Source organism: Micromonospora sp. NPDC003241, assembly GCF_053589795.1.
The window spans coordinates 1-115,343 of the sequence record NZ_JBSFSO010000018.1 but is presented as its reverse complement, the minus strand read 5'-3'; the positions used below and the strand labels follow the sequence as shown (position 1 = coordinate 115,343).

Below are 115,343 nucleotides of genomic sequence, written 5' to 3'. Positions count from 1 at the left end.
TGGCGCGAGAATCGACGTCGCCCGCTCCTGGTAGATGTCCTCGGAAGGACAGGAGGGGACGTACTTCGTCGTCCCGGGACCGGTGGACGTGCGGTCGGTGACCAACCGGTGGTAGGAGCCGTCCGCCTCGTCCTTGATGATGGCGGCATCGAGCGTCCCGTGGTGGGGCCGATTGCTCATCGTCCGGGCCGGGGTGAACGTGACGAAGTCACGCGTCGTGGTGTAGAGGGTCTGGTTCCTGGTCAGCGGGAAACGGCCGTTCGGGTCGTTGCGGTCGGTGGTGAAGTAGGACCCGGTGGGATACATCGACGACGTCCAGTACACGACGTACGCCTCGATGGCCGGGTCCCAGATCGCCTCCGGAGCGAAGGTCATGCCCGCCTCCGGTGGCGCGACCAGCACGTGCCGCTGCTCCGACCAGGTGCGCAGGTCGGTGGATTCCCACACCTCGATGTAGCGGCTGGCGCCGCTCTGCGCCCAGTCCCAACCACGCCACCCGTACGCGTTGCCGTTGACGTTGAGGTCGGTGGCGACGAGATAGAACTTGTCGCCCTCGGGTGAGCGGACGATGGAGGGGTCCCGCACCGCGTGCATGCCCTTGGTGGACTGCAGCACGATGTCCCCGTTGTTGACGGCCACCCAGCGGGTCGCGTCGTTGCCGACGCTGGTCGCCATGTAGATCTGCTGTCCGAGATGATTGTTGGACCGCGCGAAGTTCGCCATGCCGTAGCGGGAGAACTCGGCGAGTTCCACCGTGGGCCGCACCGTGAGTTCGAAGGCGCGGCACGCCTCGTCGGCACCGACCGTGGCGCAGGCCGTCAGGGTGACCGCCGCCGGCTGCGCGCCGGCCGGCGGTCGCTTCACGACACCCGCCGCGATCGGCCCCTGCGCCTGGTCGGAGACGATGTCGGGGGCGGACGAGCTCCACTCGACCACCGAGTCCGGCACCGCCGCCACCGTCGTCGGCAGGGTCACGTTGCCCCGGACGTCGTCGGCGTGGGGAATCGTGATCTGGTCCAACGCCTGCGTCGCGGGACCGTCAGCGGAGGAACCGCCTGCGGCTGCCACCGGAGCACCCCCTGCGATCAGACCCACGGCGACCACCGTGACTGTCGACGACAGCGCGAGGTGCCGCCCCCATCGGGATGTGTGCGCTGTTCGACCTTTCAAGCGAGTACTCCCTGTCATGGCCGTCACTGCGCCCGGCGCGGGTCGGCGGCGCAGTTGAGGCCCGGGTATTCCACGGTGCGAACGGTCGTCACGTCCGTGCCGCCGACCGTGCCGGTGACCCGGACGGTCGCCGTGCCGTCTGGAACCGAGGCGGCCCGGGTGGCGAACTGCTGGAAGGCGTTGCCGCCCGGCGCGACGTCGGCGACCGACCGGTCGCCGTAGGCCGTCTCCAGCACGACCCGGACCGGCGCGTCGTGGTCGTTGCGGGCCTGCACCGCAACGAACGCCTTACCGGCGACGCACCGCGCCTGTGCGGTCACCGTCGCCGGCACTTCGGGCTCGTCGCTGCGCAGCACCCCGAGCCGGGCCAACTGGAAGCTCAGAGCCCGTTCCGGTGCGTCGATCTGGTTCTGGGTGCCGAACGTGCCGGCACGGGCCGCCGTGGCGGCGGTCAGGGTGGCACGCATGGCCGCCCAGGCGTCGGCCGGGTACGCCGACTCGTCGAGCGTCGCCGCGTACGCGATGGCGGCGTCCAACTCTCCGGTGTTCAGCGGCCGGTTCTGCGCGGTGAGCGTGTCGCTGAGCAGGTAGTGGTCGAAATCGACGTGACCACCGGTCTGCTGGGTCGCGTAGTTGAACAGGCCGACCCGGTGCCCCATGAAGTGGGCCAGGCTGCCGTCCAGCGTCTGCGGACCCACGCGGTTGCCCAACTGCGTCCAGGTCACCCCGTCCAGGCTGTAGTAGAACGTCGTCCAGAGCTGCCCGGTCGGCGAGGCGAAGTCGAGGTCCGCCTTCACGTGCACCTCGGTCGCGTCGCCGAGCGACACCGTCGTGCCGGGGAGGAAGTTCTCCAACGTCGCCTGGTCCAGGTCGACGGCGAACGGCTGTCCCCGGTTGACCACGCCGAGCGTGTTGACCCCGCCGGCACGCTTGACCGCCACGTACGAGAAGCCCCGGTTGTAGGCGGCCAGGCCGGCGACATCTCCGTCCTTCATCCGGGAGATGTCCATCCGGGTCTCGGCGGACTGCCGGGGCCCGAACGTCCGCTGCGACAGCGTGTTGCGGGCCTCCTCGAACCAGGCCAGCTCGGCGCGGTTGGAGAGCTTGGTGTAGACGTAGTTGCCGGTGACCACCTTGCCGGTGGTCAGCCGCAGCCAGCCCTCCCGGTCGGTCAGCGACCAGTAGCGGTTGTCCGGCGCGTGGTTCCACTCCCAGGCCATGTCCAGCCGCGATCCGTTGGGCTTGATCTCGGCCTCGGTCGGGTGCTCGGTGGTGAGCGGCTGCCCGACGATCGAGACGTCGTCGATCAGATACTCGACGCTGGAGGACGCCGGCTGCGGGTTGGCCCACGGCGTCTCCACGGCGAACTTGAAGTTGTTCAGGTTCGCGGTGGCCGGCACGGTGTACTGGCCGGTGATGGTCGTCCACTGCCCGACCGGGACGTTCGCGAACGTCATCACCTGCACGCCCGAGCCCCAGTCCGCGGCCAGGTTGAACCGCACTCTGCTCGGGCCCGACGTGTACTTGACCTTCGCCGACACGGTGTAGGTCACGCCGTGCTGCATCTTGCCGTTGAGGAACTGGTTCGGGCCGGAGCCGTTGACCGTGCGGTTGCTGACCTTCAGCGCCGACGAGCCGGCGGCCGGGTCGGCGGTGTCCAGCGCCAGCGTCGCGCCGAACTGGGCGGCCCAGGGCGACACCGCGCCGGCCTCGAAACCGGCGTTCTCCAGCAACTGCACACCGAGCAGCGACTCGTCGATGTCAGGCGCCGCCGGGATGGTCCACTCCTCGTCCATGTACGCCTTGTGCGGCGCGTCGTTGGCGAAGTCGTCCGAGACCACGATGGACTTCTGCCGCTCGAACCGCTCCTGCTCGGGACTGAGCGCGATCGGCTTGGCGAAGGGACCCTCGACCGGCACCACGCCGTTGTTGCCGAAGGTCGGCCAGCCGTCCTCGGACCAGGTCGCCGGGATCAGCGCCGGGATGCGCCCGATCGGGAAGGTGTCCCGGAAGAACATTCCGTGCCAGTCGGTCCGGCCGCCCTCCCGGGCGATCGGCACGAGGCTGCCCTGCGCGAAGCCGTTGGAGTTGAGCACTCCGCGCGCCTCGTAGGTGTTCACCCCGCCCTCGGAGGTGTAGCGCCCGAGCAGTTCCGGCGAACGGAGCATGACGACCTGGCGTCCCTGGCCGGAGGGCCAGGTGATGATGACCGCGTAGTAGTAGCCGTTGATGTAGTAGAACTGGGCGCCCTCGAAGAGGCCGCCGATGAAGGGCTGGCCCGCGTAGTTGCTCGCGGTGAAGACGTTCGGGTAGTCCTGCACGATGGCGGTCAGCTCGGAGTTCAGCCGCACCGCGCTGATGTTCGCGTTGCCATAGAAGATGTACGCCGTGCCGTCGTGGTCGAAGAAGAGCGACGGGTCGTGCAGGCCCCGACCGAGGGCCGTGCGCTGCCACGCGCCGTTCTCGATGTCGTCGGTGCGATAGATGTAGGCGCCGCCGAGGTTGTTGGTGTTGAAGGCGACATAGAACATGCCGTCGTGGTAGCGCAGCGACGACGCCCACTGACCCTGGCCGTACGAGTTCTGGCCGTTGCGCAGGGAGAACGAGTCGCCGATGCTCGCCCGGTCGAAGACGTAGTTGACGATCTCCCAGTTCACCAGGTCGTACGACTTCATGATGGGTGCACCCGGGCTCAGGTGCATGGTGGTGCTGATCATGTAGTAGATGTCCCGGCCCTCGGCGTTCTCCGCGGCCGGCACCCGCTCGACGCCGATGTCCGGCACGTCGGCTCGGAACAACGGCACCGTGTAGGTGCCGTCGCCCCGGTCGGTCGAGGTGTACGACGACCGGGGCGACCAGGGCTCGGCGGCCTGTGCGGTGCCGCCGGTGGTGACCAGTCCGGCGCCGAGCAGCGCGGCGGTCGCGGTGAGGGCGGTGGCCCGTCGACCGGCGACTGCGCTGCTGAGCTGCCGGAACGGGGCGAGGATGGTGTCGATGTTCATCCGACTGACGAGGGATCGGAGGCGGGGCGTGCGGGAGCCGACGAACACCTGCATACGAACTCCAGAAGCGAGGTGACGGGGGCCCCTAGCTTGTTAGCGTTAACATGGATCGTCAAGAGTTTCCGCGATACTCGCCTGAAATGTCCACGTAACACCGTCGTCGATGCCTCGTGGGTGCGCTCCCACCAGTCCGGCGCCCCGGAATGTCGAGGGCGGGTCGGCTCCGCCCTCGACACCCCACCCTGTTTCTGGCTAGACGAACCGCCAGAGATTGGCGTTGCCGCCGTTGTCGTCGGCGAGCACGATCTGCGCCCCCTGGGCGGACGAGGAACCGCTGACGCCGAGAACCCGTCCGCCGTTGCCGGACTGGATCCGGAAGGCGCCGCCCGAGCCGTACCGCAGTCGCCAGCGGTTGGCCGCCGTGCCGTTGTCGGCCCACTGCACCACCCGCGTGCCGGCGCCGGTGCCGCTGTTCTCCAGGCCCAGCACCTTGCCGCTGTGCGAGTTGCGGAACCGCAGGTAGCCGTTGCTGTCCACGAGCGCGGTCCAGAGGTGGTCGGCGGTGCCGGTGTCGCCCCACTGGATCACCAGGCCACCGTCGGCGGTGGACATGTTCTGCACGCCCAGCACCATGCCGCTGGCCAGGTTCTGGATCCGCCGCGCGCCGTTGGGCAGGAACCGCCACTGGTTGTCCGGCGTGCCGTTGTCCGGGTCCTGCACCACCCGCGCGCCCTGGGCGGTCGAACCGTTGAGGACGGCCAGCAGCTTGCCGGTGTGTCCGTTTCGGATCTTGTGGGACCCGTCGCCGGAGTCCACCACCGTCCACCGGTGGTCGGCCGTGCCGGTGTCGCCCCACTGCAGGACCTGGGCGTTGTCGGCGGTCGACATGTCCTGCACACCGAGCACCTTGCCGCTGTTGGCGTTGCGGAACCGCACCGTCGCGCCGTCGACCACGAGCTGCCAGTTGTGGTCGGCGGTGCCGGTGTCGCCCCACTGCAGGGCGGGAGCGCCGTCGGCGGTGGACATGTTCTCGACCCCGAGCACCAGTCCGCTGGCGGCGTTGACCAGCCGGAACGTCGCATCGCCGGTGCCGCCCGAGCCGCCGGTGCTCCAGTAGACGGTGTAGTTGTGGCCGTGCGCGTCATAGAACGGGATCAGGTTGACGGTGGACCCGTTGGCGGTCGCGGTGAAGGTGAGCGCGGTGCTGCTGGTCCGGGTCACCGAGCCGGCCACCAGGGCGGGCAGCGCCGACAGCGCGGTGTTGCCGTAGTTGCCGGAGAGCACCGCCGGGCCGTACCGCAGCGCCGAGACGGTCGGGTTGTCGTTGGTCGGCTCCAGCACCACCCGCATCGGCAGGCGTACGGTCACCGTGTCACCCGAGGTCCAGGTGCGGGTGAGGGCGGCGTACGTGCCGGGCGTGGTGGCGATGTTCTGTGCCGTGCCGTTGACGCTGACCGTGGCGCCCTGCGTCCACGCCGGGATGCGGATCCGCATCGTCCACGACCCGCCGACGCTGCCGGTCACGGTCAGCGTGGTGGTGTCGCCGGCCGGGAAGCTGGTGGACTGGGTGACCGTGATGCCGCGCTGCGACCAGGTCAACACCGACGGCATGAACAGGTTCACCGTCAGGGTGCTGCCGTTGTGGAAGTAGATCGCGTCCATCAGCGTGGTGTTGCTCTCCAGGCCGGTGCCCTGGCAGCACCAGAAGGAGTTGTAGTCGGTGCTCCAGGTGCCGCCGCCCCACGCCGGGCCGACCCCCCGACGGCCACCCGGTTGCAGCGGCGTGAAGTAGGTGACGTGACCGTGGTTGTCGCCCGGGTTCTGGGCGCCGATCAGGTGGTTGAGCAGGGCCCGCTCGTAGAAGTCGAAGTACGCGACGCGGTTCGGGTCGAGCAGCCACAGTTCCCGGGTCAGCTTGAGCATGTTGTACGTGTTGCAGTGCTCGCAGGTGTCGTTGCGCAGGTACCCGGCGATGGCGTTCGGCGCGCGGAAGTGCTCGGCCTGGCTGTTGCCGCCGATCGCGTACGTGCGCGTGTTGACGGTGAGGTTCCAGGCGTTGCTGGCGATGTCGCGGTACCGGGTGGTGCCGGTGGCCTTGAACTCGCGGGCCGCGCCGATCCACTTCGGGATCTGGGTGTTGGCGTGCAGCCCGTTGAGCTGGTCGGAGTTGGCGGCGAGGGGGTTGAACACGGCGGCGTGGTCGAAGCGCTGGGCGGCGGTCAACCAGCGCCCGTCACCGGTCTGCTGGTACAGGTCGGTCAGCACCGCGTTCATGCCACCGAACTCGGTGCCCAGCATGGCCTGCATCTGGGTGGAGCTGAGCCGTCCGGTGCGCCAGTCGACCCAGCCGGCGAGCGCCAGCAGCACGTCGCGGGCCTGGGTGTTGCCGATGTGCCGCCACACGTCGAGCAGCCCGGCCATGGTCTTGTGGATGGTGTAGTACGGCACGTTGCCGTTGCTGAGGGTGCGGTTCTCCACGGCGGTGAAGTCGGACTCGGGATAACCGCAGAGGTATCCGGTGGTGAATCCGGCCGCCGCGTTGTTGGCCTGGCACTTGGCCAGTTCGGCCACCATCAGGTTGGCCTTGTCGCGGCACGTGGTGTCGCCCAGCACGGCCCACATCTGCGCCCAGGCGGTCAGGAAGTGCCCCTGGGAGTGGGTCCGGAACGGGAAGGTGGGCGCCTCCCAGCCGCCGAGCGCCGCCGCGCCGCCGGTGGAGAGGCGGTGGTTAACGCGGAAGTTGTAGAGCAGCCGGTTCACGTCCACGAAGCGCAGGTAGTTCAGCGTCCGGTTCTGGTTGTCCAGCCAGCGACTGGCGGTCAGCCGCACCTGACCCGCGTCGAAGGCGTACGCGGAGACGCCGATGTCGGGCCGGGCCGGTGGGATCGCCGCACCGGCGGCCTGGCCGCGCAGCACGGGGCCGATCGTGCCGGCGACGGCCGCCACGCCGGCGGCCTGGAGAAGGTGGCGACGATTGAGGGACGGGTGGGGCATCACGGCCTCCGGGTGCGGGGACGGGAGCGACTCGGGCGGACGGTGGCCGGGCCGGGGCGACGGCCCGGCCACCGTCCGGACGGCATTACGAGGTGACCCGGAAGGTGGCGTCCTGACGGTCGGCGGCGCTGGAGGACGAGCTGAGCGGGTCGATGCGCAGCACGTAACCGGCGTGGCGCAGGTAGTACGTGGGGAAGTTGTACGAGCGGAACGACGACCACGCGCCGTCGGCCAGCCCGGCGGTGCGGTAGAACGTGGCGTCGGCGCGGAAGGTCGCGCTGTTGTCGTTGGGGTCGAGGCGGGCCACGTATCCGCTGTGCCGCAGGAAGCTGCCGGGCACGTTGATCGACTCGAAGGACACCCCGGCCGAGTCGGCGAGGCCGGGCACCATCCGCCACATCTGGTCGCGGTGCGGGTCGAACGGGTACGGGTCGATGCGGATCGCCCGGTTGGAGTGCCGCACGAAGTAGTCGGGCAGGTTCCAGGACTTCAACCGGACCCAGTTCGGCAGGCCCCAACGGCTGACCACGCCGTTGTACTCGGCCTCGGTGATGCCGACGATCGAGCCGTGCTTGGAGTTCAGCGGGGGTGTGTAGTCGCGCTGGTTGAGCACCGACCACGAGTTGGCGCCGATGTTGCTCGTGCCCCAGAGGTAGAAGTCGTTGTTGACCGGGCTGAACGAGTCACCCCAGAGCCACCAGCCCGACCCGTCGTTGCGCTTGAGCAGGTGGGCGCCCTCGATCGCGTTGCCCTGCCGCAGTCCGCTGGTGTAGGTGGTGAAGCTGTTCGGGGCGCCGGTGTTCGACCGGGCGCCGTACAGGTTCCCGTTGGACAGGTTCTTGTAGTACATGTACGTCACACCACCGTCGACGTGGATGTCGGCGTCGAGCACCGGGAAGCCGGGGCTGAAGTAGGTCTGCGGCGCGCTGACGGTGCGGAAGTCGCTGGTGTAGTTCACCAGGAACAGGTCCGTGGTGGTGTTGGCCGAGTAGACGATGGCGTACTGGCCGCGTCCGGCGTCCCAGAACACCGTCGGCGCCCAGGTGTGCACGTTGGCGTAGGTGTGCATCTGGATCCGTCGGTACCCGGTGAAGCTGGTCAGGTTGGTCGAGTCCCAGACGTGCAGGTACTGGCTGTTGCGGCCGAAGTTGAGCCCGAACAGGTCGGTGGCGACGACCACGAAGGTGCCGTCCTGCTTGCGGAAGATGAACGGGTCGCGCAGTCCCAGGTCACCGGCGGTCGGGGTGACGACCGGGTTGTTCTGGTTGAGCGGGGACCAGTTCAGGCCGTCCCGGCTGACCGCGAGGTGCAGGCCGTAGTTGGCCGCCGACTGGTTCGGTGACTCGGTGAAGTACGTCTTCAGGTATGCGGTGTAGGTGGCTGCCGATGCGGCCTGCGGATTGATCGCCAGGCCGGAGGCGGTGAGCCCGGCGGTGGCGATCGCGCCCAGCGTGAATGCTCGTCGAGTCAGAGCCATCGTGCTGACCTTTCTGAGGGTGGGGACGGGGATGTGACTCCGGCACGTCAAGGACTGGGAGCGGCCCTTGAGCCCAGGCGGTGGCGTGCGTTGAGACCGTGTCGCCGCGGGAGGTCGAGGCGTCGAGACCTCGGCGCGGGGGAGTGGGCGGAGCCGTGGTGGGCCCTCGTCACACGGGCGGTGCATCGTGTGCTGCCTGCGGCGATGGGCGGCCCTCGCCCGTCTCCACGGGCCTGAGGTTTCGACTGTGTTATGCGCCGATGTCGATGTTATCGCTAACAGTACGATGCGGTTAACGGGCGCGCAAGCCTCGGGTTGGCGGGCGCCGAAGCCCGGCATTCGTCCGCCGTCCGGGTCTGGTGCGGCAGCCGCGCGAGGCGACATCTTACCGGCGGCGCCGACCGGTTGCCGGGGCTGATTGCGTTCTTTGGGGCTCCGATACCGTTTTGGCGGTTTTTGTGGCATAACGACCTCGTGGTGAATTCCGCTCAATACGCTCCTGGACGACGGAACCCATGCCAGATGTGTGAGGGCACGATGAGGGACGCCGACACCATCGTCCTGCCCCGGCTCGCGTCGCCGGAGGCCGGCGACGAGGACCCCTGGGGGGAGGGCCGGGACGGCGGCCCGGTCCGGCCGGTGACCGACACCCGCTGGTGGCGGGTTGCCGCATGGCTGCTGCCGGCGCTGCTGATGGGCGCGCTCGGCACGGTGCGGGCCGGCGCACCCGGCCTGCGACTGGAAGAACTCGCGACCTGGGGCAGCGCCGCGTCGTCCTGGCGGGACACCTGGTCCCTGCTCCGCGCGGTCGACGTCACCGTGGTGCCGTACCACCTGCTGGTGCGGGGCTGGGCGGAGGTCTTCGGCACCTCCGACCTCGCGCTGCGCGGACCCTCGATCCTGGCCATGACCGGGGCGGCGGCGCTCGTCGGGGCGATGGCGGCCCGGCTGTTCACGCCGGGCACCGGCGTGCTGGCGGGCGTCGTCTTCGCCCTGCTGCCGACCTCGGCCCGGTACGCGCAGGAGGCCCAGCCGTACGCGTTGACCCTGCTCGCCGCGGTGCTCGCCTCCTGGCTGCTCCAGTCGGCCGTCGACCGGCCGAGGTTCGGACGTCTCGCGCTCTACGCCGCGTCGGTGGTGGTGCTGGGTCTGTGCAACGTGATCGCGCTCCTGCTGCTCGTCGGTCACGGCTGGACGGTGTTCGCCTTCCGGCGTGCCGTGACCGGGCGATGGCTCGTCGCGGCGGGCGTCGGCGTGCTGCCCGCCGCCGGGCTGCTGTGGCACGCGATCGTGCAGGGCGGCCGGCTGCCGAGGTTGTCGAGCCCGAGCCTGGACGCGCTTGCCGCGACCCCCAGGGAACTGTTCGGTGTCACCGCGCTGGGGGTGGTGCTGCTCGCGCTGGCGCTGTTCAGCCTGCCGATGCGCTACCCCGCCGCCATCTACACCACCTGGGCGGTGGTGCCGCCGCTCGGCTTGCTGATCGTCGCGCAGGTGGCACCGGTCTGGCTGCCGCAGTTCATGCTCTTCACGCTGCCCGCGTGGGCCACGCTCGGTGCGGCGGCCCTCGCCAGGGTGCGCCTGCGGTGGTGGTGGCGGCGATCGCCGTGATCGGCGCGCCGATCCAGGTCGCGGGGCGGGAGCCCGACGGGCACGAGCAGGCCACCCGGCAGCTCGCGGAGATCATCGACGGCCGACTGCAACCCGGCGACGGGGTGGTCTACGAGTCCGCCGATCCGGAGGGCGGGTGGGTCGGCCGGCACGTGGTGGCGCACTACCTGCCGGCCGACCGGCGGCCGCAGGACGTCCTCGCCGCCGGTCCGCGACACCTCCGCAGCCGGCTTCCGGTCGCCGAATGTGCCGACGTGGCCGGGTGCCTGACCGGTACCCGGCGACTGTGGGTGGTCCGACTCGGCGAGCGGACCGACCCGGTGCACGCCCTCGGCGGTGCCAAGGAACAACTGCTACGCACCCGGTATCAGGTGGCGCAGGTCTGGCGACCCACCGGCCTCACGTTGGCGTTGCTCGTGAGCGAACGGGACCAACTGTAACTCTTCGTGTTCTTCGTGGCCGCCTCGGTGGCCGGAGCCTTGGGAGGCAACGTGGGCGTCGTCGTCGACACACGCCTGTCTCGAACCACACCGAAAGCGAGCCCCGGAGGTGGATCCCCGGTGGACGCTCCGGACCGACCGCCACCCGCCCGACGTCCGGACCGTCGCCAGCTCAACATCCGGGCCCGGCTGGCCTACGCGAGATGCCGGGCGGTCGCCGGACCGCTGGTCGCGCCCCGGGATCCGCAGGCGGCCGTCGAGTTCCGGCACGTACTCTCGCCCGCCGCGCGGTTGATGCTGACGCTGCTGGTGCTGCTCAACAGCGCGGCCGGCCTGCTGCTCGTCGGCTGGCTGCTGCTCCCCGGACACGTGCCGGGGTCGGACGTGACCGGGCTCGGCACCTGGCAGACGACCGCTGCCCGGCTCGGCTTCTGCGTGGTGGTCGGCGTCGAGGTGATCCGCCTCGCGCAGAACATGGTCGTCTGGGTCTTCGCCTACCACGCCCGGGACCCGGTCCCGGTCGATCCGCCGGTCGGCCTGCGGGTCGCGCTGCTCACCACGATCGTGCCCAGCAAGGAGCCGCTCGACGTCGTCGAGCGGACCCTGCGTCGGATGCGGCAGATCGTGTACTGCGGACGGGTCGACGTCTGGATCCTCGACGAGGGCGACGACCCGGCGGTGAAGGAGATGGCGGCGCGACTCGGGGTACGCCACTTCAGCCGATCCGGACGGCCGGAGTACAACCAGCCCAGCGGGGAGTTCCGGGCCCGCACGAAGTCCGGCAACCACAACGCCTGGCGGGCCGAGCACGAGCACCGGTACGACGTGGTCGCCAACGTCGACCCGGACCACGTTCCGATGACGAACTTCCTGGAACGTACGCTCGGCTACTTCCGCGACCCGGACGTGGCCTTCGTGGTGACACCGCAGGTCTACGGCAACATGCACCAGAACCTGGTCGCCCACGGCGCTTCGGTGCAGCAGTACCTGTACAACGGGCTCATCGCCCGGGGCGGCAACGGGTTGGACGCGCCGCTGCTCACCGGTACCGGTCACCTGTACCGCCCGGCGGCCTGGCGCAGCGTCGGCGGCTACCAGGACTCGATCATCGAGGACCACCTGACCAGCATCCGGATCCACGCCGCGAGGAATCCGCAGACGGGGAACCAGTGGAAGGGCGTCTACACCCCGGACGTGGTCGCGATCGGGGAGGGTCCGACGTCCTGGGCCGACTACTTCAACCAGCAGAAGCGCTGGGCGGCCGGCATCTGCGAGATCCTGGTCCGTCCCGGGCTGCGCGCGCCGCGTGAACTGCGCTCCCGGCGGCGCTGGCAGTACCGGCTGCTCCAGTTCTACTACCCGAGCGTGGCGGTCAGCCTGTTGCTGGGCAACGTCGCGACGGCCATGTACCTGCTCACCGGGGTCAGCGCGGCCCGACTCGACGTCGCCGTGTGGTCGGCGCTCTGGGGCTCGACCATCGGCACCTGGTTTCTGCTCTGGCTCTGGCTGCGCCGATTCAACATCGCGCCGCACGAGCGGGAGGAGATCGGCCTGGTGGGCATGGCACTGGCGCTCTTCGCGGGTCCGATCTACGTCGCCGCCGGCTTCGGCGCGCTGCTGCGCCGAAAGCTCGGCTTCGTGGTGACCGCGAAGGGCCGGTTGCGCACCACCGAGTCGCTGGGCACCTTTCGCCTGCACCTGTGCTGGGCGGCGGCCGCCGCCGGCCTGCTCGCCGCCAGTTTCGCGCTGGACAACGACTTCACGTTGCTCCGGGTGTGGCCGATCCTGACCATCCTGACCGGTCTGGGCCCGCCGCTGATCGCACTCGGGTCGAGCCTGACGGCCCGGACCGAGCCGGCCGTACCCGCGTCCGACACCGCGCAGGCGGAGCGCGCCCGGCCGACGGCCCGGGGGAAGGCCCGGGTCGCGGTGGAACCGGGGACACCATGGTGAGGCTGACCGTGCCACGGGTGACGGTGGCGCTGCTGAGTGCGCTCCTGCTGGCCTACGCCTTCGCGATCGCGCCGATGAACGGTGCGGGGAAGCGTCCCGACCCGTCCCGGGCCCTGGTCGCCGAGGCGACCGCCGCTCCGTCGCCCGCTGTGTCGCCGCCGGCGGCGGTCTTTCCGCCGGCCGGGAAGACGTTCGTCGGTGTCGCGACCAAGGAGGGGCCGTACGACTTCACGCCGGTGGACGCCTTCACCGCGGCGGCGCGTCACCAGCCGCAGGTCATGCTCTTCGGCTCGGGTTGGGCGACCGACACCTTCGACCCGGCGCTCTTCGAGGGCATCAGCGACCGCGGCATGCTGCCGATGCTGGCGTGGGAACCGTGGGACTACCGGTTGGACGAGGAGGCCCGCGAGAAGGGGACCGAGCGCCACAAGATCGACAAGCTGCGCTCGAACCAGCCCGACTACCGGTTGTCCCACATCACCCGCGGCGACTTCGACCGGTACCTGCGGTCCTGGGCCGAGGGGATCAAGGCGCTCGGGCATCCGGTGGCGATCCGGTTCGCGCACGAGATGAACGGCAACTGGTACCCGTGGTGCGAGATGGCCAACGGCAACCAGCCGGGCGACTACGTCGAGGCCTGGCGCCACGTGCACGACCTCTTCAAGGCCGCCGGTGCCACGAACGTGATCTGGGTGTGGAGCCCGAACGCCAGGTGGAGCAGTTCGACGCCGGACCTCGCCGGCCTCTACCCGGGCGACGAGTACGTCGACTGGGTGGGGCTGTCGGGCTACTACGGGATGGGCGCCTTCTCGAAGTACCGCACCTTCGACGCGATCTTCGCCGAGACCATCAAGGAGATCCGCACCTTCACCGGCAAGCCGTTGGTCATCACCGAGACCGCTGCCTCCGACATGGTGGGACGCAAGGCCGAGTGGATCACCGAGACGTTCCGGTCGCTGCCGCGCCACGCGGACATCATCGGCCTGATCTGGTTCGAGGTGAACAAGGAACGGGACTGGCGGATCGTCAGTTCCCCGGCGGTCACCAAGGCATTCGCCGAGGGGGTGGCCGACCAACGCTACCGCTTCACCTGGTCGCCCGACCTGATCCCGCGCACCGAACTGGGGGACTAGGGCGCGGCTTGACCCTCGACCGGGTCGAGGCCGCACAGTGCCTCACCGGGACACCGGCCGGTACCGCGACCAGCGGTGCCGGCCCGGTGCGTCGGCGGTGGACGGGGAGGGCTGTGGTGGTTGCGGCGATCGGTGGCCGGTCGACGGTGCCCGGCGCGTACTGGGTGTGGCTCGGCGGGACCGCGTTGAGTCTGGTCGGCGTACAGGCCATGGCCTTCGCGATGACCTGGGTGGCGGCCGGGCACGGGGGCCGCTTCGCCGCGGTGGTGCTGACCGCGATCAACCTGCCCCGCGCGCTGTTGCTGCTGGTGGGTGGCGCGGTGGCCGACCGGGTCGGCGCCTGGCGGGTCATGGTCGCGTCGGACGCGGTGATGGTCGCGGTGACCGTGGCGCTGGCAGCCGCCGCGTGGTCCTCGACCGACCCACGGCTGCCGCTGCTGCTCGCCGCCGTGGCCATCGGGGTCGTGGACGCCTTCTATCTGCCCAGCACGGGTTCGATGCCCCGTCGTCTCGTGCCGCCGGCCGCGCTGGCACGTGCGATGTCGGCCCGCCAACTCGCCGGCCAACTCGCTCTGCTCGCCGGGCCGTCGCTGGGCGGTCTGCTGCTGGCCGGGGCCGGGTTGGCCGGCGCGGCCCTGACCAACGCCGTGACCTGCCTGGTGATGCTGTCGGTCCTGCTGGCGCTGCGGTCGCGGGCCGGTCGGTCGGCGCAGCCGCGAGCGGCGGACCGACGAGCCCGGGCGGACCCCGAACCGCCCACGGACCCGGCGCCGTCGCTGTGGCGGGCCTGTCTGGACGGGGTACGGGTCGTCTCGTCGCACGGTGCCCTGCGTCCCGCGTTGCTGCTCACCGGTGTCGCCGCCGGGTTCCTGCTGCCGGTCTCCTCGCTGCTCGTGCCGCTGCTGGCCCGGGAGCGGGTGTGGTCGCCGCAGGTCACCGGTGCCGTCGTCGCGGCGGTGGCGCTGGGCACGGCCACCGCCGCGGTGACGGTGCTGGCCCGTGGCGCACTGCCCCGCGCCGGCATGGTGGCCGCCACCGGACTGCTGGTGGCCGCCGCCGGAGTGGCCGCGCTGGCGGCGGGCGGCTCGCCGGGGTCGGCGGTGGCGGCCGGGGTGGCGGTCGGCGCGGGGTCCGGACTCTTTGCCACCCACATCGGCCCGCTGATCCTGGCCGCCGCCCCGGTCACGCACCTGGCCCGGGTGCAGTCCGTGCTGGTGCTCGTGCAGAGCCTGCCACTGCTGCTGACCACCAACCTGCTCGGCTCGCTCGCCGAGGCCGCGCGGGTCTCGGCGGTGCTGCACGGCTGCGCCGGGGTGCTGGCGGTGGCCGGGCTGGTGGCCCTGACCTCACCGGTGCTGCGCGCGTGACCGCGGGTCGGTCCCGGTGCGCTCCACATCGCCTGACTAAAGTCAGCAATCGTGGATCGAGGGCTGGTCGATGTGGTACGGCACTTCAACCGCACCGTCACCCAGAGGGTCGGTGCGCTGGACGACGACTATCTCGCCCGCCATCGGCCGTTGGGCCAGGCGCGGCTGCTCTGGGAGATCGGCCCGGCCGGAGCCGAGGTGGCCAGGCTGCGTAACCGGCTGGATCTCGACGCCGGTCACCTCAGTCGACTGCTGCGCACCCTGGAAGCGGCCGGGCTCGTCGTGGTCGGCCCCGGCGGAGGTGACCGGCGGGTCCGCTCCGCCCGCCTCACCGAGGCCGGTCACGTGGAGTGGAACCTGCTCGACCGCAGGTCCGACGAGTTGGCGTGGTCGATGCTCGCGCCGCTGACCGACGGGCAGCGGGATCGGCTCACCGCCGCCATGGCCGAGGTGGAGCGGCTCCTGATGGCGTCGCTCGTCACCATCGCACCCTGTCATCCGCGTGACCCCCGGGCCCGGGCCTGCCTGCGGGCGTACGTGCGGGAGCTGGACGAGCGGTTCGAGGCGGGCTTCGACCCGGGCGACGACGAGCCCGACCTCGTCGCGCCGGACGGGCTGTTCCTGGTCGCCACGCTCGCCACCGAACCGGTGGGCTGCGGCGGACTGCGGTTCGACCCCGGCGGGCCCGCCGAGATCAAACGCCTGTGGGTGTCCGGGTCGGTACGCGGACTCGGAGTCGGCCGGAGGCTGCTCACCGAGCTGGAACGACATGCCGTGGCGGGCGGCGCGGACGCGGTACGCCTCGACACGAACCGCAGTCTCACCGAGGCGATCCGGCTCTACCGTAGCGCCGGCTACCACGAGATCCCGCGCTACAACGTCAACCCGTACGCGCACCACTGGTTCGCCAAGTCCCTGACCGGCGGCGGACCGGGGTTGACGGCCCCGCCTCGGGAAACTGGATGATGGTTCGCGCCCGCACCGTCGAGGGGAGTCCCGTTCGTGGCCACGCACGAGGTGTTCAACCAGGTTCCGCCGTTGATCGGCCACGACGTCGCCGACGACCCGGCGTTGCTGGCCGGGCTGGCCCGCGAGGGCGCCGAGTGGGCAACGGCCGACCTGCGTGAACTCGGCCGACTGGCGGGCGGCGAGGCCGCCGCCGAACACGGCCGGCTGGCCAACGAACACCCGCCGACGCTGCGCACCCACGACCGCTACGGCCGTCGGGTCGACGAGGTGGAGTTCCACCCGTCCTGGCACGAGCTGATGCGCACCGCCGTCGGTCACGGGCTGCACGCCGCGCCCTGGGCCGACCCACGGGTCGGCGCACACGTCGCGCGGGCGGCGAAGTTCTACACCTGGCGGCCGGACGCCGGTCACGGGTGCCCGATCTCGATGACCTACGCCGTGGTGCCGGCGCTGCGACACGCGCCGGAGCTGGCCGACCGCTACGAGCCGTTGCTCACCGCACGGGTGTACGACTTCGGGCTGCGCGAGCCGCTGGGCAAGCGGGGGCTGCTGGCGGGCATGTCGATGACGGAGAAGCAGGGTGGTTCCGACGTCCGCGCGAACACCACCGCCGCGCGCCGGCAGGCCGACGGCAGCTATCGGCTGGTCGGGCACAAGTGGTTCACCTCGGCGCCGATGAGCGACCTGTTCCTCACCCTGGCCCAGGCGCCGGACGGGCTGACCTGCTTCCTGGTGCCCCGGGTGCTGCCCGACGGCGAGGGCAACCCGATGCGGCTGATGCGCCTCAAGGACAAGCTCGGCAACCGGTCCAACGCCTCCGCCGAGGTCGAGTACGACGACGCGGTCGCCTGGCGGGTCGGCGACGAGGGGCGGGGCGTCCGCACCATCATCGACATGGTCAACCTGACCCGACTGGACTGCGTGATCGGCGCGGCGGCCGGGATGCGGCAGGGCGTGATCACCGCCGCGCACCATGCCGCGCACCGGCAGGTCTTCGGCCGGTACCTGGCCGACCAGCCGCTGATGCGTAACGTCCTGGCGGACCTCGCGGTGGAGTCCGAGGCGGCGACCGTGCTGATGATGCGCCTCGCCGGGGCGACGGACCGTTCGGTGCGGGGTGACGCGGTGGAGACCGCGTTCAAGCGGATCGCCCTGGCCGTCGGCAAGTACTGGGTCTGCAAGCGGTGGCCGGGGCACGCCGCCGAGGCGCTGGAGTGCCTGGGCGGCAACGGGTACGTCGAGGAGTCCGGGATGCCCCGGCTGTTCCGCGAGTCGCCGCTGAACTCGATCTGGGAGGGGTCCGGCAACGTCGCCGCGCTGGACGTGCTGCGGGCGCTGGCCGGGCAGCCCGAGGTGCGGGCGGCGTTCGAGGCCGAGGTGGGCATGGCCGCCGGTGTGGACTCCCGACTCGACGCCGCGGTGCGCCAGCTCCAGGTCGCCCTGGACGACCCGGTGGACCTGGAGGTGCGGGCCCGTCGGGTGGTCGAGCAGTTGGCCCTGGTGTTGCAGGGCGCGCTGCTGGTGCGCCACGGTCATCCGGCCGTCGCCGACGCCTTCTGCGCCTCCCGCCTCGGTGTCGACCGGGGGCACGCGTACGGCACCCTGCCGGCCGGCGTCGACTTCGCCGCGATCATCGACCGGGCCACCCCCAAGGTGGCCTGACCGCCGACGTCGCCACCGAATCGGTCCGGCGCGTCGTTGAGTCCACGTCGGAGCGTGTGGGATTCTGATGCGTCGATGCCGGTCGCGTGAGCGCGCTGACCGTCGCCTCAGGGGCACCCGGAGCCGCCACGGCCTCCCGGGAGGCGACGGACGAGCTGTTGTCGTGGCGTCCGCCCGCGTCCGAGGCTGCCTGCCTCGGATGCCGGGCCGGGCGGGTCGCCGCCGTGAACACACGAAGGACGACCATGACCATCTCGAACAGGCACGGCGTTCGACCCCTGAACCCGCCGTTGCGACTCTCCCGGCGCGGCCGGGCGGCCCTGGCGGCGAGCCTGCTGCTCGCCACCGGCGCGTTGCTCGGTGTCGCGCCGCCCAGCGTCGGCGCGGCGACGGCACCGGTGGCGGTGACGGTGAACGCGCGGGCCGGGCTGGCCGCCGTGCCGGACACCGCCCTCGGCGTGAACCACGCCATCTGGGACTCGCAGCTGGGCACCACCGAGACGTCGGACCTGCTGCGCGCGGCCGGCGTGCAGATGATGCGGTACCCCGGCGGTTCGTACGCCGACATCTACCACTGGCGCGACCACACCGCACCGGGTGGGTACGTCGCGCCGAACACCGACTTCGACACCTTCATGGCCGGGGTACGCCGGGCCGGCGCCCAGCCGATGATCATTGCGAACTACGGCACCGGCACGCCGCAGGAGGCGGCCGAGTGGGTGCGCTACGCCAACGTGACCAAGGGGTACGGCGCCCGCTACTGGGCGGTCGGCAACGAGAACTACGGCAACGGTCACTACGGCTCTGCCTGGGAGGCCGACGAGCACCCGGACAAGAGCGCCACCTACTACGCGAACCTGGTGGTCGAGTACGCCGACGCGATGAAGGCCGTCGACCCGGACATCAAGGTCGGCGCGGTGCTGACCATGCCGGCGAACTGGCCCGACGGGCTGACCGCCGGCGCGGACCCGGGCCCCTGGAACCAGACCGTGCTGTCGATCGCCGGACCGAAGATCGACTTCGTCGACGTGCACTGGTACCCGGGCGGCAGCCCGGCCGAGTCGCTGCCCCGGACCAGCCACATCACCGACGCGGTGCACCTGCTCCGGCAGCAGATCAGCCGGTACGCCGGACCGGACGCGGACCGCATCGGCATCAGCCTCACCGAGGTGAACGTGACCGCCGAGGGGATGACCAGCCAACCGGCCGCGTTGTTCCTGGCCGACGCCTACAGCGGGCTGCTGGCCAACGGGGTCTTCACCGTGCAGTGGTGGAACGTCCGCAACGGCATCGGCAAGGTGACGACCGTGGCGGGGCAGACCGACTACGGCGACTTCGGGATGCTCTCCAGCGGCACCTGCACCTCGGACGGGTCGGTCTGCGAGCCCCCGCTGAACACGCCCTTCGCGTCGTACCACGGGCTGACCATGATGAGCCGGTTCGCGCGCACCGGCGACCAGTTCGTCCGGGCCGGCACCAGTGACCCGCTGGTCGCCGCGCACGCGGTACGCCGGGCCAACGGCGAGGTCGCGGTGCTGCTGATCAACAAGGACCCGGACAACGCGCGGGAGGTCGACATCGACTACGCCGGGTTCGCGCCGTCGACCGCCGCGCCCACGGTGCACACCCACACCAACGGCGCCACCGCCGTCGCCACCGCGCAGACCGGCAGCGCGACCAGCCGGACCCTGCCGCCGTACTCGCTGACCACGCTCGTGGTGCGTCCGGCCGCCGCGCCGGGCGGTCAGCCGGGCGCACCCGGCCGACCCACGGTCGACGACGTCACCCACCGCAGCGCGACCATCTCCTGGCCGGCGGCCACCCGGGGTGCCGCCCCGATCGCCAAGTACGAGGTGTACCGGCAGCACGGTGCGGTCAGCGAACAGCTCGGGGAGACCTCGGGCACCAGCCTCGCCGTGGACAACCTCGTCCCCGGCGCCCGGTACACGGTCAACGTGCTGACCCGCGACACCGCGGGCCGGGTCTCCTGGGCCTCCCCGCCGCTCACCTTCACCACCGGCAGCCCGGCGACCAGCACCTGCGCCGTCCGGTTCGCCAGCACCACGGACTGGGGCAACGGCTACGTGGCCGACGTCGAGGTGGCGAACACCGGGGCGGGCGCGGTCGACGGCTGGACGTTGACCTGGACCTGGCCGACGAGTTGGCAGCAGGTGAGCAGCGGCTGGAACGCCACCTGGGAACAGGTCGGCACCGCCGTGCGGGTGACCGGCACCGACGACAACCGCCGGATTCCGGCCGGGGGCACGGTCACCGCCGGGTTCGTCGGGGCGTACAGCGGCCCGAACGTGACGCCGACCGCCTTCCGGCTCAACGGCACGCTCTGCACGGTGCGGTGAACCGGGCCGGGGTCGCCGGTGGACACCGTCCACCGGCGGCCCCGGTGACTGGCGATTTTGCCGATGCGCTGCCGGCCGGACATCTCGAACACTGATCGCAGTCGATACCGCCCGGACCGAGGGAGTGCCCGACGTGCGATCATCCACCACCACCCGTTCCCGTTCCGCGACCCTGGTGGCCCGGCTGGCGACGGCCGCCGTGCTGGCCGCCACCGGTGGCCTCGTCGCCACCGCCGCGCCCGCCCAGGCCGCCAGCCCGTACGAGCGCGGCCCGGCACCGACCGACGCGATCCTGGAGGCGAGCCGAGGTCCGTTCGCCACCTCCTCCACGAGCGTCTCCTCGTTGAGCGTCAGCGGCTTCGGCGGCGGCGTCATCTACTACCCGACCAGCACCAGCGAGGGCACCTTCGGTGCGGTCGCCATCTCGCCCGGCTACACCGCCTCCTGGTCGAGCCTGAGCTGGCTCGGTCCCCGGATCGCCTCGCACGGCTTCGTGGTGATCGGCATCGACACCATCACCCGTCTGGACCAGCCGGCCAGCCGGGGGCGTCAGCTCCTGGCCGCGTTGGACTACCTCACCCAGCGCAGCTCGGTGCGCGGCCGGATCGACGCCGGCCGGCTGGCGGTGGCCGGTCACTCGATGGGCGGCGGCGGCAGCCTGGAGGCCGCCGCGAGTCGACCGTCGTTGCAGGCCGCAGTGCCGCTGGCACCCTGGAACCTGACCAAGAACTGGTCGAACCTGCGGGTGCCGACGCTGATCATCGGCGGGGAGAGCGACAGCACCGCTCCGGTCGCCACGCACTCCGAGCCGTTCTACACCAGCATCCCGGCCTCGGCGGAGAAGGCGTACCTGGAGCTGAACAACGCCGGGCACTTCTTCCCGAACACGGTGAACACGCCGACCGCCAAGCAGGCGGTGGCCTGGCTCAAGCGGTTCGTCGACGACGACACCCGGTACGAGCAGTTCCTCTGCCCGGGGCCGGGCGGCCTGGCCGTCGAGGAGTACCGCACCACCTGCCCGCACTGATCCGACGCGCGCCACCACGGATCGCAGGCCGCCGGTCCACCGACCGGCGGCCTTGCCGTGCATGAAGAGTGCAGAGAACGGCGATCGGTGGCGTGCCTGACGGCATCGCTCGGCGGCTTTCCCGGAAGCGCTGTCACGGGCTGCGAGGGCTTGACGCCATCACAGTGAAACGTCCACTCCGAGTGTAATTAGTTTGGCCCGACGCGAGGAGGTGGGTCGATGACCGACGGCCTCGCGTTGCACGACGTCGGCGTGCGGTTCGGCGGCCTCACCGCGCTCGACGACGTCTCACTGCGGGTGGCCCCGGGCGAGGTGGTCGGCGTGATCGGCCCCAACGGCGCCGGCAAGACCACGCTGTTCAACGTGGTCTGCGGCTTCGTCACCCCGCACCGGGGCACGCTCACCCTGGACGGCCGGCCGCTGCGGCCCGCACCGCACCGCCTCAACCGGCTCGGCATCGCCCGGACACTCCAGGGCACCGGGCTGTTCGCCGGGCTCACCGTGCTGGAGAACGTGATGGCCGGTGCCTCGCACCTCAGCCGGACCGGCCTGCTGCCGGCGCTGCTCGGGCTGCCCCGCAGCGACCGCGACGAGCGTCGGCTGCGCCGGCACGCGATGACCGTCCTGGACGAGCTGGACGTCGCGGCGTACGCCTCGGCGGCACCGGGCACCCTGCCCCTCGCGATCCGCCAACGCGTCGGCCTGGCCCGGGCGCTGGCCGCCCGCCCCCGGCTGCTGCTGCTCGACGAGCCCGCCGGTGGGCTCGGCGGCGAGGACGTGGCCGCCCTGGCGGACCTGGTCCGCGCGCTTCCGCACCGGGCCGCCGACCCCTGCGCCGTCCTGCTGGTGGAGCACCACATGGACCTGGTGATGGCGGTCTGCGACCGGATCGTGGTGCTCGACTTCGGTCGCGTCGTCGCGACCGGTCCACCGGAGCAGGTCCGCGAGGACCCGGCCGTGCTGGACGCCTACCTGGGCGCGGCGATGTCGCAGGACGCGACGCATCCCGGCGGGACCGCGTCGTGAGCGCGCCGCCGGCTCTGCTCAGCGTCGAGGCGCTGGCCGTCGGCTACGGCCCGGTGCCGGTGCTGCACGGCGTGGACCTGCGGGTGGCCACCGGCACCATCGCCGCCGTGCTCGGGGCCAACGGCGCCGGCAAGACCACCCTGCTGCGGGCACTCTCCGGTGTGCTGCGTCCCACCGCCGGTACGGTCCGCTTCGCCGGTGAGGACCTGCGTGGCGTCCGGGTCGAGCACCTGGTCCGGCGCGGCCTGGCGCACGTCCCGGAGGGGCGCGGCGTGATCGGCGAGTTCACGGTGGAGGAGAACCTGCGGCTGGGTGCCCTGTGGCGGTCGGACCGGGCGGACGCCGCCCGTGCCCTCGACGAGGTCTATCACCTCTTCGCACCGCTGGCCCGGCGGCGCCGCCACCTCGGCCACCAGCTCTCCGGCGGGGAACGGCAGATGCTGGCGCTCGGCCGGGCCCTGGTGGCCCGGCCCCGGCTGCTGCTGCTCGACGAACCGTCGCTCGGGCTGGCACCTCGGGTCGTGGCGCAGACCATGGCGCTGCTGCGGCGGCTCCGCGACGACACCGGGCTGACCGTGCTGCTGGTCGAGCAGAACGTCCGCAGCGCGCTCGCCGTCGCCGACCAGGGCATCGTGATGGCGCTCGGCCGGGTGGTGCTCGCCGCCCCGGCGGCGCGGCTCCGCGACGACGCCGACCTGCGCCACGCCTACCTCGGGTTCTGACGCAGAAGGAGGATCGTTGGACCGCTTCCTCTTCCTCACCCTCGACGGGCTGTCCCGAGGGGCGGTGTACGCGGCGTTCGCCCTCGCCCTGGTGCTCATCTGGCGGGCCGCCCGCATCGTCAACTTCGCCCAGGGCGCGATGGCCGTCGCCGCCGCGTACGCCGGGTACGCGGTGACCGCCGCCACCGGCTCGTACTGGGTGGGGTTCGCCGCCGCGCTGGTCGCCGGTCTGCTGCTCGGCGCACTCGTCGACGTGGCGGTGATGCGGCTGGTGGACCACCGCTCACCACTCAACCCGGTGATCGTCGCGCTCGGGCTGGTGCTGCTGATCCAGGCCGTCCTCGGCATGGTCCACGGCAACGAGTACCTGCCGGTCCAGGCCCCGTTGAGTCGTGCCGCGCTGACCGCCGGTGGGCTGGCCGTGCTGTCGCCGTACGACCTGTTCGTCCTCGCCACCGTCGGCGTGGTCGGCGCGGCCCTGGTCTGGATCTTCACCCGGACGGCGGTCGGCCTGCGGATGCGCGCGGCGGCGTTCGCGCCCGAGGTCTCCCGGCTGCTCGGGGTCGACGTGGCCGGGATGCGGACCCTCGGTTGGGCGCTGGCCTCCGGCGTCGGCGCCCTGGCCGGCATGCTGGTGGTGCCGACCGAGCTGGGCCTGCACCCGCACGCCATGGACCTGGTCTTCGTCACCGCGTTCACCGCGGCGGTGGTCGGCGGGCTGGACAGCCCGCCCGGCGCCGTCGTCGGCGGCCTCGGCGTGGGCCTGCTGCTCTCCTACGTCAGCGGGTACGCCGGTGGCGACCTCATCCCCCTCGCGGTGCTCGCCCTGCTGCTGGCGGTGCTGCTGCTGCGTCCCGGTGGCCTGTTCGCCCCGGTGCGCGCGAGGCGGGTGTGAGCGCCACCCGGGCGGCGTCGCCGCCCCGCCCCGCCGTCCACACGCGCGCCGGAGTCCGGCCGGTGCCGACTCTGCTGCGACACCTCGCCGTGGCACTCGTCGCCGCGCTGGTGGTGCTGGTCCTCAGCTACCAGCTCGACCCGTTCCGCAACTTCCAACTGGCCACCGTCGCCGCGTACGTCTGTGCTACCGCCGGGCTGACCGTCCTGACCGGACTGTGCGGGCAGCTCTCCCTCGGGCACGGGGCGCTGATGGCCACCGGCGCGTACACCGTCGCGCTGTGCCAGCGCGCCTTCGCCGACCGGGGCGTCACCTCCGGCGCGGTGCTGCCGGTGTCGTTGGGTGCGGCGGTGCTGGTCACCGTGGTCGTCGGCGCGGTCGTCGGGGTGGCCGCCGCCCGGCTGCGCGGCCCGTACCTGGCCGGGCTCACCCTGGCCGTCGCGGTCGTGGTGCCGGCGTCGGCGGTCACCTTCGACGGTCTCCTCAACGGTGAACAGGGCCTGGCGGTGCCGACCGCCCAGGCACCGGCCGCCCTGGGTGCCGCGTTCCCGTACGAGCGGTGGCAGCTGTGGTCGGCCGCCACGGCGGCCCTGCTCTGCCTGGTGCTGCTGGCGAACCTGGTCCGCAGTCGGTACGGCCGCGCCTTCCGGGCGGTACGCGACGACGAGGTGGCCGCCCGCCTCGCCGGCATCCACGTGGCCCGTACCCAGGTCGTCGCGTTCGTGGTCAGCGCCGCCGCCGCCGGTCTCGGCGGTGCCCTGCTGGCGGTGCTGGCGCAGAGCGTGTCGCCCGGCGCGTTCGGCCTGACCCTGTCGCTGTTCCTGGTGATGGCGGTGGTCATCGGCGGCCTCGGCCGGCTGGCCGGCGCGGTCTGGGGCGCCGTCGCGCTGGTCGCCCTGCCCGACCTCGCGCACTCGGTGACCGATCTGCTCACCCTCGCACCGGCGACCGCCCGACGGCTGGAGGGCAACCTGCCGTTGGCGATCTTCGGCAGCACGTTGATCGTCGTCATGATCGCCGCGCCCGGTGGCGTGCAGGGCGCCCTGTCCCGCCTGGGCCGGGCGCTGCGGATCCGACGGCCGGCACACCCCACCCACCACCTCGCACCACCGGACCGATGAAAGGTCGGTGTCCCATGCGTTCCACGACACGACGCGGTCTCGCGACCGCCACCGCGCTCGTCCTGCTCGCCGGCTCCGTGGCCTGCGGCGACGACGATTCCTCCGGTACCGTCCCCGGAGTCACCGACACGGAGATCGTCGTCGGCACCCACATGCCGCTGACCGGTCCGGCGTCGGCCGGCTACTCGAAGATCGCCCCGGCCACGAAGGCGTACTTCGACCACGTCAACGCCAACGGCGGTGTGCACGGCCGGAAGATCACCTACCGGATCGTGGACGACGGGTACAACCCGGCGAACACCCAGCAGGTGGTCCGGCAACTGGTGCTCCAGGACCGGGTCTTCGCGATCCTCAACGGTCTCGGTACGCCCACCCACACCGGCGTGCTCGACTTCCTGCACACCAACCGGGTCCCCGACCTCTTCGTCGCCTCCGGCAGCCGCAACTGGGACCAGCCCGACCGCTACCCGGGCACCTTCGGCTTCAACCCGGACTACACCGTCGAGGGCAAGATCCTCGCCCACCACGTGCAGACCACGCTGCCCGGCCGGAAGGTCTGCTTCCTCGGGCAGGACGACGACTTCGGGCGGGACGCCCTGGTCGGTGTGGAGCAGGTGCTGGGCGCCGAGGCGATCGTGGCCCGGCAGACGTACGTCACCAGCAACACCAACGTGGCGCCGCAGATCGGTGCGTTCAAGGCGGCCGGCTGCGAGGTCGTCATCCTGGCCACCGTGCCCGGCTTCACCGCGCTCTCCGTCGGCACCGCCGCCCGGCTGGGCTTCCGCCCGCAGTGGCTGGTCTCGAACGTCGGCGCCGACCAGCCGACCCTGGCCCGTCAGCTCGGCGACGCCGCCGGTCTGCTGGAGGGGATGGTCGGGCTGAACTACCTGCCGATGCCCACCGACACCGACGACCCGTGGATCCAGCTCTTCAGCCGGGTGAACGCCGAGTACAACGGCGGCGCGGAGCTCGACGGCAACGTCGTCTACGGCATGGCCGTCGGGTACCTCTTCGTGCAGGTGTTGCTGGCCGCCGGACCCGACCTCACCCGGGAGGCGCTGCTGGCCGCCGTCGCCGCAGGCGGCTATCAGGGGCCCGGTGTGGCGCCGCTGCGGTTCTCCGCGACCGACCACTCCGGGTACGGCGGCGGCCGGCTGAGCCGGGTCGACGGGGGAGTGCAGCGCTACTTCGGCCCCACGTACCAGACCGACGAGGAGGACGGGCCGGTCGAGGAGTACACCGCGCCGCCGGTGACACCCCCGGCCGACGGGGTGCCGACGACCTGACCGCCGACACTCCGACTCGCCGGACACGCAGCACGGCATATCGGGCGCAAATCCCCGCCGTCGCACGCGTCTAGACTCGGCTCGCACAACGGAACGTGACGGTGGGGGAGGCGGGCGCGGATGGGCAGGGCCGAGGCAGCGGGTCGGGCGGCGACACCGACGGCGGCCGAGGCGACAGGCCGCGTCGACGGGCGGACCGCCCGGGCCGAGCGCACCCGGGCGGCCATCGTGGAGGCGCACCTCGCCCTGATCTCCGAGGGTGACCTGCGCCCGACCGGTGAGCGCATCGCCGAGCGGGCCGGGATCTCGCTGCGGACGCTCTGGACCAACTTCAAGGACATGGAGACCCTGTTCGAGGCGAGCGGCCGGGAGCTGCTGCGCCAGCAGGACGCCGCCTGGCGGCCGATCTCGCCGACGTTGCCGCTGGCCAAGCGGGTGGACGCGTACTGCCGGCAGCGGGCGAAGCTGCTGCAACTCATCGCACCGGCGGCGCGGGCGGCACAGATGCGCGAGCCGTTCTCCGCGCAACTGCGTCGCAACCGGCTCAAGCACCTGGCCCGGGTACGCGACGAGGTCGAGGAGTTGTTCGCCGCCGAGCTGGCGCGCGCCGGTGCCGGTCGCGACCAACTGGTCCACGCGGTGGTGGCGGCGAGCACCTGGCCGGCCTGGTCGACGCTGCGCGACGGTCTCGGTCTCGGTGTGGACGCCGCCCGCGCCGTGTTGACCCGCACCGTGGAGGCCCTGTTCAGGACGGTCGCCGAAGCCTGACCCCCCTTTCCAAGCCGCCCGACGTGGGCGAGACTCGATGCATGGTTAATGCATCACGAGTGCAAATAACCTTCATCTGCGGTCGGCAACACGAGTGTCGGCAGATCCGGGACCTGCTCGCGACACCACCGGGGGCGGCCCTGCTGCTGCACGGCGAGCCCGGCGCGGGCCGGACCACCCTGCTGGCGTACGCCCACCGGCACGCCGACGACCGGACGGTGCTCAGCGCGGCCGGACTGGCCGACGAGGCCGAGCTGCCCTACGCGGGCCTGCAACGGCTGCTCGACCCGGTCCGCGACCACGCCGCCGACCTGCCCGAGCGGCAGCGTCGGGTGCTGCACCGCGCGCTGACCGGGGACGGCTGCGGCGACGGCGACCGGCTCACCCTCACCGTGGCCGTCCTCGGACTGCTGGGCCGTGCCGCGCGGGAGCGCCCGCTGCTGTGCACCATGGACGACCTGGACACCGGGGACGCGCCGACCGCCCGGATCCTGGCCTTCGTGGCCCGGCGGCTGCGGCACCTGCCGGTCACGCTCCTGCTCACCGCCGGTGACGGCAGTCCGCTGGCCGGGATTCCCAGCCGTCGGCTGCCGCCGCTGGACGAGACCGCCAGTCGTGCGCTGCTCGCCGCCCGATGCCCCGGACCACCGCCGGACTCGGTGCTCGCCACGCTGGCCGCGATCGGCGCCGGCAATCCCCAGGCCCTGGTGGACCTGGCCGACGCGCTCACCCGGGGCCAGTGGCTCGGGCGCGAGCCGCTGCCCGGCGCGCCGCCCGCAGACGGCAACCTCGGCCGCGCGTACCGGGCCATGCTGGACCGGCTGCCCGCCGACACCCGACGCGTCCTGCTGCTGACCGCGCTCGCCGCCGACATCGGCTCCGGCGTGCTGGCCCGAGCCGCCCGGACCGCCGGCACGGCCGTCGAGGCGCTGGCCCCGGCCGAGACGGCGGGGCTGGTGCGGACCGGCCCGTACGGCGACGTCACCTTCCCCCGACCGCTCGCCCGCGCGATGGTCGAGGCCACCGCCTCGGCGACCGAGCGGCGGACGGCGCACCTGCTGCTCGCCGCCGCCTGCGGCGCCCCCGGTCAGCGGCTGCGGCGCGCGCTGCACCGGGCCGCCGCCACCGACGCCCCGGACCCGGTGCTGGCCGCCGACCTGGTGGCGGTCGCCGACGACGGCGGGTACTCGGTCGACACGGCGGCGGCGCTGGCCCGGGCCGCCGAGCTGACCGACGACCCGGCGCTGGCCGCCGAGCGGCGGCTCACCGCCGCCCGGCATGCCTGGACGATCGGGCGCACCGGCCAGGCCCGCGCCCTGCTGCGGGCGCTGCCCGACCCTCCGGAGGGCACCGGGGTCGGTGGACCGGTCACGCCCCGGCAGGTCGCTCTCGGCGGCCGGTCCGCCCTGCTGCGCGGCGAGATACGGCTGCGCTGCGGCACGCCGTCCACCGCGCTGCCCGTGCTGCTGGCCGCCGCCGACGCGCTGACCGGCACCGATCGCGCGGCGGCCCTGCTCGCCCTGCTGCGGGCCGGCGAGGCGGTGTGCTTCTCCGGGGAGCAGTACCGCTACGCCGAGGTGGCCCGCCACCCGGCCGCGAAGCGTCGCGACACCGACGACCCGGAGGCGGAACTACTGACCACCCTGGTCGCCGGAATCGGCGCGACACTGCGGGGCGAACACGCGCGCGGCGGGCCGCTGCTGCGCCGGGCGGTCGTCCTGGGCGGCCGGTCCGGCGTCGCCCTCACCCCGACCGCGCTGACCGGCGCGGCCGTCGCCGGCCTCCTGGTGGCGGTGGACGCCGCCGCGCACCGGCTCGCCGACCGCGCGGTGGAACTGGCCCGGACCCGGGGCGAGGTGTGCCTGCTGCCACGCGCCCTGGAACTGCGGGCGATGAGCGAGTACTGGTTGGGCCGGCACGACGCGGCGGCCCGCAGTTGCCGCGAGGGGCTGCTGCTGGCCCGCTCCGGTGACCAGCACGCCAGCGCCGGGGTGCACCTCGGGCTGCTCGCCGTGCTCGCCGCAGTCCGGGCTGACCGGGACGCCGGCCTGCGGTACGTGGCCGAGATCGGAGACAGCGCCGCGCCGGGCAGCCGCCCGTACGCGCTGGCCCAGTGGGCGTTGTCCGTGCTCGACCTGGTGGACGGCCGGTGCGCCGACGCCGCCGACCGGCTCGCCGCGCTGGCCCGCCCGGGCACCGGCCGGGGCCAGGTCCTGGTGCAGGTGATGGCCACGCCGCACCTGGTGGAGGCCGCCGTCGGCGCCGGCCGGCCCGCGCAGGCCCGCGCCGCGCTGGCGGTCTTCGACCGCTGGGTCGGCAGTACCACCAGCTCGTCGCGACGGGCGCTCTCCGCACGGTGCCACGCGCTGCTGGCGCCCCGGGGCAGCGCCGAGGCGGAGGAACTGTTCCGGGCCGCCCTGCGACTGCATCCGGCCGACGTCGCCACCTTCGAGCGGGCCCGCACCGAGCTGCTGTTCGGCCGGGAGCTGCGGCGTCGCCGTCGACCGCGCGACGCCCGGGCGTACCTGCACCGCGCCCGGCAGGCGTTCGTGCTGCTCGGCGCGCAGACCTGGGCCGAGCAGGCGACGGCCGAGCTGCGGGCGGCGGGGGAGTCGGTCGGTGTGCCGCAGCGCCCGGCCGAACGGCTGCTCACCGGCCAGCAGCTCCGCATCGCGCGGCTGGTCGCCGAGGGCGCCACCAACCGGGAGATCGCCGGTCGGATGTTCCTGTCCACCCGGACCGTCGACCACCACCTGCGCAACGTGTTCCACCGGCTCGGCGTGCGGTCACGTACCGAGCTGACCCGCGCGTTGGACGGGACACCGCCGCAATATTCAACCTATTCATGACGGGCGTCAGAAATTCTTGACATCTGGTGCTCGGGTGACTGAACATGGCCACCACGGCAGGGTGACCCCACTCACACCCGAACGCGTCCGCACCCCGAGGCATCCGCCGTGTCGACGCACCCCACCGCCCCCGCCCAGGAAGGGCCCCGTCCATGAAGAAGGTCATCACTTTCGGGTTGGTCGCCGCCGTCGCGATCGCCCTCACCGCGTGTACCGACTCCGACGCGACCGGCACCGAGCCGTCCGACGGCGACCTGCGCCAGGTGCGGGTCGCGGCGCTACCCATCACCGAGACCGCCGCGCTGTGGGGCGGCATCAAGGCGGGCATCTTCGCCAAGCACGGGCTGGGGGTCGAGGTGCTGCCCGCGCAGGGCGGTGCCCAGGCGATTCCGGCGCTGATCAACGGTGACATCGAGTTCGCCATCGGCCAGCCGTTCGGTCCGTTCCGGGCCGACCTGCAGGACCTCGGCGTGGTGATGATCGGCAACTACGCGTCCTCGTACGCCGAGGGCGACGACATCAACGCCGTCGTGGCGTCCGCGGCGTCGGGCATCACCCGGCCCGCCCAGCTCGCCGGCAAGCGGGTGTCGGTGAACAGTCTGGGCGCGGCCGGTGACGTGACCATCATGGCCGCCGTGGAGAAGGACGGCGGTGACCCGTCCACCATCAGGTTCGTCGAGGTCGCGTTCCCGGACGCGCCGGCCCAGTTGGAGGCCGGCAACATCGACGCCGCCTGGGTGCCGGAGCCGTTCGTCACGCAGCTGCGCGGCCGGGGGGACGCCTTCGTGGTCGCGCCCTACCAGGAGGTCGTCCCGGGGCTCGCCACGCTGACCACGATCACCACGAAGGAGCGGACCGAGTCCGACGCCGCGCTGATCGCCGCCTTCTCGACGGCCATGAAGGAGACGCTCCAGTGGGCGCAGGACCCCGCCAACGAGGCGGACGTCCGGCAGGCCATCAAGGACAACCTGCAGCTTCCCGAGCCGGTGGCGGACTCGGTACGACTGCCCGAGTTCGGCTGGGACCTGGACCGGGAGAGCCTGACCACGCTCGCCACGCTCGCCGGCAAGTACCAGGTGCTCGATCGGCAGCCGAACTTCGACCGTCTCATCCAGCAGCAGTAGCCCTCGCGGTCCCGCCCTTCCCGGCCGACCGCCGGGGAGGGCGTCGCCGCCGACCACGGGAGCGACATGCACGTGTCATCCATCCGGCGGACCCGCCCGCCGCGCAAGGTGCTGCTGGGCGCCGCAGGTCTGGTGGGGTTCCTCGTCGTCTGGCAGTTGGTGCCGACGCTCGGGCTGGTCAACTCGCAGTACCTGCCGTACGTCACGGACGTGCTGGTCCGGCTCGCCGAGGAGTTCCGCGACGTCGCCTTCTGGCGGCGGCTCGGTCACACCATGACCTCGTGGGCGATCGGGCTGACCGTGGCGACGGTCGCCGCGGTCGTCCTGGGCACCCTCGTCGGGCTGGTGCCCGTCCTGCGTCGCGCGACCCACACGATGGTCGAGTTCCTGCGCCCGATCCCCTCGGTGGCACTCATCCCGCTGGCCGTGCTGATGTTCGGCATCCAGATGAAGGCCGCGCTCGTGATCATCATCTACGCGTCCTTCTGGCAGGTGTTCGTGCAGGTCATCTATGGGGTGGCGGACGTCGACGCGGTGGCCCGGGACACCGCGCGCAGCTTCCGGCTCACCCGGCGCGAGCGCCTGACCTATCTCGTGCTGCCGACCACCCTGCCGTACCTGATGACGGGTGTCCGGCTGGGCGCGGCGGTGGCACTCATCCTCGCCATCACCTCGGAGATGGTGATCGGCAACCCCGGGCTGGGACGGATGATCGAGCTGTCCCGCTCCGCCGGTGACGCGGTCGGCCTGTACGCCCTGGTGGTGGTCACCGGCCTGCTCGGGCTGCTGGTGAACCTCGTCTTCCGGTTCGTCGAGCGGCGTTCGCTGTCCTGGCACCAGTCCGTCCGTGGGGAGGAGCCCCGATGACCGCGCGCGCCGAACGGATCGCCGCCCGGCCGCGCGGGCGTGATGTCGCGTCCCGCGTCGCGTCGGGCTTCCTCTACTCGCTCGGGCTGCCCTTCCTGCTCCTGGTGGTCTGGGGTGCGGCGTCGACGGCGTCGACGAACCGGTTCTTCCCCGGCCCGCTCACCATCGGCGAGGCGTTCCGGGAGACCTGGGTCGGTCCCGCCTTCGTCCACGACGTGCTGCCCAGCCTCTATCGACTCGTGCTCGGCATCGCCGCGTCGATCGTGATCGGCGTCGCCCTCGGCACGCTCATCGGACTGTTCCGGTGGCTGAGCGAACTGCTGGAGCCGCTGCTGGAGTTCTTCCGGGCCATCCCGCCGCCGGTGCTGATCCCGGTGGTGATGCTGCTGCTGGGCATCACCGACACGATGAAGGTGGTGGTCATCGTCTCCGGCGCCGTCTGGCCGATCCTGTTGAACACCATCGACGGTGTCCGGGCCACCGACAGCGTCATGTCCGAGACCGCCGACTCGTTCCGGATCACCTGGTGGGAGCGGCTGCGCTTCCTCGTGCTGCCGGCGGCGAGCCCGCGCATCATGGCCGGCGTCCGGCAGGGACTCTCGGTGGCGCTGATCCTGATGGTGATCTCGGAGATGTTCGCCTCGTCCGCCGGGTTGGGCTACCGGATCGCGTACTTCCAGCGGAACTACCTCATCGCCGAGATGTGGAGCGGCATCCTCCTGCTCGGCCTCGTCGGCGTCCTGCTCGCCGCGACCTTCGGTGTCGTCGAACGGCGGGTGCTGCGTTGGTACCACGGAATCAGGGAGGTCAACCGTGCCTGAGCGGGACATGTTGCTCAAGGTGGAGCACCTACGGAAGGTGTACGAGTCCGCGTCCGGCGACGTCGAGGCGATCGGGGACGTCAGCTTCACCATGGCCGCCGGTGAACTCGTCTGCGTCGTCGGCCCCTCCGGCTGCGGCAAGACCACGCTGCTGAAATGCCTGGCCGGGTTGCTGCGACCCACCGGCGGGCTGGTCGAGATGCACGGGACCCCGGTGACCGGCCCGAGTCCCGCCATGGCCGTCGTCTTCCAGGAGTACGGCCGCAGCCTCTATCCGTGGCTGACCGTGCGGGGCAACGTCGAACTGCCGTTGCGGCACAAGAAGTTGTCCCGGGCGGCACGCGAGCGACTCGTCACCGACGCCATCGAGGCGGTGGGCCTCGGGCATGCCGCCCGCAGCCACCCCTGGCAGCTCTCCGGCGGCATGCAGCAGCGGGTGGCGATCGCCCGGGCGGTCGCGTACGAGCCGGAAGTGCTGATCATGGACGAGCCGTTCGCGGCGGTCGACGCCCAGACCCGGGCGGACCTGGAGGACCTGGTGCGGGAGCTGCACGCGACCCGCAAGATATCGATCGTCTTCGTTACACACGACATCGACGAGTCGGTCTACCTGGGCGAACGGGTTCTAGTATTGTCCAAGTCGCCGACCTGGGTGCAGGAGGATCTCGCCATCGACCTGCCGCCGGAGCGTGACCAGATCACGACTCGCGCGCTACCCCGCTTCACGGAGCTGCGGACCCACGTCTACGACCAGATCCGGCGCGCCAAGGGCGCCCAGACCGTCGCCCCGTGACCGTCGCCAGGTCGGAGCCGGCCGAGAGGGAGGACTGTGCGCAGTCGTCAGCCGAAGCAACTGCTGCTCGCGTTCTTCGGTGAACACGTCGTCGACGACGATCCGGGGCCGGTGCGCGCCAGTGTCCTGATCGGGGTGCTGGAGGGGGCGGGCGTCGCCGCCCCGGCGACCCGGGCCACCCTCGACCGGCTCGTGCAGACCGGCATCCTCGCCCGCAGCAAGAGCGGCCGGGAGATCCAGTTCTCGCTGACCGAGCACGGCGTGGCGGTGCTGCGCGAGGCGACCGAGCGGGTCCGCGGCCCGCGCCCGTTCGATCCGCAGGGCACCGGCTGGACCCTCGTCACGTTCACCATCCCCGAGGGGCAGCGGACCCTGCGTCACCGGCTGCGGTCCACGCTGACCTGGGAGGGCTTCGCGCCGCTGCGCGACGGGCTGTGGCTGGCACCCGGCGAGGTCGACCTCGCCGGGTCACTGGAACCGCTGTGTCGGGACCTACCGCCGAACACGGTGATCGCCTTCCACGCCCGCGAACTGGCCGGGTTCCCGATCGCCGAGAGCGTCCGGGCCGCCTGGGACATCGAGGCGATCCGGCGCGAGCACCTGGCGTTCATCGAGGTGTGGGAGGACCCGGCGGCGGCGACGCAGGCGCCCAGCGCGCTCACCGTCCGCACGATGCTGGTGGCGGACTGGCTCGCGTTGCTGCGCGCCGATCCGCGACTACCGCGCGAGTTCATGGACGCGCAGTGGCCGGCCGCCCGGTCGACGCAGGTCTATCGACGGATGCACGAACGGTTGGCCGACGCCTCCGCCGCGGAGTTCGCCGCGCTGGTCACCACTCGCGCTGCCACCACCCGCCGAAGCGGCTCCGCAGGTCCGCCTTCCGCACCTTCCCCGACGCGGTCCGCGGCAGTTCGTTCACGATGACCACGTTCTTGGGCAGCTTGTAGCGGGCCACCTTGCCGTCCAGGAAGTCGCGGACGGTGTCGACGTCCACGGCGACACCCGCGCGGATCGTCATGATCGCCCAGGGCACCTCACCCCAGCGCTCGTCCGGGACGCCGATGACCGCCACACCGGTCACCCCGTCGATCTCGCCGAGCAGCAGCTCGATCTCGGCCGGGTAGATGTTCTCCCCACCCGAGATGATCATGTCTTTGAGGCGGCCCGCGACGTGCAGGTAGCCGTCGTCGTCCAGGTAGCCGAGATCCCCGGAGCGGAACCAGCCGTCCGTGGTGAACGCGCCGGCCGTCGCCTCGGGCATCCGGTGGTAGCCCCGGAACACGTTCGGGCCGGCGATCTCGATCTCGCCGATGCTGCCGGCGGGAGCCGGGCCGCCGTCGGTGTCGGCGACGCGTACCTCGGTGAAGAAGTGCGGCAGGCCCACGCTGCCCTGCTTCGCCCGGGTCATGGCCGGCGGCAGCGAGGTGGCTCCCGGTGACGCCTCGGTCATGCCGTAGCCCTGCGAGAACGACAGGCCCCGCTCCTCGTACGCGTTGAGCACCCGGACCGGCACCGCCGAGCCGCCGCAGGTGAGCTTGCCCAGGGTGGACAGGTCGGTGGTGGCCCAGTCCGGGTGGTCGGCCATGAGCTGGAAGGTGGTCGGTACGCCGCTGAGCATGGTGACGCCGTGCCGTGCGATCTGGGCGAGCGCGCGTCCCGGCTCGAAGCCCTTCTCCAGTACCAGGGTGCCGCCCTTGAGGAGGATCGGCAGCGCGCCCATGCCGAGCGAGGCGACGTGGAACAGCGGCGAGATCATCAGGGCGATGTCGGTGGACACCACGTCGTAGTCGACGATGCAGTTCAGCGCCGTCCAGGTCAGGTTGCCGTGGGTCAGCACGGCGCCCTTGGCCCGCCCGGTCGTGCCCGAGGTGTAGACGATCGCGGCCGGGTCCCGCATGGTGATCCGCACGGGGGTGTCGTCCCGGGGCGCGGTCTCGGCCAGCCGATCGAGGCCCGGGGACTCCGCGCTCCCGGGGCCGGTCGGCACCACGTGCGACGGCCGGGACGCCGCCGCGACCGAGGCCACCCGGGCGGTGAACTCGGGGTCGTGGACCAGCACCCGGGCACCGCTGTCGCTGAGCACGTGAGTGATCTCGGGAGTCGCCAGCCGGGTGTTGACCGGCACGAAGGCGGCACCCAGCCGCGTGGTCCCGAACATCACCTGGAGGAACTGGGGGCTGTTCTCACCCAGGTACGCGACGGTGTCCCCCTTGCCGACGCCGAGGTGCCGCAGCGCCGCCGCGACACCGTCCGTGGCGTCGGCGAGCTGCCGGTACGTCATGGTCGCCTGCTCGCCGTAGACGAGCGCGATCTGCTCCGGTGACTTGAGTCGGCGCTTGGCCAGCCAGGCGCCGATCCCTTGGTGGTGCATCAGCAGTCTCCTGGTGGTGGAGGGCGGTGGACGGCGTCGGTGTGCGGTCGGGCGGCGGCGGTCCCGGCAGGTCAGGCGTAGAAGCGGTAGATCCCTCGGGCGACGACGGCGGGCTTGCCGCCGCCGTCGATCTCGATGGTCTGGTCGACGGCGATCTGGTAGCCGCCGGCCACCTCGGTGACCTCGGCGACGACGGCCCGCATCCGGACTCGCGAGCCGACCCGCACCGGTGCCGGGAAGCGCACCTTGTCCAGGCCGTAGTTCACCTTCGTGGACACCCCGGTCACGTCGAGCAGCTCCGTCCAGAACGGCACGGCGAGGGAGAGGGTGAGGAAGCCGTGGGCGATCGGCGCACCGAACGGCCCGTCCTTGGCGCGTTCCGGGTCGACGTGGATCCACTGGTGGTCGTCGGTCGCGTCGGCGAACAGGTCGATCTGGTCCTGGGTGACGGTCCGGTACTCGGTGTGCCCGAGGTCGGTGCCGCCGAGGCCGGCGAGCTGGTCGTAGGCGATGGTGGTGGTCACGGGTGTCCTTCCGTCGTCATCCGGCCAGGCGCAGCAGCCGGGCGGCGTTGTCCTTCAAGATGCCGGGCAGCACGTCGGGCTTGAGGTCGGTGCTCGCCACGTCCCGCAGCCAGCGGTCCGGGGTGAGCAGCGGGTAGTCGGTGCCGAAGAGCACCCGGCTCTTGAGGATCGAGTTGGCGTAGCGCACCAGCTCGGCCGGGAAGTACTTCGGGCTCCAGCCGGACAGGTCGATCCAGGTGTTCGGTTTGTGCGTCGCCACCGACAGCGCCTCGTCCTGCCACGGCACCGACGGGTGGGCCATGATGATCTGGAGGTCCGGGAACTCGGCGGCGACCGGATCGAGCAGCATCGGGTTGGACAGCCCGAGCCGGAAGCCGTAGCCACCGGGCAGTCCCGCGCCGATGCCGGTCTGCCCGGTGTGGAACAACGCCGGCAGCCCCGCCTTCTCGATCAGGCCCCACAGCGGCGCGTACTCCTCGTGGCTCGGGTCGAAGCCCTGCACGGTGGGGTGGAACTTGAACCCGCGTACGCCCTCGTCCTCGATCAGCCGGGCGGCGAGTTCCAGGGCCGCCTCGCCGGTGCGCGGGTCGACCGAGCCGAACGGGACGAGCACGTCGGCGTGCTGGGCTGCGGCGCGGGCGATGTCGGCGCTGGACAGCGGCGGGTGCGCCAGTTGCGTCCGCGCGTCGACGCTGAACACCACGGCCGCCATGTTCCGTTCGCGGTAGTACTGCGCCACCGCGTCCACCGCCGGACGCGGGCCGTCGGTGCGGAAGTACGTCGAGGCGGCGGCGACGAGCGGGTCGGGCAGCGAGGCGTGGCCGTGGTCGTCGATCTCGATGTGTACGTGCATGTCGATCGCGGTGACGGCGTCCAGGTCGATCGCGGGTTGGTACATGCTCGGGAACCTTCGTCCGGCGGGTCAGGAGGCGGTGTCGCGGAACTCCTCGGGCAACTCCGGGAAGCGCTCGCCGACGCTCTGCAGCGCACCGGCGAACTCGGTCGGCCACGCGGTGACCAATGCGTCGTACGACCAGCCGCCCTCGTGGTGGGCGGTGAGCGCGACCTCCGGGTGGGTCCAGATCTGGATCCGGTCGCCGCCCACGCCGATCACCTGGCCGGTCACCTCGGCGGCGCTGTCGGAGCCGAGGAAGGCGACCAACCCGGCCACGTCGTCGGAGGTGCCGAAGCCGAGGTCGTGCCGGAAGAAGGCGGGCATCGGCTCACCGGCGGCCTCGGCGCGGACCGCGGCGGCGAAGTAGGGGACGGTGGCGGTCATCGCGGTCGCGGCGACCGGGACGACGGCGTTGACCGTGATGCCGGCCCGCTTGAGCTCCAACGCCCAGGTCCGGACCATGCCGACGATGCCGGCCTTGGCGGCGGCGTAGTTGGTCTGGCCGAAGGTGCCGCGCTGGCCGGTGGGGGAGCCGATGCAGACGATTCGCCCGCCCTCGCCGGCCTGGCGCATGTGCCGCACGGCCTCGCGCACGGTGGTGAAGGTGCCGCGCAGGTGCACGCCGATCACGGTGTCGAAGTCCTCGTCGGTCATCTTCCAGAGCACCGTGTCGCGTAGCACCCCGGCGTTGGTGACCAGGATGTCGAGCCGACCGAAGCTCTCGACCGCAGTGGCGACCAGGGCCTGCGCGGTCTCGGTGGGGCCGACCGGTGCGACCACCGCGACGGCACGTCCGCCGGCCGCCCGGATCGCCGCGACGGCGTCGGCGGTCGCCTGCTCGTCCACGTCGTTGACCACGACCGCGGCACCCCGCTCGGCCAACTGGCGGGCGTAGGCGAGGCCGAGACCGCGTCCGGCTCCGGTGACGATGGCGACTTTGCCGTCCAGGGACATGGGCACTCCTTCGCGTCGAGATCGATCGGAACATGAACCGTTGAGAAAGTCAATTATTGGTGAGGCTTGCTATCATCGTTGCCGTGCCCCCTCCCGAGAGAGCCCGGCCGGCCGACGGCCTGCGGGACAGCGTGCTCGGCCGGGATCTGAGCTTCCTGCTGGTGCGCGCCAACGCGCTCACCCTCGCCGCGGCCAACGCCGCCCTGGCCGAACACGGCCTGAAGGCCCGCTCGTACTCGGTGCTCGCGCTGGCCGCCGACGACACCCGCCCCACCCAACGGGAGTTGGCCGAGTTCCTCCGGCTGGACCCGAGCCAGGTGGTGGCGCTCATCGACGACCTGGAGAAACGCGGCCTGGTCGAGCGCCGCACCGACCCCGCCGACCGGCGCGCCAACGTCCTGGTCGCCACCGACGAGGGTCGCGAGCTGTTCGCCCGCGCCCAGTCCTCCGCGCACGCCGTGGAGCTGGGCCTGCTGGCCGCGGTCACCCCCGAGGACCACGCCCGGCTGGCGCAACTGCTGCGCCTGCTCGCCTTCCCGGACTGAGCCGGTGCCGGACCGAGCCGAGCCGGTGCCGGACCGAGCTGGGCCGGACCGAGCTGCGCCGGTGCCGGGCGACGCCGGATGACGTCGCCCGACACCGGTGCGCTCAGAAGCGGATCCAGGTGCCGGTCAGCGGGACCTGACCGACGCCGGGCCGGGACCAGTCACAGACCCCGTCCGGGAAGACCGCCCGCAACCGCTGCCACTGCTCGTCGGTGAAGTCCACGCCGTACGCCGCCCGGTCCACCGGCGCGAGCCGGCACTTGAGCACGGCGGAACTGGTCGGCCCGCCCGCCTCCACGCGCGGGTTGCGGTGGAACGGGAAGAGTTGGTTGCACCGGGCCGCCGGGTCGAGGGTCAACGTCTCCACGACCCGCTCCCCGTCCGCCGCGACACAGTGGTCCGCCAGCCCGGCCGGGCGGGAGAGCCGGGTCAGTGCCGCCTCGTCCAGGTGCGGCCGGCTCGCCGCCAACGCCGTCCGGGCGGTCAACCAGGCGTCCATGTCCACCAGCGCCTGGGTCTGACTCGTCGAGGCGGCCGCCCCGGACGCGCTGGTGACGCTGATGTGGTTGTCCGCGTGGCCGTTGGCCGCGAGCAGTCGCTCCCGCATGTTCCAGGAGCGGAAGCGGTCGTGGAAGTCGCCGCTCGGGTCGGTGTAGCCACGCGTCTCGATGATCGGCGTCGACCGCAGGCCGCCGTCGAACTGGTTGACGCGTCCGGTCGCGTACGCCACCTCGATCGCGTCGACGTTCGCCGACGTGCGGTGCGGGGTGCGGTTGCCCTCCACGTCCAGGCCACCGATGCCCTCGTTGAGCCGGACGAACTGCTCCGGACTGATCACCCCGGCGTCCAGGGTCCGCAGCCCGTACTGCACGCCGACGGTGTCCGGGATGATCGGCCGCCCGGCGCCGGTGGCCGGGTCCACCCCGTACACGTTGGAGATGAAGTCCGCCATCGCGCAGCGGATGCCGTCCGGGTTGGTCACCGGGTGGTAGCGCAGCCCGGCGGGGACGTGGTTCGGGCAGGTGGCGGGCCAGTCGACGCTGTCGAAGTTCTGGTAGCCGCCACAGGTGTTCGGGCTGGCGAAGCCGGTCACCGCGGTGCGCTGTGCGGTGGACAGCCCGGCCGCCGGCGCCGCCTGGGTGATGAACCGGCACTCGTGCCCGGTGATGGTCACCGAGCGCTCGTCCGGGTAGCCGATCTGGCCGATCACCCCGTCCAGGATGCCCGGGTACGCGTTGGAGATCAGCAACTGCTGCATGGTGCCGGCCGAGCCGCCCCAGCCCATGGTGAACAGCGGCACCCCGTACGACTCGACGAAGTGCTCCTTGACCATCATCGCGGTCTCGGCGGAGGTGACGTCGTTGCAGTTGTTGGCGAAGACGTTGAACGTCGCGCTGGCGACCGCGTAGCCCCGGCTGAGCAGGCTGTGGTTCATCACCCCGCCGGTGCTGGTGGCCTGGGTGTAGCCGATGCCGCAGGCGCCGCCGAAGGTGTAGACCAGTCGGTCGTTCCAGCCGTCGGTCGCCGTCCACGGGTCGGGCGGTGCGGTGCCCGGCTGGTGCAGCAGGGCGATCTCGTACACCGCGCGGTTGATGGTGCCCCGCTCGACTCGGACCACGTACGGCACGGTGCGGCCGTCGCTGGTCGTGGTGGTGGCGACGTCGGCCGGGAGCGGGCCGTCCGGCAGCGCGACGAAGCTGCCGGCGGTGGTGCGGTACTGGTAGGTGATCCGGGGCTGCGCCACGTGGCAGTCCGCGTCCACCGGGCCCAGGTTCCACGGGTTGCCCGACGCGGTGCAGAACAGCGGGATGTGCGGCCCGGAGATGACCGGGCCGGCGGCCGGGTGGTTGCGCAGGGTCAGCGTGGCGCGGGGCCGGCCGTGGCCCTGCCCGTTCGCGCGGACCTCGAGTTCGTTGGCGCCCAACGCCAGGCCGTCCACGAGACCGAGCAGCGTGCGCTTGTCGTCGGTGGCCCGGAACCGGTCGGTGACGTCGCGGCCGTCGAGCCGGACCTTCACGTGGTGCGGGGGTACGGTGCGCGGCACCGCGACGCGCACCAGCGCGTCGCCGCCGCTGACGGTGTCGGCCCGTCCGGACAGGACGGTCACCTCGAAGGCGCGGTCGGCGGGGCCCGCGTGGGGTGGCGGTGTGGCCAGGGCCGGTGCGGCGGAGCCGGCGAGCAGCGTCGCCGTGGCGACCACGGCCAGCGCTCCCTTCCATGATCGTTGTCTGGTGTGCTCCTGAGGTCGATCGGTGGGCATGACGGGACCCCTTTCAGCCGGAGACGGACGGCTGGACCTGCTGATCAGGCACGTGTGGCGAACATAATGCGAAATCTGATCGCGCGTCAACGATTCTGCATCGCATCTATGGATGGCGAAGATCGGCCGCGGTGTCGCCTCTGCTCAGCCCCGCTCGGGAGCCCGGTCAGCCCCGCTCGGGAGTCCGGACGAGTTCCTCGAAGCGCTGCTGCGCCGGATCTGCCAGGGCCTGCGCGGTGCGCAGGAACATCACCCGTGCCTGTGCGCGAGGGAAGGACGGCGGCAGGAACCGGGCCGGCAGGTCGGGATCGTCGCCCACCAGCGCCCGCCAGTCGTTGACCAGCTCGGTCCGCGCGACCAGCGCCTCCGACGGGCCCAGCGCACCGGCCTCGGCCCGCCGCGCCACCGCACGGTGGCGTTCCAGGAATCGCTGGTAGCCGTCGGCGAGCACGTCGATGCGCCAGGCGGCCTCCAGCCGGGCGCGGGTGCTCGGCAGCAGCTCGAAGTCCCGCGAGCGCAGCACCACGGCGTCGGTGACGCCCAGCTCGCCGAGCTGCTCGTGCACCTCGTCGAACCGGTCGTGCGGGGTCACCCAGGTCGCGTCGTACAACGGCCAGAACGTCAGCCAGCGCAGCCGGGCCCGCAGCAGCCGGCGCTGGTTCGCGTCGTCCACCGGCAGCGTGAAGGCGAGCAGCGTCCAGACGCCGTCCCAGTCGTCGGAGCCGCTGCTGGCGAAGATGCGCCGGGCGCCCCGGCGCAGGGTCTGCGACGCCGACTCGGTCAGCCGGTAGCTGGTCCGCCGGCCCTCCTTGGTGCGTTCGAGCATGCCGCGCTGGGTCAGGCGGGCGAGCGTGGCACGGGCGTTGGCCGGGGCGATGCCGAACTCGGCGAGCACCGCGACCAGCCCGCCGGAGGGCAGCGGGGACCGGCCGGCGTGCCAGTGGTCACCGAGCAACGTCACCAGCAGCCGCTGCGCCCGGGCCCGACCCACCGCGGCCCGATCCGACGGCGTGGCGGGCTCCGGCTGCCGCATCCGGCCCTCGGTCAACACGGCGCGCCGGGTGACCCGGTCGGGCCGGGACGACGGGCCGGAAAGGGGAGAACACGCACCCGGACAAGCTACTGCGTACGGGGACGTCGGGGTAACGGCGCCGGCCGGGTCGACGCGGACGGGCGACCCAGTGCGCGGGAGACCACTCGACCGGCCGCCTGCACCAGCGGCGCCAGCGCCAGCGGGTCCGCCCGGTCGTACGCCACCACCAGCGAGATCGCCGCCACCACCCCGTCCGGCCCGGCGATCGGCGCGGCGACGGAGAGGGCGTCCATGGTGACCTGCCGGTCGCTGATCGCGTACCCGGCGCGGCGGACCTCGGCGAGTTGGCGGCGCAACCGCACCGGATCGGTGACGGTCAGCTCGGTGTACCGCGTCAGCGGCGCGGCGAGGACCCGCTCCTGCACCTGCGCCGGTGCGTGCGCCAACAGCACCAGCCCGACACCGGTGGCGTGCAGCGCGAAGCGGCCGCCGACCCGGGTCAGCACCGGCACCGCGTGCCGTCCGGCGATCCGCTCGATGAAGACGAGTTCGAGGTCCTGCCGGACGGCGAGCTGGACGTTCTCGTGGGTCACCTCGTACAGGTCCTCCAGCACCGGCAGCGCCAGCTCGCGCAGCCCCAGCCCGCGCGGCGCCAGCGAACCGACCTCCCACAGGCGAAGACCGACCCGGTAGCGGGCGTCGTCACCCCGTTCCAGCGCGCCCCAGGCCACCAGTTCGGCGACCCGGCGGTACGCGGTGGGCAGCGGCAGTTCGGCCCGCCGGGCCAGTTCGCTCAGGGTCAGCGCGGGCTCACCGGGGCTGAACGCGTCGAGCAGCGCCAGCACCTTGCTGGTGACCGAGCGCCCGGGCCGTGCCTGCACCCCGCCATCATCCCCGTCGACCGGTCACAGCTCCAGCACGAGCCGCCGGGTACGCGCCCGGGACACGCAGATCAGCATGGTGTCCCCGGCGGCCCGTTCCTCCTCGGTGAGCAGACTGTCGCGGTGCTCCGGCACGCCGTCGAGCACGGTGGTCTCGCAGGTGCCGCAGGTGCCCTCGCGGCAGGAGGAGAGCACCTGCGTACCGGCCTGCTCCAGGGCGGCCAGGATCGAGGTGTCCGGCGGCACGTGCACGGTCCGGCCGGAGAGCGCGAGTTCGACCTCGACGGCCTGTGCGCCGGTACCGGCCGGTGCGCCCGCACCACCGGCCTGCACCGTCGGGGCGAACCGCTCGACGTGCAGCCGGCCGGGCGGCCACGTTCGGCAGCGCTGCTGCACCGCGTCGATCAGCCCCTCCGGCCCGCAGCAGTAGACGACCGCGTCGTCCGCGTCGCCGATCAGCGCGTCCAGGTCGAGCAGGCCCGTCTCGTCCTGCGGATGAAGCCGCACCCGCTCGCCGTACGCCTGCCGCAGGTCGGTGGCGAAGGCCATGGAGCTGCGGCTGCGTCCGCCGTACACCAGTCGCCAGTCGGCACCGGCGGCGTCGGCGGCGGCGACCATCGGCCGGATCGGGATGATGCCGATGCCTCCGGCGAGGAAGAGGTAGCGGTCGGCCTCGACCAGCCGGAAGGCGTTGCGCGGCCCGACCACCCGGACCGTCGCGCCGGGCAGCAGGCGTTCGTGCACGTGCCGGGAACCGCCGCGCCCGTCCGACGCCAGGTGCACCGCCACCTGCAGCGCGGTGCGGTCGGCCGGGTCGCCGCAGAGCGAGTACTGGCGTACCAGTCCCGGCCCCAGGTCCAGGTCGACGTGCGCGCCCGGGGTCCAGGCGGGCACCTCGCCACCGTCCGGGCGGCACAGGGTCAGCACCACCACGCCGGTGGCCACCGAATCGCGGCGGGCGACCACCAGCGTCGTCGGCGTCATGCCGTCACCACCGCCCGCTGCGGCGGGGACGGTACGGTCGCCGTCGGCGGCCGGTGGTCCCGGGGATGGGCGAGCAGCCACTCCCACAACTGCACCGGCTCCTCGGCGATCCGTTCGGCGCCGCAGTGGCACGTGCCGCGCAGCGTGTCGGTGCCCGGCAGCCAGTGGATCCGGTAGACCCGGTCACCGGTGAGCCCGCCGGCCGGCGCGGTCACCGGGGCGCCTCCACCGTGGACGACTCGACCATCCGGGCGAGCAGCCGTCGGGCGGCCAGCCCGCCGGTGTCGATGTTGATGCTCAGTTCCTGGTACCGCTCCGGCTCGCCGGCGATCACCCGCTCCAGGATGTTCAGGGCGGTGACGTCCTGCATGACCACGGTGTGGTTGCTCTGGTGCAGGTACTCGCTGACCGACTCGTCGTCCACGGCGAAGTCCCGGGCCACCGCCCAGAAGTCGTACGTGGTGTGCTCGGTCGACGGGGTGATGGCGTACACGATCTCGGCGTGGAACGCCTGGTCGTCGTCGCCCTGGGCCGGTGGGTAGACGCCCTGCGGGGCGATCCGGCTGTGCAGCACGTACAGGCAGGGCGGGTGGTACTCGATGTCCTGCCAGCGGGTGATCCGGCCCTGGATGCCGGTCGAGCGGGCATAGAAGGGCGGGCACGCCGCGTCGTCCATGTGCCGGCTGACGTAGACGACGCCGCGATCCTCGTCCACCTCGGTCGTGATCGGGGTGTCCGCCACCTCGGGTGTGCCGATGTAGCCACCGTGCAGGTAGGTCTCGTGGGACAGGTCCATCAGGTTGTCCACCAGCAGGCCGTACCGGGCGTCCAACGGGGCCATGCCGCGTACCGTCGTGTAGCGCGGGTCGCCGAGCCAGGGCGCGCGGGGGATGGTGGACGCGTCGGCCCGGTCCCGGTCGCCGATCCAGACCCAGACCAGGGTGTCCTGCTCCACCACCGGGTACGCGGCAACCCGCGCGGTCCGGGGGATGCGCTGCTGCCCGGGTACGAAGACGCAGGCGCCGCTCGGGTCGTAGGTGAAGCCGTGGTAGCCGCAGACCACGGTGTCCCCGTCGAGGCGGCTCTCCGACAGCGGGTAGCGCCGGTGCACACACCGGTCGGCGAGCGCCACCGCCGTGCCGGACCCGGTGCGGTACAACACGAGCGGTTCACCCAGCACGGTACGGGCGAGCAGGTCCCGCCCGACCTCGGTGCTGAACGCGGCCACGTACCACTGGTCACGTGCGAACGGCATCCGGACCTCCTGTCGACGTACGACGGTCAGTCGGATGGTCCCGGGCGCGGCCCGCCGGTCGGGAGTCGCCTTCTCACTCAGTGAAAGTCGGGGCGGTCGCGTCGGCGGTGCCGATCGCGTCGCGTACCTCCTCGACGAGTTCCCGCATGGCGGTCTCGGCGCCCCGGGCGTCCTCGGCCGCGACCGTGTTGGCGACCTGCTCGTGCAGGTCCAGGGCGACCGGTCGGGGGCACTTGGGCATCAGCCCGTGTTCGGTCCGGCCGGCGAGCACCTCGGCGATCACCCCGGTCAGCGCGGTGAACATCTCGTTGAGGCAGGCCTGGAGCAGCAGCGCGTGGAACTCGACGTCGGCGGCGAGGAACGCGTCGAGTTCGCCGGCCTCGCCGAGTTGCCGCATCCGGGCGGCCAACGCGCGCAGCCGCTGCCGCTCCTCGGCGGTGGCGTGCCGGGCGGCCCCGGCGGCGGCGAGTGGTTCGACCGCCACCCGCAGGTCGGTGAGCGTCCGCAACTGCGCGGCGCGGCCGGGCCCTTCGAGCCGCCAGCGGATCACGCGCGGGTCGAGCACCCGCCACCGGTGCATCGGCTGGACCACCAGGCCGACCCGGCGACGGGAGGCCACCAGGTGCAGCGACTCCAGGATCCGCATCGCCTCCCGCATCACGGTCCGCGAGACGCCGAAGCGTTGCTGCAACTGCTCCAGGGTGAGCGCCTGTCCGGCGACGTGCCGACCGCTGGTGATCTCCAACCCGAGAGCGTCGAGCACGGCGTCGTGCAGCACCGGCGCTGCGGCCCGCGCCGCGTCGCGTGTCGCCTCGCCCATCAAGGTTCCCCGATCACTCGCCTGCGGAGAGACTAGCGCGCCGCGTACCGCCGGCCAGGTCGGCGCGGGGCGGATCGGCGGCAAAAGGTGCCACCAATGTGTTTACAAAGATATCACCTTTGTGTGACGATCACGTTAATCAGCAGGTGGCGCCACACGACGGGCCCGGTGCGACCCCGCACCGCACCGGGATCGGAGCGCCCTGGCCGCCGTCCGGCCCGTGCCGGTCCTCATCGGACCGTCACGGACCGGTCACACACCAGGGGAGCGACGGACTCGTCAGCACCCACCACTGGTCGCCCGTGCGACATCCCCGGAAACAACCGGGCGACCAGCCGATGAAGGGAAACGCACACATGCCCGTTGCTCATCCTCAAGCCGCGCCGACCCGTCGGCTGCGCCGCGCGCTGGCCGTCTCGGCCGTCGCCGGGCTGACGATCGCCTCCGGAGCCCTCGCGGCTCCCGCGGCGTCCGCGGCCCCCGCCGCCGACCTCGGACCGAAGGTCGTGCAGACCAACCAGGCCCCCACCGGCCACTCGGTCACCTTCCGCTACCAGGCGCCCGCCGGCGTGCAGTCGGTCCAGATCTACGGTGAGTGGTGGTTCTCCCAGCCCGCGAGCGTGACCTGTGTGGGCTGCGGTGACGCCCGCACCGGCGCGCAGTGGCAGCCCGGCGACATCCTCGCCGACCCGTGGCGTCCGCTGCCGATGCAGCAGGGGCGCGACGGGGTGTGGACGTTCACCACGCCGCTGCCCTCCGGCACCTTCCGGTACGCGTTCACCCACGACTGCGACAGCCCGACGGCCAGCGGCTGCACGCTGCACCCCGACCCGGCCAACCCGCTGGAGGTCACGCCGCACGCGACCGCGCCGGGTGCGCTGCTCAGCCGGGTCTACGTGCCGAACAGCAAGCGATTCCCCACCTACGACAACAGCTACCAGGCGCCGGTCGACCGCAAGAAGGCGGGCAAGCTGGAGCAGCGCTGGTACGACTCGCCGCTGTCCACCAACCCGGTGGGCAAGCACGACGTGGTGGTCTACCTGCCGCACGGCTACGACGCCAAGCGCGCCACCCCGTACCCGACGCTCTACCTCAGCCACGGCGGCGGCGGCAACGCCACCGACTGGACCATGGAGGGCGTCGCCCACGAGATCCTGGAGAACGCGATCCGGGACCGCAAGGCGCTGCCGATGGTGATCGTCTCGACCGACTTCAACGGCCTGCCCAACGGTAACCAGGGCTACGTCGACGAGCTGCGGAACAACGTCATCCCGTTCGTGGAGAAGAACTACCACGTCTCCACCCGCGCCCAGGACCGCGCCTTCGGTGGCCTCTCCGCCGGTGGCGCCCGCGCCATCACGCTGCTGTACGACAACACCGACCTGGTCGGCTACCACGGTGCGTGGGGCGCGGCCGGCGGTGCGGTGAACCCCTCCGCCGAGCAGGTGGCGCGGATGAAGGCCGTGTCCGGCGGCATCCACGTCGGCACCGGTCTCCAGGACTGGCTGATCAACATCGCGCCCGACTCGGTCGCCCGCACCGAGAACTGGCGTGCGGCCGGCGTCGAGGTGACCGAGTTCAACATCGACGGTGTGCACGTCTGGGACGTGTGGCGGCAGATGCTCAACGACTACCTGCGGACCGTCGCGTTCCGGAGCACCACCGTCGACCTGGACGTCGAGTCGATCCGGGCCGGCAACTCGCACCGGTACCGCATCATCGCGACCGCCGAGGTCGCCTCGGTGACCACCAGTGACCGCAAGCCCTCCGGCAAGGTCGACTTCTACGCGGGCGACAAGCGCCTCGGTTCGGCGAACGTGCGCAACGGCGTCGCCGAGTTCAAGGGCAACGTCAGCGGCCCGCTGACCGAGCCGGTGACCGCCCGCTACCAGGGCGACAGCCTCTACAACACCGCCGAGAGCAGCCCGGCGCAGGCCGGCTGACCTGACGCACCCGACCGGTCCGTGGTGGCACTCCGCCGAGGGATGTCACCACGGACCGTCGTCGTCCACCGGCCCGGAGGCGCTCAGCCGAACTGGACGACCGTCCGGGCGCCCTCGCCCCGGGCCATCCGGGCGAACGCCGCCGGTACCTCGTCGAGGGTCGCCCGGTCGGTGACCAGGTAGCTCAGGTCGAGCGTGCCGTCGAGCACCGCCCGCGCCAGCTCCGGCACGTCCCGGTCGGGGTCGGAGGATCCGTAGACCGAGGAGCGCAGCGTCCGCGCGGAGTGGAAGATGTCCAACGCACTCAGGCCGACGATGTCCTCCTTACCGCCCATCCCCACCACGACGACCTGTCCGCCCCGGCGGGTGCTCTGCCAGGCGCTGCGGATGGTGGCGGACCGCCCGACGCACTCCACCGCGTGGTCGACGCCCCGACCACCGGTCAGCCCCCGGACCGCGCGGACCAGCGAGTCGTCCGCGAGCAGGAAGTCGGTGGCGCCCGCGGCGGCGGCCAACTCGGCCTTGGCGGGGGCGACGTCCACCCCGATCACCACACCGGCACCGGCCGCGCGGGCGGCGGCCACCGCCGACAGCCCGACCCCGCCGAGACCGATCACCGCGACCGAGTCCCCGGCGGACACCCGTGCGGTACGCCGCACCGCGCCGACCCCGGTGAGCACCGCGCAGCCGAGCAGCGCCGCCGCCGGGAACGGCAGCTCCGACGGCACCGCCACGGCGGCCTCCTGCGGCACCAGCACCTGCTCGGCGAGCGCGCCCAGACCGAGCGTCACGTGCAGCGGCCGACCGTCCACGGTGTGTCCCCGGGCCACGGCGGGTGCGCCGTTGCGCCGGCACAGCCAGGGCTCGTCGCGTCGGCAGAACCAACAGGACCGGCACGCCGGTGCCCAGTTGAGCACCACGTGGTCGCCGGGGGCGACCCGGTCCACGCCGTCGCCGACCTCCTCCACCACGCCGGCCGCCTCGTGTCCGAGCAGCAGCGGGTACGGCGCGGCCAGGGTGCCGTTCGCCATGGACAGGTCGGAGTGGCACACGCCGGAGGCCCGGATGCCGACCCGTACCTGCCCGGGGCCGGTCTCGGGCAGCTCGACCGGCTCCACCCGCAGCGGCGCGTCGGCGGCCCGGGCCACCACGCCCCTCACCGTTGGATCGCCTTGATCTCGCAGAACTCCGCCAGCCCGTGGCTGCCCAGCTCGCGTCCGAGACCGGACTGCTTGTAGCCGCCGAACGGGGCCATCGGGTTGAACGGCGCCCCGTTGATGTCGACGGCACCGGTCCGCAGCCGCCGGGCCACCCGCAGCGCCCGTTCCTCGTCGGCGGACCAGACCGCGCCGGCCAATCCGTAGCGGGAGTTGTTGGCGACGGTCACCGCGTGGTCGTCGTCGTCGACCGGGATCACCGCCAGCACCGGCCCGAAGACCTCCTCTTGGGCCAGGGCGCTGTCCGGGTCGACGTCGGCGATCACCGTCGGGGCGACGAAGAACCCCCGGTCCGGCACCGGGGCGTCCGGCCCACCGGCGACCAGCCGGCCACCGTCGGTCAGCCCCCGGGCGACGTGCTCGCGGACCCGCTCCCGCTGCTGCGCCGAGACCAGCGGACCGAGCCGGGTGGCCGGTTCGAGGGGATCGCCGAGCTGGTAGCCCTCGGCGGCCTTGGCCACCAGGTCGAGGGCCTCGTCGTAGCGGGCCCGCTGCACCAGCATCCGGGTCCACGCGGTGCAGGTCTGCCCCGAGTTGAGGAAGGCGTTGCCGACACCGACCTTGACGGCGGTGGCCAGGTCGGCGTCGTCGAGGATCACGTTGGCGGACTTGCCGCCGAGCTCCAGCGCGACCCGGGCGATCCGGTCGGCGGCCAGGTGCGCGACGCGCCGACCGGTGGCGGTCGAGCCGGTGAAGGAGACCAGGTCCACGTCGGGGTGCGCGGCGATGGCCTCGCCCACCACCGGACCGGTGCCGGTGACCAGGTTGACCACGCCCGGCGGCAGACCCGCGGCGTGCACGGCGTCGAAGAGCAGGTACGCCGTCAGCGGCGTCAGCTCGCTCGGCTTGAGCACCACCGTGCACCCGGCGGCCAGCGCCGGCGCGAGTTTGGCCACGACCTGGTGCAGCGGGTAGTTCCACGGGGTGATCGCCCCGACCACGCCCACCGGCTCCCGCACCACGAGCGTGTTGCCGACGGTCTCCGGCGCGGGCGGCCGGGCGGCGAGGTCGACGTAGCTGCGCAGCACGGTCAGCGGCAGGCCGGTCTGGACCCGGGTGGCGACCTTGAGCGGGGTGCCGAGTTCCCGCACGACGGTGCGGGCGATGTCGTAGGCGCGGGCGGTCAGCTCGGCGTGCAGCCGGTCGAGGTGGGCGGCCCGGTCCGCCGGGTCGGTCGCCGACCAGCTCCCGAACGCCGCGCGGGCGGCGGCCACCGCCCGGTCCACGTCCTCGGCGGTGCCGGCCGGTACGGTCGCGACGACCTCCTCGGTCGTCGGGTCGTGCACCTCCAGCGACTCTCCGCCGCCCGGCGTGACCCAGCGCCCGTCCAGGTAGAAGTCGGTCCGTGCGAGATCCATGCGGCCCTCACCTCGCCTAGCAGTGGAAGTTTCGACCCTAGTACGCCTCGTCGGTCGGCGGGAGGGGTGACAGCGGGCCCACCGTGCGTTCGTAGCTGCGGGACAAACCCTCGATCAGGGCGTCCAGGCCCAGCGTGAAGGCGCCCTCGTCGACCTGTTGCTGGTGCTCGGCGAGCCGGTGCGCCTGGCTCAGGTGCGGGTACTGGTCGGCGTAGAGGCTCGGGTCCTCGACGAAGCCCCGGGCGAACGAGCCGAGCGCCGAGCCGGTCACGAAATACCGCATCAGCGCGCCGATGTGGGTGGCCCGGGCCGGTGGCCAGCCCGCCGTGACGAGTGCCCCGTAGACGGCGTCGGCCATCGCCAGCGCCGCCGGTCGGCGTCCGGGTCCCTGTGCCAGGTGCGGCACGATGTTCGGGTGCGCGGCCAGGGCCGCCCGGTAGGTGTGGCCCCACCGGCGCAGCGCCACCCGCCAGTCGACCGCGCCGAAGTACGAGACGTCCACCTGGCCGGTGATGCTGTCGGCCACCGCGTCGAGGATCGCGTCCTTGGTGGCGAAGTGGTTGTAGAGCGACGGCCCCCGGACACCGAGTTCGGCGGCGAGGCGACGGGTGGAGAAGCCGGCCAGCCCGTCGGCGTCGATCAGCGCCACGGCGGCCTCGACGATCCGCTCCCGGCTGAGCAGCGCCTGTCGTGGCCGGGGCATGGGCTTCCTCCTCGGGTCGGTGCTCTGTGGCGGAACTCTGCCACACCGCAGGTCTGGACAGCCGAAAACTTGCAGCGCTAGTTTAAACGCAGAGACGTCACCAGCCCAACCGAAAGGACGGGTGCGCACATGGACTTCGGACTGTCCGACGAGGAACGGGCCATCCGCGACACCGCCCGCGACTTCATCACCCGCGAGGTCATGCCGCTGGAGCAGGAGCTGCTGCGCCGGGAACGGGCCCACCAGCCCGGCCTGGAACGCGCCGAACTGCGCGAGTTGCAGCTCAAGGCGCGTACCTTCGGCTTCTGGGGCCTGGCCACGCCGCAGCGGTACGGCGGCATGGAGCTGCCCGCCGTCGTCCAGTCGCTGATCTGGACCGAGATCGGCCGTACGTTCGTGCCGTTCCGGTTCGGTGGCGAGGCCGACAACATCCTCTTCCACGCCACCGACGAGCAGCAGAAGGAGTTCCTGCTGCCGACCATCGAGGGGGAGCGGCTCTCCTGCTTCGCCATCACCGAGCCGGGCGCCGGCTCGGACGCGGCCAACATCAGGTTCCGCGCGCGTCGCGACGGTGACGACTGGATCCTCAACGGCGAGAAGACCTTCATCACCGGCGGCAACGACGCCGACTTCGCCATCGTCATCGCGGTCACCGACCCCGAGCGGGGTGCCCGCAACGGCGGGGCGACCGCGTTCCTGGTGGACCGGGCGATGGGCTGGCGGTCGGAGTTCATCCCGACGATGGGCGAGGGTGGGCCGGCGTCGCTGGTCTTCGACGACGTACGCGTGCCGCACCGCAACATCCTCGGCGAGATCGGCCAGGGCTTCGCCCTCGGCATGGAGTGGATCGGCAAGGGGCGCTACACCATCCCCTCGCACGCCGTCGGCATCGCCGAGCGGGCGCTGCGGATGGCGATCGAGCACGCCAACACGCGGGAGACCTTCGGCACGAAGATCGGCGCCAACCAGGCCATCCAGTGGATGATCGCCGACTCGGAGACCGAGCTGGAGGCGGCCCGGTGGCTGATCCTGCGTGCCGCCTGGACGGTCGACGCGGGTCTGGACCCACGCCACGCCTCCTCGATGGCGAAGCTCTACGGGGCGGGCATGGTCAACCGGGTGGTGGACCGGGTGCTCCAGATCCACGGCGGCATGGGCTACACCCGGGAGCTGCCGATCGAACGCTGGTACCGGCAGGTGCGGCTGTACCGGATCTTCGAGGGCACCGACGAGATGCAGCGCCTGATCATCGCCCGCGACCTGCTGCGCGGGTACACGAAAATCGGCGGGCATCTGGCCGCATAATCGTCAGAATCGTCGGCATGCCCGCACCCCGTCACGTCGCCATGATCGGCAGCACCGCGCCGAGCCACGTCTATCCCTCGCTGGCCCTGATCCGGGAACTCGTCGACCGGGGCCACCGGGTCACGTACGCCGTCGGCGCACCGCTGACCGAACTGGTCGCGTCCACCGGCGCGGAGCCGCTCGCCCACCCGACGATCCTGCCGCAGGGCGACACCGCCTGGCCGGAGGACCCGGGTACGGCGATGCGGGTCTTCCTCGACGAGGCCGTGGCGGTGCTGCCCCGACTGACCGCCCGCTACGACGAGGACCGACCGGACCTCGTGCTGTACGACATCGGCGGGCTGGCGGGGCCGTTGCTCGGCGCCCGGTACGGCGTACCGGCCGTGCAACTGTCGCCCGCGATGGTCGCCTGGGACGGCTACGACGAGGACATGGCGGAGTTCTACACCGCCCTGCGTGCCTCGGAGTCCGGGCGCGACTACTACGCCACGCTGGAGCGGTGGCTCGCCGACAACGGCGTCCCGCAGGACGGGCACGCCTACCTGAGCCGCCCGCCGCACGTCCTCGCGCTGATCCCCGAGGTGATGCAGCCGTACGCCGACCGGGTGTCGCGGCAACGGGTACGCTTCGTCGGCCCGTGCCTCGACCCCGCCCGGCTCGCCGAACCGGGCTGGACGCCACCGGCCGACGGGCGGCCGGTGCTGCTGGTCTCCTTCGGCACCGCGTACAACGACCAGATGCCGGTCTATCGCGCGTGCCTGGACGGGTTCGCCGACTCCCGCTGGCACGTGGTGCTCGCGGTCGGCGACAAGGTGGACCCGGCTGCGGTGGGGCCACTGCCGGAGCACGTCGAGGTGCACCGCCGGGTGCCGCAGGTGGCGGTGCTGGGGCACGCCTCGGCGTTCGTCACGCACGCCGGGATGGGCGGCTGCACCGAGGCGCTCTGGTGCGGCGTACCGACGGTGGCGATCCCGCAGGCGGTGGACCAGTTCGCCAACGCGGACCGGCTGGTGGCGGCGGGGGTCGGTCGGCTGCTGCCGGCAGGGGAGGTCACCGCGCAGACCCTGCGGACGGCGGTGGACGCGGTCGCCGACGACCCGGAGCTGCGGCGTCGGCTGGACACGGTCCGGTCCGAGGTGCAGGCGAACGGCGGCGTACGGCACGCCGCCGACGCGGTCGAGACCTTCCTCGCCTCCCGCTGACGCCGTTGGGTGCGTCTCATCGTGGCGGGGCGTGCTTCATCGTGGCGGTGTGGCTGGTCCCGTGTCGGCGTGTCGAACAGCCACACTGCCACGATCAGCGGGGCGAGCGTGCCTCACGAGGGGAGTGGGAGTCTCATGGCCGACGTCGGGCTTCGGGCGATGGGCAGTGGCGACGCTGAGCGGGTGTTGGCGATCTACCAGGTCGGGTTGGACGGCGGGCAGGCCAGTTTCGAGACCGTCGCGCCGAGCTGGGCCGCCTTCGACGCCGGTCGGCTGCCGGCACACCGGCTGGTCGCGGTGGACGCCGACGACGTGGTGCTCGGCTGGATCGCGGTGTCGCCGACCTCGACCCGAGCGGTGTACGCCGGGGTGGTCGAGCACTCCGTCTACGTGGACCCGGCCGCCCAGGGGCGGGGCGTGGCCCGGCTGCTGCTCGACGGGCTGATCGCCTCGACCGAGGCGGCCGGTGTCTGGACCATCCAGTCCGGCGTCTTCCCGGAGAACGTCGCCAGTCTGGCGCTGCACCGGCGGGCCGGCTTCCGCGTCGTCGGCACCCGGGAACGGGTGGGCCGGCACCACGGCCGCTGGCGCGATGTCGTCCTCCTCGAACGCCGCAGCCCGGTCGTGATGTAAGGAGGGGTCCCCTGCTATGCACCAGGCGTTAGCAGGGGACCCCTCCTCACCCTCCTACGGGTACTGGCGCAGATAGACCGGTGCGCCGACGCGCTCCATGTCGGCGGCCTCGCCCACCCCGTTGACCACGTGGTCGATGGTGCCGGCGCTGAGGTTCACCGTCATGATGTGGTGCAGCCGGACCCCCGGCCGCACCGGCACCTCGAACCCGTTCTCGGTGCGGATCGACGGGTTGTTCTGGTTGAACACGTACACGCCGCCGCCGTACAGGGTGTGGTGGCGTACCCGGTCGGCGACCTTGTAGCCGGCCCACCCGTTGACCGTGCCGTTCATCCAGTCCGCCTGCGTGGGCGGGTCGTACGGCAGCTCGTTCTGATAGAGGACCGTGGTGCCGTGCTCGCCGTTCCAGACGGTGTTGTACCGCTGGAAGTGCTCCACGAACAGTCCCGTGGCGGTGACGTGGTCGCCGTTGATGACCGCGCCGTACCGTCCGGTGTTGGTCCGCCAGCGGTCGGTGTCGCCGTTGACCCCCTCGGTGAAGCCCTCGACACCGTGGTCCCCCCGCCACACCCAGGTGTGGTCGATCAGGACGTGGTCGCTGTTGACCTCCAGCGCGGTGTCGGTCTTGCCGATGTGCGGCCCGCCGATGCGGAAGTACACGTCGGAGAGCGTGGTCGGGTTCTTCGGCGTGCTGTGGTCGCGGCCGTGCTTGCGGCCGACCCGCAGCAGCACCGGCGACTCGGTGAGGCCGGCGTCGATGGTGACTCCGGCGACGACCACGCCGGGCACCCCGGCGACGTCGAGCGGTACGGCTCCCTTCACGGCGGTGAGCGTGGCGTGCCCGATGCCGAGCACGACCGTGTCGGGACGGCGCACCTCGATGCTGCGGGCCACGTCGTAGACGCCGGGGGTGAGCAGCAGGTGCTTGCCCCGGGCGAGCTGCGAGTTGATCGTCTGCACCGAGTCGGACGGCTTGGCGACGAAGAAGTCACCGATCGGGATGGTGCGTCCCGGCGTCAGCCCGTTGGCCCAGGTGATGCCCCGGGTGTCGCGGCGGGCGGCGGGCACCCGGACCTGGTACTTGCCCTTGGCGTCGACGAACAGGTACGGCTTCTCCCGGCTGACCGGCGTGGTGTCCAGGGTGGTGTACGGCGGGTCGGGGAATCCGGCGTCGTCGGGCGCGCCCACCACACCGGAGAAGACCTGGTTCCACACCCCGTTGGACCAGCTCTCGACCTCGCTGTTGCGGGTCAGCCACTGCTGCTGCGAGCCGTTGGTGGTGGCCGGCAGCCGGGAGTCGGCGATGAAGCCGCCGCTGGCGTACTGCGGCCCGTTGGTGCAGTAGTCCATCAGCGACAGTCCACCGCCGCTGATGTCCAGCCGCCGCATCGACACCGCCTGGGAGACCGCCCAGAAGTTGGCCGTGGCGCGGCAGTCGTCCTGGCCGGCGGCGTTGATGCGCAGCGACAGGTTGGACAGCGTGCGCCAGAAGTTCACCAGCGCGATGCAGTTGCCGGTGCCCCCCTCGGTCAGGCACCGGTTGTACGCCTCGATCTTGCCGTTGATGACCACGTCGGTGGGGGAGGCGCCCAGCCCGGAGATCTCGGTGTAGTAGCCGACCTTGATCTGGAGCGGCTGGGCCGCGGTGCCGTAGCTACCCGGCCGGAACAGGTACGCGTGCCGGGTGGTGCCCATCTCGTTGTCGACCTGGGCGGTGTGGGCCGCGTCGAGGGTGGCCTGGATCCGGCTGACCGGCATGCTCGGGTCGAAGATCGTGACGTTCGGCCCGAAGTTCGGGGTGACCGGTCGGGGCGGGCCCGCGCCGGCCGGGGTGGTGATGGTGACGGCGGCGGTGGTCAGCACGAGGCCGAAGGCCAGCGCGCGACCGAGCCGCCGGCGGTGTGGTCGAGTCGGCATTCGTTCGTCCTTCCCGTCGGGGCGGCGCGATCTCCGGCCCGACGACGCGGTGGACCCCGTGAGAGCGCTCTCTCAGCGGGACGGACTTGTATCACGGTGTGAAGAATCAGGGGTTGAGATGTTTCTACCCCGTAACCGCGTCGGGCGCCATGGTCGGGACGCATCGATTTCCGTGGGCGTCCACCACGTGGGCCCGCCGGGTGCCGTCCCGGCCGGATTCCCCGGCCGGGACGGCACAGCTCACCGCGTGACGGGTGACGCGGTCCGGCCGCGCCGCCGGGCGGCCAGCCCCAGGACGGTGTCGACGACCAGGAAGCCGAGCAGCGGGACACCGAACCACGGCAGCGCCCAGCCCGCCGCGACGGTGACCGGTACGCCGACCAGCAGCACCCACAGCGGCAGCCCGCGCAGACCGCCCCGGGCGGGTGGCGCCCCGGCGAACGCCCGCCGGTCGGTGCGGGTGGGGCGGCGCTGCCACCACATCCGGTAGCCCCAGACGATGACACAGAGCAGGCCGACGGCGAGCGCGGCGAGCAGCACCTGGTTGACCACACCGAAGAGCAGACCCATGTGCGCCTGTACGCCGAGCGCGCTCACCTGCGCCAACAGCGGCCAGTCGGCGAAGTCGAGGCGGGCGGTCACCGTACCGTCGGCCGGGTCGACGGCCACCTGGTCCAGGTTCACCGGCCAGGTGTTGTCGGATTGGGCGACCGTCCAGGCGCTGCCCGGCCCGCCCGGGGTGATTGCGATCGGCCCGTCCAGACCGGCCGTGCGAGCGGCGGCTTCCACCCGGTCGAAGGCGGCCATGTCGGACGCCTCGGTGGGCGCCCCGCCGTGGTGGTGCTCGCCGCCGGAGTCGGCCGGTACGTCGGTCAGGCCGGTCGACAGCGCGGGACGGGAGGCGTCCAGCGCGTCCAGGCCGGCGGCGAAGTTCCCGCCGGCGAACCGGGACCAGGTCAGCCCGGTGGCGGAGAGCACGAGCAGACCCACCGCGAGCCAGACGCCGACGGTGGCGTGCCAGCTTCGGGTGCGCCGGACGCCCTTACCGGCGGCGAGGTCCGGCACCAGCAGGTGCTTGGCCCGGCCGCGTCCGCCGCGCCGACGCCACCACAGGGCGATCCCGCCCAGCGCCAGCACCCACAGCCAGCTCGCGGCGATCTCGGAATAGTGCCGTCCGAGGTCGCCGAGGTGCAGGTTGCGGTGCAGGTCGTCCAGCCAGGTGGTGGCCGGCGTGGACCCGAACCAGGTGGTCAACTGCCCCCGCACCTGCGCGGTGTACGGGTCGACGTAGACGGTGTGCTGCCTGTCGCCCAGTTCGGGCAGCGCGAACACCACCCGGGTGGTGTTCTCACCGCTGCCCGGGGAGACGCCGAACAGGCTGCCGTCCGGGTGGGCGGCCCGCGCGGCGGTGATCTGCTCGGCCAGCGGCCTCGGCTGGTCGCCGACCGCGGCGACGGTCAGCTCGTCGCCGTAGAGGATCCGGTCCAGTTGCGGGGTGACGGTGTACGCCAGACCGGTCAGGGCGGCGACGACCAGGAACGGCGCGACCAGCACGCCCGCGTAGAAGTGCAGGCGAACCAGGAGCGCGGCCAGCGGCGAGAGACGTCGTTGTGGGCGGGCGGGCGACGGCTCGGAGGCGGGTCGGCCCGGGCCGGGCGTGGAGTCCGGTGTGGAGGCGCCGGAGACTTCGGTCAGAGACATGACTTTTCCGATCGGATGAGAAGGTCTTGCTGCGGACGCGCCCGTGCCCTTCGGGTCGGTGTTGCTGCCGTCGCCCGGTTGCCCGCCGCTCTGCCCTCTAGTCGGACGCCGGGCCGTCGCGGTTCCCGCGACTCTCGCGGTCGTCGCCCGACACGCCCCGGTGGCAGCGCTCGCCCAGTTCGCGCAGCGCCGTCACCAGCTCGGGTGGGCCGGGTACGGTGAAGTCGACGCCGAGCACCGCGATCATCCAGGCCAGGTCGGCGGCCGTCTCCGCGCCGAGGTGCAGCAGGCAGCGGCGCTCGTCGACCGCCTCCACCGCACCCATGCCCGGCCAGACCCGCTCGGCCACCACGGCGGCGGGGGCGTGCATGGTGACGGTGGCGCGGACCGGGTACGGCCCGGTGGACAGCGTCCGCGCCAGGTAGGCGCTCGCGTCCACGTCGGGCAGCTCGCGGGCGACGAACCGGGGCCCGGTGGGCGTACGCGGACGCAGCCGGTCGACCCGGAACGAGCGCCAGTCCTCGCGGTCGACGTCCCAGGCGACGAGGTACCAGTACCGGCCCCAGCTCACCAGCGCGTGCGGCTCGACGGTGCGTTGGGACCGGTCGCCGTGATGGCTGGTGTAGTCGAACCGCAGCCGCTCCCGCCGGTGACACGCGTCGGAGACGGCCACCAACACGTCCGGGGAGACCGTCGGGCCGGGGCCCTCGGCGCGGACCGTGGCGCGGTGCAGGCCGCTGACCCGGTGCCGCAACCGGGACGGCAGCACCTGCTCCACCTTGTGCAGGGCGCGCAGCGCGGTCTCGCCGATGCCGCTGACCGCGCTGGCGGTGGCGGTCCGCAACCCGATCGTCACGGCCACCGCCTCGTCGTCGTCGAGCAGCAGCGGCGGCAGCGCCGCCCCGGCACCGAGCCGGTAGCCGCCGGTGCCCTGCGTGGCGTGCACCGGGTAGCCCAGCTCGCGGAGCCGGTCGACGTCGCGGCGCACGGTCCGCGCGGTCACCCCGAGCCGCGCCGCCAGCTCCGCGCCGGACCACTGGCGGTACGTCTGGAGCAGCGACAGCAACCGGAGCAGGCGTGCGGAGGGCGTCGACATATGATCGAGGATGCCACCGGCTTAGGACCGGAACTGACCTAACCGGCTCCTAGCGTCGACCCCATGACCGACGACATCGTCCCGTTCCGCCTGGACGTCCCGCAGTCCCAGCTCGACGACCTGCACGCCCGGTTGGCCGCGACCCGCTGGCCCGAGCTGCCCGACGTCGGCTGGGCCCGAGGCGTACCGGTGGATCACCTCCGGGACCTGGCCGAGCACTGGCGTACCCGCTACGACTGGCGCACCCACGAGGCGGAACTGAACAAGCTCCCGCACCACCTCACTGAGGTCGACGGGCAGCGGCTGCACTTCCTGCACGTACGCTCAGCCGAGCCGGACGCCACCCCGCTGCTCCTGCTGCACGGCTGGCCCGGCTCGTTCCTGGAGTTCCTGGACACCGTCGGGCCGCTCACCGACCCCCGCGCGCACGGCGGCGACCCGGCGGACGCCTTCCACCTGGTGATCCCGTCGCTGCCCGGCTTCGGCTTCTCCGCGCCGCTGTCCGGGCCGGGCTGGGGCAGCGAGCGGATGGCCGGCGCGCTGGTCGAGCTGATGGATCGGCTCGGCTACGCCCGCTACGGGGTGCAGGGCGGCGACACCGGCTCGTACGTCGCCCCGGCGATCGGCCGGCTGGCCCCGGAACGGGTGGTCGGCGTGCACCTCAACGCGCTGCTGACCTTCCCCTCCGGGGCCGAGGGCGAGCTCGACGGCCTCACCGACGTCGAGCGGGCCAGGCTGGACGCGCTGACCGCCTACAACGACGGGTACCTCCAGATCCAGGCGAAGTCACCCCACACGCTCGCGTACGGGCTGCACGACTCGCCGGTGGGCCAGCTCGCCTGGATCGTGGAGATGTTCCACCGGTTGACCGACCGGCCCGCCGACGGTCACCTCGACGACGTGATCGATCGGGACCGGCTGCTGACCAACGTCACCCTGTACTGGCTGACCGGCACGGCAGGCTCCGCCGCCCAGGTCTACTACGAGGACATCACCGCCGCCGGCTGGTCCGACGACGCGTACGGCGACGACGCCGCCGGGAAAGACGCCTCCGGGGACGGCGCGGCGGGCGACTGGGGCGTGGGGGAGTGGTCCACCGTGCCGACCGGGGTGCTGGTGTCCCGATCCCGCGACGACACCATCCGGCGACTCGCCGAACGCGACCACCACGTCGTGCACTGGGCCGAGTACGACACCGGCGGGCACTTCTTCGCCCTGGAGCAGCCGGACATCTTCGTCGCCGACGTGCGCGCGTTCTTCGGCAGGCTGCGCTGATCGCGCGGATCACGCTGCACTGATCGCGGGTTTCACGCTGCGCTGTTCGCGGGTTTCACGCTGCGCTGTTCGCGGGTTTCACGCCTGCGGTCCGACCAGGCAGTTCCCGCCCGGAGTAGCCGATCGGCAGTAGCCCCCGTCCGTGCGGATGGGGGCTACTGCGCCGGGTTGACATACAGCAGGGCGGGCCCTTTCGAGCTGAGAGCGGAAACGGATCGCGGTAGGTGTCCAACGGCAACGGCAACGGCGCACGCGTCCAGCGGTGCGATAGCGCAAACGGTTCAGCTCGACAGGCGCCGAAGGAGGTACCCGGGTCGAAGGGCCCGCAGGCCGCGACGGCCGCCGTTGCCCGTGCGGCCCCACCGATCACGATCCGGTGGTGACGGAGGGTGCAGGTCAACCCGCCCGATACCTCGGAAAGGCTCAGTGGCACGAAAAGGTCGACGCCAGAATGTCGCTGTGGGGGTCAACGAATCAGGCATGGGGCTGGCCCGGTCGACGGCCAGGGTCGGTGCGTCGATCTCATCGGTGGGCCGGGCCATCGGCTGAATCCGCCCGAGGCGGCCGTTCGGCGTACCACCATGTGGTGGGCGACGAACGGGGGCGACGTGAGCGAGCTGCTGCTGATCATCACGTTGGGCGTCACCGTGCTCGTTGGGACCACCCTCGGTGGTCGCTATCGGGTCGCGCCGCCGGTGCTGCTCATCTGCATGGGCGCGCTGCTGGCGCTGCTGCCGCCGCTGTCGCACGTCATCCTTCCCCCCGAGGTGGTGCTGCTGCTGTTCCTGCCGGCCATCCTCTACCGGGAGAGCCTGACCACCAGCCTGCGCGAGGTCCGAGCGAACATCGTGGTGATCACGCTGCTGGCGGTCGGGCTGGTCGGCGTCACGATGGTGGTGGTGTCACTGGTCGCGCAGCGCTTCGGCGTCGACCCGGCGGTGGCCTGGGTGCTCGGTGCGGTGCTCGCCCCGACCGACGCCGCCGCCGTCGCCGGTCTGGCCAAGCGGATGCCCCGGCGCCTGCTCACCACGCTGCACACCGAGAGCCTGATCAACGACGGTACCGCCCTGGTGCTGTTCGCCGTGGCGCTCGGGCTGCTCGGCGGCGGCGCCGCGCCGACCGTGTTCGAGCTCGTGGAGCGGGTCGGCCTGTCGTTCCTCGGCGGCATCGCGGCCGGTCTGCTGGTCGGCACCGTGGTCATCCTGATCCGCAAGCGCCTGGACGACCCGTTGCGGGAGGGCGCGATCAGCGTGCTCACCCCGTTCGCCGCGTTCTTCCTCGCCGACGTCGTGCACGAGAGCGGCGTACTCGCGGTGGTGGTCTCCGGGTTGATGCTGACCGCCGCCAGTCCCCGGGTGGTCCGGGCCCGGTCCCGGGTGCTGGCGTTGTCGTTCTGGGACCTGACCACCTTCCTCATCAACGGTGGACTGTTCGTCCTGGTCGGTATGCAGATTCCTCGGGCGGTACGCAGCGTCACCAGCGTGTCGCTGCCGCGTGCGCTCGCCATCGCGGTGGTGGTGGCCGTGGTGCTGGTGGTGGTGCGGATGCTCTGGCTGCACCTGACCGCTCTCGTCGCCCGGTTGGTGGATCATCGCGCGGCCTCGCGCAACCGCCGGGTCAACTGGCGGATCCGTACCGTCGCCGGCTGGGCCGGGTTCCGGGGCGCGGTCTCGTTGGCGGCGGCACTCGCCGTCCCGCTGAGCATCGACGGCGACCAGGTCCCCGAACGAGATCTGATCATCTTCTGCGTGGCCACGGTGATCCTGCTGACCATGCTGGTGCAGGGCACCACGCTGCCCCTCCTGCTGACCTGGGCGGGGCTCACCGGCGACCCGGAACGCGAGGACGAGAGCCGGCAGGCCCGGGTTCGCGCCACCCAGGTCACCCTCGACGCGCTGCCGGACATCGCCGAGCGGATCGGCACCGACGCGGACGTTCTGCGGCGGATCCAGGACGAGTACGCGGGGCACCTCGACGCGGCTCAGGCCGAGCCGGAGGACGAGACGGCCGCCGCCCAGGAGGCGGAACGTCGGCTACGGCTGGCCGCGCTGGACCACAAGCGCCGCGAGATCACCCGGATGCGCGACGCCCGGGAGATCGACGACGTGGTGCTGCGCGAGTTGCAGGCCCGGCTGGACGTCGAGGAGATCCGCCTGCTCGGGCCGCACACGCTGGAATGACGGCGCACCCACCGTGCCGCGTGCCGCGCCGCTCAGGTGGTTGCGGCGGGCGGGGTGGGTGCCGGCAGCGCCAGCGCCACGGTGAGGTCGAGCAGGCTGCGCGGATCGGTGAGCCGCTCGCCGTAGAGCTGGCGGAGCTGACCCATCCGGTACCGCACGGTCTGCGGATGGACGAAGAGGTCGGCGGCGACGTCGTCGCGTCGGCCCTGGTGCAGCAGCCAGGAGCGCAGCGTCTCGGCGAGCCGTTCGGCGCTGGCCGCAGGCAGCGTGGCCAGCGGTTGCAGGACCCGGGCCCGCAGGTCGGCGAGGGCCTCCAGGTCGGCGCTGAGCAGCAGTTCGGCCAGGTGACGCTCGGTGTCCACCGGCTCGCCGTCGTCGGGCGGCGCGATGCCCAGGGCGCTGACCCGCAGCACCCGGTGATAGGAGGAGCAGGCCCGGGCCCAGGGGCGGGCCGGCCCGAGCACGGCGCGTCGGCCCTGCAACACCCGGGCGAGCTGCCGTCGCCGGTCGCCGTGCATGTCCGGTACGAGCAACACGGCGGTCTCCGCGCCCGACTCCCCGGCGGGCAGCTCCTCGGTGCTCTCCAGCGTGTGCTCGTCGAGCAGGGCCAGCGCGCCACGCAGTTTCGTCTGCGGCAGCAGCGCGACGGTCAGCGTCTGCGGCAGCGGCCAGTCGGCCCGCTCCGCGCTGCGCACCAGCACGTCCTCCGGCTCGCCGAGGAGCAACTGCTGGGTGAGCCGTTCCAGGTTCCGTCGGCGGGCCCGCCCGACGCTGGCCAGTTCGTCGGCGTGCCCGGCGACGCTGGCGGCGGAGAGTTCGTCGATGTAGGCGAACATCAGCTCGGCGAACTCGGCGACCGCGGCGGCGGGCGACCCGATCGCCACGGTGGTCGCGGCCAGTTCCCGCCAGGAGACCCGGGCGCCGATCCGGTACGCGGCCAGCAGCGCGTCCACGCTGCGACCCGACCGGGCCTCGCCGCTGCCCAGCGCGTACGCGGCCTCCAGCGCGGGGACCAGCGGTGTGCTGGGGTCGCCGCCGTGGGAGCGTTCGAGCAGTTGCAGGAACGTGCCCAACGCGATCTGCACCGCGTTCTCGATCTTGTCCCGCATCTGTCCGGTCAGGGTGCCGGAGTAACTGGGCACCTCCGCCGTGATCGCGGTGACGGTTCGTTCGGCGACCAGCGGCAGACGCTCGCGCAGCTCACCGGCCACCCGCTGGTCCAACTCGATGCGAGCCGCCCGATGGCTGGTGCCGGAGTTTTCCGCCACGTTGTTCTCCCCGCACAAAACGGATGGGTCACTTTACCTTCGCCGGCCAAGATTTTATGCCCAGCACACGGCGACCATCGTCCTATGACCGCCACCGTTCCGCGACCGGGCGCCAAGGTATCCCTTCGACGCCGTCTGTGGCGACTCGCCGAGGCGGTGACCACACCGGTACTCCCCGCGGACTACCTCGACCTGGTCGCCCCGCTGCGGTCCGGCGCCGACCTGCGCGGACGGATCGTCGAGGTACGCCCCGAGACGGCGGACGCGGCGACCGTGCTGATCCAGCCGGGACGCAGTTGGCGTGGCCACGTCCCGGGCCAGTACGTACGCCTCGGTGTCGACGTCGACGGCGTACGCCAGTGGCGGGCCTACTCGGTGACCTCGGCTCCCGGCCGCCGTACCGACCCGATCTCGGTGACCGTCAAGGCGATCCCCGACGGCGTGGTCAGCAACCACCTGGTGCGGCGGGTACGCCCCGGCACGCTGGTGCAGCTCGACCAGGCGCGCGGCGACTTCGTGCTGCCCTCGCCGGCGCCGGAGCGGGTGCTGTTCCTCACCGCCGGCAGCGGCATCACCCCGGTCGCCGGGATGTTGCGCTCCGGCGCGCTGGACGGCAGCGACGTGGTGCTGGTCCACTCCGCGCCGACCGCCGACGACGTGGTCTTCGGCCCGGAACTGCGCGCCCTCGCCGCGCGCGGCGCCCTCCGGCTGGTGGAGCGCCACACCTCCGTCGAGGGACTGCTGGACGTCGCCGAACTCGACACCCTCGTCCCCGACCACCTGGAACGTCGCACCTGGGCGTGCGGCCCGCTCGGTCTGCTCGACGCGGCCGAGGCGCACTGGGACGCCCGTGGGCAGGCCGAGCGCCTGCACACCGAACGCTTCCGGCCCACCATCATCACCGCCGGTGACGGCGGCACGGTCACCTTCACCACCTCGTCGGTGACGGTGGCGGCCGACGGCACCACCCCGCTGCTCGACGCCGGTGAGAACGCCGGCGTGCTGATGCCCTCCGGCTGCCGGATGGGCATCTGCTTCGGCTGCGTGCTGCCACTTCGCCAGGGCGCTGTCCGCGACCTGCGCAACGGACAGCTGACCACCGCCCTGCCGGGCGACGGCGTACGCGTGCAGACCTGCGTGTCGGCCGCGGCCGGGCCCTGCGAACTCGAGATCTGAATCGGAGAACCGCCGCCGTGACCGTGATCCAGAAGAAGGCCAACAACCCGATCGCGCACCTCACCGCCGAGGACATCGAGAACCTCGGCCGGGAGCTCGACGCCCTGCGGCAGCGGGTGATCAACTCCCGGGGTGAGCGGGACGCCGCGTACATCCGCAAGGTCATCTCGACGCAGCGCAAGCTGGAGGTCGGCAGCCGGGTGGTGCTGCTGTTCTCGCTGTTCCCGCCGGCCTGGATCATCGGCACCGCCGGTCTGTCGGTGGCCAAGATCCTGGAGAACATGGAGATCGGGCACAACGTCCTGCACGGCCAGTGGGACTGGATGCGCGACCCGAAGATCCACTCGACGAGCTGGGAGTGGGACCACGCCACCCCGGCCTCGCAGTGGAAGGAGTCGCACAACGAGCTGCACCACCGCTACACCAACGTGGTCGGCAAGGACAACGACCTCGGCTACGGCATCATGCGGGTGGACGAGGACCAGCCCTGGCACCCGGCCTACCTGGGTCAGCCGGTCTACAACTTCGTCAACGCCTGCTTCTTCGAGTACGGCGTCGCCGCGTACGACCTCGACCTGGCCAACAACCTCAAGGACGGCAAGCACAAGAGCCCGGAGTTCCGGGCCCGCCTCCGCGCGGTCGGCCGCAAGATCCGCCGCCAGGCGCTCAAGGACTACGTGATCCACCCGCTGCTGTCCGGCCCGTCGTTCTTCCACACCATGGCCGCGACCTTCACCGCCAACCTGGTCCGCAACCTGTGGAGCCACTCGGTGATCATGTGCGGGCACTTCCCGCAGGGCGTGGAGACCTTCGAGAAGACCTCGATCGAGGGGGAGACGCGGGGCGAGTGGTACCTGCGGCAGATGCTCGGCTCCGGCAACATCAGCGGTAGCAAGCTGATGCACATCATGACCGGCAACCTGTCGTTCCAGATCGAGCACCACCTCTTCCCCGACCTGCCCAGCAACCGCTACCAGGAGATCGCCCCCGAGGTGCGGGCGCTGTTCGACAAGTACGGCCTGAAGTACGTCACCGGCTCCCTGCCGCGACAGGTGCTCTCCGCATGGGGCAAGGTCTTCCGCCTCGCCCTGCCGAACCGGCGCCGGCGCACCGACGTCACCGACGACCGTCCGGCGACGCCCGCACTGGTCGCCGCCGGCGTCTGACGCAGCCAGCGTCCGTCGCCGCCGGTCAGCGGCGGCTCGGATAGTTCTGGGCCGACTGCCGGCCCTTGACGAAAGCCAGCACGATCACCGCGGCGAGCGCGATGACACCGATGATGAGCAGCCAACGGACCGCTTCGAGGAGCAGCCCGAGCAGGACGAGCACACCGGCCACCACGGCGACCACCCAAAGCAGGGCACGCATCTGAACCTCCTGAGCAGGTCGCCCGGACGATCCGGGCGGCCTGCCTGGTCAGCTACCCCGTTCGGCCCGGCCTCATGCCTGCCCGGCGAGGTCAGGCGCGGTCGAGGTCTGCGCCACATAGACCGTGTTGGCCGATTCGCCGCCGGTCAGCGGGTTCGGGAAGCGCACCACGTGGCTGCGGTGGGTCGGGAAGACCTCGGCGAGGACCTCCTCGAAGCCCGGCTCGGGCGGGTCGTCCGACCAGAGCGCGAACACCCCGCCCGGACGCAGTAGCCGCGCCAGGCGGCGCAGCCCGCCCGGGGTGTAGAAGTCGGCGTGGCTCGGGTGCAGCACGTGCGCGGGGGAGTGGTCGACGTCCAGCAGGACGGCGTCGAAACGACGCCCGGGCGCGTCGGGGTCGAGGCCGTCGCCGCCGGCCACCCGGGCGAAGAAGTCGGCCCGGGCCAGCCGGGTACGCGGATCGGTGGCCAGCCCGGCGGCGAACGGCAACAACTCGCGCCGGTGCCAGTCGATGACGTCCTCGACCGTCTCCACCACCAGCAGCGCGCCCACCCGATCGTCGGCCAGCACGGTCCGTGCCGTGTAGCCGAGCCCGAGCCCACCGACGGCCACGTCCAGGCCGGTCCCCGACAGCGGCGCCAACCCCAGCTCGGCCAGCGCGACCTCACCGGCGGTGAACAGGCTCGACATCAGGTACTCGTCGTCGAGCTTGACCTCGTACACGTCGAGGTCGAGACGGGGGTCCCGGCGTCGACGCAGGCTGATCTCGCCGATCGGGGTCGGACGCCAGGCCAGTTCCTCGAAACGTACGCTCACCGGCCGGATGCTACGCGCAAGACGGCGGGCGGTGACGCACGGTCCACGCGACATCGACGCGGCGCATATCCTGTGCGCCGACCGTCTCGCGCGGAGGAGATCGCATGCCGTCGCGGCAGGACCAGCTCCACTCGTACCAGTTCACCCTCCAGCGGGTGGTGGCGGCGCTGGTGATGCGCGAGACCGACCCGGTGCAGTCACCGATGCGGCGGCTCGCCGGTGCCGCCCTGGCCAGCGTCCTGGTGGCGGTCGTCGGGCTGGGCGCGTTCGCCCTCTACGGCCTGTTCACCGGCGGCGGCGCGACGTGGCGGGACACCGCCGCCGTCATCGTCGAGAAGGAGTCCGGTGCCCGGTTCGTCTACCGTGACCAGCGGCTGCACCCGGTCCACAACTACGCCTCGGCCCTGCTCATCGTCGGTGCGGACCGACCGAGAACCGTGTTGGTGTCACGTCGCTCGCTCGACGGGGTGCCGCGTGGCGTACCGCTGGGCATCGGCGACGCGCCCGACTCGCTGCCGGACACCGGGCGGCTCACCAGCGCGCCGTGGACGGTCTGCTCGTCGGTGGCGACCCCGGCCGCACAGGAGCGGCCCCGCTCGGTGCTGCTGATCGGTTCCGGGGTCGACGGCGGTCGGCCGCTCGGCGCGTACGCCCTGCTGCTGCGCGCCCCCGACGGCGCGTTGCATCTGCTCTGGCAGCAGCGGCGACACCTGGTCCGGGACCCCGACCGGGTGCTGGCCGCGCTGGCGGTCACCCGGGCGCGGGCGGTGCCGGTCGCCGCGGCCCTGCTCAACGCCGTCCCGGCCGGCGTGGACCTGAAGCCGCTGGAGATGCCCGGCCTCGGCGACCGGTCCGCTCGGGTCGCCGGTGCGCGGATCGGTGACGTGATGGTGGTGCGCAACCCCGGCGGCGGACGACAGTACGCGGTGGTGCTCCGCGACGGTCTGGCCGGCATCACCGAGTTGCAGGCCGCGCTGCTGCTGGCCCGCACCGGCCAGCGTGAACCGGACCAGGTCAGCCTCGGCCGTTTCGCCGCCCTGCCGCAACTCGACGACCTCACCCCGACCGGCCCCGGCGCACCGCCGGAGGAACCGCCCCGGCTGGCCACCGGCGACGCGCCGACGCTCTGCGCGCGGGTCGGCGACGACACCGGCCCGGTCGAGCTGCACCTCGGCGTGGACCTGCCGGAGCCGGCCGTCGCATCGCACCGACCGACCGGTCAGGTGGCCGACCAGGTGCTGGTGGAGCCGGGGCGCGGGGCCGTCGTCGAATCGGTCGCTGCGCCCGGCGCCACCGGCGGGGCGATCTCCCTGGTCACCGACCTCGGTCGGCGGTACGTCCTGGCCGACGCCGCCGTGGCGGCCATGCTCGGCTACGGCGAGGTACGCCCGGTCCGGCTACCCGCAGGCATGGTCGACCTGATCCCCGCCGGAGCGCCCCTGGACCCCGAGGCAGCCCGCCAGGCCGCCACCCCCTGATGAAAGGAAGGGCCCCCTACTAACGCCTGGTGCATAGGAAGGGTCCCTTCCTAACATCCGGGGACGGCGAGGGCCACACTCGGGCGTTACGGTGGGGTACACGATGTACCCCTATTGGGTGAGGTGTCTCCGTGACCGATCAGCAGCAACCCACCCCGGGCCAACGCGTCGAGCGACTTCGCCGAGCTGCCGGGCTTTCCCGTGAACGCCTTGCCGGTGTGAGTGGACTCTCGCCGACGACCGTGAAGTTCATCGAGAAGGGGCGACGGTCGTTGACGCTGCGGGCCGCACAACAGTTGGCCCCGCATCTCGGCGTACGGGATCTCGGTGACCTGTTCGGCCCGTCCGTCTCGCTCTCCCTTGACGCCCGGGTCAGTCATCCCGCCGTTCACGAGGTTCGACGTGCTCTGACCGCCTGGCACATCACGGTCGACGGTGAACCGGAGAGCACCGACTATCTGCGGGGCGCGGTCGACTCCGCCTGGCAGACCTGGCACACGTCCCGGCATCAGCGGACTGCGGTTGGCGAGGCGCTGCCCGTTCTGCTCGACGCGACCCAACGGGCGGCTCGGCTGCATACCGGCGCCGAACGACGGGCAAGCCTTGCGCTTCTCGCGCAGGCATACCATCTCGCGCAGGCGTACCTGGCGTGGCACGGTGACCGCGAGCTGGTCTGGCTCACCGTCGACCGCGGGATGACTGCGGCCCTGGACGCTGACGATCCGCTCGCGATCGCGCAGGCGAGTTGGTATGCCGCGCATCTGCTGCGCTCGGTCGGTCGTGGTGACGAGGCCTTGGAGCGGCTCCGGGATGCGCGGGAGCTGATCGCACCTCGGGTTGCCGAGGGTGGGACGGAGTGGGCGGAGATGCTCGCCGACCTGCACCTGAACGAGGCGCTCACGCGCGCCCGGACGGGCGACCAGGGGGCATGGTCGGACTGGGATGCCGCGAGAACGGTGATCGACCGTGCGTTGCCGGACGGCTTCGTGGGTCTGAGGACCAGGGTGTCGCGGCCGTTGGTCGACGTGTACGCCGTCATGTGCGCGGTGGATCTGGGCGACCCGGACGAGGCTCAACGTCGGGCTCACGCCCTGGACCCGGCGTCGATCCCATCGACCGAGCGTCGCGGCCGACACTATGTGGAGCTGGCCCGGTCGGCCGATCTGGAGGGTGCACGGGAGGCGACCCTGCACCTGCTCACGCGGGCCGAGGCGACGTCGCCGGAGACGGTTCGGTACTCCCCGATAGCGCAGGACATGGTCAGCCGGTTGTGTCGCGAGGCGCCGGCGTCGATTCGCGCCGAGGCCGTCGACCTCGCACGCCGAATCGGTGTGACCGACCTGTAGGTACCGCCCGTCACCGGGTACGCCACGTACCCCCTGCCCGGACGCCCCCTGCTTAGCGTGATCATATGGTGGCTCCAGGGAGTATGTGCTGGTGGGATCCCTTCGCCGCTGTCCATGACGAGCGGAGGCGAACGGGTGATCTGGTGGGGGCCGTGCGTCGCGGCGCAACACATCGTGTGGCGGGTGGCCGTCCGAACTGAGGTGGAGCGGACACCGGTCAGGGAGTTGTTGGCCCGGACGTTGCCGGATCGGTCGCGTCGTGAGTGGTGAGCTGTTGCCGATCGGTCGGCGGGTGGCGTATTGGCGTGGTCGGCGGCGGATGTCGCAGCAGGTGTTCGCCGACCGTCTGGGCAAGTCCAAGAGCTGGGTGGACAAGGTCGAGCGTGGTGCCAGGTCGTTGGACAAGGTGTCCACGATCGTGGACGTCGCCGCTGTGCTGGGGATCGACCAGTCTGTGCTGCTCGGCCGTGACACCCGCACCGATGGGGCCAGCGGACGGCCGGAGGGTGTGGAGCGGATCCGGGAGACGTTGTCGACGTACGACGTCGTCCTGGGGCGGCGAGCCTCGGGTCGGGACGCGTCGTCGACGGCTCAGGTGGCCCGGACGGTGGAGCATGCGTGGACCACCTACCAGTACGCTCGGTACCCGGACCTGATCCGTACATTGCCGGAGCTTCTGACCGCAGCGCAGCGCGGCCACGCCCTCGATCCGAGCACGGGCCGGGGGCCGCTGGTGGAGGCGTATCGGGTGACCGCGTCGCTGCTGGTGAAGCTCGACGAAGGCGAGTTGGCGTGGTTGGCGGCCGATCGGGCGATGGCCGTCGCCGTGGGTGATCCGGTGTTGGTGGCCGCCGCAGCGGTGCAACTGGTGCAGGTACTTCGGTCCACCGGACGGGCGCGGCTGGCGGCATCGACCAGCCGGTCCGCCGCGTACCGCATCGCACCGCCGGACCTCGACGGTGAATCTCCGGCGTGCCTGTCGTTGTGCGGAACACTGCTCGTGCAGGCCGCCCTCGCGGCGGCCGGGCACGGCGACGAGGGAACTGCCCGCGCCCTGCTCGGCGAGGCTGCTGATCTGGCCGCGCGAGTGGGTGAAGGTCGCGACCACTATCGGACCGCGTTCGGACCCGCCGCCGTGGCCGCCGCCCGGATGTTGGCAGCGGTCGCATGCGGCGACGGAGGCGACGCGGTGGTCTGGCATCATCGGGTGGTCAGCGGCGAGGGGTGGCGGTGGCTGCCCGTCGAGCACCGTGCCGCGTACCTGATCGACGCTGCCCGCGCCCATCTTCAGGTGGGCGACCCGGTCAGCGCCGCTCGGATCGTGCTGGAGGCCGAGCGCACCGCCCCCGCTGAGGTGCGCCACCGACCCGCTGCTCGTGATGTGCTCGCCCAGCTCATCCGTAGCCCGGATACTCCGACGACAGTCGTGCAACTCGCCGTCGCCCTCAGGGTGTCCGGAGTATGACGGCACCGTTCCTGTCCTTGGCCCAGATCCTCAACCGGCTCGCCCTTACCGCGCGGTGGACCCTGCGCGACCACCAGCCGACAGTCGGCGGCACGTGTCCTGTCTGCCGCATACCGGACTGCGCGGTGGCCGCCGCCGCTCGCGACGTTCTCGACGCGATCAGGCGGATGCGGTGGCGGGGCGGCGCAGGATGGTGACGGCGAAGTCGGCGTCGTCGTGCCACGGGCGCAGGTCCCAGGTGGCGAAGCGGTGATCGAGGCGCAGTCCGGCGGCGACCACGTCGGCGTCGAAGTCGGTCAGCGGATAGCCCCGGTCGGTGCCGAAGCCCACCGCCGCCACCCCGTCCGGGCGCAGGTGCGCGGCGACGCGCCGGAGTACCGCGCCCTCGGTGCCGGCCGCCACGAAGGCCATCACGTTGCCGGCCAGCACGGCCGCGTCGAACGGCTCGGGTTCACCGGCCGCCGCCAGGTCCAGCTCGGCCAGGTCGGCGACCAGCCAACGCGGCCCCGGGTGGTCGGCGCGGGCCGCGTCCACCAGGACCGGGTCGGCGTCCACACCGACCACGGTGTGGCCCCGGGCGGCGAGCTCGGCACCGACCCGACCGGTGCCGCAGCCGGCGTCGAGGATCCGGGAGCCCGGCGGCACCAGCGTGTCCAGCAACCGGGCCTCCCCGGCCAGGTCGACCCCGTCGGCCGCCATGCGGCGGAACCGGTCGACGTACCACTGGGAGTGCTCGGGGCCGGTCTCGGTGGCCCACCGGGTCGGGTTGCCCATGCGCCCCACGGTATCCGGCGGCCTCAGGGCAGCCGGGCGACGGTCACGAACTCGTTGTACGTGAACGCCCGCCCCGCGATCCGGGGGAACGGGAAGGAGTACTGCCGCAGCATCGTCAGCCCGAGCTCCCGGCAGGTTTCGGCCGCCTCGGCGAAGCCGACGAACCGGACGTGCGACGCGTCGCTGTCGTACCCGCGCTCCTGCGGGGTGATGAAGACGGCCCGGCCGCCGGAGCGGACGAACGGCAGGTACGACGCGACCACCTCGCGGGCCTGCTCGGCTGGCATGTGTTCGAGCAGATGCGCGGCGAGCACGGAGTCGAACGCGTCTGGACGCGCGTGCTCGCTGCGGAAGAACTCCTCCGTGGTGTACGCCTCCAGCCCTCGCGAGCGGGTGTGCGCCACCGAGGTCGGGTTGTGGTCCACGCCGACCGCTCCGGCCCCCAGATTCACCAGGTTGCGGCCCAACCCGGACCCGACGTCGAGGGTACGGCCGAGGCCGAGTCGCCGCAGGTTCCACCGGTACGGCGCCTGCACGTCCAGGAGTGTCTTCCACCGTGCGCCACTGAGCTGCTGCAACCGGTGAGTATAGTCCTCGCCCTCGGTTCCCGTGGGACCCTGCTGCATCGATGGGCTCCTTCGCGTCGAATTGTTCGCGGGCCCCCGTGCGCGGTGACTGATGCCACGATCGTCTAGCCTAGCGAGGACGTAGCGCTACCTGGATGTGACACATGGTTAACCGGACAGTTCCGTCGGCCGAACCGAGCCCGGCGGCGGCCCGCCCGGCCGACGGGCGGTACGCCCGGCTGTGGCAGGCGGCGCGGGCCACTCTGGACGGGAACTGGGAGCACGACCACACCGTCCCGTCGCGCACCCTCTATCCGCACCAGTGGAGTTGGGACTCGGCGTTCATCGCGATCGGCTGGGCCCACGTCCATCCCGAGCGGGCCTGGTCGGAGTTGTCCAGCCTGTTCGCCGCCCAGTGGCGCGACGGTCGGGTGCCGCACATCGTGTTCAATCCGGCGGTGCCGGCCACCGCGTACTTCCCGGGGCCGCTGTTCTGGGCCTCGACCGAGGTCGAGGGCGCGCCCGCGGTGGCCACCTCGGGCCTGGTCCAGCCGCCGGTGCACGCGCTGGCCGCCTGGCACGCCTACCAACGGGCGCCCTCGCCGCAGGCCCGGGACGCGTTGCGTCGGCTCTATCCCCGGCTGGTGGCGCAGCAGCGCTATCTCGCCACCCACCGGGACGTCGGTGGTGCCGGGCTGGCCGCCGTCGTGCACCCGTGGGAGTCCGGCCTGGACAACAGCCCGGCCTGGGACGACCCGCTGGCCGCGGTGCCCGCCGAGGAGTCGGTCCTGCGGGCGTACCGGCGACGCGACATCGTGCACGCCGCCGCCGCGCACCGGCCCACCGACCTGGACTACGCGCGGTACGTCGCCGTCGTCACCGCCTACCGCGCGGCGGGTTACCGGGACGAGGGGCTGGCCGACCGGCATCCGTTCCTGGTGGAGTGTCCGCTGTTCAACGCCGCGATGGGCGTCGCCGAGCACGCGTTGGCCCGGATCGCCGGGGAGGTCGACGCCGACCCGGGGCCGCACCGGGAGAACGCGGCGCGGATCACCGCAGCCGTGGTGGACCGGCTGTACGACCCGGTCACCGGCACGTTCCGCCCCCGTGACCTGCGCACCGGCCGGTTGACCCCGGCCCGTACGGTGCTCGGGCTGGCCCCGCTGATCCTGCCCGACCTGCCGGCGCGGCAGGTCGAGGCGGTGCTGGCCGAGGCGACCTCGGCGCGCTTCGGTCTGGCCGTCCGGATGGATCGACCGCTGCCCAGCCACGACCGCACCGCGACCGACTTCGAACCGCTGCGCTACTGGCGCGGTCCGAGCTGGATGAACGTGAACTGGCTGGTGCGGCAGGGTCTGCTGGCGCACGGGCAGGACCGGCTCGCGGCCGGCCTGCGGGCGTCGATGATCGAGCTGGTCGAGACCGCCGGGTGTCACGAGTACTTTCACCCGGAGACCGGTGCCGGTCTCGGCTCGGCGGGTTTCGGGTGGACGGCGGCGTTGTTGCTGGACGTGCTGGCCGACTGACCGCCGCCGGGGATGCGCGCGGCGGGTAGCTTTGCGGGCCGGGCCCGGCCCCGGCGCGGCGGTGACGAGCCACCGGCGGTGGGACGGCCTGGACGGACGGAGGGGCGCGATGAGCCGGGACAGCTACGACGAGCAGCTCGACCGACTCACCGGCGTGCTGGCCGCGATGAGTCGGGACGCCAGCGCGGCGATCCGGGGCGCCAGCACCGCCCTGCTCGACGTCGACCGGGGCGCCGCCGACACGGTGATCGCCGCCGACGCGGTCCTCGACCAGCGGCGGGCCGAGGTCGAGGCGATGATCCCGCAGGTGCTGGTCCGGCACCAGCCGGTCGCCTCCGACCTGCGGCTGGTGGTGTGTGCCCTGCGGATCGCCGGCGCCCTGGAGCGGATGGGCGACCTCGCGGTGCACGTCGCCAAGGTGGTCCTGATGCGTTATCCGGTGGGTGTGGTCCCGGAACCGGCGGTCCCGGTGATGACCGAGATGGCCGACGCGGCGGCCCGGATCGCCGACAAGACCGCCGTCGTGCTCGCCACCCGCGACCGGTTGGCCGCGATGCAGCTCGGGCTCGACGACGACGAGGTCGACGCCGCCCAGGAGCGGTTGCTGTCGCAGCTCGTGGCCGGCTGGCCGTACGGGGTGGAGTCCGCCATCGACCTGGCGCTGGTCGGCCGCTACTACGAGCGGTACGCCGACCAGGCGGTCAACGTGGCGCGGCAGGTGGTCTACCTGACGACGGGCACGATCCGGCTCTGACCGGGTCCCATCCCGCTCTGGTCGGGGGTCCCATTCCGGGCATCCGGCACGCCGCCCCCGGAACGTCACATCCCGACTCCGGTCCGGCCACCGGTCGAGCCGCCAAGTTCACTTTTCGTTCACCTGGGTCCGGGAGTCCGGCTACCTGGGCCTCCTACCTTGACTCGCGTACGGCCCGGACGGGCTGATGCACCCCGATAGAGAGGCTTACCTGGTGAACCGCAACGTGCTTTCGCGGCGCGTCCTCGCCGGCGTCGCGCTTGCCGCGCTCGCGCTTACCGGCTGTGGTAGCAATGACAACAGCACGGAGCCGGGCGGTAGCGGCGGCGACAGCGCCTACGCGAACCTGTCCGGCGCGTTGAACGCCTCCGGCGCGAGCTTCCCGGACGCGTATTACCAAGAGGTCATCGAAGAGTTCAAGGGCGTTGCCTCCAACGTCACGGTCACCTACAACGCGACCGGATCCGGCACCGGCAAGAAGCAGTTCGGTGAGGGTCTGGTCGACTTCGCCGGCACCGACAGCCTGGTGAAGGACACCGACGGCGTGGCCGCCGACTCGTTCCTCTACGTGCCGACGGTCGCCGCGCCGATCACGATCTCCTACAACCTCCAGGGCGTGGACAAGCTCCAGCTCAGCCCGGAGACGCTCGCCAAGATCTTCCAGACCGACATCAAGACCTGGGACGACGCCGCCATCAAGGCCGACAACCCGGGTGTCGAGCTGCCCAGCACGCCGATCGTCGTCGCGCACCGCTCGGACGGCTCCGGCACCACCAACAACTTCACCAAGTACCTGGCGGCCGCCGCCGGCTCCACCTGGAAGCTCGGCAGCGGTGACACGGTGGCCTGGCCGGCCAGCACCCAGGGCGGTGAGAAGAACACCGGTGTCGCGCAGATCGTGAAGCAGACCAACGGCGCCGTGGGCTACGTCGACCTGAGCGACGCCAAGGCCACCCAGCTCACCTTCGCCGCCATCAAGAACAAGGACGGCCAGTTCGTCGAGCCGTCGATCGAGGGCACCACCTCCGGCCTGGAGGGTGCCGCGATCGAGGCGGACCTGAGCTACAACCCGCTCGACGCCGCCGGTGCCAGCTCGTACCCGATCACCGCGCCCACCTTCATCATCGTCAAGACCTCGTACGGCGACGCCGCCAAGGCCGAGCTGGTCAAGGGCTTCCTCACCTACCTGCTCAACGAGGGCCAGGAGCTGGCTCCGGAGATCGACTTCGCGCCGCTGCCGGCTTCGCTCAAGGAGAAGGCGCTGGCCCAGGTCGAGAAGATCCAGGGCTGAGCAAATCAAGATCGCTGGGCGTTCCATCCGGGGACGGGATCGACACGATCCCGTCCCCGCCAGGGGTACCTGAGCTGGAGTGAAGATGACCGTGACAACCAAGTCCCCCGACCCCCGGCCGACGCTGGCCCAACGCGGCTCCAGCGCCCTCGGTGACCGGGTCTTCTCCTGGTGGACGCTCGGCACCGGCCTGCTCGTACTGGCCGTCCTCGGGCTGATCCTCATCACCACCGTGACCGAGGCGTGGCCGGCGTTCGACGCGATGGGGCTGCGCTTCATCACCGAGCGGGTCTGGGACCCGAACCCGGCGACCGGTGACGCCATCTTCGGCGCGCTGTCGTTCGCGTACGGCACCGCCGTCTCGTCGCTGATCGCGCTGCTGTTCGCGGTGCCGGTCTCGATCGGCATCGCGCTGTTCCTCACCGAGTTGGCGCCCCGGCGGCTGCGTGCCCCGGCGGTGACCGTGATCGACCTGCTGGCCGCCGTCCCGTCGGTGGTCTTCGGCCTGTGGGGCATCCTGGTCGTCGCGCCGGCACTGGTCCCGGTCTACCAGGGGATCCACAACGTCGTCGGCGGCGTCCCGGTGCTCGGCAGCCTCTTCGGCCCGGTCAGCACCGGTCGCAACTTCATGACCGCCGGCATCATCCTGGCGATCATGGTGACGCCGATCATCACCTCGATCACCCGCGAGGTGTTCGGCACCGTCCCGCGCGCCGACAAGGACGCGGCCCTGGCGCTCGGCGCGACCCGCTGGGAGATGATCCGGGGCGCGGTCTTCCCGCACAGCTTCGGCGGCATCGTCGGCGCGGTGATGCTCGGCCTGGGCCGGGCGATGGGGGAGACCATCGCGGTGGCCCTCGTCATCGGCGGTTCGACCCAGATCACCGCCAACCTGTTCGCCTCCGGCAACACCATGGCCGCGGTCATCGTGCAGCAGTTCGGCGAGTCCACCGGCACCTTCACCGCCGCCCTGATCGGCCTCGGTGTGGTGTTGTTCGCGATGACGGTACTGATCAACGTGCTCGCCCAGGTGGTCGTCCGCCGGGCCGAGGCGCGGATGAAGGGAAGCAGGTAATGACCGTCACCGCACCTCCGGCCCCCCGGGCCGCAGCCGGCGGGCCCGACCTCACCCGGTCGGCCCTGTCCGGCCGTCGGCGGTTCCGCAACCACCTCGCCACGGTGGCCATCTGGACCGCCGTGCTGCTCGCGGTCGTCCCCCTGGCCCTGGTGACCTACGAGGTCATCGTCAAGGGCTCCGGGGTGATGAGCCTGTCCTTCCTGACCGAGGACATCCCGAACTCCTACCGCCGCGACGGCGGCGGCATGTCGGCGGCGATCGTCGGCACGCTGACCATCACCGGCATGGCCGCCCTGATGGCCATCCCGCTCGGCGTCTTCGGCGCGATCTACCTCAACGAGTACGGCAAGCAGAAGCCGTTGGCCCGGATCATCCGGTTGATGGCCGACGTGATGACCGGCGTGCCGTCGATCGTGATGGGCGTGTTCATCTACATCGCCTGGGTACTGGTGATCGGCAAGCAGACCGGTTTCGCCGGCTCGCTGGCGCTGGCCTGCCTGATGCTGCCGGTGGTGATCCGCAGCAGCGAGGAGATGCTCCGACTGGTGCCCGAGGAACTGCGACAGGCGAGCATGGCGCTGGGCGCCCGCAAGTGGCGTACCACGCTCACCGTCGTGCTGCCGGCGGCGATCTCCGGCATCACCAGCGGTTCGCTGCTGGCGGTCGCCCGGGCGGCCGGTGAGACCGCCCCGATCGTCATCGTCACCGGCATCGTCTTCGCGCCGAACTGGAACCTCTTCGACGGCACCAACACCGCGCTGCCCGCGCAGATCTTCCGCAACGCCAGCCAACCCTTCGAGGCGGCCCAGTCCCGGGCCTGGGGTGCCGCCCTGACGCTCATCGTGATCGTGCTCGGCTTCACGATCATCGCCCGACTCATCGCAAGCCGGTTCGCCATCAAGGAGCGCTGACATGGCCAGTAACGACACCGAACTCACCACCCGGCCGTCCGTCGCGGTGCACGCCCCCGGCACCACCGCCGCGGGTACCGTGTCGTCGACCGCACCGGTGATGCAGCTCAACGACGTCAGCGTCTTCTACGGCAGCTACGAGGCCGTCCGGGGCACCTCGATGCCGATCCAGCAGAACCAGGTCACCGCGATGATCGGGCCGTCGGGCTGCGGCAAGTCGACGGTGCTGCGGGCGCTCAACCGGATGAACGACCCGATCCCCGGCGCCCGCGTCGGCGGCGAGGTGCTCTTCCACGGCCAGAACCTGTACGCCAAGGAGGTCGACCCGATCCAGGTCCGCCGCCGGATCGGCATGGTCTTCCAGAAGCCCAACCCGTTCCCCAAGTCCATCTTCGACAACGTCGCGTACGGACTGCGGATCAACGGCATCAAGGGCCGGCTCGACGACCACGTCGAGGAGGCGCTGACCCGGGCCGCGCTCTGGGACGAGGTCAAGGACAAGCTGCGCAAGAGCGCCCTGGCGCTCTCCGGCGGTCAGCAGCAGCGGCTGTGCATCGCCCGGACCATCGCGGTCAAGCCCGAGGTCATCCTCATGGACGAGCCCTGCTCGGCGCTCGACCCGATCGCCACCGCCAAGATCGAGGACCTGATGTTCGAGCTGGCGAGCGACTACACCATCGTCATCGTCACGCACAACATGCAGCAGGCCGCCCGGGTCAGCCACTACACCGCGTTCTTCACCGCCGAGGTGGACGACAAGCAGGTGCGGCACGGCCGGCTGGTCGAGTTCAGCCAGACCGGCAAGCTGTTCACCAACCCCGCAGACAAGCGTACGGAGGACTACATCACCGGCCGCTTCGGCTGAGCCGGAGTGATGGTGCAACGGCGGGCCGCACGCCGTCCTGCCGTGCGGCGGACCGTCCTGCGCGGCGTGTCGACGTCGCGCGGGGCCCGAACCTGAACCGGAGCCGGTGTGCGATGAACATTCTCGTCGAGGCCACCAGGGGTGACCACCGAGCCGACGGGCGATTCGTGCTGCTCGTGGTGGACGACGACGAGAGCGTCGGTGCCGCGTTGGTCGCGCAGTTGGCCGACCATCGCGTACGCGGGCACCACTTCCCGCACGCCGCGGAGGCGCTGCTGGCCACCGGTGCCCTGCAACCCGACGCCGCCGTGGTCGCCGCCGGGCTGGGCACCATGAGCAGTGCCGACCTGGTGCGGCTGCTGGCCGGTCGGGCCGGCATCCCGACCGTGGTCGGGGTGGGCGACGACGACGGAAGCGTGGCCGTGGCCGCGCTCAAGGCGGGTGCCACCGCCGGTGTCCGTCGTCCGTACCGGGCCGAGGAGGTGCTGCCGATCCTGCGGGCCATCCGCCCGGACACCTCCGGCGCGCTCGACCCGCCGATCGAACTCGGCGGGCTGCGGGTGGATCCGGCCACGTTCGAGGTGAGCCTGGACGGCCGGTCGGTCGCCCTGCCGTTGAAGGAGTTCAAGCTGCTCTACTTCTTCATGAGCCACGCCGAGCGCACGGTCACCCGCGAACAGTTGCTCACCGCCGTGTGGGGCGGGGTCCCCGACGACAGCTCCAACACGCTGACCGTGCACATCAAGCGCCTGCGTCGGCGTCTCGCCCTGGACGGGGACCAACCACCGGTGATCGTGACCGTACGCGGCCTGGGCTACCGGTTCGTGCCCGCCGCGGCCCCGGCCGCCCGTCGGACCTCGTGACCGCCCCGGCGCCGCCGCCGTACCCGCCCCCGGCCGGGTGGGCGCCGACCCCGCCGTCGGGGGCGGCACCGGACGGAATGGTCCTGGTGGCGGTGCCGCTGGCGTACGTGTCGCAGGTCGCGCGCCTGTTGGCCGAGCTCGACGCCGGTCAGCGGGCGGGACCGCCGCGCGCCCGGGTCGAGCCTCCGCCCGGCCCACCCACCGCCGACTGGACGGTCGAGGACCTGCGCCGGCTCAGTCGGGGACGCAGCGCCACCCACCGGACCGTGGCCGCGGTGCTCGACGCGCTCGCCGCCGAGCCCGACCGGCTGTTCACCGTGCGGGACCTGGCCCAGGCCACCGGGCGACCGCGTAAGAAGATCGTCGGGGCGATGGCGGGTCTGACCCGACTGTTGAAGGCGCACTACGACTACGCGGGCCGGGGACTTCCGTTCGCCCGGCTGGACGGGCGGCCGGAGGCGCCCCGGGAACTCTGCTACAGCGTGGACGCGCGGCGGGCGGCGCGCTGGCGCGAGGCCCGAGCGCCGTCGGGCTGAGCGCCGTCGGGTACGGGCTGGGTGTTAGCAAGGGTCCCCTGCTATACACCAGGCGTTAGCAGGGGACCCTTCCTTACACCCAGGGCCGGTTTGGGTGGGGGTGGCCGGGGTAATCGGCGCCGTGCGGTTTCCCCTCTTCGTCGCCGCGGTGTCGCGCCGGTCGGGTCTGCCGTCCGACCAGGCCGCGGCCGTGGCCCGCGCGGTGCTGGACACCGTCGTCGAGCGGATGGCGGGCGCGGCGGCGACCGCCGACCCGACCGGGTACCTGCCGGACGAGCTGACCGGTGAGCTGCCCGCCGGATCCGCGCCGACCCGGCCGGTGGAGTTCCTGCGCCGGGTGGCCCAGCGGGCCGGGGTGGACGGGAAGACCGCCTCAGTCGGGGCGGAGGCGGTCTTCGCCACGCTGCGCGAGACCGTCACCGTGGACGAGTTCCGGCATCTGGTGGCACGGCTGCGGACCCCGTCGGCCGGGCCGGTCGACGGGCCCGGCGGCCAGCTGACGTGACGCGGCCGACGGCCGGGGCGGGGGAGTGCCTGCGGCGACTCGGCGCGGGCACGTACCTGCCGTGACGCGGCCGGTCGCCGCATTGCGGGAGTGCCGGCGGTGACTCGGCGCGCGGTGCCAGCCGGACAGACCGGCGCGGGGCCGGGGCGGCGCTCCCTGCCGGTCGGGCGGTCGGCGGCAGCGGATAGGCTGCCGCCGTGGCAGGTCTGTTGAGGAGTATGGCGGCCCGCGTTAGCGCGGTGATCCCGGGTCCCCGGCGTAGTGGGCCGACCCCGGCGAAGACCGCGCGTCCGCGCCAGGTCACCGCGTTGCAACGCCGGGTGCTGTCGTACGCGCCCGAACCGGACGGCCACGCCGACCCGGGGGAGATCGTCTGGACCTGGGTGTCCTACGAGGACGACCCCCGTCAGGGCAAGGATCGCCCGGTGCTGGTGGTCGGACGGCACAGCCGGACGCTGTTCGCGTTGATGCTGTCCAGCCGGAGCGACCGGGACGGCGAGCGGCACTGGCTGGCGCTCGGGCCCGGCGAGTGGGACCGGGAGAAGCGGCCCAGTTGGGTGCGGCTGGACCGGGTGCTGACCATGCGGGAGGACGGCATCCGCCGGGAGGGCGCGGTGTTGGACCGGGCCCGATTCGACCGGGTCGGCCAGGCGTTGCGCGCCGGGTACGGCTGGCAGTGACGTTCCCGCCGGCGCTCAGCCCGATTCGGGGCGGGGGCCGGTGGCCGCGTGCCGGGTGTCCGGCGGCGGGTACGGCTGCTCGGCGAGCAGCCGCGCGAGGTGGGCGCTGTTGAGCGCCAGCGCCGAGGTCGTCCGGCCGGTGGTGTCAGGTTTCGGGCCGGCGTCACGGTAGTCGGTCTTGTGCAGGGCCTCACCGACCCAGTAGGTCGCGCCGGCTGCCGGGCAGGTGAAACCCACCTCGTTGAGGGCCTGCTGGACCTGGCCGATGGTGTGGTGCGCGCCGTCCTCGTTGCCGACCACGGCGACCGCGCCGACCTTGCCGTAGGTGAGCAGCCTGCCCTGCTCGTCGGTCTCGGAGAGTTCGGCGTCCAGCCGTTCCAGCACCATCTTGCAGACGCTGGACGGCTGACCCAGCCAGATCGGCGTGGCGATCACCAGGATCCGCGCGGCGAGCAGCTTCGCCCGGATGTCCGGCCAGCCGTCGCCGTCGCCCTCGTCGGTGGAGACGCCGAACCGGACGTCGTGGTCGGCGACGCGGACCAGGTCACCCTCGACACCCTGCTCGGCGAGGGCGTCGAGGACCTCGCGTCCGAGCGTCTCGGAACTGGAGGGCGCCGGTGAGCGCTTGAGGGTGCAGTTGAGCACCAGGGCCCGGATGTTCGCCACGATCGTCCCTCCGGTCGTCGTTCCGCCTCATCCGGAGTGGGTACCCCACTTCGGGCCGGTCACGCACGGAAGGGTCGGGTCAGCACTCGGCGAGGTGGGGGCTGTCGCGCAGTTCCCGGCGGGCCCGGCCGGCGCCGATGCCCTTGGCCTCGTACATCGCGGCGTCGGCCAGGCCGAGGGCCTCGGTGAGTTGGGTGCCGGTCACCGGTGCGAGGCCGACCGAGGCGGTCACCCGGAGGGTGACGGTGTCCAGCGGGATCGGCGCGGCGAGCATGTCGCAGAGTCGCCGGGTGGCGTGGTCGATCCACCGGCGGTCCACCGTGGGGCTGGCCAGCAGACCGGCGAACTCGTCTCCGCCGAGTCGGGCGACCAGGTTGTCCCCGGCGAAGGTGGCCAGCCGCTCGGCGACGCTGATCAGCACCTGGTCACCGGCGGCGTGCCCGTACCGGTCGTTGATCTGCTTGAAGTCGTCCAGGTCGAGCACCACGGCGACCAGTGGGCGGCCTGCGCAGTCGGTGAGCAGGGTCGCGGCGAGACGGTAGAAGGCACGCCGGTTCGGCAGGCCGGTCAGCGGGTCGTGGCTGGCGGCGTGCCGCTCGGCGGTCAGCTCGGCCTGGAGGCGGCCGATCTCCGTCTCGGCGCGTACGGCGCGACGCCCGAGCTGCCAGGAGGAGAGCAGGGCACCGACGGCGCAGATACCGGACGCGACAGTGAGCGGATCCGGCACGCACCTCTCCCTTCGCCGCGAGCACGTCCCGCGTCCGGCCGACGGGTGTGTGCCAGACACCTCGTTTCCCCTGGTGGCGGCCGGGATCGCGTGACAGAAAGTGAGCGGATGGGCACCGCTCACTTGCGCTATCATGCTCGCTGTCCATTGCAGATGCAATAGCAGATGCACGTGCAGATGAGTGGACTCCATCCCTTTTGCCGCTACCGCTCCTCCCACGGCACCGGCGCCTACCGGAGAGAACCGACGCCACCATGCAGCAGCCGCCGAACGGCGTTCCCGTCGCCCAGTTGCCTCCCCTCGTCTGGCAGAAGAGTCGGCGCAGCAATCCCAGTGGGAACTGCGTCGAACTGGCGGAACTGCCCGAAGGGGCGGGGATCGCCATGCGCAACTCCCGTCACCCGGAGGGGCCGGCGTTGATCTACACCGTGGACGAGATCGCCGCGTTCGTGCTCGGCGCTCGGGACGGGGACTTCGACCATCTGATCGACTGACCCTCCATCCCATCGCTGGGAATCGCCGCACGCGGGATGGAGGTTCACCTCACTGATGGTTCATGGCATGCTTACACGTCGGTCGGACCGGTCCGTCGGTTCGATCGACGACGGCGTGCGGAGGACGGCAGGTGACCATGGTTTCCGCGGAGGAGGGTCCGGCGGCGGGCCCCACCGTGCTGCGGATGCTGCTGGGTGCCCAACTGCGACGGTTGCGTGAGTCGCGCGGGGTCACCCGGGAGAACGCCGGCTGGGAGATCCGTTCCTCCGAGTCGAAGATCAGCCGGATGGAGCTTGGTCGGGTCGGGTTCAAGGAACGCGATGTCGCCGACCTGCTCACGCTCTACGGCGTCACCGCCGACCAGGAGCGCGGCGCGCTGCTCAAGCTGGCCCGGGACGCGAACAACCCGGGCTGGTGGCACCGGTACGGCGACGTACTCCCGTCGTGGTTCCAGTCGTACCTCGGCCTGGAGGCTGCGGCGGCGCTGATCCGCAGCTACGAGGTGCAGTTCGTGCCGGGCCTGTTGCAGACGCGCGAGTACGCCCGCGCCGTGGTGCTGCTCGGGCACGGCCAGGCCTCGCCCGCGGAGATCGACCGTCGGGTGGACCTGCGGATGCGCCGGCAGGAGGTGCTGCACCGGGCTAAGCCGCCCCGGCTCTGGGCGGTGGTCGACGAGGCGGCGCTGCGCCGCCCGATCGGTGGCCCGCAGGTGATGCGGGGCCAGTTGGAGGCCCTGCTCAAGGCCACCCAGACGCCGAACGTCCGGGTGCAGGTCATCCCGTTCGCCGCCGGTGGGCACGCCGCCGCCGGTGGCGCCTTCACCATCCTGCGGTTCGGCGACCAGGACCTGCCGGACATCGTCTACATCGAGCAGTTGACCAGCGCGATCTATCTGGACAAGCGCGAGGACCTCGACTTCTACGCGGTGGCGATGGAGCGGCTCTGTGTCGAGGCCGAGCCGCCGGAGCGTACGGCGGAGATCCTCGAACAGATGATCGCCGACCTCGACCCCAGGTGATCCACCAGAGCCGCTGACGACAGTGCGGCATTGACACCCGGCGAACTGCTGGCTAGTCTCTGGATCGATCCAGTACTGAATCGATCCAGAAGGGCGGAGTCACATGAAACCGACCCTGCGGGCCGTCGCCGATGCGGTGGGCGTCTCGCGCAGCACCGTCTCCAACGCCTACAGCCGCCCCGACCAGCTCTCCAGCGAGCTGCGCGAACGCATCCTGGAGGCCGCCCGGCAGATGGGCTACCCGGGGCCCGACCCGACCGCCCGCTCGTTGCGCCGGGGCTTCGTCGGCGCCATCGGCGTGCTGTTCACCTCGCGGCTGTCGTACGCGTTCACCGACCCCTTCGCGGTCCGGTTCGTCACCGGCGTCGCCGAGGCGGCCGAACGCCACGACAGCAGCCTGCTGTTGGTGCCGCTGCCGCCGGACGCGGCCGGTGCCCGGCGGGCGGTGGAGAACGCCGCCGCCGACGGGTTCTGCGTCTACTGCACCGGTGGCGAGGAGGGCATCCTCGACGCCATCCGGCGCCGTGGGCTGCCCTTCGTCACCACCTCGTCGCGGCCCCGCGCGGACGACCGGTGGGTCGGTATCGACGAGCGGGCCGCCGCGCACTCGGTGGCCGCGCACCTGGTCGACCTCGGCCACCGCCGGGTCGCGTTGCTCGGCCACGACGTCCTGCCGCGCGCCGAGACCGGGCTGCTGCGCGTGGCCGACGTGACCGACGTGCCGCATCCCACCACCCGCGAGCGGCTTGCCGGCTTCGCCGACGCCTTCGCGACGGCCGGCGTGGCCTGGAGCGGGCTGACGGTGCTCACCGCCGCAGACAACACCCGGGATGCCGGGGCCGCCGCGACCCGCGCGCTGGCCCGGATGCCCGAGCCGCCGACGGCGGTGCTGGCCGCCTCCGACGTGCTCGCCCTCGGCGCGCTCGACGCCCTGCGCGAGCAGGGCGAATGGGGACCACAGGTCTCCGTCACCGGCTTCGACGACGTCGCCGAGGCCGCCACCGCCGGTCTGACCACGGTGCGCCAGCCCGCCGAGCAGAAGGGGCGCACCGCCGCCGAACTGCTCCTCGACCCGCCCGAGGACTCCCGAGCGGGTCAGGTCCTGCTGCCCACCACGCTCGTCGTCCGGACCACGTCCGGACCTGTCCCGAGGAGCTGACCGATGGAACAGCCCACCGGCTTCGTGTTCGCCGTCGACGCGGTCACCCGCCACGTCAACTCCGCCCGACCGGACGCGCCGATCCGTCCCGATCCGCCCCGCGCCGCGCGCTTCGCCGCCGGCCGTCGCCGCACCGCCGGAGCACTGCGCCGACTCGCCGACCGGATCCAGCCGGCCCCGCTGCCCGGTCCGACCAACTGCGTCCGATGAGAGCGACCGGTCCGGGTCTGCCCGGACCGGTCGCCGATCGGGCCGCTCGGCTGGTGTGCGGGGCGGTGTAGCAGGCAGACTGGAGACCCATGTCAGCCTTCATTCCCAGCCTGCGGTTGCACGACCGCTACGTGCTGCGCGACCGGATCGGCCTCGGCGGGATGTCCGAGGTCTGGCAGGCCGACGACGAGATCCTCGGCCGACCCGTCGCGGTGAAGGTCCTCGCCGGCTCGTTCGCCGTCGACCCGGACCTGCGGGCCACCCTCCGCCGCGAGGCCCGCGCCGCGGCGCGCCTGGCCCATCCGCACGTCACCCAGGTCTACGACTACGGCGAGGCCGCCCTCGACGGCGGCACCGTGGTGCCGTTCCTGGTGATGGAACTCGTCGACGGGCAGAACCTCGCCGACCGGCTGGCCGACCGCCCGCTGCCCTGGCCCGCAGCCCTGCGCACGGCCGCCCAGGTGGCTGCCGCACTGGCCGCCGCGCACCGCATCGGCGTGGTGCACCGCGACATCAAGCCGGGCAACGTGATGCTCACCGAGACCGGCGCCAAGGTGCTCGACTTCGGCATCGCCGCGCCGGCCGGGCCGCCGCACGCCGGGCCCGGCCCGACCGGCGAGCCGATGATGGGTACGCCCGCGTACACCGCGCCCGAACGGTTCGGCGCCGGCGCTCCGGACCCGGCCAGCGACGTGTACGCCCTCGGCGCGCTGCTCTACCGCACCGTCACCGGTGAGCCCCCGCTGCCCGTGCACAGCTGGGAGGACGCCCTGGTGGTGCACGCCAACCGTCGTCCGGTGCCGCCGCCGCGCGTACCCGGGCTGCCGGCCGACATGGCCGACCTGATGCTGGCCTGCCTCGATCCCGATCCGGCACGCCGCCCCACTGCGGGTCAACTGGCGACGCGGTTCGCTTCCGGCGCGAGCGGAGGGGCGTCGTCGGCCACCACCGTGCTGCCGATCGTCACCACCGCCGCAGGCCCCGACGCGGCGGACCCGCCCAGCGGGGCCCGTGCGGCGGCCGCCGCGCACCCGGCGACGCTCGTCGACCGGACCGGCACCTGGTCGGCGACAGCCCGACCACCCTCCGGCGCCCGGTCCACGCCCGACGGTCCGGCCCGGAGCGTCCCCGGCCGCCCCCGGCGTCCCCGTCGACCGGTCGGGGCACTGGTCGCGACCGGGCTGCTCCTGGTGGTCGGCGTCGGCACGGCGGTCGCCGTCAGCGGTGGCGACGAGGGGGTGCCGGCGGCCACGCCCAGCACCGCACCGGCGGCCCCGCCGCCGACCTCCTCGGCCCCGGCCACGTCGGCCGCCCCACGCCCCAGCCCCACGCCGTCGACCGGCCGTCCCGAGCCGGTGAACCTGCGACAGACCGCCGGCGAACTCATCGCCCTGCTGACCGAGGGCCAGTTCACCGGCGACATCGACCGCAAGGTCGCCGACCGGCTGCGCAAGGACCTGGCCGAACTCGCCACCGGCAAGCCCAAGGACCGCGAGAAGCGGATCGAGAAACTGCGCGACCGCCTCGACGACGAGGTGGATCGAGGCCGCGTCCCGGCCGACTTCGCCGACCGCCTGGAGCGTCTGCTCGACCAGGTCGAGGACTCACTCGACGACGAGGACGACGACGACTGACCGGTCTCAGGTGAGGATGGCCCGGACGAACTCGCCCGGCGCCGTGCCCGCACGGGCCAGCACCGCGCCGTCGGATGCCCAGATCGCCGAGCGCCCGGCGGTCTCCCCAAAACCACCGCCGGTCGGCCCCGCGCAGCTCGCGACCGCCACCACCACTCGGTGTGTGGTGGCGATCCGCAGCGCCCGCTCGTCCTGGACCGCCGCGTCGGCCGGGTGGTCGACGACCGACGCGACGTAGATGTCGACGCCGAGCGCGCAGGTCCGGGCGGCGTGCTCCGGAACGCCGGTGTCCTTGCAGACGGCCAGGCCCAGCCGCCAGCCGTCGACGGTCAGCACGACCGGTTCCGGGCCGGGCGTGAACCGCCGCGCCTCGACCGGGCCGAGCGACATCTTCCGGTACGCCACGCGCGCGCCGGTGTGGTCCACCGCGAGGGTGGCGATGTGCTCACCGGCCACCGGCGCGCCGGCCAGCGCCAGCGTCCCCGTCTGCGCGCACGCCTCGACGAGCGGTGTCAGCCGTGGGTCGGCCGGGTCGAGCGTCGGCGCGTCCAGTTCGTACCCGGTCAGCGAGAGCTCGGGGAAGACCACCACCCGGGAGGCCGCGGCCCGGACCAGCGCAGCGTGTGCCGACACGTTCGCCTCGACGTCATAGGCCACGCAGGACGGCTGGGTGACGGCGATCCGCAGCGGGCTGCGCGCTGGTGTGCCACTCATGCCGAGTAGCCTAGGGGCCGATCCTTGCCGGATCGACGGGTGATTGTGCGATTCTCAGCTTGAGTTCGTAGCGTGTGGGCCATGATTCATGCCCCGCAGGCTCCGTCTGTCGCCGACGTCGTCGGCCAGTCCGCACCACCCGAGGACGGCCTGGTCGGCCTGGTGACCGACCTGATGGAGCGGCTCGGTGCCCCGGGGGCGGGGCTGGCCGTGGCGTTGGAGAACCTCTTCCCGCCCATCCCCAGCGAGGTGATCCTGCCGCTCGCCGGTTTCGTCGCCGCACAGGGGCGGATGAGCCTGGCCGGGGCGATCTTCTGGACCACCCTCGGGTCGGTGGTGGGTGCCCTGGCGCTCTATTGGATCGGTGCGGCGCTGGGCCGGGAACGGACCCGGGCGATCGCGGCCAAGCTGCCGTTGGTCAAGCTCAGCGACGTCGACCGGACCGAGGAGTGGTTCCTCCGGCACGGCGTCAAGGCCGTCTTCTTCGGCCGGATGATTCCGATCTTCCGCAGCATGATCTCCATCCCGGCCGGCGTGGAACGGATGCCGCTGCTGACCTTCACGCTCTACACCACGCTGGGCAGCCTGATCTGGAACACCACGTTCGTGATGGCCGGATACCTGCTCGGCGACAACTGGCACCTGGTCGAGGGGTACGCCGGCATCCTGCAGAAGGTGGTCATCGTGGCCTGCCTCGCCGGGCTGGTGTGGTTCGTGGTCACCCGGTTGCGGCGCTCCCGCCGTGCCGGCGGGCTGCGTGCCAACGACACCGCCTCCGCCGTGGCCGAGGCGGCGACGACCGGGACACCCGACCCGGAGGGGCGGGGCACCATCTACCGCAGCGCCTGGGCCGACGACCGGCCGGTGACGGAGCAGCGCGCCTGGGCCGACGAGCCCCCGGTGGCGGACCAGCGGGCCTGGACGAACGACCGGCCGGCGGCGGGCCAGGCCGGTGGTTGGGCCGAGAACCAGCCGGCGGGCCAGCAGGGCGGTTGGGCGGAGAACCAGCCGGCGGGCCAGCATGGTGGTTGGGCGGAGAATCAGCCGGTGGCGGGCCAGCACGGCGGCTGGGGGAGCGACCGGGCCGTGGCCAACCAGCGGGCCTGGGCCGACGGGCCTCCGGTGGCCGACCAGCGGGCCTGGGCGGACGACCGGCCGGTGGCGGGCCAGCACGGCGGGTGGGCCGAGAACCAACCCGGGGCGGATCAGCACGGCGGCTGGGGCAACGATCGGCCCGGTACCGACCAACGCGCCTGGGCCGACGAGCGGCCGGTGGCGGACCAGGGACGCCCGGACCAGTCGGGACACCGCTGGTGAGCGGCGAGCCGCAGGGCTGGGCCGAGCAGACCGGGGTGGTCGCGCTGCCCGGCGGCGTACGGGTGCGGGGGCGGCGCATCGCGGATCCGGCGACCCCGGCCGACTTCAGTCTGCTGCTGGCGCCCGGGCCGACGCCCCGATGGGCGCACCGGCGGGTGCGCTGGCCCGACTTCTGGGTGCCGGTGGACCGGGCGGATGCCCTGGACGCCCTGCGGGAGGCGCTGCGCCGGGGGTACGCGGGCGAGCGGGTGGAGGTGGCCTGCCGGGGTGGTACGGGTCGGACCGGCACCGCGTTGGCGGCGCTGGCGATCCTCGACGGGTTGCCCGCCGAGCAGGCGGTGGACTGGGTACGGGCCGCCTACCGGCCCCGCGCGGTCGAGACCCCCTGGCAACGTCGCTGGCTGCGTCGCCTGACCTGACGCACCCGCCCGACGGCGAGGCACCGCGCGGGCACCTCCGCCTGACGACGAGACACCTGACGACGAGACACCTGACGTCCCTGCCCGGCACGACCGTGCCGGGCAGGGAGGTGGCCGTCAGCGGGCGACGTACTCGCGCAGGTGCCGGGCAGTGAGGGTGTCGCCGTGCGCGACCAGGTCGGCGGGGGTGCCGGTGAAGACGATCCGCCCGCCGTCGTGACCGGCACCCGGCCCCAGGTCGATCAGCCAGTCCGCGTGCGCCATCACCGCCTGGTGGTGCTCGATGACGATCACCGTGTTGCCGGCGTCGACGAGCCGGTCGAGCAGGGCCAGCAACTGGTCCACGTCGGCCAGGTGCAGGCCGGTCGTCGGCTCGTCCAGCACGTACGTGCCGGCCTTCTCGGCCATGTGGATGGCCAACTTGAGTCGTTGCCGTTCACCGCCGGAGAGGGTGTTCAGCGGCTGGCCCAGGGTGAGGTAGCTCAGCCCCACGTCGGCGAGCCGGTCCAGGACCACCCGGGCGGCACCGCCGGGGAAGAAGTCCTGCGCCTCGCTGACCGACATGCCGAGCACCTCGCTGATGGTGCGACCGCGCAGCCGGTAGGTCAGCACCTCGTCGGTGAAGCGGCGGCCCTCGCAGCGTTCGCAGACCGAGGCGACGCCGGCCATCATCGCCAGGTCGGTGTAGACCAGCCCGATGCCCTTGCAGGTCGGGCAGGCGCCCTCGGAGTTGGCGCTGAACAGTGCCGCCTTCACCCCGTTGGCCTTGGCGAAGGCGGTGCGTACCGGGTCGAGCAGGCCGGTGTACGTGGCCGGGTTGCTGCGCCGTGAACCCCGGATCGGCGCCTGGTCGACCACGACCACCCCGTCCCGGCGGTGCAGCGAGCCGTGTACCAGGGAACTCTTGCCCGAGCCGGCCACCCCGGTCACGACGGTCAGCACACCGAGCGGGACGTCCACGCTGACGTCGCGCAGGTTGTGCAGGTCGGCGTGGCGGATGGCGAGCTGCCCGGTGGGGGTACGGACCTGCTCGCGCAGGCGTACCCGGTGGTCGAGGTGGCGGCCGGTGCGAGTGTCGGAGCGCCGCAGTCCGGCGACGTCGCCGGTGTAGCAGATCCGGCCACCGGCGCTGCCCGCTCCCGGACCGAGGTCGATCACGTGGTCGGCGATCGCGATGGTCTCCGGCTTGTGCTCGACGACGAGGACCGTGTTGCCCTTGTCCCGCAGTCGCAGCAGCAGGTCGTTCATCCGGGCGATGTCGTGCGGGTGCAGGCCGACGGTGGGTTCGTCGAAGACGTACGTGATGTCGGAGAGGCTGGACCCGAGGTGCCGGACCATCTTGACCCGTTGCGCCTCGCCGCCGGAGAGGGTGGCCGACTCCCGGTCGAGGCTGAGATAGCCCAGACCGATCTCGACCAGCGAGTCCAGCAGTTCCCGCAGGTTCCCGGTCAACGGGGCGACCGAGGAGTCCTCGATGCCCCGGACGAACGCGGCGAGGTCGCTGATCTGCATGGCGGCGCACTCGGCGATGTTGCGCCCGGCGATGCGGGAGGAGAGCGCGGCGGCGTTGAGCCGGGTGCCGTCGCAGTCGGGACAGGTGGTGAAGGTGACCGCCCGGTCGACGAAGGCGCGGATGTGCGGCTGCATCGACTCGCGGTCCTTGGCCAGGTAGAGCTGGCGCACCTTGACGATCAGACCCTCGTACGTGAGGTTCGTGCCGCCCACCTTGATCTTCGTGGCCGGTTTGCGTAGCAGGTCCTCCCACTGCTGCGGGGTGAAGTCCTGGAGCTTGACGTCCGGGTCGAACAGGCCGGAGCCGACGATGGTCTGCCAGTACCAGGTGTCGACCGCGAAGTTCGGCACGGTGACGGCGCCGTCGTTGAGGGACTTCTCCACGTCCACGAGTTCGTTGACGTCGAGGTCGGAGACGCGGCCCAGGCCCTCGCAGGCGGGGCACATGCCCTCGGTCAGGTTGAAGCTGAACGCCCCGGCGCCGCCGACGTGTGGGGTGCCGAGCCGGCTGAACACGATGCGCAGCATCGCGTACGCGTCGGTGGCGGTGCCGACGGTCGAACGGGAGTTGGCGCCCATCCGCTCCTGGTCCACCACGATCGCCGGGGTGAGGTTGCGCAGCGAGTCCACGTCCGGCCGGGAGAGGTTGGGCATGAACGACTGGAGGAACGCGCTGTAGGTCTCGTTGATCATACGTTGCGACTCGGCGGCGATGGTGCCGAAGACCAGCGACGACTTACCGGATCCGGAGACGCCGGTGAAGACGGTCAGTCGACGCTTCGGGATGTCGACCGAGACGGAGTCGAGGTTGTTCTCCCGGGCTCCGCGTACCTCGATCACGTCGTGACTGTCGGCGGCGGACCGTGCTGGCTGCTGCATGCGAACCCTTCGCGAGATCGTGGACGGACTCCCGCCCCGGAAAGGAGGAGCTGGGGATGGCCTGGCCAGGTTCAAGTGTCTCATTGACCAGCACGTGGAGACTTTCGTCGATGGTGAGCGAGATCGAGGGGCGAAAGATGACGCGAAGTCTCAAACGAACATGAGGCGCTAGGGTGAGCCGGTGGCGGGACGACGGACGACCGGGCGGCTGCGCGCGGTGGACCTCGCCGCGACGGCCGGCATCTCCGTGCAGCAGGTGCGCAACTACGTCGATCTCGGGGTGCTGCCGTCGGTGGAGCGCACGCCGAGCGGCTACCGGATCTTCACCCCGGCGCACCAGCGGGCCCTGACCGTGGCGCGGACGGTGGCCGACGGGCACGGCTGGGTGCGTACCCGCCAGATCATGGCGGCGGTGCACGCGGGTGACCTGCCGGCGGCGCTGGCCGCGCTGGACGCCGGGCACGCCGAACTGGATCGGGAACGGGCCGAGATCCGGCGGGTGCTCGGCGCCTTCGAGACGGTGGTGACCAACCCCGGCCCACCGGTGCCGGTGCCCCGCCGGGCCGTCCGGGTCGGCGCGGTCGCCGACCTGGTCGGGGTCCGCACCTCGCAGCTACGGTCCTGGGAGGCGCGCGGCCTGCTCCGGCCGGCCCGCGAGTCGGGCACCGGCTACCGGCGCTACGACGAGGCCGAGCTGCGCGCGGCCCAGGTGGTGGCGTTGCTGCGCCGGGGCGCCTACCCGTTCGAGATCATCACGGCGGTGCTGGACGAGCTGAGGAGCACCGGCAGCCCGCAGCGGGTCCGCGCGGAACTCGCCCGGCGGGAGCAGGACCTGCACCGACGCAGCCTGCGTCGGCTGGCCGGCTCCGCCGCGCTGCACGACTATCTGCGACATCTCGGCCTGGCCTGACCCGCGCTCCGGCCGGGTCAGCGCAGCACCAGCAGGTCGAGGTGGTCGACCACCGGCGCCGGGGCGCTGCCCCTGACCGCCTGGCGTAGCCGGGCCATGCCCGCCCGGAACTCCGCCTCGCTGATCAGGTGCAGGGGAGTGTGCGCGCGGCGGTCGATCCGGTCGGCGTACTCGGCCAGCGAGGTGGCCACGGTCTGGGCGACCGGCTCGACGCTGCTCACCGGGAAGCCCGCCGCGGCGAACGCGGAGCGCACCCGGGACAGGCTGGGGAACCGGTCGAGCACCCGGATCGCCTCCGGGAACCACTCGAAGAGGGCGACGAGCTGGTGGCGTCCCGGGAAGGGGGAGCGGATCAGCACGGGTGCGCCCGGACGCAGCACCCGGCGCAACTGTCGGGCCACCGCGTCGAGATCGGGCACGTGGTGCAGCATCGTCGACAGCCAGGCGCCGTCCACGCTGGACGTGGCCAGCGGGAGCGCGGTCGCGTCACCGGCCAGCATCGGCCGGTGCGGGCATCGGTCGCGCATCGCCGGGGCGGGTTCCACCGCCAGCACCCGTACGCCGTACCAACCGGTGAAGGTGGTGGCCCACGCTCCCGTACCGGCGCCGAGGTCCAGCAGCGTCGACCCGGGGCGTGGTCGCAGGTGCTCCCCGACGGCGTGCCGCCAGTGGGTCAGGCCGGCGGGCGCCAGCTCGCGGGTGGCGGCGAAGGCAGCCGCCTCGGCGTCGTCGTACGAGATCAGACCCACGGTCACCCCTCCGACCGCGGCCGGCGGATCCGGCCCAGCGCTGTAACGTGTTGTAGTCGGTCGGTGACTGAGGGGTCAACCAGTTTGTGAATGATCCCGCAAAAATAGACGGTGGGCGATGGCCGGAACCGTCGCCCACCGTCTGTGGGGTGTCGCCGAGGGTCAGCTCACCGAGCAGGGGGCCAGGTTGACCAACTCGGCGGGCCGGTTGCCGTCGACCCGGCCGATCGCGGTGGCGATCCGGTTCAGGGCGGCGACACGCCGGTCCTTCAGCGGGCCGACGACGGTGTTCTGCACGAAGTTCGGTCCACCCTCCGGGCGCACCGCGAGCTGGGCGAGACGGGCGTTGGCGTCCGCGATCTGGTTGTCCAGGTTGGCCAGCTCACGCTGCACCTCGGCAGCGGCCTGAGCGGGTACGGCCGGCAGTCGGTCGGCGACGCTCGGGCAGTTCACCCGCTGCGCCACGCCGGCCCCGGTGTTGCCGTTGTTCCCGGCGTTGCCCGCGTTCCCGTTGCCCGCGTTGCCGTTGTTCACGGCGTTGCCGTTGACGGCGCTGGGGGTGCCCGGGGCGTTCAGGCCGCAGGTGGCGAGGCTGGCGAGGTTCGGGCGCTGTCCGCCGGCCCGGTTGATGTTGATGCCGATGCGGTCGAGGGCGGCGGTGCGCTTGCTGGCCAGTGGGCCGAGGATGGCGTTCTGGATGAAGGCGGCGCCGCCCTGGGGGTTGGCGGCCTGTGCGGCGAGGCGGGCGTTGGCCTCCTCGATCTGCTTGTCGAGGTTGGCCAGTTCCTGCTCGACCCCGTTGACGGCGGCGGCGGGTACGCCGGAGAGCTTGTCGCGGACCGTGGGGCAGTTCGCGGTCTGCGCCGCACCGGCTCCGGCGTTGCCGTTGTTGCCGCCGTTGTTGGCGTTCCCGGCCCCGATGTTGCCGTTGCCCGCGCCGCCGTTGACGGCGCTGGGGGTGCCCGCGGCGTTCAGGCCGCAGTTCGCGAGGCTCGCCAGGTCGGGGCGCTGTCCGCCGGCCCGGTTGATGTTGATGCCGATGCGGTCGAGGGCGGCGGTGCGCTTGCTGGCCAGTGGGCCGAGGATGGCGAGCTGGACGAAGTTGGCGCCACCCTGCGGGTTGGCGGCCTGCGCGGCGAGGCGGGCGTTGGCCTCCTCGATCTGCTTGTCGAGGTTGGCCAGTTCCTGCTCGACCCCGGCGACGGCGGCGGCCGGTACACCGGAGAGCTTGTCCCGGACCGTCGGGCAGTTCGCCGTCTGCGCCGCACCGGCGCCGTCGTCGGCGGAGGCCAGCGTCAAGCCCGCGCCGAGCAGCGCGACCGCGAGGATGCCGACCCCGCCCACTTTCAGGGCGGCCTGCTTCCGCTGGTTCTGGGTACGCCTGACCATGCTCTCTCCTCATGAATGACCGCCGGGCGGGCCGACCGCGTCGGCGGCCGCCGGCTGAAGCGCCGTGGGAAGCCCGGGTGGCTCGACAGCGGCGGCCGTCCGCGTGCCGGAGCCTGTTCCGGGGTGACCGTCGGGCGAGCTTCGGGAGCGCTCCCGTCGCAGGTCCGAACGTTGTGCTGTGTTCGGCTGTGGATACGGGGGGCGCGTGGCATCGGTTCAACGGGTGCGTGTGGAAGATCAGCGCGGTCGAGTCGAGTCGGCGGTCCGACCGAGCACGTGCTGCCGCCGATCGTGCCGTTAGTCTGCGTCTTCATGAGAGTCCGGGCCTTCTCCGTCGCCGTCGTCGTGCTCGCGATCGTGGCGCTTCCCGCGACTCCGGGTGCGGCTGCGGTCACCGACCGTGTCGTGGCCGCGTCGGCGTCGACCCCGCCGACCCCGGCCGCCGCACCGGCCGCGCTGCCCTGCCCGAAGGCGGTCGCGCCGAAGGTGACCCGCTCGCCACGGCCGACCCCGCCACCGTCGGATCCGGAGCATCAGGTGGTCGGCGGGGAACTGCTGGCGACCTCGGGACTCGTCGTGCCGCCGGGCGCGCCGGCCCCGCCGAAGGTCACCGCGACCTCCTGGCTGGTGGCCGATCTGGACACCGGTGCGGTGCTGGGTGGCTGCGGCCCGCACGAGTACGCCACCCCGGCGAGCGTGCAGAAGCTGCTGCTGGCCGCGACCATGCTGCCCCGGCTCGATCCGCAGCAGGTGATCAGGGTGACCCCGGAGGACCTGGACATCGCGCCCGGCTCCTCGGCGGTCGGGCTGCTGCCCGGCGGCCGGTACCGGGTGGAGACGCTCTGGTTGGGCCTGCTGTTGCAGTCCGGCAACGAGGCGGCCAACGCGCTGGCCCGACTCGGCGGTGGTCCGGACGGCGCGGCGGGCGGGGTGCGGGCGATGAACGAGTACGCCCGCCACCTCGGCGCGTTGCAGACCCACGCGGTCACGCCCTCCGGGTTGGACGGTCCGGGGCAGTTCACCAGCGCGTACGACCTGGCGTTGATCGCCCGCGCCTGCTTCGCCGACCCGACGTTCCGCCGGTACGCGCTCACCGAACGCACCCGGATCCCGGCCCAGCGGGGGTTGGACGCCAGGGGTTTCCAGATCCAGAACGAGAACCAACTCGTCTACCGCTACCCGGGTGCGCTGGGCGGCAAGACCGGCTTCACCGACTACGCCCGGCACACCTATGTCGGTGCCGCCGAGCGGGACGGTCGCCGCCTGGTGGTCACGCTGCTCGGTGCCGAGCCCCGACCGCAGCGCGGCTGGGAACAGGGTGCCGCCCTGCTCGACTGGGGCTTCCGGCTGCCCCGGGAGGCGGGCGTGGGTCGGCTGGTGGAGCCGGGGGAGTGGGACGCCGCCCGTACGCCGGCACCGTCGTCGCCGGCCGTGCCCACGCCGGCCGAGACGCCACCGGTGAGCACCACCACCTCGGCCGCCGTCGACGACGGTCCGGGCGCGGGCACGGTCGTGGCGCTGGCGGTCGGCGTGGCCGCGATCGCGCTGGCGGTGGTCGCCGCCCGCCGGGTGCGCGCCTCGGCCCGCTCCCGCGACTGACGGGCACCCGCCGGGCGCGCCGGTGGCGTGCTCGATGGTCGATTTGCCGGACCAGTCGGTAATCACCCGATAGTGTCGCTGAATGTGAGAGTCCGAGCCCTGGTCGTCGCGGTGGCGACGGCGCTCATGACCACACCGCTGCCGGCGACCGCCGCCGTGGCGGCACCGGTTCCGTGCCCACGTCCGGCGCCGCCGGCTCCCGGGCCGTCGAGTCCGGTCACGCCGTCACCGGACCCGGTGCAGCGGGCGGTAGGCGGCGCGCGGCTGGCCACCCAGGGGCTGGTCGTCCCCTCGGCGGTGCCCCGACCGCCGACGGTGGCCGCCACCTCGTGGCTGGTGGCCGATCTGGACACCGGCGCGGTGCTGGGCGGTTGCGGCCCACACGAGTACGCCACCCCGGCCAGCGTGCAGAAGCTGCTGCTCGCCGCGACCATGCTGCCCCGACTCGACCCGTACGACATGGTCACCGTCACCGCCGGTGACCTCGACATCGAACCCGGCAGCTCGGCCGTGGGGCTGGTGGAGGGTGGCCGCTACCGGGTGGAGACGCTCTGGCTCGGGCTGCTGCTGCGCTCCGGCAACGAGGTGGCGAACGCACTGGCCCGGGTCGGTGGCGGGCCAGACGGTGTGGCCGGTGGGCTCCGCGCGATGAACGAGCAGGCCCGGGCGCTCGGCGCGTACCAGACACACGCGGCGACCCCGTCCGGCCTGGACGGTCCGGGGCAGTTCACCAGCGCGTACGACCTGGCGTTGATCGCCCGCGCCTGCTTTGCCGACGAGCACTTCCGCCGGTACGCGACCACCCGGGAGGCGACCGTCCCGCCCCAGCCGAGGCAGGGCGCGAAGGGCTTCACCATCGACAACGACAACCAGCTGCTCTACCACTACCCGGGTGCGCTGGGCGGCAAGACCGGCTACACCGACCTGGCTCGGCACACCTACGTGGGTGCGGCCGAGCGGAACGGGCGTCGGCTGGTGGTCACCCTGCTCGGCGCGGACGTGGTCGACAAGCGGGGCTGGGAACAGGGTGCCGCGCTGCTCGACTGGGGTTTCGCGCTGCCCCGGGACGCCTCGGTCGGGGTGCTGGTGAGTCCGGGCGCCGCCACGTCCGCCGTACCCTCGGCGCCCCGCTGCGGTGGACCTCGCTGGCCGTACTCGCCGTCGGCGTGACGCTGCTGGCCGGCGCGCTGGTCGCCCGGCACCGCCGCCGGGCAGCCCACCGTGGCCGCCCGGCCCGCTGAGCCGTCCCGAGCGGTCGTGCCGGGGACGGTGTCGGCCCGCCTGACCGGGCGCGGTCGGTGGGCGGTCGGCCTGGGGGCGGCGGTCCTGGTCGCCGGGGTTTCCGGGTGCGGGCGGGACACGCCGCCGCCCGAACCGTCGCCGCCGCCGATGTCGGCACCGGCGCGGCCGGGTCTGGTGGTGCTCTCCGACGTGGATGGGCGGATCCTCACCGACATCCGGTACGCCACCGCGCACAACTTCGTCGGCCGCCCCGTCGACGGCTACCAGGAGCCGCTCTGCCTGCTCACGGCACCGGCCGCGCAGGCGCTGCGCCGCGTGCAGGACGCCGCGCTGGCCACCGGTCACCTCCTCAAGGTGTACGACTGCTACCGCCCGCAGCGTGCCGTGGACGACTTCGTCGCCTGGGGCGCCGACCCGGGGCGGCAGGAGACCAAGGCGGAGTTCTATCCCCGGGTGGCCAAGTCCGCGCTGTTCGACCGGGGCTACCTCGGTGCGCCCACGTCGCACAGCCGGGGCAGCACGGTCGACCTGACGCTGGTCGCTCAGCCGCCGCCCGCGCAGCCCCGACACGTGCCGGGTCAGCCCTCGGTCGCCTGCACCGACCCGTACGGCCGGCGCTTCCCGGACACCGGAGTGGACATGGGGACCGGGTTCGACTGCTTCGACCCGCTCTCGCACACCGACTCGACAGCGGTCGGCGTCACCGCGCGGGCGAACCGGCAGTTGTTGCGGGACCTGATGACCGACGGCGGCTTCGTCGGCTACGACCGGGAGTGGTGGCACTTCCGCTACCGCGACGAGCCCTGGCCGGACACCTACTTCGACCTGCCGGTCACCCGCTCCTCGGCGGGCTGACCGGGGCGAGGTCGCGCAGCGTCTCGGCGGTCGCCGGGTCGGCGGGGAAGAACGCCTCCACGGCCAGCCCGGAGACCGTCACGTCCAGCGGCGTGCCGAAGAGCGTGGTGGTGCTGAAGAAGGACAGCTCACCGTCGCCGTGCCGGAACCGCAGCGGGACGGCGACCCGCGCGGCGGGGTCGCCGGCCGGCTCGGCGGGACCGTCACCGCCGGGATAGCCGCGAAGCTCGTCGTGCAGCGCGGACAGCACCGGGTCGCTTGTCGTCTGGGCCTGGTGGCGCAGTCGCTTGAGCAGGTGGGCGCGCCACTGCGCCAGGTTGCGGATGCGCGGTGCCATGCCGTCGGGGTGCAGGCTGAGCCGCAGCACGTTGACCGGTGGGGTGAGCAGGTCGGGGTGGGCGTCGGCGGTGAACAGGGCGATCGTGGGATTGGCCTCGAGGAGCTGCCAGTGCCGGTCGACGAGCACGGCCGGGTACGGGTGGTGCCCGTCGAGGATCCGTCGTACGGCGGCGCGGACCGGCGCCAGTTCCGGGTCGGCCAGCTCGTGCGCGGGGAAGGCGGGCGCGTACCCGCCGGCCAGCAGCATCACGTTGCGGGCGGCCAGCGGCAGGTCGAGGTGATCGCCGAGCCGCAGGAGCAGTTCCCGGCTCGGCTGTGACCGGCCGGTCTCCACGAAGCTCAGGTGCCGGGTCGACACGCCCGCCTCGATCGACAGGTCGAGCTGGCTCATCCCGCGCACCCGCCGCCAGTCGCGCAGCAGGGTGCCGACCGGACGACTCGGCATGGTCACAGTGGTCACCTCGCCGACCCTAGTGACCGTCGGGTGCACGAACCATTACCCACGAGGTAATCGACGCCGTGCGCGGCGGCGCGCAAGCATCGGTCCCGGCACCGATGGTCGGGCCGTGACGAGGCGAGGAGGAGACGTCGATGGCTGTCGAGTTCGACGAGTTGGTCGAGCGGTACCTGGCGATCTGGAACGAGACCGACCCGGCGCGGCGACGCCGGGAGATCGACGACCTGTTCGCCGTAGAGGGGCGTTACGTCGATCCGCTGGTGGTCGCGGAGGGGCGAGACGCCGTCGACGCGACGATCGCCGCGGTGCAGGACCGCTTTCCGGGGATGACGTTCCGCGTGGTCGGTCCGGTCGACGGCCACCACCAGCAGGTGCGCTTCGCCTGGGAACTCGGCCCCGAGGGTGTCGAGGCGCCGATCGCCGGTTTCGACGTGGCGACCCTCGACGACGACGGACGACTGACCCAGGTGCTGGGGTTCCTGGACCGGGTTCCGGTGGCGTAGTCCGGCGGCACCGCCGTCGGTCCGGAGTGGACGGGGGATGTCGCACCGGCGGGGCACGCCGGTGCGACATCGCGCTCCGCAAAGGTGGGATCGTCCGCCCCTCGGCGTCCCGTACGCTGTGGGCCATGACTGCCGTACGTCGATGTCGCCGTGACGCACGGTGGCCGGCCTCGCCGGTCCCAGGCCTCCCGTCGAGGTCGGTTGCGAGGTGACTGTCACGCGTGTGCCGGTCCAGCGAGGTGGACCGGCGGACTCGCCGCCCGAGTCCCGGCTCGCCCGTGCCTGCGCCGAGATCGCCGCCTCGCGGTCGTTCGAGGTCACCATCGTCGCGGTGATCCTCGCCAACGGGGTGGTGCTCGGCCTGGAGACGTACCCCGACCTCGGCACGGCGGGTACCGCGCTGCACGGCGTCGAGTGGTTCTTCCGGACGGTCTTCGTGGTCGAGATCGCCATCCGGCTGCTGGCCTACGGTCGCCGTCCACAGGACTTCTTCCGGCACGGCTGGAACGTCTTCGACTTCCTGGTGATCGCGGCGATCTTCGTCCCGGGGCTGCACGGCGACTCGGCGCTGCTGCGGGTCGTCCGGGTGTTGCGGATGGTACGGCTGGTGCGGTTCTCGCCCGGTCTGCGCATGATCGTCGCGGCGTTGTGGCGCAGTCTGCCCGGTATCGGGGGGTTCCTCGCACTGGCGATGGTGACGCTCTACGTCTACGGCATGGCCGGCTGGTTGATCTTCAAGGACGTCTACCCGGAGGAATACGGAGACATCGGGCGGTCGTTGTTGACACTGTTCGTGTTGCTCTCGCTGGAGACCCTGCCGGACCTGATCGAGCAGGGGATGGAGTTCTCGCCGTGGACCGTGCTCTACTACGTGAGCTTCGTGGTGATCACCGTCAATCTGTTGCTCAACATCCTGATCGCGGTCTTCGTCAACTCGATGGAGGAGGCCCGGCGGTTGGAGATGACCGAGGGACTCGCGCCCGGCTACGACCAGGACGGTGACGGGGTGCCCGACGAGTTGGACCGGATCGCGATCAGCCAACGGCTCGACGACCTGCGCACGCTCATCGTCGAGTTGGAACGAGAACTTCGTATCGACCGCGATGACGGGCGACTCCGACGTGCGGGACGAGACTGAACGTCCGTTAAGGTGTGGTCGGATCTCCTGGTGGGCGGCGGGTTTCGGGCGTGGGTCCGGTTGTGAACCGCACGTGAACTCGCACACGGGCCAGGGCGGTCTGTCAGGGTGACACACCTTTGATCCGGATCACGGCAGATGCGGATTGCGGTCCTTACCGGATAGGGTCGTCACACCGACGAATGATCTTTGGGGAGGGTGTGTGCTGGTACTGGTGGCGGTCCATGCGCTGACAGCCTTGATCGCCCCGGCGCTGGTGCGGACCTGGGGACGGCACGCCCTCTACCTGGTGGCACTGGTGCCTGGCGCGACGCTGGTGTGGGCGCTGACTCACACGAGCGGGGTCCGCTCCGGTGAGCCGGTGGTGGAGACCGTCTCCTGGGTACCGCAGTTGGGGCTGGAACTCGCGCTACGGATGGGCACACTGTCCTGGCTGATGGTCGTCCTGGTCGGCGGGGTGGGCGCGTTGGTGCTGGCGTACAGCGCCCGCTACTTCCGCTCCGACGACCCCAGCCTGGGACGCTTCGCTGCGGTGTTCGTCGCCTTCGCCGGCGCGATGCTCGGCCTGGTCGTCTCCGACGACCTGCTGCTGCTCTACGTGTTCTGGGAGCTGACCACGGTCTTCTCCTACCTCCTGATCGGCTACGACCCCGCCAAGCGGGCCAGTCGACGGGCGGCCATGCAGGCCCTGCTGGTCACCACGCTGGGCGGCCTGGCGATGCTCGCCGGGTTCGTCATGCTCGGCCAGCACGCCGGCACCTACCGCTGGTCCGAGATCGCCGAGAACCTGCCCGGCGGCGGTTACCTCGCGGTGGCCATGGTGCTGGTCCTGCTGGGTGCGCTGAGCAAGTCCGCGATCTTCCCCTTCAGCTTCTGGTTGCCCGGCGCGATGGCGGCTCCGACGCCGGTCAGCGCCTACCTGCACGCCGCGGCGATGGTCAAGGCCGGCGTCTTCCTGGTCGCCCTGATGGGCCCGGCGGTGGCCGAGGCCGGACCGTGGCGCCCGGTGCTCCTGGTGGCCGGTCTGCTCACGATGTTCTTCGGCGGCTGGGCCGCGTTGCGCCAGGTCGACCTCAAGCTGTTGCTTGCCTACGGCACGGTCAGCCAGCTCGGCCTGCTGATGGTGGTCCTCGGTGGCGGCACCCGGGACACCGCGCTGGCCGGCGTGGCGATGGTGCTGGCCCACGCCCTGTTCAAAGCGACCCTGTTCCTCACCGTCGGGGTGGTCGACCACATCACCGGCACCCGTGACCTGCGTGAACTCAGCGGTCTCCGGCGTCGCGCACCCGCCCTGGCCGTGGTCGCCGGTCTCGCCGCCGCGTCGATGGCCGGCCTGCCGCCGATGGCCGGGTTCGTGGCCAAGGAGGCGGCGGTCGAAGCGCTGCTGCACGGCGGCACCGCCAACCTGGTGGTCCTCGCCGGAGTGATCCTCGGCTCGGTGCTGACCGTGGCGTACACCCTGCGGTTCATGTGGGGCGCCTTCGCCGACAAGCCCGACACCCCGGCCACCGAGTCCACGCCGGTGTCCTGGTCCCTGCTGGCCCCGGCCGCGGTGCTGGCGGTCGCCGGGGTCACCGCCGGTCTGTTCGCCCCGGCGGTGGACCGCCTGCTCGCCCCGTACGCCGACCTCTACCGCTCCGCCGAGCCCGGCTACCACCTGGCGCTCTGGCACGGTCTGACGCCGGCGCTGGGCCTGTCGGTGCTGGCCATCGCCGCCGGTGCCGGCCTGTTCCACCTGATGCGGCGCGAACGGGTACGCGCGACGCTGCGCCTGCCGTTCGACGGCGGCACCGCCTACAAGAAGGCCATCAGCGGCATCGACCGCCTGGCGGTCGAGCTGACCGGTGCCACCCAGCGTGGTTCGCTGCCGTTCTATCTCGGCGTCATCCTGGTGGTGCTGGTCGTCCTGCCCGGCGGCACCCTGATCGCCGGCAGTCCCTGGCCGCAGCGCTTCCACCTGTGGGACACGCCGTTGCAGGGGGTCGCCGCCGCGGTTATCGTGGTCGCCGCCGTGATGGCCGCCCGTGCGCTGCGCCGGCTCACCGCGATGATCCTGGTCGGCGTCGCCGGTTACGGCATCGCGCTGCTGTTCGTCCTGCACGGCGCCCCCGACCTGGCGTTGACCCAGTTCCTGGTGGAGACCGTCACGATCGTGATGTTCGTGCTGGTGCTGCGCCGGCTGCCGGTGAAGTTCTCGGAACGGCCGATCCGGGCCAGCCGCCGAGGACGCGTCGCTCTCGGCATCGCCGTCGGCGCGGTCACCGCCGGCATGGCGTACGTCGCGACCGGCGCCCGTCAGGCCATCCCCATCTCGGTGGACTTCCCCGACGAGGCGGTCTCCTACGGCGGCGGCAAGAACGTGGTCAACGTGACCCTGGTCGACATCCGGGCCTGGGACACCATGGGCGAGATCGCGGTGCTGGTGGTGGCCGCCACCGGTGTGGCCAGCCTGATCTTCCGGCACGCCCGTGACCTGGACCGGCGCGGCCAGATCCCCGGCGGGGACCCGACCGAGTCGACCCGGCCGCGCTGGCTGACCACCGGTGCCACCGCGCGTGCCCAGTCGGTCATCCTGCAGGTGGTCACCCGACTGCTGTTCCACGCCATCCTGCTGTTCTCCATCTACCTGCTGTTCAGCGGCCACAACGCCCCGGGCGGCGGCTTCGCCGCCGGTCTGGTCGCCGGTCTGGCCCTGGCCGTGCGCTACCTGGCCGGTGGGCGTACCGAGCTCAACGGCGCGGCACCGGTCGACGCCGGTGCGGTCCTCGGCGCCGGACTCTTCGTCGCGGTCGGCACGGGCGTGGCCGCGATGCTGCTCGGTGGGGAGTTCCTCCAGACCGCACTGCTCGACTTCCACCTGCCGGTGCTGGGGCACATCCACTTCGTCACCTCGGCCTTCTTCGACGTCGGTGTCTTCCTGATCGTCGTCGGGCTGGTGCTGGACATCCTGCGCAGCCTGGGTGCCGAGATGGACCGCCAACACGAGACCGAGGACGCCGAGATCCGCGAGAAGGAGCTGGTGTGACACCCAACCTCACCTACGTCATCGTGGTGGGCGTCCTTGTCGCCGCGGGCGTGACGTTGCTGCTGGAGCGCAGCCTGACCCGGGTGCTGATGGGCGTCATCCTGCTCGGCAACGGCGCCAACATGCTGCTGCTCACCGGCGGGCGCTCCGGCACGCCGCCGATCGTCGGCGACAGCCCGCAGGAGGAGATGAGCGATCCGCTGCCGCAGGCGATGATCCTCACCGCCATCGTCATCACCCTGGGCATGACCGCCTTCCTGCTCGCCCTGGCCTACCGGAGTTGGCACCTCAACGGGCACGACGAGGTGCAGGACGACGTCGAGGACCGCCGGATCATGGATCTCGCGGAACGCGACGAGGGCCCGGGCGACGCCGACGCCGGCACCGGGGACGACGACGATGACGACGACGACGCGAAGACCGAGACAGAGCGGTCCCGGACCGGCTCGGTCGACGCGGGGAGGGCCGGATGACCTACCTCGTTCCGCTGCCGGTGGTGATGCCGCTGCTCGGCGCGGCAATCACGCTGCTGCTGCTGGGCCGCCCACGCGCCCAGCGGTGGGTCAGCCTCACCGTGCTCACCGCCACCGTCGCGGTCGCCGCGATGCTGCTGGTGCGGTCCAGCATCGACGGTCCGCTCGTGGTGGAGGTGGGCGGCTGGGTCGCCCCGATGGGCATCGTGCTGGTCGCCGACCAGCTCGCCGCGCTCATGCTGGTGGTCTCCGCCTCGGTCACCCTCTGCGTGCTGGTGTACTCCATCGGGCAGGGTATGGCCGACGGCAACGAGGAGACGCCGCTGTCGGTCTACCACCCGACCTATCTGGTGCTGACCGCCGGTGTGTGCAACGCGTTCCTCTCCGGCGACCTGTTCAACCTCTACGTCGGCTTCGAGATCCTGCTGGTCGCCAGCTATGTGCTGCTGACGCTGGGCAGCACCGAAACCCGGATCCGGGCCGGCACCACGTACGTCGTGGTCAGCCTGCTCTCCTCGGTGATCTTCCTGGTCGCCATCGGCCTGGTGTACTCCTCGACCGGTACGCTCAACCTGGCCCAGCTCGTCGACCGGCTGGACGCCCTGCCCGACGACATGCGCCTGGTGTTGCAGGGCATGCTGTTGCTCGCCTTCGGCATCAAGGCGGCGGTGTTCCCACTGTCGGCCTGGCTGCCGGACAGCTATCCCACCGCACCGGCCCCGGTCACCGCGGTCTTCGCCGGCCTGCTCACCAAGGTCGGTGTGTACGCGATCATCCGGACCGAGACGCTGCTGTTCCCCGGCGGCCGTACGGCCACCCTGCTCCTGGTGATCGCGGTATTGACCATGCTGGTCGGCATCCTCGGTGCGGTGGCGCAGTCCGACATCAAGCGGTTGTTGTCGTTCACCCTGATCAGCCACATCGGGTACATGCTGTTCGGCGTGGGGCTCACCTCGTCGCTCGGCCTGTCCGCGGCGATCTTCTACGTGGTGCACCACATCACCATCCAGACGACCCTGTTCCTCGCCGCCGGCCTCGTCGAACGCCGCGGCGGCAGCACCGCCATGGACCGCCTCGGCGGCCTGGCACGGCTGTCGCCGGTGTTGGCCATCCTCTTCTTCGTGCCCGCGCTGAACCTCGCCGGCATCCCACCGTTCTCCGGGTTCCTCGGCAAGGTCGGCCTGGTCCAGGCGGGTATCGCCGACGGCGGGGTGCTGGCCTGGATCCTGGTCGCCGGTGGTCTGGTGACCAGCCTGCTCACCCTCTATGCGGTGGCTCGGGTATGGAACCTCGCGTTCTGGCGGGCGCCGCACCCGGACATGCCGGACTCCGGTGACTCCGACCGGGCCTCCCGCACCGAGGGCGCGATCCAGCCGCAGGTGAACACCACCGGCCAGAGCGGCGCCGTGCTGCCCGGCCTGATGATCGCGCCGACCGTCGCCCTGGTGGCGCTCGGGCTGGCGCTGACCGTGGTGGCGGGTCCGCTCTTCGACCTGAGCACCGACGCCGCCGACGACCTGCTGCGGCGGACACCCTACGTCGAGGCCGTCTTCCCAGGGGGTACGCCGTGAGCCCCGACCAGATGACCCCAGCCCCGCCGACCGACTCGCCGAACCCACCACTGACCCGGGCGGCGCGACGCCGTAACCGCATCGTCGCGGTGACCGTGCTGGTCGTCGTCTGGGTGCTCCTCTGGGGCACCTTCTCCTGGGCGAACATCATCAGCGGGTTGGTGGTGGCCGCGATCCTCATCGCGGTCTTCCCGCTGCCACCGGTGACCTTCGCCGGCCGCCTGCACCCGATGGGGATGCTGCGGTTCTGGGCACGTTTCCTCTATGACCTGGTGGTCGCCTCCGTCCAGATCGCCTGGCTGGCGTTCCGTCCCGGCCACGTCCCGCGTAGCGCCATCATCGCGGTGCAGCTCCGGGTGAACACGGACCTCAACCTCACCCTCACCGCCGAGGCCCTGTCGCTGGTGCCGGGAAGCCTGATCCTGGAGGCCGACCGGAACACCGGCACCCTGTTCGTCCACGTCATCAACGTGAACACCGTCGACGAGGTGGAACAGTTCCGGCGCGAGGTGCTGGCGCTCGAGGCCCGCATCATCGAGGCCATCGGCTCCGCCGGCGAGCTGCGCCGCGTCCGCGAGAACCCCGATCCGACCCCACCGGCCGACCTGGAAGGGGCCGCGACATGACCGCCGTCGCCGTGACCGTCACCGTGCTGCTCGCGGTGGCGGGCGGACTCACCCTGATCCGCATCATCCGGGGCCCGTCGATCCTCGACCGGGCCGTGGCCACCGACGTCCTGCTGGCCATCATCGTCACCGCGATCGCCGCCGAGGCCGCCTACAGCCGGGACGCCACCGCACTGCCGGTGCTGGTGGTCCTCGCCGTCCTCGGCTTCGTCGGGTCGGTCAGCGTCGCCCGATTCGCCGCGCGGAGAAACACCAAATGAGCCTGGACGCCATCCTCGACATCGTCGCCGCCGTCTGCCTGGTCAGCGGTGCGCTGCTCAGCCTCGCCGCCGGGGTGGCGCTGGTGCGCTTCCCGGACCTGCTCACCCGGATGCACGCCGCGGCCAAGCCGCAGGTCCTCGGGCTGCTGCTGGTGCTGGTCGGCTGCGCGCTGCGGCTGCGTACCGGGGTGGACATCACCACCCTGGTGCTGGTCGGCGTCTTCCAGTTGGCCACCGCGCCGGTGGCGGCACACATGGTCGGGCGGGCCGCGTACCCGCACGACGAGATCCGTGCCGATCTGCTGATCACCGACGAACTCGCCGCCCACCTGGACCGGGTCGGCGGCGACCAGGGCGAGGGCGCCCGCGTCTGAGCCCTGGCTCAATATCGTTTGCGGCCCACCGGCGGTGGTCCCTACTCTTCTCGGCATCAGGTCACATCGGACCGGAGCCGAGAGGAGTACGCCGTGTCGACGCACGTCAGACCGCAGAACGGTTGGCCGACCCGGAGTGAACCCTGCCGGCCCGGGAACTCGGCGGCGCTGACCGGCGCCCGCCTCCTTGCGCCTCGCCGATCGGCGCGCCGCCGCTAGCGCGCGCCCGCTCGTTCGTCGAGGCCGTCCACCCGTCGCGGGTCCGGGCGGCCTCGTCCTGTCCACCTACTTTCCGCTCGTCGCACCGGTGCCGGACGGCACCGGTCGCGCACCCCTGCCCGCCGTCGGCGCAGGCAGGGCCGTGCCCGGACGAGGAGGCCCACACACACGTCGGGGGTACGCCATGGGATTCAGTCTGCTCGCGGGAACGCGGGCGCCGGTACGGGTCTGGACCGACCCGTACGCCATCGAGCCGCAGGCCGCACGTCAGCTCCGCAACATCGGGGCGCTGCCGTGGGTGCAGGGCGTCGCGGTGATGCCGGACGTGCACTTCGGCAAGGGCGCCACGGTCGGGTCGGTCATCGCCATGCGGCAGGCCGTGTCGCCGGCCGCGGTCGGCGTCGACATCGGGTGCGGCATGTCGGCGGTCCGCACCTCGTTGACCGCCGCGGACCTGCCCGACGACCTGGCCGGGCTGCGTCGGGCCATCGAGGACGCCGTACCGGTCGGCTTCGCCAAGCACGACGAGCCGGTGGATCCGCGCCGGGTCCGGGGCCTGGAACAGCGCGGCTGGGACGACTTCTGGCGGGGCTTCGCCGACCTGGACCGGCGGGTGCAGCAGCTGGAGTCACGGGCTCGGCGGCAGTTGGGCACGCTCGGCGGCGGCAACCACTTCATCGAGGTCTGCCTGGAGCAGGGCGGTACGGAACCGGGCCGGGTCTGGCTGATGCTGCACTCCGGCTCCCGCAACATCGGCAAGGAACTGGCCGAACGGCACATCGCGGTGGCCCGCCGGCTGCCGCACAACGCCGACCTGCCCGACCGGGACCTGGCGGTGTTCCTCTCCGGCACCCCGGAGATGGACGCCTACCGCCGGGACCTGTGGTGGGCGCAGGAGTACGCACGGCGCAACCGGGCCGTGATGCTCGCCGTGCTGATGAACCTGATGCGGGACCGGTTCCCGCAGGTCGGCTACGACGAGCCGATCAGCTGCCACCACAACTACGTGGCCGAGGAGCACTACGAGGGGGTGGACGTGTTGGTGACGCGGAAGGGCGCGATCCGGGCGGGACTGGGCGAGCTGGGCATCATCCCCGGCTCGATGGGCACCGGTTCGTACATCGTGCGGGGCGGAGGGAACGACTGGGGGTACTGCTCCGCCTCGCACGGCGCGGGACGGCGGATGTCCCGGGCACAGGCGAAGCGGACGTTCAGCACGGCCGACCTGGCGGCACAGACGGCGGGGGTGGAGTGCCGTAAGGACGCCGGGGTGGTCGACGAGATCCCCGGCGCGTACAAGGACATCACCGAGGTGATGGCACAGCAGAAGGACCTGGTCGAGGTGGTCGCCCACCTCAAGCAGGTGGTCTGCGTCAAGGGATGAAGACGCCGGCCGGCGTCCGCGGGGGGCGGACGCCGGCCGGGGTCGACCCGTACCGTCGGTAATCCAGATCAGTTACAGAAACCGTTGTCGCATCGATTGTTACCGTCGTCCCGCCGACGTCTGAAGGGGGATGCGGTGACGACCCTCTCGCCGACGACCGACTCCCGGCCGGCACGCCGACTCTCCACGGTGCTGCCGGCCGCCGCGCTGTCGGTGCTCGCGGTGCTGGTGGCCGTGGCGGCGGTCGTCGTGCACCGCAGCACCGGCCGGTTCTGGGGCGACCTCGCCGTCTACCGGGCGGGCGCGGTCGCCGCCGCCGATGGTGACGGCGCCCTCTACGACGTGATCCACCGGGGTACCGACGGCATCGCGCTGGGCTTCACGTACCCGCCGTTCGCCGCGCTGCTGCTGCAACCGCTGGCGTACCTCGACGCCGCCACCGGGATCGGGCTCTGGACGCTGGCCTCCGTCGCCGCCGTGGCGGCCGTGGTCCGGGTGACGCTGCGCGCCGCCGGATCGGACAGCGGCCCCGGGCCGGTGCTGCTCGGCACGGTCGTGGTGCTGCCGGTCTTCCCGGTGGCCGGGCACCTCCAGGTCGGCCAGGTGGGCCTGTTCCTGGCGCTGTTGGTGCTGCTGGACCTGACCGGCGATCCGGACAGCCGGTGGCGGGGCCTCGGGGTCGGCGTCGCGGCCGGGATCAAACTCACCCCGCTGCTGTTCGTGGTCTACCTGCTCTGCCTGCGTCGCTGGCGGGCCGCCGGGGTGGCGCTGGCGGCGTTCGCCGCCACCGTCGGGCTCGGGCTGGCCTGGCGGCCGGTCGACTCGGTCCGGTTCTTCGGCGGTGGCCTGTTCGACACCGCCCGGGTCACCGGTGATCCCCGGACCGTGTTGAACCAGTCGCTGCACGGCGCGGTGGCCCGGATCGGCGACACCGCCGACGTGCGGGCGGTCTGGCTGCCGCTGGCGGCGCTGACCGCGGTGGCCGGGCTGGTCGTGGCGGTCCGCTGCGTCCGCGCCGGGAACGAACTCCTCGGTGCGCTGGCGGCTGCGACGACCGGCCTGCTCGTCTCGCCGATCTCCTGGCACCACCACTGGGTCTGGTGCGTACCGGCCCTGGTGCTGCTGATGGTGCGCGGCCGACGCAACCGGTACGCCGTCACGGTCGCGGTGCTGCTCTGGACCGCGCTGGTGGCCAGCGCCGCCTGGACGGTGATCGGGCTGCTCGGCGTCGACCTGCACTTCCACGGCTGGCAACTGCTGCACAGCAACCTGTACGTGCTCGTCGGGTACGCGGCGTTGGGCTGGTTGGCGTGGCGGCCGGACGGTGCCCGGGCCGGCGGCGACGAGAGGTGGGGCCGGTGAGGGTGTCCGTGGTGGTGCCCAACTACAACAAGGAGCGGACCCTCGGCGACTGCCTGTCGGCGGTGTACGCGCAGACCGTGTCGCCGGCCGAGGTGATCGTGGTCGACGACGCCAGCACCGACCGGTCCCGGCGGATCGCCGCCGGGTTCGGCTGCACCGTGCTGGCCCTGCCGGTGAACGGGGGAGTGTCGGCGGCCCGCAACGCCGGAGCAGCCCGGGCCACCGGTGACGTGCTGCTCTTCGTCGACTCGGACGTCGCCCTGGCCCCCGGCACGCTGGCCGCGGCGGTACGCGTACTCCGGGAGCATCCGGACTGCGGGGTGGTGCAGGGCATCTACGACCTGCGTCCGCTCTACGACGACGGGCCGGTCGAGGCGTACAAGACGCTGTTCGAGCACTTCTGGCGACGGCGGGCCACCGGGGTCACGTCCACCACGATGTTCGCGCTGACGGCCGTGCCGACGACGGTCTTCGAGCAGGTCGGTGGCTTCGACGAGCGGCTGCGTGACGCCGAGGACGTGGAGTTCGGCACCCGGTTGCCGGCGCGCTACGAGATCCGGGTCAGCGCCGAGATGGTCGGCCGCCACGACGACGTGGACCGGCTCCGGCCGTACCTGTCGGAACTGTTCCGCCGCGCGGTGACGTACGCCGACGCGGTCGTGGCCGCCCGCTGGGAGCCGCCGGTCGCCGCCGGACGCCCGCCGCACCGGGTCGACGTCGCGGCGGTGGTCGGCATGGCCGGCACCGGGCTGGCCGTGGCCACCGCGCCGCTGGCCCTGGTCGCGCCCGGGCTGGTGGCGCTGCCGCTGGCGCTGCTGGTGGCCGTCGGGGTGGCCGACCGGGACCTGCTGGCGTTCGCGGCCCGGCACCGTGGTCCCCGGTTCGCGCTCTTCGCCGCCGGGATGCGGCTGCTCACCCACCTGACCGAGTTCGTCGGGATGGGGCTGGGGATCTGCGCCGCGCTGACCCGCCGGGTACGCGGCCGCGACTGCCGCCCGGCCACCGTGGGATCGCGCCGGTGAGCGGCGGCTGGTGGCGGTGGCTCAACCGGGCCTTCACCGTCGCGTTCGTGGTGGCGCTGACCATCGGGTTGGTGCTCTTCGTCCGCTCCCAGGACTGGACGCCGGTGGCGACGCTGGCCGGTCGTCTCGATCCGTGGCGGGTGGGCGCGGCGGTCAGCGCGGCCCTGCTGGTCAACGCCGTCGGGTTGCTGCTGGGGGTGGCGTCGTGGCGAGCCATCTTCGTCGACCTCGGCGCGCCGGTGGACAAGTGGACCGCGTACCGGCTGTTCTTCGTGGGGTTCCTGACCAAGTTCGTGCCCGGCCGGTTCGTCGCCCTCCCGGTGCTGCTGCGGATGGGGCGGGAGATCGAGGTCGGGCCGGTCCGGCTGGCCGGGGTGTTCCTGCTGAGCTGGGCGGTGGTGGCGATGACCGGCATGACGCTGGGAGTGGCGGCCGGTCCGGCGGTGCTGTCCGGCGCCACCTGGTGGCTGCTGCTCGCCAGCGTCCCGCTGCTCGTGCTCGTGGTCCGGCCGGACCTGCTCGACAAGGCGCTGGTCCTGGCTACCCGGCTGCTGCGGCGTCCGCCGCCGCAGGTGCGCGCCACCCCGGCGGGCCTGCGGCGGGCCGTCGCCGCGCAGTCGCTGTCCTGGTTCGTCTCCGGGCACCACCTGTGGCTGCTCGCGGTGGCGGCCGGCGCGCCGCCGCTGCGGTCGTACCTGGTCTGCGTGGCCGGGTTCGCCGCCGCGACCGTCGCCGGGCTGGCCGTGGTGGTGGCCCCGGACGGCCTGGGGGTGCGGGAGGCGGTGCTGATGCTCGGGCTGTCCACCGTGCTGCCAGTGGCCGTGGCCACCCCGGTGGTGCTGGTCAGCCGGTTGGTCTGCGCGCTCAGTGAGGTGGCCGTCGGTGGGGGAGGGCTGCTGCTGGCCCAGTACCTGCACCGGCGCCGGTTGCGGCGTGGCGGGCCGCTGCTCGCCGGGCCGGTTCCGGTCGAGCGGTCGGCGTCGGTGGGGTGAGCTGTCGGCAGCCGCCGGGTGGGTCCGGCGGAGGAGGTCGGTGAGGGACGTGTCGAGACTTCGGACGACGGCGGGGCTGCTGGGCGCACCGGTCCGGGCGCTGGTGCGGCGCAGTCCACGATTGAACGCGGTGCTCTGGGACGCCCAGTACGCGCTGGGGATGTGGGGCTACCTCGACGAGGCCGGCGACGGCGGCGTGCCGCTGTCGCTGATCGAGACGTGGGCACCGCAACCGGCGATCCTGGACCTGGGCTGCGGCACCAGCGTCAATCTGGCGCTGCGTCGGGGCCGCTACCGGCACTACCACGGGGTGGACATCAGCCGGCGGGCGATCGGCACGGCCCGGGCGCTGCGTCGGCCGGACGCGTCCTACGCGGTGGCCGACATCCGCACCTACACGCCTCCGGACCGGTACGACGCGATCCTGTTGCGCGAGGTCATCTACTACCTGTCCGTGCCGGAGGCGGCGGAGCTGCTGCGCCGGTTGCCGGGCATGCTCACCGCGCGGGGGCGGATCCTCGTGCAGATCTACGACGTGCAGCGCTCGCGGCAGTTCGTGGCGGTGATCCGGGACTGCGGGCTGGACGTCGACACCTGGCGACCGCCGCAGGCCGGTGACGCCGGGCGGGACGCCTTCTTCGTCCTCACCCCCGCCGCCGTCGCGGAGCCCTGAGCGCGCAGCCGGTGCCTACACCGGCACGCGCCGCTCCCACCAGGGCCACACCGTCACCGGCTCGCTGCGCAGCAGCCGGCGGTGCAGGTCCTGGAGGCGATGCCCCGGCTCGACCCCGAGCCGGTCGGCCAGGGTGGTCCGGGCGTCCTGGAAGGCGGTCAGCGCCTCGGCCCGCCGCGACGTCTGCCCCAACGCGATGAGCAGCAGCTCCCACAACCGCTCCCGCATCGGGTGCTCGGCCAGCATCCAACGCAGCTCGGCGACGACGTTCTCGATGTCGCCGAGCAGCAGCCGTACGCCGGTGGCCTCCTCCCGGACGTCCTGGCGCAGCTCGGTCAGTCGGATCCGTTCGGCTTCGGCCAGCGGGCCGGTGGCCTCGTGCATCGCCCGTCCCGACCAGCGGGCGAGGCTGCTCTGGAACAGGTAGAGCGAGCCGGTCAGGTCCGCCTGGGCGCGGGCCGCGCGGGCCCGGCGGACGTCCTGCTCGAAGCGGACGGTGTCCACCGCGTCGGGCGGCACGTCCAGGGTGTAGCCGGGCCGGGTGGAGCGCAGCACCCGGGCCACCGCCGGGCGGTCGCCGGGGCGCACGCCACACCCCACCGAATCGTGTGAGCCCGGACGCATTTCCGCTGGTCAACCGCCCAGCAGTCACACATCCACCGGTCGTCGCCCGGTGCTTGTCCACAAATGACGCCTCAATGATGCAGCGCACCATGTCAGGCCATATGCTGTGCGATACCAACCTGGTGACTGTTTTGATCCACTTACGCGAACTTCCTTGCCCGTTTTGGCTGGAATTTCCCGACCGATTCTGATAGCAAGGTGCTATGGACCCGCATTTGCGCGATCTGCGGTATTTCGTCGCCGTCGCTGAGGAACTGCATTTCACCAACGCCGCCCAGCGGCTGCACATCGCTCAGCCGACGCTCTCACGCCAGATCCGCCAGCTCGAACGCCAGCTCGACGTGGTCCTGTTCGACCGCAACCAGCGCAGTGTCGCCCTGACCGTCGCCGGTAAGGAACTGCTCGAAGGCGCCCGCAAGATCCTGGAGCTGTGGGAGGTGACCAACGTCTCCCTGCAGGAAGCCGGTGAAGTGCTGCGCGTGGGCATTCAGTCGGCCCTCGGCCGCGGCCTGCTCAACGACCTGGAGAGCGCCAGCGGCCACCGCCTGGCCCTGCACGCCGCCTCCTGGAACGACCCGTCCAGCGGCCTGGCGGGCCGACAGGCCGACCTGGCCCTGGTGTGGCTGCCGCTGCCCGACCCCAACCGCTACCGCTGGCAGGTGCTGCGCACCGAGCCGCGCTGGGTGCTGCTCCCCGAGAACCACCCGCTCGCCGAGCAGGAGACGATCGAGTTCGCCGATCTGCTCGACGAGCCGTTCGTCGCCCTGCCGACCGAGGCGGGCGCGGTCCGTGACTTCTGGCTCGGCAACGACGCCCGCGGCGGCCGCGCGGCCAAGATCGGCGCCGAGGCGGCCACCCCCGAGGACAAGCTCGAGGCACGGGTGCGGAGACGCCCGCCGACGACTATCTCGCCAAACGCACCCTGCGCTCCGGCTCGGCCGGCTGGGTGCTGCTGGCCGGTCTCGGCGTGAGCTATGTGATCTCCGGTGACTACTCCGGCTGGAACTTCGGCCTCGCCGAGGGCGGTTTCGGTGGTCTGCTGATCGCCGCGATCGTCA

At 72.2% G+C, this 115,343-nt stretch carries 101 protein-coding genes and 1 pseudogene (1 of these 102 running past the window's edge); 68 read left to right on the top strand and 34 right to left on the bottom strand.

All coding sequences use genetic code 11. From position 1 onward, the window contains the following. From ACWDVW_RS16955 to ACWDVW_RS16940, 4 genes are all read right to left on the bottom strand, one after another. Positions 1-1,068, bottom strand: partial view of an immunoglobulin-like domain-containing protein gene (locus ACWDVW_RS16955; protein WP_449949522.1) — the 5' portion only. 882 nt of this gene lie to the left of the window's left edge; the window shows 1,068 of its 1,950 coding nt (coding positions 1-1,068); it begins with the start codon at positions 1,066-1,068; its stop codon lies off the left edge, out of view. Between the two features lie 125 nt (positions 1,069-1,193). After that, positions 1,194-4,172: a family 43 glycosylhydrolase gene (locus ACWDVW_RS16950; RefSeq protein WP_449949519.1), complete on the bottom strand. Its 2,979-nt coding sequence runs from the start codon at positions 4,170-4,172 to the stop codon at positions 1,194-1,196. A 252-nt stretch (positions 4,173-4,424) separates the two neighbouring features. Continuing rightward, positions 4,425-7,166 carry a beta-L-arabinofuranosidase domain-containing protein gene (locus tag ACWDVW_RS16945; RefSeq protein ID WP_449949517.1) on the bottom strand — a complete coding sequence of 914 codons (2,742 nt, stop codon included), beginning with the start codon at positions 7,164-7,166 and terminating at the stop codon, positions 4,425-4,427. Between the two features lie 85 nt (positions 7,167-7,251). After that, positions 7,252-8,643 (bottom strand): glycoside hydrolase family 43 protein, encoded by a 1,392-nt coding sequence (locus ACWDVW_RS16940; protein WP_449949514.1) that lies wholly within the window; start codon positions 8,641-8,643, stop codon positions 7,252-7,254. A gap of 537 nt (positions 8,644-9,180) precedes the next feature. Between ACWDVW_RS16940 and ACWDVW_RS16935 the strand changes: the two genes are divergently transcribed. From ACWDVW_RS16935 to ACWDVW_RS16835, 21 genes are all read left to right on the top strand, one after another. After that, a complete protein-coding gene (locus ACWDVW_RS16935) occupies positions 9,181-10,251 on the top strand; it encodes a glycosyltransferase family 39 protein (RefSeq protein WP_449949511.1) in 1,071 nt (356 codons plus the stop codon). After that, positions 10,227-10,691 carry a hypothetical protein gene (locus ACWDVW_RS16930; protein ID WP_449949508.1) on the top strand — a complete coding sequence of 155 codons (465 nt, stop codon included), beginning with the start codon at positions 10,227-10,229 and terminating at the stop codon, positions 10,689-10,691. The genes ACWDVW_RS16935 and ACWDVW_RS16930 overlap by 25 nt, the downstream gene beginning before the upstream one ends. Positions 10,692-10,811: 120 nt before the next feature. Continuing rightward, on the top strand, positions 10,812-12,644 hold the full coding sequence (locus tag ACWDVW_RS16925; protein WP_449949505.1) for a glycosyltransferase family 2 protein: 1,833 nt from the start codon (positions 10,812-10,814) through the stop codon (positions 12,642-12,644). After that, positions 12,638-13,777 (top strand): glycoside hydrolase family 26 protein, encoded by a 1,140-nt coding sequence (locus ACWDVW_RS16920; protein ID WP_449949502.1) that lies wholly within the window; start codon positions 12,638-12,640, stop codon positions 13,775-13,777. The genes ACWDVW_RS16925 and ACWDVW_RS16920 overlap by 7 nt, the downstream gene beginning before the upstream one ends. A gap of 116 nt (positions 13,778-13,893) precedes the next feature. After that, a complete protein-coding gene (locus ACWDVW_RS16915) occupies positions 13,894-15,144 on the top strand; it encodes an MFS transporter (RefSeq protein WP_449949499.1) in 1,251 nt (416 codons plus the stop codon). Between the two features lie 51 nt (positions 15,145-15,195). Beyond that, complete coding sequence (locus ACWDVW_RS16910) at positions 15,196-16,110, top strand: GNAT family N-acetyltransferase (protein ID WP_449949497.1); 915 nt, start codon at positions 15,196-15,198, stop codon at positions 16,108-16,110. Positions 16,111-16,146: 36 nt separating this feature from the next. Then, positions 16,147-17,775: an acyl-CoA dehydrogenase family protein gene (locus ACWDVW_RS16905; protein WP_449949494.1), complete on the top strand. Its 1,629-nt coding sequence runs from the start codon at positions 16,147-16,149 to the stop codon at positions 17,773-17,775. 245 nt (positions 17,776-18,020) lie between these two features. Beyond that, the gene (locus ACWDVW_RS16900; RefSeq protein ID WP_449949491.1) at positions 18,021-20,132 is read left to right on the top strand and encodes a cellulose binding domain-containing protein; all 2,112 of its coding nucleotides are present in this window, start codon (positions 18,021-18,023) and stop codon (positions 20,130-20,132) included. 133 nt (positions 20,133-20,265) lie between these two features. Next, positions 20,266-21,159 (top strand): alpha/beta hydrolase family protein, encoded by an 894-nt coding sequence (locus tag ACWDVW_RS16895; protein ID WP_449949488.1) that lies wholly within the window; start codon positions 20,266-20,268, stop codon positions 21,157-21,159. Between the two features lie 219 nt (positions 21,160-21,378). Then, entirely contained in the window at positions 21,379-22,185 is an 807-nt protein-coding gene (locus ACWDVW_RS16890; protein ID WP_449949485.1) for an ABC transporter ATP-binding protein, read from the top strand. Further along, positions 22,182-22,907, top strand: coding sequence for an ABC transporter ATP-binding protein (locus tag ACWDVW_RS16885; RefSeq protein WP_449949483.1), 726 nt, complete (start codon positions 22,182-22,184; stop codon positions 22,905-22,907). The genes ACWDVW_RS16890 and ACWDVW_RS16885 overlap by 4 nt, the downstream gene beginning before the upstream one ends. A gap of 16 nt (positions 22,908-22,923) precedes the next feature. Next, a complete protein-coding gene (locus ACWDVW_RS16880) occupies positions 22,924-23,802 on the top strand; it encodes a branched-chain amino acid ABC transporter permease (protein WP_449949480.1) in 879 nt (292 codons plus the stop codon). Continuing rightward, positions 23,799-24,923: a branched-chain amino acid ABC transporter permease gene (locus ACWDVW_RS16875; RefSeq protein ID WP_449949477.1), complete on the top strand. Its 1,125-nt coding sequence runs from the start codon at positions 23,799-23,801 to the stop codon at positions 24,921-24,923. Before ACWDVW_RS16880 ends, ACWDVW_RS16875 begins: the two co-directional genes overlap by 4 nt. Positions 24,924-24,937: 14 nt before the next feature. After that, positions 24,938-26,209, top strand: a complete 1,272-nt coding sequence (locus tag ACWDVW_RS16870; protein ID WP_449949474.1) for an ABC transporter substrate-binding protein — start codon at positions 24,938-24,940, stop codon at positions 26,207-26,209. Between the two features lie 120 nt (positions 26,210-26,329). Continuing rightward, a complete protein-coding gene (locus tag ACWDVW_RS16865) occupies positions 26,330-26,977 on the top strand; it encodes a TetR/AcrR family transcriptional regulator (RefSeq protein ID WP_396745521.1) in 648 nt (215 codons plus the stop codon). 59 nt (positions 26,978-27,036) lie between these two features. Continuing rightward, positions 27,037-29,826 carry a LuxR C-terminal-related transcriptional regulator gene (locus tag ACWDVW_RS16860; protein WP_449949471.1) on the top strand — a complete coding sequence of 930 codons (2,790 nt, stop codon included), beginning with the start codon at positions 27,037-27,039 and terminating at the stop codon, positions 29,824-29,826. Between the two features lie 152 nt (positions 29,827-29,978). After that, positions 29,979-30,950 carry an ABC transporter substrate-binding protein gene (locus ACWDVW_RS16855; protein ID WP_449949468.1) on the top strand — a complete coding sequence of 324 codons (972 nt, stop codon included), beginning with the start codon at positions 29,979-29,981 and terminating at the stop codon, positions 30,948-30,950. Between the two features lie 66 nt (positions 30,951-31,016). Further along, a complete protein-coding gene (locus tag ACWDVW_RS16850) occupies positions 31,017-31,817 on the top strand; it encodes an ABC transporter permease (RefSeq protein ID WP_350696835.1) in 801 nt (266 codons plus the stop codon). Further along, complete coding sequence (locus ACWDVW_RS16845) at positions 31,814-32,638, top strand: ABC transporter permease (protein WP_449949464.1); 825 nt, start codon at positions 31,814-31,816, stop codon at positions 32,636-32,638. The genes ACWDVW_RS16850 and ACWDVW_RS16845 overlap by 4 nt, the downstream gene beginning before the upstream one ends. After that, the gene (locus ACWDVW_RS16840) at positions 32,631-33,431 is read left to right on the top strand and encodes an ABC transporter ATP-binding protein (RefSeq protein WP_449949461.1); all 801 of its coding nucleotides are present in this window, start codon (positions 32,631-32,633) and stop codon (positions 33,429-33,431) included. Before ACWDVW_RS16845 ends, ACWDVW_RS16840 begins: the two co-directional genes overlap by 8 nt. Before the next feature lie 36 nt (positions 33,432-33,467). Next, complete coding sequence (locus tag ACWDVW_RS16835; RefSeq protein WP_449949458.1) at positions 33,468-34,355, top strand: PaaX family transcriptional regulator; 888 nt, start codon at positions 33,468-33,470, stop codon at positions 34,353-34,355. On the opposite strand, the gene ACWDVW_RS16830 is transcribed toward ACWDVW_RS16835, so the two are convergent. The 4 genes from ACWDVW_RS16830 to ACWDVW_RS16815 form a co-directional block, all read right to left on the bottom strand. After that, positions 34,261-35,802 carry an acyl-CoA synthetase gene (locus tag ACWDVW_RS16830; protein WP_449949455.1) on the bottom strand — a complete coding sequence of 514 codons (1,542 nt, stop codon included), beginning with the start codon at positions 35,800-35,802 and terminating at the stop codon, positions 34,261-34,263. The two genes, ACWDVW_RS16835 and ACWDVW_RS16830, sit on opposite strands and share 95 nt — an antisense overlap. 71 nt (positions 35,803-35,873) lie before the next feature. Further along, entirely contained in the window at positions 35,874-36,326 is a 453-nt protein-coding gene (locus ACWDVW_RS16825; RefSeq protein ID WP_449949452.1) for a MaoC family dehydratase, read from the bottom strand. Positions 36,327-36,342: 16 nt separating this feature from the next. After that, on the bottom strand, positions 36,343-37,224 hold the full coding sequence (locus tag ACWDVW_RS16820) for an amidohydrolase family protein (protein WP_449949450.1): 882 nt from the start codon (positions 37,222-37,224) through the stop codon (positions 36,343-36,345). Between the two features lie 24 nt (positions 37,225-37,248). Beyond that, a complete protein-coding gene (locus tag ACWDVW_RS16815; protein ID WP_449949447.1) occupies positions 37,249-38,175 on the bottom strand; it encodes an SDR family oxidoreductase in 927 nt (308 codons plus the stop codon). Positions 38,176-38,258: 83 nt separating this feature from the next. Between ACWDVW_RS16815 and ACWDVW_RS16810 the strand changes: the two genes are divergently transcribed. Continuing rightward, a complete protein-coding gene (locus tag ACWDVW_RS16810; RefSeq protein WP_396745551.1) occupies positions 38,259-38,720 on the top strand; it encodes a MarR family winged helix-turn-helix transcriptional regulator in 462 nt (153 codons plus the stop codon). Between the two features lie 103 nt (positions 38,721-38,823). Here ACWDVW_RS16810 and ACWDVW_RS16805 read toward each other — a convergent pair whose 3' ends face one another. From ACWDVW_RS16805 to ACWDVW_RS16775, 7 genes are all read right to left on the bottom strand, one after another. After that, a complete protein-coding gene (locus ACWDVW_RS16805; protein ID WP_449949444.1) occupies positions 38,824-40,920 on the bottom strand; it encodes a DUF6351 family protein in 2,097 nt (698 codons plus the stop codon). A gap of 226 nt (positions 40,921-41,146) precedes the next feature. Further along, the gene (locus ACWDVW_RS16800) at positions 41,147-42,013 is read right to left on the bottom strand and encodes a PaaX family transcriptional regulator (RefSeq protein ID WP_449949441.1); all 867 of its coding nucleotides are present in this window, start codon (positions 42,011-42,013) and stop codon (positions 41,147-41,149) included. 86 nt (positions 42,014-42,099) lie between these two features. After that, complete coding sequence (locus ACWDVW_RS16795) at positions 42,100-42,894, bottom strand: IclR family transcriptional regulator (protein ID WP_449949438.1); 795 nt, start codon at positions 42,892-42,894, stop codon at positions 42,100-42,102. A gap of 24 nt (positions 42,895-42,918) precedes the next feature. Further along, complete coding sequence (locus tag ACWDVW_RS16790) at positions 42,919-43,878, bottom strand: PDR/VanB family oxidoreductase (protein WP_449949435.1); 960 nt, start codon at positions 43,876-43,878, stop codon at positions 42,919-42,921. Next, positions 43,875-44,093, bottom strand: a complete 219-nt coding sequence (locus ACWDVW_RS16785) for a hypothetical protein (RefSeq protein ID WP_449949432.1) — start codon at positions 44,091-44,093, stop codon at positions 43,875-43,877. The genes ACWDVW_RS16790 and ACWDVW_RS16785 overlap by 4 nt, the downstream gene beginning before the upstream one ends. Continuing rightward, complete coding sequence (locus tag ACWDVW_RS16780) at positions 44,090-45,133, bottom strand: aromatic ring-hydroxylating dioxygenase subunit alpha (protein WP_449949429.1); 1,044 nt, start codon at positions 45,131-45,133, stop codon at positions 44,090-44,092. The genes ACWDVW_RS16785 and ACWDVW_RS16780 overlap by 4 nt, the downstream gene beginning before the upstream one ends. A gap of 73 nt (positions 45,134-45,206) precedes the next feature. Further along, entirely contained in the window at positions 45,207-45,953 is a 747-nt protein-coding gene (locus tag ACWDVW_RS16775; protein ID WP_350696820.1) for a FadR/GntR family transcriptional regulator, read from the bottom strand. 356 nt (positions 45,954-46,309) lie between these two features. Between ACWDVW_RS16775 and ACWDVW_RS16770 the strand changes: the two genes are divergently transcribed. Continuing rightward, the gene (locus tag ACWDVW_RS16770) at positions 46,310-47,896 is read left to right on the top strand and encodes an alpha/beta hydrolase-fold protein (RefSeq protein ID WP_449949426.1); all 1,587 of its coding nucleotides are present in this window, start codon (positions 46,310-46,312) and stop codon (positions 47,894-47,896) included. An 83-nt stretch (positions 47,897-47,979) separates the two neighbouring features. On the opposite strand, the gene ACWDVW_RS16765 is transcribed toward ACWDVW_RS16770, so the two are convergent. From ACWDVW_RS16765 to ACWDVW_RS16755, 3 genes are read right to left on the bottom strand one after another with little or no spacing between them, the layout of a single operon-like run. Beyond that, the gene (locus ACWDVW_RS16765; protein WP_449949422.1) at positions 47,980-49,056 is read right to left on the bottom strand and encodes a zinc-binding dehydrogenase; all 1,077 of its coding nucleotides are present in this window, start codon (positions 49,054-49,056) and stop codon (positions 47,980-47,982) included. Continuing rightward, positions 49,053-50,471 (bottom strand): aldehyde dehydrogenase family protein, encoded by a 1,419-nt coding sequence (locus ACWDVW_RS16760; protein ID WP_449949419.1) that lies wholly within the window; start codon positions 50,469-50,471, stop codon positions 49,053-49,055. Before ACWDVW_RS16760 ends, ACWDVW_RS16765 begins: the two co-directional genes overlap by 4 nt. 37 nt (positions 50,472-50,508) lie before the next feature. Next, positions 50,509-51,174: a TetR/AcrR family transcriptional regulator gene (locus ACWDVW_RS16755; RefSeq protein WP_449949417.1), complete on the bottom strand. Its 666-nt coding sequence runs from the start codon at positions 51,172-51,174 to the stop codon at positions 50,509-50,511. A gap of 129 nt (positions 51,175-51,303) precedes the next feature. Here ACWDVW_RS16755 and ACWDVW_RS16750 point away from each other — a divergent pair, with 129 nt between their 5' ends. The 3 genes from ACWDVW_RS16750 to ACWDVW_RS16740 all read left to right on the top strand — a co-directional run bounded on the left by ACWDVW_RS16750 (position 51,304) and on the right by ACWDVW_RS16740 (position 54,314). After that, the gene (locus ACWDVW_RS16750) at positions 51,304-52,479 is read left to right on the top strand and encodes an acyl-CoA dehydrogenase family protein (protein ID WP_449949415.1); all 1,176 of its coding nucleotides are present in this window, start codon (positions 51,304-51,306) and stop codon (positions 52,477-52,479) included. A gap of 17 nt (positions 52,480-52,496) precedes the next feature. Next, complete coding sequence (locus ACWDVW_RS16745; RefSeq protein ID WP_449949412.1) at positions 52,497-53,681, top strand: macrolide family glycosyltransferase; 1,185 nt, start codon at positions 52,497-52,499, stop codon at positions 53,679-53,681. A 135-nt stretch (positions 53,682-53,816) separates the two neighbouring features. Next, entirely contained in the window at positions 53,817-54,314 is a 498-nt protein-coding gene (locus ACWDVW_RS16740) for an N-acetyltransferase family protein (RefSeq protein ID WP_449949409.1), read from the top strand. Positions 54,315-54,368: 54 nt separating this feature from the next. Here the strand turns inward: ACWDVW_RS16740 and ACWDVW_RS16735 are convergent, their stop codons facing one another. The 3 genes from ACWDVW_RS16735 to ACWDVW_RS16725 form a co-directional block, all read right to left on the bottom strand. Continuing rightward, positions 54,369-56,231 carry an adenylyl cyclase gene (locus ACWDVW_RS16735; RefSeq protein WP_449949406.1) on the bottom strand — a complete coding sequence of 621 codons (1,863 nt, stop codon included), beginning with the start codon at positions 56,229-56,231 and terminating at the stop codon, positions 54,369-54,371. 240 nt (positions 56,232-56,471) lie between these two features. After that, positions 56,472-57,932 (bottom strand): PepSY-associated TM helix domain-containing protein, encoded by a 1,461-nt coding sequence (locus ACWDVW_RS16730; protein WP_449949404.1) that lies wholly within the window; start codon positions 57,930-57,932, stop codon positions 56,472-56,474. Between the two features lie 97 nt (positions 57,933-58,029). Beyond that, positions 58,030-59,028, bottom strand: a complete 999-nt coding sequence (locus tag ACWDVW_RS16725; protein ID WP_449949402.1) for a helix-turn-helix transcriptional regulator — start codon at positions 59,026-59,028, stop codon at positions 58,030-58,032. 63 nt (positions 59,029-59,091) lie between these two features. On the opposite strand from ACWDVW_RS16725, the gene ACWDVW_RS16720 reads away from it, so the two are divergent. Next, a complete protein-coding gene (locus tag ACWDVW_RS16720) occupies positions 59,092-60,303 on the top strand; it encodes an epoxide hydrolase family protein (protein WP_449949399.1) in 1,212 nt (403 codons plus the stop codon). Between the two features lie 608 nt (positions 60,304-60,911). After that, the gene (locus ACWDVW_RS16715; RefSeq protein WP_449949397.1) at positions 60,912-62,483 is read left to right on the top strand and encodes a Na+/H+ antiporter; all 1,572 of its coding nucleotides are present in this window, start codon (positions 60,912-60,914) and stop codon (positions 62,481-62,483) included. A gap of 32 nt (positions 62,484-62,515) precedes the next feature. Here the strand turns inward: ACWDVW_RS16715 and ACWDVW_RS16710 are convergent, their stop codons facing one another. After that, positions 62,516-63,751 carry a PucR family transcriptional regulator gene (locus ACWDVW_RS16710; RefSeq protein ID WP_449949394.1) on the bottom strand — a complete coding sequence of 412 codons (1,236 nt, stop codon included), beginning with the start codon at positions 63,749-63,751 and terminating at the stop codon, positions 62,516-62,518. Between the two features lie 84 nt (positions 63,752-63,835). On the opposite strand from ACWDVW_RS16710, the gene ACWDVW_RS16705 reads away from it, so the two are divergent. Next, a complete protein-coding gene (locus tag ACWDVW_RS16705) occupies positions 63,836-64,927 on the top strand; it encodes a ferredoxin reductase (RefSeq protein WP_449949392.1) in 1,092 nt (363 codons plus the stop codon). Positions 64,928-64,944: 17 nt separating this feature from the next. After that, positions 64,945-66,093 (top strand): fatty acid desaturase family protein, encoded by a 1,149-nt coding sequence (locus tag ACWDVW_RS16700; protein ID WP_449949390.1) that lies wholly within the window; start codon positions 64,945-64,947, stop codon positions 66,091-66,093. Positions 66,094-66,118: 25 nt separating this feature from the next. On the opposite strand, the gene ACWDVW_RS16695 is transcribed toward ACWDVW_RS16700, so the two are convergent. Further along, a complete protein-coding gene (locus ACWDVW_RS16695; RefSeq protein WP_350694112.1) occupies positions 66,119-66,295 on the bottom strand; it encodes a hypothetical protein in 177 nt (58 codons plus the stop codon). A 72-nt stretch (positions 66,296-66,367) separates the two neighbouring features. Next, the gene (locus ACWDVW_RS16690) at positions 66,368-67,111 is read right to left on the bottom strand and encodes a spermidine synthase (RefSeq protein ID WP_449949387.1); all 744 of its coding nucleotides are present in this window, start codon (positions 67,109-67,111) and stop codon (positions 66,368-66,370) included. Positions 67,112-67,215: 104 nt separating this feature from the next. Between ACWDVW_RS16690 and eccB the strand changes: the two genes are divergently transcribed. The 3 genes from eccB to ACWDVW_RS16675 all read left to right on the top strand — a co-directional run bounded on the left by eccB (position 67,216) and on the right by ACWDVW_RS16675 (position 71,400). After that, complete coding sequence (eccB, locus tag ACWDVW_RS16685; RefSeq protein ID WP_449949385.1) at positions 67,216-68,589, top strand: type VII secretion protein EccB; 1,374 nt, start codon at positions 67,216-67,218, stop codon at positions 68,587-68,589. Positions 68,590-68,720: 131 nt separating this feature from the next. Then, positions 68,721-69,935 (top strand): helix-turn-helix transcriptional regulator, encoded by a 1,215-nt coding sequence (locus ACWDVW_RS16680; protein ID WP_449949382.1) that lies wholly within the window; start codon positions 68,721-68,723, stop codon positions 69,933-69,935. Between the two features lie 259 nt (positions 69,936-70,194). Beyond that, on the top strand, positions 70,195-71,400 hold the full coding sequence (locus ACWDVW_RS16675; RefSeq protein WP_449949379.1) for a helix-turn-helix domain-containing protein: 1,206 nt from the start codon (positions 70,195-70,197) through the stop codon (positions 71,398-71,400). Between the two features lie 159 nt (positions 71,401-71,559). Here ACWDVW_RS16675 and ACWDVW_RS16670 read toward each other — a convergent pair whose 3' ends face one another. Both ACWDVW_RS16670 and ACWDVW_RS16665 read right to left on the bottom strand, forming a co-directional pair. Then, on the bottom strand, positions 71,560-72,174 hold the full coding sequence (locus tag ACWDVW_RS16670) for a class I SAM-dependent methyltransferase (protein ID WP_449949376.1): 615 nt from the start codon (positions 72,172-72,174) through the stop codon (positions 71,560-71,562). A 23-nt stretch (positions 72,175-72,197) separates the two neighbouring features. Next, a complete protein-coding gene (locus ACWDVW_RS16665) occupies positions 72,198-72,800 on the bottom strand; it encodes a class I SAM-dependent methyltransferase (RefSeq protein ID WP_449949373.1) in 603 nt (200 codons plus the stop codon). 104 nt (positions 72,801-72,904) lie between these two features. Here ACWDVW_RS16665 and ACWDVW_RS16660 point away from each other — a divergent pair, with 104 nt between their 5' ends. From ACWDVW_RS16660 to ACWDVW_RS16615, 10 genes are all read left to right on the top strand, one after another. Beyond that, positions 72,905-74,266, top strand: a complete 1,362-nt coding sequence (locus ACWDVW_RS16660; RefSeq protein WP_449949370.1) for an MGH1-like glycoside hydrolase domain-containing protein — start codon at positions 72,905-72,907, stop codon at positions 74,264-74,266. Positions 74,267-74,375: 109 nt separating this feature from the next. Next, positions 74,376-75,020, top strand: coding sequence for a phosphate signaling complex protein PhoU (phoU, locus tag ACWDVW_RS16655; RefSeq protein WP_396745631.1), 645 nt, complete (start codon positions 74,376-74,378; stop codon positions 75,018-75,020). A 214-nt stretch (positions 75,021-75,234) separates the two neighbouring features. Then, entirely contained in the window at positions 75,235-76,311 is a 1,077-nt protein-coding gene (gene pstS / locus ACWDVW_RS16650; RefSeq protein WP_449949366.1) for a phosphate ABC transporter substrate-binding protein PstS, read from the top strand. 85 nt (positions 76,312-76,396) lie between these two features. Next, on the top strand, positions 76,397-77,386 hold the full coding sequence (pstC, locus tag ACWDVW_RS16645; RefSeq protein WP_449949363.1) for a phosphate ABC transporter permease subunit PstC: 990 nt from the start codon (positions 76,397-76,399) through the stop codon (positions 77,384-77,386). Beyond that, positions 77,386-78,300, top strand: coding sequence for a phosphate ABC transporter permease PstA (gene pstA, locus ACWDVW_RS16640; RefSeq protein ID WP_396745640.1), 915 nt, complete (start codon positions 77,386-77,388; stop codon positions 78,298-78,300). The genes pstC and pstA overlap by 1 nt, the downstream gene beginning before the upstream one ends. 1 nt (position 78,301) lies before the next feature. Further along, positions 78,302-79,165, top strand: coding sequence for a phosphate ABC transporter ATP-binding protein PstB (gene pstB, locus ACWDVW_RS16635; RefSeq protein ID WP_396745643.1), 864 nt, complete (start codon positions 78,302-78,304; stop codon positions 79,163-79,165). Positions 79,166-79,278: 113 nt separating this feature from the next. After that, positions 79,279-80,028 (top strand): winged helix-turn-helix transcriptional regulator, encoded by a 750-nt coding sequence (locus ACWDVW_RS16630; protein ID WP_449949359.1) that lies wholly within the window; start codon positions 79,279-79,281, stop codon positions 80,026-80,028. Continuing rightward, a complete protein-coding gene (locus ACWDVW_RS16625) occupies positions 80,025-80,564 on the top strand; it encodes a hypothetical protein (protein WP_449949356.1) in 540 nt (179 codons plus the stop codon). The genes ACWDVW_RS16630 and ACWDVW_RS16625 overlap by 4 nt, the downstream gene beginning before the upstream one ends. A 121-nt stretch (positions 80,565-80,685) precedes the next feature. Beyond that, positions 80,686-81,069 (top strand): DUF2267 domain-containing protein, encoded by a 384-nt coding sequence (locus ACWDVW_RS16620; RefSeq protein ID WP_449949353.1) that lies wholly within the window; start codon positions 80,686-80,688, stop codon positions 81,067-81,069. A gap of 197 nt (positions 81,070-81,266) precedes the next feature. Further along, entirely contained in the window at positions 81,267-81,749 is a 483-nt protein-coding gene (locus tag ACWDVW_RS16615; RefSeq protein ID WP_449949350.1) for a type II toxin-antitoxin system PemK/MazF family toxin, read from the top strand. 15 nt (positions 81,750-81,764) lie between these two features. On the opposite strand, the gene ACWDVW_RS16610 is transcribed toward ACWDVW_RS16615, so the two are convergent. Together ACWDVW_RS16610 and ACWDVW_RS16605 are read right to left on the bottom strand one after the other, a co-directional pair. Continuing rightward, positions 81,765-82,415, bottom strand: a complete 651-nt coding sequence (locus tag ACWDVW_RS16610) for a flavodoxin family protein (RefSeq protein ID WP_449949347.1) — start codon at positions 82,413-82,415, stop codon at positions 81,765-81,767. A 79-nt stretch (positions 82,416-82,494) separates the two neighbouring features. Then, positions 82,495-83,142 (bottom strand): GGDEF domain-containing protein, encoded by a 648-nt coding sequence (locus ACWDVW_RS16605; protein ID WP_449949344.1) that lies wholly within the window; start codon positions 83,140-83,142, stop codon positions 82,495-82,497. 254 nt (positions 83,143-83,396) lie between these two features. On the opposite strand from ACWDVW_RS16605, the gene ACWDVW_RS16600 reads away from it, so the two are divergent. From ACWDVW_RS16600 to ACWDVW_RS16580, 5 genes are all read left to right on the top strand, one after another. After that, entirely contained in the window at positions 83,397-83,636 is a 240-nt protein-coding gene (locus ACWDVW_RS16600; RefSeq protein WP_350694131.1) for a DUF397 domain-containing protein, read from the top strand. Positions 83,637-83,773: 137 nt separating this feature from the next. Beyond that, entirely contained in the window at positions 83,774-84,655 is an 882-nt protein-coding gene (locus tag ACWDVW_RS16595) for a helix-turn-helix domain-containing protein (protein WP_449949531.1), read from the top strand. 103 nt (positions 84,656-84,758) lie between these two features. Then, positions 84,759-85,814, top strand: coding sequence for a LacI family DNA-binding transcriptional regulator (locus ACWDVW_RS16590; RefSeq protein ID WP_449949340.1), 1,056 nt, complete (start codon positions 84,759-84,761; stop codon positions 85,812-85,814). Between the two features lie 3 nt (positions 85,815-85,817). Continuing rightward, positions 85,818-86,024 carry a hypothetical protein gene (locus tag ACWDVW_RS16585; protein ID WP_449949337.1) on the top strand — a complete coding sequence of 69 codons (207 nt, stop codon included), beginning with the start codon at positions 85,818-85,820 and terminating at the stop codon, positions 86,022-86,024. A gap of 89 nt (positions 86,025-86,113) precedes the next feature. After that, entirely contained in the window at positions 86,114-87,658 is a 1,545-nt protein-coding gene (locus ACWDVW_RS16580; protein WP_449949334.1) for a serine/threonine-protein kinase, read from the top strand. Positions 87,659-87,664: 6 nt separating this feature from the next. Here the strand turns inward: ACWDVW_RS16580 and ACWDVW_RS16575 are convergent, their stop codons facing one another. Then, complete coding sequence (locus ACWDVW_RS16575; protein WP_449949331.1) at positions 87,665-88,372, bottom strand: carbon-nitrogen hydrolase family protein; 708 nt, start codon at positions 88,370-88,372, stop codon at positions 87,665-87,667. A gap of 81 nt (positions 88,373-88,453) precedes the next feature. Between ACWDVW_RS16575 and ACWDVW_RS16570 the strand changes: the two are divergent. Both ACWDVW_RS16570 and ACWDVW_RS16565 read left to right on the top strand, forming a co-directional pair. Beyond that, positions 88,454-89,239, top strand: a pseudogene (locus ACWDVW_RS16570) (DedA family protein); the annotation flags it as partial. A 446-nt stretch (positions 89,240-89,685) separates the two neighbouring features. Further along, complete coding sequence (locus ACWDVW_RS16565; protein ID WP_449949329.1) at positions 89,686-90,108, top strand: protein-tyrosine phosphatase family protein; 423 nt, start codon at positions 89,686-89,688, stop codon at positions 90,106-90,108. A gap of 117 nt (positions 90,109-90,225) precedes the next feature. On the opposite strand, the gene ACWDVW_RS16560 is transcribed toward ACWDVW_RS16565, so the two are convergent. Then, positions 90,226-92,499 (bottom strand): ATP-binding cassette domain-containing protein, encoded by a 2,274-nt coding sequence (locus ACWDVW_RS16560; protein ID WP_449949326.1) that lies wholly within the window; start codon positions 92,497-92,499, stop codon positions 90,226-90,228. Positions 92,500-92,680: 181 nt separating this feature from the next. Between ACWDVW_RS16560 and ACWDVW_RS16555 the strand changes: the two genes are divergently transcribed. Then, on the top strand, positions 92,681-93,409 hold the full coding sequence (locus ACWDVW_RS16555) for a MerR family DNA-binding transcriptional regulator (RefSeq protein ID WP_449949324.1): 729 nt from the start codon (positions 92,681-92,683) through the stop codon (positions 93,407-93,409). Between the two features lie 17 nt (positions 93,410-93,426). Here the strand turns inward: ACWDVW_RS16555 and ACWDVW_RS16550 are convergent, their stop codons facing one another. Next, the gene (locus tag ACWDVW_RS16550) at positions 93,427-94,158 is read right to left on the bottom strand and encodes a class I SAM-dependent methyltransferase (RefSeq protein WP_449949321.1); all 732 of its coding nucleotides are present in this window, start codon (positions 94,156-94,158) and stop codon (positions 93,427-93,429) included. A 162-nt stretch (positions 94,159-94,320) separates the two neighbouring features. Further along, entirely contained in the window at positions 94,321-95,547 is a 1,227-nt protein-coding gene (locus ACWDVW_RS16545; RefSeq protein WP_449949319.1) for a hypothetical protein, read from the bottom strand. 312 nt (positions 95,548-95,859) lie between these two features. Between ACWDVW_RS16545 and ACWDVW_RS16540 the strand changes: the two genes are divergently transcribed. The 3 genes from ACWDVW_RS16540 (at position 95,860) to ACWDVW_RS16530 (ending at position 99,243) form a co-directional block, all read left to right on the top strand. Beyond that, positions 95,860-97,146: a D-alanyl-D-alanine carboxypeptidase family protein gene (locus ACWDVW_RS16540; protein WP_449949316.1), complete on the top strand. Its 1,287-nt coding sequence runs from the start codon at positions 95,860-95,862 to the stop codon at positions 97,144-97,146. Positions 97,147-97,230: 84 nt separating this feature from the next. Then, entirely contained in the window at positions 97,231-98,316 is a 1,086-nt protein-coding gene (locus ACWDVW_RS16535; protein ID WP_449949313.1) for a D-alanyl-D-alanine carboxypeptidase family protein, read from the top strand. 87 nt (positions 98,317-98,403) lie between these two features. Next, entirely contained in the window at positions 98,404-99,243 is an 840-nt protein-coding gene (locus tag ACWDVW_RS16530; protein WP_449949312.1) for a M15 family metallopeptidase, read from the top strand. Here the strand turns inward: ACWDVW_RS16530 and ACWDVW_RS16525 are convergent. Continuing rightward, entirely contained in the window at positions 99,221-100,027 is an 807-nt protein-coding gene (locus ACWDVW_RS16525) for a helix-turn-helix domain-containing protein (protein WP_449949528.1), read from the bottom strand. The two genes, ACWDVW_RS16530 and ACWDVW_RS16525, sit on opposite strands and share 23 nt — an antisense overlap. A 146-nt stretch (positions 100,028-100,173) precedes the next feature. Here ACWDVW_RS16525 and ACWDVW_RS16520 point away from each other — a divergent pair, with 146 nt between their 5' ends. From ACWDVW_RS16520 to ACWDVW_RS16460, 13 genes are all read left to right on the top strand, one after another. Then, a complete protein-coding gene (locus ACWDVW_RS16520) occupies positions 100,174-100,542 on the top strand; it encodes a nuclear transport factor 2 family protein (protein ID WP_396745700.1) in 369 nt (122 codons plus the stop codon). Between the two features lie 208 nt (positions 100,543-100,750). Continuing rightward, positions 100,751-101,680: an ion transporter gene (locus tag ACWDVW_RS16515; protein ID WP_396745703.1), complete on the top strand. Its 930-nt coding sequence runs from the start codon at positions 100,751-100,753 to the stop codon at positions 101,678-101,680. Positions 101,681-101,882: 202 nt separating this feature from the next. Continuing rightward, positions 101,883-104,705, top strand: a complete 2,823-nt coding sequence (locus ACWDVW_RS16510; protein ID WP_449949308.1) for a Na+/H+ antiporter subunit A — start codon at positions 101,883-101,885, stop codon at positions 104,703-104,705. Beyond that, entirely contained in the window at positions 104,702-105,178 is a 477-nt protein-coding gene (locus ACWDVW_RS16505) for a Na(+)/H(+) antiporter subunit C (protein ID WP_449949305.1), read from the top strand. Before ACWDVW_RS16510 ends, ACWDVW_RS16505 begins: the two co-directional genes overlap by 4 nt. Next, positions 105,175-106,749, top strand: a complete 1,575-nt coding sequence (locus ACWDVW_RS16500) for a Na+/H+ antiporter subunit D (RefSeq protein ID WP_449949302.1) — start codon at positions 105,175-105,177, stop codon at positions 106,747-106,749. Before ACWDVW_RS16505 ends, ACWDVW_RS16500 begins: the two co-directional genes overlap by 4 nt. Beyond that, a complete protein-coding gene (locus ACWDVW_RS16495) occupies positions 106,746-107,375 on the top strand; it encodes a Na+/H+ antiporter subunit E (RefSeq protein ID WP_449949300.1) in 630 nt (209 codons plus the stop codon). The genes ACWDVW_RS16500 and ACWDVW_RS16495 overlap by 4 nt, the downstream gene beginning before the upstream one ends. Next, positions 107,372-107,635: a monovalent cation/H+ antiporter complex subunit F gene (locus ACWDVW_RS16490; RefSeq protein ID WP_449949298.1), complete on the top strand. Its 264-nt coding sequence runs from the start codon at positions 107,372-107,374 to the stop codon at positions 107,633-107,635. Before ACWDVW_RS16495 ends, ACWDVW_RS16490 begins: the two co-directional genes overlap by 4 nt. Continuing rightward, on the top strand, positions 107,632-108,009 hold the full coding sequence (gene mnhG, locus ACWDVW_RS16485; RefSeq protein ID WP_449949295.1) for a monovalent cation/H(+) antiporter subunit G: 378 nt from the start codon (positions 107,632-107,634) through the stop codon (positions 108,007-108,009). The genes ACWDVW_RS16490 and mnhG overlap by 4 nt, the downstream gene beginning before the upstream one ends. 403 nt (positions 108,010-108,412) lie before the next feature. Further along, the gene (locus ACWDVW_RS16480; protein WP_449949293.1) at positions 108,413-109,612 is read left to right on the top strand and encodes an RtcB family protein; all 1,200 of its coding nucleotides are present in this window, start codon (positions 108,413-108,415) and stop codon (positions 109,610-109,612) included. Positions 109,613-109,747: 135 nt separating this feature from the next. Beyond that, complete coding sequence (locus tag ACWDVW_RS16475) at positions 109,748-110,974, top strand: glycosyltransferase 87 family protein (protein WP_449949290.1); 1,227 nt, start codon at positions 109,748-109,750, stop codon at positions 110,972-110,974. After that, on the top strand, positions 110,971-111,996 hold the full coding sequence (locus tag ACWDVW_RS16470; protein ID WP_449949288.1) for a glycosyltransferase family 2 protein: 1,026 nt from the start codon (positions 110,971-110,973) through the stop codon (positions 111,994-111,996). Before ACWDVW_RS16475 ends, ACWDVW_RS16470 begins: the two co-directional genes overlap by 4 nt. Continuing rightward, positions 111,993-112,988: a lysylphosphatidylglycerol synthase domain-containing protein gene (locus ACWDVW_RS16465; RefSeq protein WP_449949286.1), complete on the top strand. Its 996-nt coding sequence runs from the start codon at positions 111,993-111,995 to the stop codon at positions 112,986-112,988. The genes ACWDVW_RS16470 and ACWDVW_RS16465 overlap by 4 nt, the downstream gene beginning before the upstream one ends. A 49-nt stretch (positions 112,989-113,037) precedes the next feature. Continuing rightward, a complete protein-coding gene (locus tag ACWDVW_RS16460; RefSeq protein WP_449949284.1) occupies positions 113,038-113,661 on the top strand; it encodes a class I SAM-dependent methyltransferase in 624 nt (207 codons plus the stop codon). A 15-nt stretch (positions 113,662-113,676) separates the two neighbouring features. Here the strand turns inward: ACWDVW_RS16460 and ACWDVW_RS16455 are convergent, their stop codons facing one another. Next, positions 113,677-114,249 carry an AfsR/SARP family transcriptional regulator gene (locus ACWDVW_RS16455; RefSeq protein ID WP_449949282.1) on the bottom strand — a complete coding sequence of 191 codons (573 nt, stop codon included), beginning with the start codon at positions 114,247-114,249 and terminating at the stop codon, positions 113,677-113,679. A 239-nt stretch (positions 114,250-114,488) separates the two neighbouring features. Here ACWDVW_RS16455 and ACWDVW_RS16450 point away from each other — a divergent pair, with 239 nt between their 5' ends. After that, positions 114,489-115,256, top strand: a complete 768-nt coding sequence (locus ACWDVW_RS16450; protein WP_449949279.1) for a LysR family transcriptional regulator — start codon at positions 114,489-114,491, stop codon at positions 115,254-115,256. The last annotated feature ends 87 nt before the right edge of the window (positions 115,257-115,343 follow it).

Bases quoted from the DNA above. Each gene is read 5' to 3' on its own strand.
- ACWDVW_RS16950 (WP_449949519.1), bottom strand. From the start codon at position 4,172: ATGAACATCGACACCATCCTCGCCCCGTTCCGGCAGCTCAGCAGCGCA.
- ACWDVW_RS16945 (WP_449949517.1), bottom strand. From the start codon at position 7,166: ATGCCCCACCCGTCCCTCAATCGTCGCCACCTTCTCCAGGCCGCCGGC.
- ACWDVW_RS16940 (WP_449949514.1), bottom strand. From the start codon at position 8,643: ATGGCTCTGACTCGACGAGCATTCACGCTGGGCGCGATCGCCACCGCC.
- ACWDVW_RS16935 (WP_449949511.1), top strand. From the start codon at position 9,181: ATGAGGGACGCCGACACCATCGTCCTGCCCCGGCTCGCGTCGCCGGAG.
- ACWDVW_RS16920 (WP_449949502.1), top strand. From the start codon at position 12,638: ATGGTGAGGCTGACCGTGCCACGGGTGACGGTGGCGCTGCTGAGTGCG.
- ACWDVW_RS16900 (WP_449949491.1), top strand. From the start codon at position 18,021: ATGACCATCTCGAACAGGCACGGCGTTCGACCCCTGAACCCGCCGTTG.
- ACWDVW_RS16890 (WP_449949485.1), top strand. From the start codon at position 21,379: ATGACCGACGGCCTCGCGTTGCACGACGTCGGCGTGCGGTTCGGCGGC.
- ACWDVW_RS16870 (WP_449949474.1), top strand. From the start codon at position 24,938: ATGCGTTCCACGACACGACGCGGTCTCGCGACCGCCACCGCGCTCGTC.
- ACWDVW_RS16865 (WP_396745521.1), top strand. From the start codon at position 26,330: ATGGGCAGGGCCGAGGCAGCGGGTCGGGCGGCGACACCGACGGCGGCC.
- ACWDVW_RS16855 (WP_449949468.1), top strand. From the start codon at position 29,979: ATGAAGAAGGTCATCACTTTCGGGTTGGTCGCCGCCGTCGCGATCGCC.
- ACWDVW_RS16850 (WP_350696835.1), top strand. From the start codon at position 31,017: ATGCACGTGTCATCCATCCGGCGGACCCGCCCGCCGCGCAAGGTGCTG.
- ACWDVW_RS16845 (WP_449949464.1), top strand. From the start codon at position 31,814: ATGACCGCGCGCGCCGAACGGATCGCCGCCCGGCCGCGCGGGCGTGAT.
- ACWDVW_RS16830 (WP_449949455.1), bottom strand. From the start codon at position 35,802: ATGCACCACCAAGGGATCGGCGCCTGGCTGGCCAAGCGCCGACTCAAG.
- ACWDVW_RS16820 (WP_449949450.1), bottom strand. From the start codon at position 37,224: ATGTACCAACCCGCGATCGACCTGGACGCCGTCACCGCGATCGACATG.
- ACWDVW_RS16815 (WP_449949447.1), bottom strand. From the start codon at position 38,175: ATGTCCCTGGACGGCAAAGTCGCCATCGTCACCGGAGCCGGACGCGGT.
- ACWDVW_RS16800 (WP_449949441.1), bottom strand. From the start codon at position 42,013: ATGCGGCAGCCGGAGCCCGCCACGCCGTCGGATCGGGCCGCGGTGGGT.
- ACWDVW_RS16790 (WP_449949435.1), bottom strand. From the start codon at position 43,878: ATGACGCCGACGACGCTGGTGGTCGCCCGCCGCGATTCGGTGGCCACC.
- ACWDVW_RS16780 (WP_449949429.1), bottom strand. From the start codon at position 45,133: ATGCCGTTCGCACGTGACCAGTGGTACGTGGCCGCGTTCAGCACCGAG.
- ACWDVW_RS16775 (WP_350696820.1), bottom strand. From the start codon at position 45,953: ATGGGCGAGGCGACACGCGACGCGGCGCGGGCCGCAGCGCCGGTGCTG.
- ACWDVW_RS16770 (WP_449949426.1), top strand. From the start codon at position 46,310: ATGCCCGTTGCTCATCCTCAAGCCGCGCCGACCCGTCGGCTGCGCCGC.
- ACWDVW_RS16760 (WP_449949419.1), bottom strand. From the start codon at position 50,471: ATGGATCTCGCACGGACCGACTTCTACCTGGACGGGCGCTGGGTCACG.
- ACWDVW_RS16755 (WP_449949417.1), bottom strand. From the start codon at position 51,174: ATGCCCCGGCCACGACAGGCGCTGCTCAGCCGGGAGCGGATCGTCGAG.
- ACWDVW_RS16750 (WP_449949415.1), top strand. From the start codon at position 51,304: ATGGACTTCGGACTGTCCGACGAGGAACGGGCCATCCGCGACACCGCC.
- ACWDVW_RS16745 (WP_449949412.1), top strand. From the start codon at position 52,497: ATGCCCGCACCCCGTCACGTCGCCATGATCGGCAGCACCGCGCCGAGC.
- ACWDVW_RS16740 (WP_449949409.1), top strand. From the start codon at position 53,817: ATGGCCGACGTCGGGCTTCGGGCGATGGGCAGTGGCGACGCTGAGCGG.
- ACWDVW_RS16735 (WP_449949406.1), bottom strand. From the start codon at position 56,231: ATGCCGACTCGACCACACCGCCGGCGGCTCGGTCGCGCGCTGGCCTTC.
- ACWDVW_RS16730 (WP_449949404.1), bottom strand. From the start codon at position 57,932: ATGTCTCTGACCGAAGTCTCCGGCGCCTCCACACCGGACTCCACGCCC.
- ACWDVW_RS16725 (WP_449949402.1), bottom strand. From the start codon at position 59,028: ATGTCGACGCCCTCCGCACGCCTGCTCCGGTTGCTGTCGCTGCTCCAG.
- ACWDVW_RS16720 (WP_449949399.1), top strand. From the start codon at position 59,092: ATGACCGACGACATCGTCCCGTTCCGCCTGGACGTCCCGCAGTCCCAG.
- ACWDVW_RS16705 (WP_449949392.1), top strand. From the start codon at position 63,836: ATGACCGCCACCGTTCCGCGACCGGGCGCCAAGGTATCCCTTCGACGC.
- ACWDVW_RS16695 (WP_350694112.1), bottom strand. From the start codon at position 66,295: ATGCGTGCCCTGCTTTGGGTGGTCGCCGTGGTGGCCGGTGTGCTCGTC.
- eccB (WP_449949385.1), top strand. From the start codon at position 67,216: ATGCCGTCGCGGCAGGACCAGCTCCACTCGTACCAGTTCACCCTCCAG.
- ACWDVW_RS16670 (WP_449949376.1), bottom strand. From the start codon at position 72,174: ATGGGCAACCCGACCCGGTGGGCCACCGAGACCGGCCCCGAGCACTCC.
- ACWDVW_RS16665 (WP_449949373.1), bottom strand. From the start codon at position 72,800: ATGCAGCAGGGTCCCACGGGAACCGAGGGCGAGGACTATACTCACCGG.
- ACWDVW_RS16660 (WP_449949370.1), top strand. From the start codon at position 72,905: ATGGTTAACCGGACAGTTCCGTCGGCCGAACCGAGCCCGGCGGCGGCC.
- phoU (WP_396745631.1), top strand. From the start codon at position 74,376: ATGAGCCGGGACAGCTACGACGAGCAGCTCGACCGACTCACCGGCGTG.
- pstC (WP_449949363.1), top strand. From the start codon at position 76,397: ATGACCGTGACAACCAAGTCCCCCGACCCCCGGCCGACGCTGGCCCAA.
- pstA (WP_396745640.1), top strand. From the start codon at position 77,386: ATGACCGTCACCGCACCTCCGGCCCCCCGGGCCGCAGCCGGCGGGCCC.
- pstB (WP_396745643.1), top strand. From the start codon at position 78,302: ATGGCCAGTAACGACACCGAACTCACCACCCGGCCGTCCGTCGCGGTG.
- ACWDVW_RS16630 (WP_449949359.1), top strand. From the start codon at position 79,279: ATGAACATTCTCGTCGAGGCCACCAGGGGTGACCACCGAGCCGACGGG.
- ACWDVW_RS16600 (WP_350694131.1), top strand. From the start codon at position 83,397: ATGCAGCAGCCGCCGAACGGCGTTCCCGTCGCCCAGTTGCCTCCCCTC.
- ACWDVW_RS16595 (WP_449949531.1), top strand. From the start codon at position 83,774: ATGGTTTCCGCGGAGGAGGGTCCGGCGGCGGGCCCCACCGTGCTGCGG.
- ACWDVW_RS16590 (WP_449949340.1), top strand. From the start codon at position 84,759: ATGAAACCGACCCTGCGGGCCGTCGCCGATGCGGTGGGCGTCTCGCGC.
- ACWDVW_RS16585 (WP_449949337.1), top strand. From the start codon at position 85,818: ATGGAACAGCCCACCGGCTTCGTGTTCGCCGTCGACGCGGTCACCCGC.
- ACWDVW_RS16580 (WP_449949334.1), top strand. From the start codon at position 86,114: ATGTCAGCCTTCATTCCCAGCCTGCGGTTGCACGACCGCTACGTGCTG.
- ACWDVW_RS16575 (WP_449949331.1), bottom strand. From the start codon at position 88,372: ATGAGTGGCACACCAGCGCGCAGCCCGCTGCGGATCGCCGTCACCCAG.
- ACWDVW_RS16560 (WP_449949326.1), bottom strand. From the start codon at position 92,499: ATGCAGCAGCCAGCACGGTCCGCCGCCGACAGTCACGACGTGATCGAG.
- ACWDVW_RS16545 (WP_449949319.1), bottom strand. From the start codon at position 95,547: ATGGTCAGGCGTACCCAGAACCAGCGGAAGCAGGCCGCCCTGAAAGTG.
- ACWDVW_RS16540 (WP_449949316.1), top strand. From the start codon at position 95,860: ATGAGAGTCCGGGCCTTCTCCGTCGCCGTCGTCGTGCTCGCGATCGTG.
- ACWDVW_RS16525 (WP_449949528.1), bottom strand. From the start codon at position 100,027: ATGCCGAGTCGTCCGGTCGGCACCCTGCTGCGCGACTGGCGGCGGGTG.
- ACWDVW_RS16520 (WP_396745700.1), top strand. From the start codon at position 100,174: ATGGCTGTCGAGTTCGACGAGTTGGTCGAGCGGTACCTGGCGATCTGG.
- ACWDVW_RS16500 (WP_449949302.1), top strand. From the start codon at position 105,175: ATGACCTACCTCGTTCCGCTGCCGGTGGTGATGCCGCTGCTCGGCGCG.
- ACWDVW_RS16490 (WP_449949298.1), top strand. From the start codon at position 107,372: ATGACCGCCGTCGCCGTGACCGTCACCGTGCTGCTCGCGGTGGCGGGC.
- mnhG (WP_449949295.1), top strand. From the start codon at position 107,632: ATGAGCCTGGACGCCATCCTCGACATCGTCGCCGCCGTCTGCCTGGTC.
- ACWDVW_RS16480 (WP_449949293.1), top strand. From the start codon at position 108,413: ATGGGATTCAGTCTGCTCGCGGGAACGCGGGCGCCGGTACGGGTCTGG.
- ACWDVW_RS16450 (WP_449949279.1), top strand. From the start codon at position 114,489: ATGGACCCGCATTTGCGCGATCTGCGGTATTTCGTCGCCGTCGCTGAG.